General features: G+C 64.1%; 106 protein-coding genes and 1 tRNA gene (2 of these 107 only partly in view). 45 read left to right on the top strand and 62 right to left on the bottom strand.

The annotated features are described in order from the left end of the window. Nucleotides 1-679, top strand: the 3' portion of a protein-coding gene (locus tag OPV09_RS01475; protein WP_338680272.1) for a helix-turn-helix domain-containing protein. The gene continues 425 nt to the left of window position 1, outside the view; the window shows 679 of its 1,104 coding nt (coding positions 426-1,104); its start codon lies beyond the left edge, outside the window; it ends in the stop codon at nt 677-679. Nucleotides 680-1,211: 532 nt separating this feature from the next. Here the strand turns inward: OPV09_RS01475 and OPV09_RS01470 are convergent. After that, on the bottom strand, nt 1,212-2,078 hold the full coding sequence (locus OPV09_RS01470) for a methylenetetrahydrofolate reductase (protein ID WP_338680271.1): 867 nt from the start codon (nt 2,076-2,078) through the stop codon (nt 1,212-1,214). Nucleotides 2,079-2,091: 13 nt separating this feature from the next. Next, entirely contained in the window at nt 2,092-2,973 is an 882-nt protein-coding gene (locus OPV09_RS01465; RefSeq protein ID WP_034752618.1) for a LysR family transcriptional regulator, read from the bottom strand. 127 nt (nt 2,974-3,100) lie between these two features. Between OPV09_RS01465 and msuE the strand changes: the two genes are divergently transcribed. Genes msuE through OPV09_RS01450 form a run of 3 tightly spaced genes read left to right on the top strand, consistent with a single transcriptional unit; the run spans nt 3,101 to nt 5,773 of the window. Next, entirely contained in the window at nt 3,101-3,682 is a 582-nt protein-coding gene (gene msuE / locus OPV09_RS01460; RefSeq protein WP_072456033.1) for an FMN reductase, read from the top strand. Between the two features lie 60 nt (nt 3,683-3,742). After that, on the top strand, nt 3,743-4,720 hold the full coding sequence (locus OPV09_RS01455) for a DUF1852 domain-containing protein (RefSeq protein WP_338680268.1): 978 nt from the start codon (nt 3,743-3,745) through the stop codon (nt 4,718-4,720). Nucleotides 4,721-4,747: 27 nt separating this feature from the next. Further along, on the top strand, nt 4,748-5,773 hold the full coding sequence (locus tag OPV09_RS01450; protein WP_338680266.1) for a methionine synthase: 1,026 nt from the start codon (nt 4,748-4,750) through the stop codon (nt 5,771-5,773). Nucleotides 5,774-5,798: 25 nt separating this feature from the next. Here the strand turns inward: OPV09_RS01450 and OPV09_RS01445 are convergent, their stop codons facing one another. Both OPV09_RS01445 and OPV09_RS01440 read right to left on the bottom strand, forming a co-directional pair. After that, nucleotides 5,799-5,960, bottom strand: coding sequence for a hypothetical protein (locus OPV09_RS01445; RefSeq protein WP_338680265.1), 162 nt, complete (start codon nt 5,958-5,960; stop codon nt 5,799-5,801). Nucleotides 5,961-6,111: 151 nt separating this feature from the next. Further along, nucleotides 6,112-7,779 (bottom strand): methyl-accepting chemotaxis protein, encoded by a 1,668-nt coding sequence (locus OPV09_RS01440; RefSeq protein WP_338680264.1) that lies wholly within the window; start codon nt 7,777-7,779, stop codon nt 6,112-6,114. Nucleotides 7,780-8,047: 268 nt separating this feature from the next. Here OPV09_RS01440 and OPV09_RS01435 point away from each other — a divergent pair, with 268 nt between their 5' ends. Next, nucleotides 8,048-10,471: a DUF3772 domain-containing protein gene (locus tag OPV09_RS01435; RefSeq protein WP_338680263.1), complete on the top strand. Its 2,424-nt coding sequence runs from the start codon at nt 8,048-8,050 to the stop codon at nt 10,469-10,471. A 10-nt stretch (nt 10,472-10,481) separates the two neighbouring features. On the opposite strand, the gene OPV09_RS01430 is transcribed toward OPV09_RS01435, so the two are convergent. Next, nucleotides 10,482-10,970 (bottom strand): DUF2938 domain-containing protein, encoded by a 489-nt coding sequence (locus OPV09_RS01430; protein ID WP_200873025.1) that lies wholly within the window; start codon nt 10,968-10,970, stop codon nt 10,482-10,484. Between the two features lie 59 nt (nt 10,971-11,029). On the opposite strand from OPV09_RS01430, the gene OPV09_RS01425 reads away from it, so the two are divergent. The 4 genes from OPV09_RS01425 (at nt 11,030) to OPV09_RS01410 (ending at nt 15,047) form a co-directional block, all read left to right on the top strand. Continuing rightward, nucleotides 11,030-11,674: a metalloregulator ArsR/SmtB family transcription factor gene (locus tag OPV09_RS01425; RefSeq protein WP_338680261.1), complete on the top strand. Its 645-nt coding sequence runs from the start codon at nt 11,030-11,032 to the stop codon at nt 11,672-11,674. Continuing rightward, a complete protein-coding gene (locus tag OPV09_RS01420) occupies nt 11,674-12,186 on the top strand; it encodes a ClbS/DfsB family four-helix bundle protein (protein WP_338680260.1) in 513 nt (170 codons plus the stop codon). Before OPV09_RS01425 ends, OPV09_RS01420 begins: the two co-directional genes overlap by 1 nt. Nucleotides 12,187-12,279: 93 nt before the next feature. After that, nucleotides 12,280-13,995: an NAD+ synthase gene (locus tag OPV09_RS01415; RefSeq protein WP_338680258.1), complete on the top strand. Its 1,716-nt coding sequence runs from the start codon at nt 12,280-12,282 to the stop codon at nt 13,993-13,995. Continuing rightward, nucleotides 13,992-15,047 carry a bifunctional nicotinamide-nucleotide adenylyltransferase/Nudix hydroxylase gene (locus OPV09_RS01410; RefSeq protein ID WP_072456057.1) on the top strand — a complete coding sequence of 352 codons (1,056 nt, stop codon included), beginning with the start codon at nt 13,992-13,994 and terminating at the stop codon, nt 15,045-15,047. The genes OPV09_RS01415 and OPV09_RS01410 overlap by 4 nt, the downstream gene beginning before the upstream one ends. 25 nt (nt 15,048-15,072) lie before the next feature. On the opposite strand, the gene OPV09_RS01405 is transcribed toward OPV09_RS01410, so the two are convergent. Both OPV09_RS01405 and OPV09_RS01400 read right to left on the bottom strand, forming a co-directional pair. Beyond that, nucleotides 15,073-15,888: a hypothetical protein gene (locus tag OPV09_RS01405; RefSeq protein WP_338680257.1), complete on the bottom strand. Its 816-nt coding sequence runs from the start codon at nt 15,886-15,888 to the stop codon at nt 15,073-15,075. A 115-nt stretch (nt 15,889-16,003) separates the two neighbouring features. After that, nucleotides 16,004-16,906: a LysR family transcriptional regulator gene (locus tag OPV09_RS01400; RefSeq protein WP_338680256.1), complete on the bottom strand. Its 903-nt coding sequence runs from the start codon at nt 16,904-16,906 to the stop codon at nt 16,004-16,006. Between the two features lie 127 nt (nt 16,907-17,033). Between OPV09_RS01400 and OPV09_RS01395 the strand changes: the two genes are divergently transcribed. From OPV09_RS01395 to OPV09_RS01385, 3 genes are all read left to right on the top strand, one after another. Then, nucleotides 17,034-18,455, top strand: a complete 1,422-nt coding sequence (locus tag OPV09_RS01395) for an MFS transporter (protein ID WP_338680255.1) — start codon at nt 17,034-17,036, stop codon at nt 18,453-18,455. Further along, nucleotides 18,452-18,856 carry a DUF4440 domain-containing protein gene (locus tag OPV09_RS01390; protein ID WP_338680254.1) on the top strand — a complete coding sequence of 135 codons (405 nt, stop codon included), beginning with the start codon at nt 18,452-18,454 and terminating at the stop codon, nt 18,854-18,856. The genes OPV09_RS01395 and OPV09_RS01390 overlap by 4 nt, the downstream gene beginning before the upstream one ends. Before the next feature lie 88 nt (nt 18,857-18,944). Further along, nucleotides 18,945-19,118 carry a hypothetical protein gene (locus OPV09_RS01385; protein ID WP_161781496.1) on the top strand — a complete coding sequence of 58 codons (174 nt, stop codon included), beginning with the start codon at nt 18,945-18,947 and terminating at the stop codon, nt 19,116-19,118. A gap of 21 nt (nt 19,119-19,139) precedes the next feature. On the opposite strand, the gene OPV09_RS01380 is transcribed toward OPV09_RS01385, so the two are convergent. Continuing rightward, on the bottom strand, nt 19,140-19,604 hold the full coding sequence (locus tag OPV09_RS01380) for a DUF2269 family protein (RefSeq protein WP_034752590.1): 465 nt from the start codon (nt 19,602-19,604) through the stop codon (nt 19,140-19,142). Continuing rightward, the gene (locus OPV09_RS01375) at nt 19,592-20,902 is read right to left on the bottom strand and encodes an SDR family oxidoreductase (RefSeq protein WP_338680253.1); all 1,311 of its coding nucleotides are present in this window, start codon (nt 20,900-20,902) and stop codon (nt 19,592-19,594) included. The genes OPV09_RS01380 and OPV09_RS01375 overlap by 13 nt, the downstream gene beginning before the upstream one ends. Nucleotides 20,903-20,978: 76 nt before the next feature. Between OPV09_RS01375 and OPV09_RS01370 the strand changes: the two genes are divergently transcribed. From OPV09_RS01370 to OPV09_RS01350, 5 genes are all read left to right on the top strand, one after another. After that, on the top strand, nt 20,979-21,446 hold the full coding sequence (locus OPV09_RS01370; protein ID WP_128140702.1) for a hypothetical protein: 468 nt from the start codon (nt 20,979-20,981) through the stop codon (nt 21,444-21,446). A 107-nt stretch (nt 21,447-21,553) separates the two neighbouring features. Further along, nucleotides 21,554-21,910 (top strand): hypothetical protein, encoded by a 357-nt coding sequence (locus tag OPV09_RS01365; RefSeq protein ID WP_034752586.1) that lies wholly within the window; start codon nt 21,554-21,556, stop codon nt 21,908-21,910. 29 nt (nt 21,911-21,939) lie between these two features. Beyond that, nucleotides 21,940-22,848 (top strand): manganese catalase family protein, encoded by a 909-nt coding sequence (locus tag OPV09_RS01360; RefSeq protein ID WP_034752585.1) that lies wholly within the window; start codon nt 21,940-21,942, stop codon nt 22,846-22,848. Nucleotides 22,849-22,872: 24 nt separating this feature from the next. Continuing rightward, nucleotides 22,873-23,769, top strand: a complete 897-nt coding sequence (locus OPV09_RS01355; RefSeq protein ID WP_338680251.1) for a ZIP family metal transporter — start codon at nt 22,873-22,875, stop codon at nt 23,767-23,769. Between the two features lie 73 nt (nt 23,770-23,842). Next, the gene (locus tag OPV09_RS01350) at nt 23,843-24,259 is read left to right on the top strand and encodes a hypothetical protein (protein ID WP_034752584.1); all 417 of its coding nucleotides are present in this window, start codon (nt 23,843-23,845) and stop codon (nt 24,257-24,259) included. A 22-nt stretch (nt 24,260-24,281) separates the two neighbouring features. On the opposite strand, the gene OPV09_RS01345 is transcribed toward OPV09_RS01350, so the two are convergent. From OPV09_RS01345 to OPV09_RS01325, 5 genes are read right to left on the bottom strand one after another with little or no spacing between them, the layout of a single operon-like run. Next, the gene (locus tag OPV09_RS01345) at nt 24,282-24,857 is read right to left on the bottom strand and encodes a DUF1349 domain-containing protein (protein ID WP_338680250.1); all 576 of its coding nucleotides are present in this window, start codon (nt 24,855-24,857) and stop codon (nt 24,282-24,284) included. Nucleotides 24,858-24,881: 24 nt separating this feature from the next. After that, nucleotides 24,882-26,270 carry a TolC family protein gene (locus tag OPV09_RS01340; protein WP_338680249.1) on the bottom strand — a complete coding sequence of 463 codons (1,389 nt, stop codon included), beginning with the start codon at nt 26,268-26,270 and terminating at the stop codon, nt 24,882-24,884. Continuing rightward, nucleotides 26,267-29,359, bottom strand: coding sequence for a MexW/MexI family multidrug efflux RND transporter permease subunit (locus OPV09_RS01335; protein WP_338680248.1), 3,093 nt, complete (start codon nt 29,357-29,359; stop codon nt 26,267-26,269). The genes OPV09_RS01340 and OPV09_RS01335 overlap by 4 nt, the downstream gene beginning before the upstream one ends. A 15-nt stretch (nt 29,360-29,374) precedes the next feature. After that, complete coding sequence (locus OPV09_RS01330; protein WP_338680247.1) at nt 29,375-30,487, bottom strand: efflux RND transporter periplasmic adaptor subunit; 1,113 nt, start codon at nt 30,485-30,487, stop codon at nt 29,375-29,377. A gap of 46 nt (nt 30,488-30,533) precedes the next feature. Further along, complete coding sequence (locus OPV09_RS01325; RefSeq protein WP_072456087.1) at nt 30,534-31,016, bottom strand: DUF2165 family protein; 483 nt, start codon at nt 31,014-31,016, stop codon at nt 30,534-30,536. A gap of 123 nt (nt 31,017-31,139) precedes the next feature. Here OPV09_RS01325 and OPV09_RS01320 point away from each other — a divergent pair, with 123 nt between their 5' ends. Continuing rightward, the gene (locus OPV09_RS01320; RefSeq protein WP_072456243.1) at nt 31,140-31,799 is read left to right on the top strand and encodes a helix-turn-helix transcriptional regulator; all 660 of its coding nucleotides are present in this window, start codon (nt 31,140-31,142) and stop codon (nt 31,797-31,799) included. Here the strand turns inward: OPV09_RS01320 and OPV09_RS01315 are convergent. Next, entirely contained in the window at nt 31,796-33,061 is a 1,266-nt protein-coding gene (locus OPV09_RS01315; protein WP_072456245.1) for an MFS transporter, read from the bottom strand. The genes OPV09_RS01320 and OPV09_RS01315 overlap by 4 nt on opposite strands. 112 nt (nt 33,062-33,173) lie before the next feature. Here OPV09_RS01315 and OPV09_RS01310 point away from each other — a divergent pair, with 112 nt between their 5' ends. Next, a complete protein-coding gene (locus OPV09_RS01310) occupies nt 33,174-34,073 on the top strand; it encodes a LysR substrate-binding domain-containing protein (RefSeq protein ID WP_338680246.1) in 900 nt (299 codons plus the stop codon). On the opposite strand, the gene OPV09_RS01305 is transcribed toward OPV09_RS01310, so the two are convergent. Beyond that, a complete protein-coding gene (locus OPV09_RS01305) occupies nt 34,070-34,822 on the bottom strand; it encodes an SDR family oxidoreductase (RefSeq protein WP_338680245.1) in 753 nt (250 codons plus the stop codon). The genes OPV09_RS01310 and OPV09_RS01305 overlap by 4 nt on opposite strands. A 117-nt stretch (nt 34,823-34,939) precedes the next feature. Next, nucleotides 34,940-35,971: a methyltransferase domain-containing protein gene (locus OPV09_RS01300; protein WP_338680244.1), complete on the bottom strand. Its 1,032-nt coding sequence runs from the start codon at nt 35,969-35,971 to the stop codon at nt 34,940-34,942. Between the two features lie 128 nt (nt 35,972-36,099). Between OPV09_RS01300 and OPV09_RS01295 the strand changes: the two genes are divergently transcribed. After that, the gene (locus tag OPV09_RS01295; RefSeq protein ID WP_338680243.1) at nt 36,100-36,990 is read left to right on the top strand and encodes an AraC family transcriptional regulator; all 891 of its coding nucleotides are present in this window, start codon (nt 36,100-36,102) and stop codon (nt 36,988-36,990) included. A gap of 57 nt (nt 36,991-37,047) precedes the next feature. Further along, nucleotides 37,048-37,452 (top strand): VOC family protein, encoded by a 405-nt coding sequence (locus OPV09_RS01290; protein WP_139092102.1) that lies wholly within the window; start codon nt 37,048-37,050, stop codon nt 37,450-37,452. 118 nt (nt 37,453-37,570) lie between these two features. Here OPV09_RS01290 and OPV09_RS01285 read toward each other — a convergent pair whose 3' ends face one another. After that, a complete protein-coding gene (locus OPV09_RS01285; RefSeq protein ID WP_338680240.1) occupies nt 37,571-40,441 on the bottom strand; it encodes an insulinase family protein in 2,871 nt (956 codons plus the stop codon). Between the two features lie 283 nt (nt 40,442-40,724). On the opposite strand from OPV09_RS01285, the gene OPV09_RS01280 reads away from it, so the two are divergent. From OPV09_RS01280 to OPV09_RS01265, 4 genes are all read left to right on the top strand, one after another. Beyond that, on the top strand, nt 40,725-42,137 hold the full coding sequence (locus OPV09_RS01280) for a HAMP domain-containing sensor histidine kinase (RefSeq protein WP_034752553.1): 1,413 nt from the start codon (nt 40,725-40,727) through the stop codon (nt 42,135-42,137). Continuing rightward, a complete protein-coding gene (locus tag OPV09_RS01275; RefSeq protein WP_034752550.1) occupies nt 42,134-42,676 on the top strand; it encodes a hypothetical protein in 543 nt (180 codons plus the stop codon). The genes OPV09_RS01280 and OPV09_RS01275 overlap by 4 nt, the downstream gene beginning before the upstream one ends. Then, nucleotides 42,673-44,040: a sigma 54-interacting transcriptional regulator gene (locus OPV09_RS01270; protein ID WP_034752548.1), complete on the top strand. Its 1,368-nt coding sequence runs from the start codon at nt 42,673-42,675 to the stop codon at nt 44,038-44,040. The genes OPV09_RS01275 and OPV09_RS01270 overlap by 4 nt, the downstream gene beginning before the upstream one ends. A gap of 267 nt (nt 44,041-44,307) precedes the next feature. Further along, a complete protein-coding gene (locus OPV09_RS01265; protein ID WP_338680239.1) occupies nt 44,308-44,670 on the top strand; it encodes a BON domain-containing protein in 363 nt (120 codons plus the stop codon). Between the two features lie 99 nt (nt 44,671-44,769). On the opposite strand, the gene OPV09_RS01260 is transcribed toward OPV09_RS01265, so the two are convergent. The 7 genes from OPV09_RS01260 to OPV09_RS01230 all read right to left on the bottom strand — a co-directional run bounded on the left by OPV09_RS01260 (nt 44,770) and on the right by OPV09_RS01230 (nt 52,102). Then, nucleotides 44,770-46,143, bottom strand: coding sequence for an FGGY-family carbohydrate kinase (locus tag OPV09_RS01260; RefSeq protein WP_338680238.1), 1,374 nt, complete (start codon nt 46,141-46,143; stop codon nt 44,770-44,772). 8 nt (nt 46,144-46,151) lie between these two features. Then, complete coding sequence (rhaM, locus tag OPV09_RS01255) at nt 46,152-46,466, bottom strand: L-rhamnose mutarotase (protein ID WP_338680236.1); 315 nt, start codon at nt 46,464-46,466, stop codon at nt 46,152-46,154. 3 nt (nt 46,467-46,469) lie between these two features. After that, nucleotides 46,470-47,507 carry an ABC transporter permease gene (locus OPV09_RS01250; RefSeq protein ID WP_338680235.1) on the bottom strand — a complete coding sequence of 346 codons (1,038 nt, stop codon included), beginning with the start codon at nt 47,505-47,507 and terminating at the stop codon, nt 46,470-46,472. Next, entirely contained in the window at nt 47,504-48,502 is a 999-nt protein-coding gene (locus tag OPV09_RS01245; RefSeq protein ID WP_070303179.1) for an ABC transporter permease, read from the bottom strand. The genes OPV09_RS01250 and OPV09_RS01245 overlap by 4 nt, the downstream gene beginning before the upstream one ends. After that, nucleotides 48,490-50,040, bottom strand: a complete 1,551-nt coding sequence (locus OPV09_RS01240) for a sugar ABC transporter ATP-binding protein (RefSeq protein WP_338680234.1) — start codon at nt 50,038-50,040, stop codon at nt 48,490-48,492. Before OPV09_RS01240 ends, OPV09_RS01245 begins: the two co-directional genes overlap by 13 nt. A gap of 141 nt (nt 50,041-50,181) precedes the next feature. Continuing rightward, complete coding sequence (rhaS, locus tag OPV09_RS01235; protein WP_374106851.1) at nt 50,182-51,168, bottom strand: rhamnose ABC transporter substrate-binding protein; 987 nt, start codon at nt 51,166-51,168, stop codon at nt 50,182-50,184. Between the two features lie 103 nt (nt 51,169-51,271). Continuing rightward, nucleotides 51,272-52,102: a DeoR/GlpR family DNA-binding transcription regulator gene (locus OPV09_RS01230; protein WP_319991946.1), complete on the bottom strand. Its 831-nt coding sequence runs from the start codon at nt 52,100-52,102 to the stop codon at nt 51,272-51,274. A gap of 313 nt (nt 52,103-52,415) precedes the next feature. Here OPV09_RS01230 and OPV09_RS01225 point away from each other — a divergent pair, with 313 nt between their 5' ends. The 3 genes from OPV09_RS01225 (at nt 52,416) to OPV09_RS01215 (ending at nt 57,026) form a co-directional block, all read left to right on the top strand. Next, nucleotides 52,416-54,524: a bifunctional rhamnulose-1-phosphate aldolase/short-chain dehydrogenase gene (locus tag OPV09_RS01225; protein ID WP_083292709.1), complete on the top strand. Its 2,109-nt coding sequence runs from the start codon at nt 52,416-52,418 to the stop codon at nt 54,522-54,524. A 52-nt stretch (nt 54,525-54,576) separates the two neighbouring features. Beyond that, entirely contained in the window at nt 54,577-55,872 is a 1,296-nt protein-coding gene (gene rhaI, locus OPV09_RS01220) for an L-rhamnose catabolism isomerase (RefSeq protein ID WP_338680233.1), read from the top strand. A 140-nt stretch (nt 55,873-56,012) separates the two neighbouring features. Further along, complete coding sequence (locus OPV09_RS01215; protein WP_051991317.1) at nt 56,013-57,026, top strand: bile acid:sodium symporter family protein; 1,014 nt, start codon at nt 56,013-56,015, stop codon at nt 57,024-57,026. Here OPV09_RS01215 and OPV09_RS01210 read toward each other — a convergent pair. Together OPV09_RS01210 and OPV09_RS01205 are read right to left on the bottom strand one after the other, a co-directional pair. Further along, entirely contained in the window at nt 56,978-58,441 is a 1,464-nt protein-coding gene (locus tag OPV09_RS01210) for a UdgX family uracil-DNA binding protein (protein ID WP_338680232.1), read from the bottom strand. The genes OPV09_RS01215 and OPV09_RS01210 overlap by 49 nt on opposite strands. Then, nucleotides 58,438-59,670: a putative DNA modification/repair radical SAM protein gene (locus OPV09_RS01205; protein WP_070303174.1), complete on the bottom strand. Its 1,233-nt coding sequence runs from the start codon at nt 59,668-59,670 to the stop codon at nt 58,438-58,440. Before OPV09_RS01205 ends, OPV09_RS01210 begins: the two co-directional genes overlap by 4 nt. Before the next feature lie 137 nt (nt 59,671-59,807). On the opposite strand from OPV09_RS01205, the gene modA reads away from it, so the two are divergent. Genes modA through OPV09_RS01185 form a run of 4 tightly spaced genes read left to right on the top strand, consistent with a single transcriptional unit; the run spans nt 59,808 to nt 62,765 of the window. Next, nucleotides 59,808-60,566, top strand: a complete 759-nt coding sequence (gene modA, locus OPV09_RS01200; RefSeq protein ID WP_338680231.1) for a molybdate ABC transporter substrate-binding protein — start codon at nt 59,808-59,810, stop codon at nt 60,564-60,566. A 15-nt stretch (nt 60,567-60,581) separates the two neighbouring features. Continuing rightward, a complete protein-coding gene (modB, locus tag OPV09_RS01195) occupies nt 60,582-61,259 on the top strand; it encodes a molybdate ABC transporter permease subunit (protein ID WP_338680230.1) in 678 nt (225 codons plus the stop codon). 11 nt (nt 61,260-61,270) lie between these two features. Next, on the top strand, nt 61,271-61,972 hold the full coding sequence (locus OPV09_RS01190) for a sulfate/molybdate ABC transporter ATP-binding protein (RefSeq protein ID WP_128140677.1): 702 nt from the start codon (nt 61,271-61,273) through the stop codon (nt 61,970-61,972). A gap of 25 nt (nt 61,973-61,997) precedes the next feature. Next, on the top strand, nt 61,998-62,765 hold the full coding sequence (locus OPV09_RS01185) for a TOBE domain-containing protein (RefSeq protein ID WP_152546483.1): 768 nt from the start codon (nt 61,998-62,000) through the stop codon (nt 62,763-62,765). 67 nt (nt 62,766-62,832) lie between these two features. Here the strand turns inward: OPV09_RS01185 and OPV09_RS01180 are convergent, their stop codons facing one another. After that, nucleotides 62,833-65,913 carry a response regulator gene (locus OPV09_RS01180; RefSeq protein ID WP_338680226.1) on the bottom strand — a complete coding sequence of 1,027 codons (3,081 nt, stop codon included), beginning with the start codon at nt 65,911-65,913 and terminating at the stop codon, nt 62,833-62,835. Between the two features lie 239 nt (nt 65,914-66,152). On the opposite strand from OPV09_RS01180, the gene fnr reads away from it, so the two are divergent. Then, complete coding sequence (fnr, locus tag OPV09_RS01175; protein ID WP_034752524.1) at nt 66,153-66,911, top strand: fumarate/nitrate reduction transcriptional regulator Fnr; 759 nt, start codon at nt 66,153-66,155, stop codon at nt 66,909-66,911. A 3-nt stretch (nt 66,912-66,914) separates the two neighbouring features. Here the strand turns inward: fnr and OPV09_RS01170 are convergent, their stop codons facing one another. The 14 genes from OPV09_RS01170 to OPV09_RS01105 all read right to left on the bottom strand — a co-directional run bounded on the left by OPV09_RS01170 (nt 66,915) and on the right by OPV09_RS01105 (nt 82,643). After that, complete coding sequence (locus OPV09_RS01170) at nt 66,915-67,439, bottom strand: FixH family protein (RefSeq protein ID WP_338680222.1); 525 nt, start codon at nt 67,437-67,439, stop codon at nt 66,915-66,917. Nucleotides 67,440-67,493: 54 nt separating this feature from the next. Continuing rightward, a complete protein-coding gene (ccoG, locus tag OPV09_RS01165) occupies nt 67,494-68,876 on the bottom strand; it encodes a cytochrome c oxidase accessory protein CcoG (RefSeq protein ID WP_139143377.1) in 1,383 nt (460 codons plus the stop codon). A 4-nt stretch (nt 68,877-68,880) separates the two neighbouring features. Further along, nucleotides 68,881-69,801, bottom strand: a complete 921-nt coding sequence (ccoP, locus tag OPV09_RS01160; protein WP_338680220.1) for a cytochrome-c oxidase, cbb3-type subunit III — start codon at nt 69,799-69,801, stop codon at nt 68,881-68,883. Next, nucleotides 69,794-69,997, bottom strand: a complete 204-nt coding sequence (locus OPV09_RS01155) for a cbb3-type cytochrome oxidase subunit 3 (protein ID WP_034752515.1) — start codon at nt 69,995-69,997, stop codon at nt 69,794-69,796. Before OPV09_RS01155 ends, ccoP begins: the two co-directional genes overlap by 8 nt. 1 nt (nt 69,998) lies before the next feature. Further along, on the bottom strand, nt 69,999-70,613 hold the full coding sequence (gene ccoO / locus OPV09_RS01150) for a cytochrome-c oxidase, cbb3-type subunit II (protein ID WP_034752513.1): 615 nt from the start codon (nt 70,611-70,613) through the stop codon (nt 69,999-70,001). A gap of 15 nt (nt 70,614-70,628) precedes the next feature. Next, the gene (gene ccoN, locus OPV09_RS01145) at nt 70,629-72,056 is read right to left on the bottom strand and encodes a cytochrome-c oxidase, cbb3-type subunit I (RefSeq protein ID WP_034752511.1); all 1,428 of its coding nucleotides are present in this window, start codon (nt 72,054-72,056) and stop codon (nt 70,629-70,631) included. Between the two features lie 222 nt (nt 72,057-72,278). Next, complete coding sequence (ccoS, locus tag OPV09_RS01140; protein WP_034752510.1) at nt 72,279-72,455, bottom strand: cbb3-type cytochrome oxidase assembly protein CcoS; 177 nt, start codon at nt 72,453-72,455, stop codon at nt 72,279-72,281. A gap of 2 nt (nt 72,456-72,457) precedes the next feature. Further along, nucleotides 72,458-74,896, bottom strand: a complete 2,439-nt coding sequence (locus tag OPV09_RS01135) for a heavy metal translocating P-type ATPase (RefSeq protein WP_338680217.1) — start codon at nt 74,894-74,896, stop codon at nt 72,458-72,460. Between the two features lie 22 nt (nt 74,897-74,918). Further along, nucleotides 74,919-75,686 (bottom strand): sulfite exporter TauE/SafE family protein, encoded by a 768-nt coding sequence (locus tag OPV09_RS01130; protein WP_338680215.1) that lies wholly within the window; start codon nt 75,684-75,686, stop codon nt 74,919-74,921. A 9-nt stretch (nt 75,687-75,695) separates the two neighbouring features. Further along, on the bottom strand, nt 75,696-77,144 hold the full coding sequence (hemN, locus tag OPV09_RS01125; RefSeq protein WP_338680214.1) for an oxygen-independent coproporphyrinogen III oxidase: 1,449 nt from the start codon (nt 77,142-77,144) through the stop codon (nt 75,696-75,698). Between the two features lie 24 nt (nt 77,145-77,168). After that, complete coding sequence (locus tag OPV09_RS01120; protein ID WP_338680213.1) at nt 77,169-78,830, bottom strand: methyl-accepting chemotaxis protein; 1,662 nt, start codon at nt 78,828-78,830, stop codon at nt 77,169-77,171. Nucleotides 78,831-79,025: 195 nt separating this feature from the next. Further along, nucleotides 79,026-81,134: an EAL domain-containing protein gene (locus tag OPV09_RS01115; RefSeq protein ID WP_072456125.1), complete on the bottom strand. Its 2,109-nt coding sequence runs from the start codon at nt 81,132-81,134 to the stop codon at nt 79,026-79,028. A gap of 45 nt (nt 81,135-81,179) precedes the next feature. After that, nucleotides 81,180-81,611, bottom strand: coding sequence for an inner membrane protein YiaA (gene yiaA, locus OPV09_RS01110; protein ID WP_338680211.1), 432 nt, complete (start codon nt 81,609-81,611; stop codon nt 81,180-81,182). Nucleotides 81,612-81,695: 84 nt separating this feature from the next. Next, nucleotides 81,696-82,643, bottom strand: a complete 948-nt coding sequence (locus tag OPV09_RS01105; RefSeq protein WP_139092122.1) for a DUF808 domain-containing protein — start codon at nt 82,641-82,643, stop codon at nt 81,696-81,698. 193 nt (nt 82,644-82,836) lie between these two features. Here OPV09_RS01105 and OPV09_RS01100 point away from each other — a divergent pair, with 193 nt between their 5' ends. The 3 genes from OPV09_RS01100 to OPV09_RS01090 all read left to right on the top strand — a co-directional run bounded on the left by OPV09_RS01100 (nt 82,837) and on the right by OPV09_RS01090 (nt 85,937). Next, nucleotides 82,837-83,478 carry a LysE family transporter gene (locus tag OPV09_RS01100; protein WP_219328641.1) on the top strand — a complete coding sequence of 214 codons (642 nt, stop codon included), beginning with the start codon at nt 82,837-82,839 and terminating at the stop codon, nt 83,476-83,478. A 107-nt stretch (nt 83,479-83,585) separates the two neighbouring features. After that, entirely contained in the window at nt 83,586-85,325 is a 1,740-nt protein-coding gene (locus OPV09_RS01095; RefSeq protein WP_338680208.1) for a DUF6600 domain-containing protein, read from the top strand. Nucleotides 85,326-85,640: 315 nt separating this feature from the next. Beyond that, nucleotides 85,641-85,937: a DUF493 family protein gene (locus tag OPV09_RS01090; RefSeq protein ID WP_034752493.1), complete on the top strand. Its 297-nt coding sequence runs from the start codon at nt 85,641-85,643 to the stop codon at nt 85,935-85,937. Here OPV09_RS01090 and gcvA read toward each other — a convergent pair. Next, a complete protein-coding gene (gcvA, locus tag OPV09_RS01085; RefSeq protein WP_338680207.1) occupies nt 85,930-86,835 on the bottom strand; it encodes a transcriptional regulator GcvA in 906 nt (301 codons plus the stop codon). The genes OPV09_RS01090 and gcvA overlap by 8 nt on opposite strands. A gap of 108 nt (nt 86,836-86,943) precedes the next feature. On the opposite strand from gcvA, the gene yfcF reads away from it, so the two are divergent. Further along, nucleotides 86,944-87,576: a glutathione transferase gene (yfcF, locus tag OPV09_RS01080; protein ID WP_338680205.1), complete on the top strand. Its 633-nt coding sequence runs from the start codon at nt 86,944-86,946 to the stop codon at nt 87,574-87,576. On the opposite strand, the gene OPV09_RS01075 is transcribed toward yfcF, so the two are convergent. Continuing rightward, nucleotides 87,470-88,735, bottom strand: coding sequence for a multidrug effflux MFS transporter (locus OPV09_RS01075; protein WP_338680204.1), 1,266 nt, complete (start codon nt 88,733-88,735; stop codon nt 87,470-87,472). The genes yfcF and OPV09_RS01075 overlap by 107 nt on opposite strands. A gap of 124 nt (nt 88,736-88,859) precedes the next feature. Here OPV09_RS01075 and OPV09_RS01070 point away from each other — a divergent pair, with 124 nt between their 5' ends. The 4 genes from OPV09_RS01070 to OPV09_RS01055 all read left to right on the top strand — a co-directional run bounded on the left by OPV09_RS01070 (nt 88,860) and on the right by OPV09_RS01055 (nt 92,971). Further along, nucleotides 88,860-90,332: a PLP-dependent aminotransferase family protein gene (locus OPV09_RS01070; protein WP_338680203.1), complete on the top strand. Its 1,473-nt coding sequence runs from the start codon at nt 88,860-88,862 to the stop codon at nt 90,330-90,332. Between the two features lie 75 nt (nt 90,333-90,407). Then, nucleotides 90,408-91,112 (top strand): lipoyl(octanoyl) transferase LipB, encoded by a 705-nt coding sequence (gene lipB / locus OPV09_RS01065; protein ID WP_219328647.1) that lies wholly within the window; start codon nt 90,408-90,410, stop codon nt 91,110-91,112. A 39-nt stretch (nt 91,113-91,151) separates the two neighbouring features. Continuing rightward, complete coding sequence (lipA, locus tag OPV09_RS01060) at nt 91,152-92,159, top strand: lipoyl synthase (protein ID WP_034752483.1); 1,008 nt, start codon at nt 91,152-91,154, stop codon at nt 92,157-92,159. Between the two features lie 143 nt (nt 92,160-92,302). After that, nucleotides 92,303-92,971, top strand: a complete 669-nt coding sequence (locus OPV09_RS01055; protein WP_338680202.1) for a uracil-DNA glycosylase — start codon at nt 92,303-92,305, stop codon at nt 92,969-92,971. Nucleotides 92,972-93,032: 61 nt separating this feature from the next. Here the strand turns inward: OPV09_RS01055 and OPV09_RS01050 are convergent, their stop codons facing one another. From OPV09_RS01050 to OPV09_RS01035, 4 genes are all read right to left on the bottom strand, one after another. Further along, the gene (locus OPV09_RS01050; protein WP_338680201.1) at nt 93,033-95,189 is read right to left on the bottom strand and encodes a TonB-dependent receptor; all 2,157 of its coding nucleotides are present in this window, start codon (nt 95,187-95,189) and stop codon (nt 93,033-93,035) included. An 89-nt stretch (nt 95,190-95,278) separates the two neighbouring features. Next, nucleotides 95,279-95,623, bottom strand: coding sequence for a hypothetical protein (locus OPV09_RS01045; protein ID WP_338680200.1), 345 nt, complete (start codon nt 95,621-95,623; stop codon nt 95,279-95,281). 66 nt (nt 95,624-95,689) lie between these two features. After that, complete coding sequence (locus OPV09_RS01040; RefSeq protein ID WP_338680199.1) at nt 95,690-96,511, bottom strand: helix-turn-helix transcriptional regulator; 822 nt, start codon at nt 96,509-96,511, stop codon at nt 95,690-95,692. Beyond that, a complete protein-coding gene (locus OPV09_RS01035; protein ID WP_338680198.1) occupies nt 96,501-97,046 on the bottom strand; it encodes a YbhB/YbcL family Raf kinase inhibitor-like protein in 546 nt (181 codons plus the stop codon). Before OPV09_RS01035 ends, OPV09_RS01040 begins: the two co-directional genes overlap by 11 nt. A gap of 221 nt (nt 97,047-97,267) precedes the next feature. Here OPV09_RS01035 and OPV09_RS01030 point away from each other — a divergent pair, with 221 nt between their 5' ends. Both OPV09_RS01030 and OPV09_RS01025 read left to right on the top strand, forming a co-directional pair. Further along, nucleotides 97,268-98,425 carry a PepSY-associated TM helix domain-containing protein gene (locus OPV09_RS01030; RefSeq protein ID WP_338680197.1) on the top strand — a complete coding sequence of 386 codons (1,158 nt, stop codon included), beginning with the start codon at nt 97,268-97,270 and terminating at the stop codon, nt 98,423-98,425. 84 nt (nt 98,426-98,509) lie between these two features. Next, nucleotides 98,510-98,932 carry a PaaI family thioesterase gene (locus OPV09_RS01025; RefSeq protein WP_331778127.1) on the top strand — a complete coding sequence of 141 codons (423 nt, stop codon included), beginning with the start codon at nt 98,510-98,512 and terminating at the stop codon, nt 98,930-98,932. A 67-nt stretch (nt 98,933-98,999) separates the two neighbouring features. Here OPV09_RS01025 and OPV09_RS01020 read toward each other — a convergent pair whose 3' ends face one another. The 7 genes from OPV09_RS01020 to OPV09_RS00990 all read right to left on the bottom strand — a co-directional run bounded on the left by OPV09_RS01020 (nt 99,000) and on the right by OPV09_RS00990 (nt 103,895). Beyond that, nucleotides 99,000-99,695, bottom strand: a complete 696-nt coding sequence (locus OPV09_RS01020; protein ID WP_338680196.1) for an anti-sigma factor — start codon at nt 99,693-99,695, stop codon at nt 99,000-99,002. Then, nucleotides 99,692-100,282: a sigma-70 family RNA polymerase sigma factor gene (locus OPV09_RS01015; protein WP_034752469.1), complete on the bottom strand. Its 591-nt coding sequence runs from the start codon at nt 100,280-100,282 to the stop codon at nt 99,692-99,694. The genes OPV09_RS01020 and OPV09_RS01015 overlap by 4 nt, the downstream gene beginning before the upstream one ends. A gap of 92 nt (nt 100,283-100,374) precedes the next feature. Continuing rightward, on the bottom strand, nt 100,375-100,896 hold the full coding sequence (locus tag OPV09_RS01010) for a peroxiredoxin family protein (protein ID WP_034752467.1): 522 nt from the start codon (nt 100,894-100,896) through the stop codon (nt 100,375-100,377). A gap of 82 nt (nt 100,897-100,978) precedes the next feature. Beyond that, nucleotides 100,979-101,662 (bottom strand): BON domain-containing protein, encoded by a 684-nt coding sequence (locus OPV09_RS01005; protein WP_034752466.1) that lies wholly within the window; start codon nt 101,660-101,662, stop codon nt 100,979-100,981. Next, nucleotides 101,655-102,251 (bottom strand): phosphoheptose isomerase, encoded by a 597-nt coding sequence (locus tag OPV09_RS01000; RefSeq protein WP_034752465.1) that lies wholly within the window; start codon nt 102,249-102,251, stop codon nt 101,655-101,657. Before OPV09_RS01000 ends, OPV09_RS01005 begins: the two co-directional genes overlap by 8 nt. Nucleotides 102,252-102,308: 57 nt before the next feature. Next, nucleotides 102,309-102,668 (bottom strand): YraN family protein, encoded by a 360-nt coding sequence (locus OPV09_RS00995; RefSeq protein ID WP_338680193.1) that lies wholly within the window; start codon nt 102,666-102,668, stop codon nt 102,309-102,311. 9 nt (nt 102,669-102,677) lie between these two features. Beyond that, entirely contained in the window at nt 102,678-103,895 is a 1,218-nt protein-coding gene (locus tag OPV09_RS00990; protein WP_338680192.1) for a penicillin-binding protein activator, read from the bottom strand. Between the two features lie 165 nt (nt 103,896-104,060). Here OPV09_RS00990 and rsmI point away from each other — a divergent pair, with 165 nt between their 5' ends. Continuing rightward, nucleotides 104,061-104,969, top strand: coding sequence for a 16S rRNA (cytidine(1402)-2'-O)-methyltransferase (rsmI, locus tag OPV09_RS00985; protein WP_338680191.1), 909 nt, complete (start codon nt 104,061-104,063; stop codon nt 104,967-104,969). Nucleotides 104,970-105,007: 38 nt separating this feature from the next. On the opposite strand, the gene OPV09_RS00980 is transcribed toward rsmI, so the two are convergent. Continuing rightward, entirely contained in the window at nt 105,008-105,610 is a 603-nt protein-coding gene (locus tag OPV09_RS00980; protein ID WP_338680190.1) for a hypothetical protein, read from the bottom strand. A gap of 205 nt (nt 105,611-105,815) precedes the next feature. Here OPV09_RS00980 and OPV09_RS00975 point away from each other — a divergent pair. Continuing rightward, nucleotides 105,816-105,892, top strand: a tRNA-Pro gene (locus tag OPV09_RS00975). Between the two features lie 173 nt (nt 105,893-106,065). Here OPV09_RS00975 and OPV09_RS00970 read toward each other — a convergent pair. The 6 genes from OPV09_RS00970 to bioF form a co-directional block, all read right to left on the bottom strand. After that, a complete protein-coding gene (locus OPV09_RS00970; protein WP_034752456.1) occupies nt 106,066-106,989 on the bottom strand; it encodes a hydroxymethylglutaryl-CoA lyase in 924 nt (307 codons plus the stop codon). Between the two features lies 1 nt (nt 106,990). Then, nucleotides 106,991-107,923, bottom strand: a complete 933-nt coding sequence (locus tag OPV09_RS00965) for a glyoxylate/hydroxypyruvate reductase A (RefSeq protein WP_338680189.1) — start codon at nt 107,921-107,923, stop codon at nt 106,991-106,993. A 10-nt stretch (nt 107,924-107,933) separates the two neighbouring features. Continuing rightward, entirely contained in the window at nt 107,934-109,961 is a 2,028-nt protein-coding gene (locus tag OPV09_RS00960; protein WP_034752451.1) for an acetyl/propionyl/methylcrotonyl-CoA carboxylase subunit alpha, read from the bottom strand. Between the two features lie 159 nt (nt 109,962-110,120). After that, nucleotides 110,121-111,167: a biotin synthase BioB gene (gene bioB / locus OPV09_RS00955; protein WP_034752449.1), complete on the bottom strand. Its 1,047-nt coding sequence runs from the start codon at nt 111,165-111,167 to the stop codon at nt 110,121-110,123. Between the two features lie 45 nt (nt 111,168-111,212). Next, nucleotides 111,213-112,004, bottom strand: a complete 792-nt coding sequence (bioD, locus tag OPV09_RS00950; RefSeq protein ID WP_034752447.1) for a dethiobiotin synthase — start codon at nt 112,002-112,004, stop codon at nt 111,213-111,215. After that, a protein-coding gene (bioF, locus tag OPV09_RS00945) for an 8-amino-7-oxononanoate synthase (RefSeq protein WP_338680187.1) crosses the window boundary here: on the bottom strand, nt 111,994-113,005 show its 3' portion. The gene runs 185 nt beyond the window's last position; the window shows 1,012 of its 1,197 coding nt (coding positions 186-1,197); the start codon falls outside the window, past its right edge; the stop codon is at nt 111,994-111,996. Before bioF ends, bioD begins: the two co-directional genes overlap by 11 nt.

The following is a 113,005-nucleotide window of genomic DNA, read 5'->3' as shown; positions in this document are numbered from 1 at the left end:
GAACGAAGTATGGATGAGGGGGAAGGAGGCGACTGCATTCCGCAAATCTTCTACTCATGATTCGACGGAATTGAGTCTAACGGCAACTTGGTTGAGAAAAGGTGAGCTCAACGGACGGGAAGTGAAATGCGAGCCATTCGACGCAACTCGTTTTAAAGCAGCGCTAATTAAAGTTCGTGACCTCACAAGTCATGACGATATTAATTCGTCCCTCAAAACGATGACTGCGGCTTGCGCAGCGGCCGGTGTTGCCGTCGTTCTTGTTCCAGAATTCCCTAAATTAGGAATATGCGGAGCAACTCGTTGGCTTTCCTCTGACAAAGCGCTTATCCAATTGAGCCTTCACTACAAGAGGGCTGATCAGTTGTGGTTTTCTTTTTTCCATGAGGCTGGACACATTCTTTTACATGGGAAGAGAGATATTTTTATTGAACAAAAAAAAGCATCTGAGAATTTGCAAGAAATAGAGGCGAACAATTTTTCTAGTGACTTTTTGATACCTCCAGAGCAATATCATAAGTTCCTTGCTCAACGAGATTTCAGCCTTTCTACTATTTCAAACTTTGCAAAGTCTTTAAACATTGCTCCGGGTATTGTTGTTGGCCGTCTTCAACATGACAAACATATCGGATATCAAGTTGGGACTATATTCTTTGTTCGTATCGACTGGGCAAAGTAAATTTGATACAGAGCATTGAAGTATTGTCTGAGTACGGATTTTTTGACGAAATTCGGTCTATTTTAGTGGTGATTCAGTGAGTGCATTGTTCAGAATCTCATTCTACTATTGACTGAATGTACTGTTTATCGGCTTTAAAGAATATCCTACTTTTTTTGTCGTTAGCCTTGCGCCGAATTGCTGACTAGTCTGTTTTGATAAGAATATTCAGTTGTATTGGGCATAGATACAGACTATATTTTTCAATACTCCGAAGCGAATTGGGGAGCCGCTGCGATAGGGATATTTGCGTTTATTTTTTATGCTACATCAACGGGCCTCAGTTATACAGACCTTCTTTGTACGATCACGCCGGTGGCGCGGTGCTGTCGGAGAGGTAGTCGTCGCATATGTCGGCCCACTAGCGCGCTTCCCAGATTTTTCCGTTTCCGGGCGCTAGTATCGGGATGGGCGTATCGTCGGCCTGCAGCTTTGATGCCATCACGGGCGTCGAATGGCATCGACCCCTAGCTTGGTATTTAAGATGTGATGCTCAACGGCCTGGGTCGGTACGAGCACGGTACTGCTCTATCCACTTGACGGACTGTGCGATGCCGCCAAAGGGAAAGAAATGCAGGCTGACCTTGCCATGCGCTGCTGTCAGCCCGGCGGCCAGGCACTCGACAAACAGATCGGGGCCTGCTGTGCCGAACAGCTTGCCGATTGAGACCCCGTACTTTGACCACATCGATGCGCAGGCGCCCACGCCGCATACTGCGGCATAGCGCGCCAGCACCGCGATGCTCGCGGGGCCCGGCACGCCCACGCGCACGGGATGGTTGATGCCGTGCGCGCGCAGCGCTTCCAGCCACGTCAACACGATGTCGGCATCAAAGGCGAATTGCGTGACGATCAAGGGCGCCATGCCACGCATCTCGATGCTGTGGCACTTGCGTTCAAGCACCTCCCACTGTTCGGCCTTGCTCATCACCGGATGGCCTTCCGGGTGGCCACCCACGCCGATCACTTTCATGCCCGCGCGCTCAAAAATACCTGTGTCGATCAGCGCAGCACTGTCGGCAAACGGCCCCACCGGGATCGATGGATCGCCAGCGATGACGAAGCAGCGCTCGACGCCCGCTTCAGCGGCCGCGCGCTGGACGAATAATTCAAACCCGGCGAGCGAAGCGATACGGCGCGCGGACAAGTGCGGCATGGGCTCGAAGCCGAGTCTGCGCACGGCCCGCGCCGCGGCCAGGCGCGCGTCGTCGTTCTCGCGTGGCAGGTAGGGAATGGCAATGGTGGACCCGGTCAATATCCGCGGCGCCGCCGCGCTCAAAGCAGCAATGTCTTTCGTACTGACTTCCAGGGAATAGGCGTGCGTGATGTTGCCGGCGGGCCTGGGATTATCGCGATGCATCAACGGTTTTACCTTAGCTTCCTTGCGCCATGGCGATGAAGGCCTTGACGTAGTCGATGGCGGTGTCCGTCTCGCGTGCCCCCAGGAAGATCTGCTTGGCGATGCCGCGCTGGCCCAGCCGCACAGGCACGACGTCCATCTTGGCCGCGTATTCCTCGACCAGCCAGCGCGGCAGGGCGGCCACGCCGCGGCCGCTGGCTACCATCTGCAGCATGATGTCCGTGGTTTCGATGGCTTTGTGGCGCTTGGGCGTGACACCGGCCGGCAACAGGAACTGGTTGTAGATGTCCAGGCGTTCGATGTCCACGGGGTAACTGATCAGCACTTCCTGCGTCAGTTGCTGGGGCTTCACATAAGCAGCCGACGCCAGGGCATGGCCCTTGGCCACGACCAGCACCTGCTCGTAGTCGAACACGGGCTCGAATGTCAGTCCCGGCTTGTACAGCGGGTCGGGCGTGACCAGCAGGTCGATCTCGTAGCCGAAGAGCGCGCCGATCCCGCCGAACTGGAACTTCTGCTTGACGTCCACATCCACGTCGGGCCATGCGGCCAGATAGGGCGACACTACCTTGAGCAGCCACTGGTAGCAAGGGTGGCATTCCATGCCGATGCGCAGCGCGCCGCGCTCGCCCTGCGCGAACTGGCCCAGGCGCTCTTCGGCCAGGTCCAGTTGCGGCAGCACCCGGTTCGCCACCGCCAGCAAATACTGGCCGGCCTGCGTCAGGCGCAGGTTGCGCCCTTCGCGCAGCCAGACGTCGGTGCCCAGTTGCTGCTCCAGCTTCTTCATGCTGTGGCTCAAGGCCGACTGGGTCAGGTTCAGCACGCCTGCGGCGGCCGTCAAGGACCCTTGCTTTTCGACTTGCTGGACGATGCTGAGGTGGATGCGTTCAAGCATTGAAATGAGCCATATTCATGGATGTATGAAATAAGACCATTATACTTCATCGATTCCCCCCGTTATCATCCGTCCTCTTGCTGTTGGCATTCTTAGCCCTCGCGCATCACTCCCTATGAAAGCAAACATGACACGTCCACTTCGCTTAGTCGCCGTTTCCGGCGGGCTGCAACGCCCTTCCAAGGCTGCCGCCCTGGCCGAGCACCTGATGGACCTGATCGCCGAGGAAGTGCTGTGCGAACAACGCCTGGTCGAACTGGGGCAGCTCGCGCCGCAGCTGGCCGGCGCAACCTGGCGCTCCCACCTGCCCGAGACGGTGGAGCGGGAATTGGCGGCGGTCGAGCAAGCGGACATCCTGGTGGTGGCGACACCGGTCTATCGTGGCGCGTACACGGGCCTGTTCAAGCACTTCTTCGACTTCATTGACCAGGATGCCTTGATCGACAAGCCCGTCTTGCTGGCAGCCACCGGCGGCAGCGAGCGCCATGCCCTGATGATCGACCACCAGTTGCGGCCGCTGTTCAGCTTTTTCCAGGCACGCACATTGCCGCTGGGCGTCTACGCGACCGACAAGGACTTTACCGACTACCGCCTGCAGGACGAGGCTCTGCTCCAGCGCGCCACCTTGGCGGTGCAACGGGCATTGCCCTTGATCGGCTTGACGCGCCATGCGAGATCCGCCACTGCTGAAGAGCTGGTCGCGGCCTGATACGCATCACCACGGTCAATCAACATATTCATCTTTTCGCAGAAACCAGGACAGATCACCATGAGCAAAGATTTTGTATTCAGCATCAAGAGCATTGTTTTCGATGAAAACTATCACCCATCGGACAGCACGCGATTGACGACCAACTTTGCCAATCTGGCCCGGGGAGAGCGTCGCCAGGAGAACTTGCGCAATACCTTGAAAATGATCGACAGCCGCTTCAACAACCTGGCGCACTGGGACAATCCGACCGCAGACCGTTACTCGGTCGAGCTTGAAATCATTTCCGTCGCGTTGAATATCGATGCCGAAGGCGACAATATTCCATTGATCGAGATATTGAAGCCGAACATCATCGATAAAAAAACCAATGAGCGCATCGATGGCATCGCCGGGAATAACTTCTCCTCCTACGTGCGCGATTACGACTTCAGCGTGCTGCTGCCAGAGCACAACAATAATAAATCCACGTTTGGCACGCCGGACAATTTCGGCGATTTCCATGGCAAGCTGTTCAAGCACTTTGTCAGGTCAGACACCTATAAAGCGCACTTCAGCAAGCCACCCGTGATCTGCATCAGCGCCTCGAGCAGCAAGACCTATCAGCGCACTGAAAACCAGCACCCTATCCTCGGCGTCGAGTACCAACAAAATGAGTTCTCTTCGACGGATGAATATTTCGAAAAGATGGGGATGCAGGTGCGCTATTTCATGCCGCCCAACAGCTCCGCGCCGCTGGCTTTCTACTTTATCGGCGATCTGCTTGGCGACTACAGCAATCTTGAACTGATCGGCACCATCAGCACGATGGAAACGTTCCAAAAGATCTACCGGCCCGAAATTTACAACGCCAATTCCGCGGCGGGGAAGTTGTATCAGCCCAGCCTGAAGAACCAGGATTACTCATTGACGCAAATTGTCTATGACCGGGAAGAGCGCAGCCAGCTGGCGGTCAAGCAGGGCAAATATACGGAAGAGCACTTCATCAAGCCCTACAAGAATATTCTTGAACAATGGTCTGCGAACTACGCGCTCTGATTAAAAAAATAAACGAAAGCATTCAACATGAAAAAATTATTGCCTACTTCCACTGCCGGCAGCTTGCCCAAACCTTCCTGGCTGGCGCAGCCTGAAAAACTGTGGTCGCCGTGGAAATTACAGGACGAGGAATTGATCGAGGGCAAACAGGATGCTCTGCGTTTGTCGCTGCAGGAACAGCAGCACGCAGGCATCGATATCGTCAGTGACGGCGAACAGACCCGTCAGCATTTCGTCACCACGTTTATCGAGCATCTGAGTGGCGTGGATTTTGACAAACGCGAGACTGTCAGGATCCGTGACCGCTACGATGCGAGCGTGCCGACCGTCGTGGGCGCGGTGAGCCGCCCGAAGCCGGTGTTTGTGGAAGACGCCAAGTTCTTACGCCAGCAAACCAAGCAGCCGATCAAATGGGCCCTGCCAGGTCCGATGACGATGATCGATACGCTGTATGACAGCCACTACAAGAGCCGTGAAAAACTGGCCTGGGAATTCGCCAAGATCCTCAATCAGGAAGCGAGGGAATTGGAGGCTGCCGGCGTCGACATCATCCAGTTTGACGAACCTGCATTCAATGTCTTCTTTGATGAGGTCAATGACTGGGGGATTGCCACCCTGGAAAGGGCGATCGAAGGACTCAAATGCGAAACGGCCGTCCACATCTGCTACGGCTACGGCATCAAGGCCAATACGGACTGGAAAAATACGCTGGGCTCCGAGTGGCGCCAATATGAAGAGTCTTTCCCGAAGCTGCAGCAATCGAATATCGACATCATCTCGCTCGAATGCCACAACTCGCGTGTGCCCATCGACCTGATTGAACTCATCCGTGGCAAGAAGGTGATGGTCGGCGCCATCGACGTGGCCAGCAATACGATTGAAACACCGGAGGAAGTGGCCAACACCCTGCGCAAAGCGCTGCGCTTTGTCGATGCCGACAAACTCTACCCGAGCACCAACTGCGGCATGGCGCCCCTGGCTCGCCAGGTCGCAAGAGGCAAGTTGAATGCGCTCAGCGCAGGCGCGGCAATCATCCGGGGAGAGCTTTCCTAGCCGGCTGGTGAAGTTACGCCCGTGCTTAAGCCGGGCGCAAGCGCTCCCCCATCCGTGCCCGCAAGGCTGCGTTCAGCAGCGGCGCCACCTGCGCAAAAGCTTTATCGATGCGTACCAGCAGGGCATCGACATCATCTTCCGCCTGTTGGCGTGTGGCGAAGCCGAAACGGGTTACGTCGAGCAGCATGGCGTCGCGCGTGATGTCGCGGCGGCCGGCGGATTGTGGTCTTTAATTGGAAGAATATGAACGCCGCAGTTAATTTTTAAAGTGAACATAAAATTGAATTTAATACGATTAAATTCAATCTTATGTTCATGTGATCCGTCGTCGCGCTATTCTAGAATTCCTCCCACTGGGCCGGTGTGCAGGCGCGTTGCGGTGCCGCTGCCACGGCCACGCGCATTGCCGTACCGGCCGCTGGCCGCGCGGCAGGTGTTGGCAAGGTCGCCGCTGGCACGCCGCCCAGTTTAAATGCGCTCACCACCTGCGCCAGGGTCGCCGCCTGCTCCTGCATGGCCGCCGCCGCTGCTGCCGATTCTTCCACCAGGGCCGCGTTTTGCTGGGTGACGTTGTCCATCTCGCTGATGGCCTGGTTGATTTGCTCGATGCCGGCCGTCTGTTCCGCGCTGGCCGAGGTGATTTCTTCCATGATGTCGGTAACGCGGCGCACGCTGTCGACCATGTCGGTCATGGTGTTGCCGGCTTGATGCACGAGCTCGCTACCGGCCGCCACGCTCCGGGTCGAGTCGTCGATCAGGGTCTTGATTTCCTTGGCCGCGGCAGCCGAGCGGTGCGCCAGGCTGCGCACTTCCGTGGCCACGACGGCGAAGCCGCGGCCCTGCTCGCCTGCGCGCGCCGCTTCCACGGCCGCGTTCAAGGCCAGAATGTTGGTCTGGAAGGCGATGCCATCGATGACGCCGATGATGTCCGCGATCTTGTTCGACGAGGCGTCGATTTGCCGCATGGTCGCCACCACTTGCGCGATGACGGCGCCGCCGCGCTGCGCCACGCCGGAGGCCGTGTCGGCCAGCACATGCGCCTGGCGCGCATTGTCGGCATTCTGCTTGACGGTCGAGGTCAGCTCTTCCATGGAGGAGGCCGTCTCTTCCAGTGAGCTGGCTTGCTGCTCCGTGCGCGCAGACAGGTCCAGGCTGCCCGCCGCCACTTCGGACGAGGCCGAGGCGATCGTTTCCGTGCCGGCGCGCACGGTGCCCACCGTTTGCGCCAGGTTGTCGTTCATGCGCTTGAGCGCCTGCAACAGTTGCCCCATTTCATCGCGCGACTGCACTGTGATGTGGCTGCGCAAATCGCCTGCGGCCACCGTGTTGGCCACCTGCAGCGCCGTGGCGACGGGGCCGGTGATCGAGCGTGTGATGCCATACGCCAAGGCCGCTGCGATGGCCAAGGCCGCCAGCGACATGCCGACCAGCAAGGTGCGCGTGTTGGCATACGTGGCATTGGCATTGTCGCCCGCCGTGTTGGCCAGGGTGTTTTGCAAGCTGATCTGTTCAGCAATCAATTGCTTATAGACGAGCAAGACGGGGCGCAGCTGGCCGTACAGGTAGGCGCTGCTATCGTCCGGCGTGCCGCTCCTGATCAGTTCAAGCAAGGCTTCTTGCCCCTGCGCGTAGCGCGTGTTGGCGTCGTTCATCTTGGCCAGCAGCGCGCGTTCGCGGTCGGAATCGAGCATGTTCGCAAGCTTGCCGAGATTGCCGGCCGCCGCCTGGCGCGCGGCCAGGATGGCGTCCGTTTGCTTGCGCTGGTCGGCCGGATCGGCGCTGAGCATCATGTTGCGCAGGGCAATGGCAATGTCGTTGATGTTGGCCGAGACGCTGTTGGCGAGCTCGATCTTCGGCATGCTGTCATGCACGATATGGCCGGTGCCCTGGTTGATCTTGCCCAGCATGGCAATGCCCAGGCAGGAGATGATGATCAGCATGGCGCCGATGGCGCCAAAGCCTGTGGCGAGGCGGGTGCCGATGGTCAGGTTGGATAAAAACTTCATGGCGGTCTCAATACGGAGGGAATGGTCAAAAGGTCGGCGGCTGCGGATTGGGGGCCGCGCCGCCAAGCGGAGGACGATCCTAGACCTTTTTATGTGATATTTCCATAGGGCAATATGCCTAGTTGCCCCCTTGGATGCACGCCGGTTCCGCCTGTTCTGCGGCTTGCGCGTGTTTTCAGCTATATTGGCAGGCACCCGCCGGGCGGCAGGCCATGACCGGCGTCGCCGCCGATTCGGCAATTTTTCCCATTTTCAGCCTTAGGTCCGCATGACTTCTTTCCGTCTCCGTTTCTTCCCCTTCCTGCTGGCGTTGTTGCTGGCCTGCTCGCTGGCCCCGCCGCCCGCCTGGTCGCAGCCCGTCGACGACGCCGCCACGGCCGACCAGCGTCTCGATGGCTTGCGCAAGCAGATCACCGGTATCCAGAAGGCGCTCGATGGCGAGGTGGAGCTCGATGACGCGACCCTGTCGCAGATGCGCGCCGACGCGCTGGCGGCCAGCGCCGAGGCGGACAAGGTGGCCGATGCGCTCGCGCCTACGCTCTCCAGCGTGCAGGCGCGGCTGGCCGAGCTGGGCAAGCCGGCGGCGGGCACGAAAGACGCCCCCGACGTGGCGGCGCAGCGCAGCCAGCTGGACCGCACCAGCAGCGCGCTCGATGCGCAAGTAAAACTGGCGCGCCTGCTGGCCGTGGAAGCGACGCAGGCGTCGGAACAAGTGTCGACGGTGCGCCGCGCGCAGTTGCAGGCGCGCCTGGGCGAGCGCACGGCGTCGATTCTGGCCGGCTCGTTCTGGAAGCAGCTGCATGCGGAATTGCCGCAGAATCTGCAACGGCTGCGGGCGCTGGAGCTGGAATTGGCGAACGCGGCAAGCGCCACGCCGTGGTCGGCCTGGGGCGGCTTGCTGGCCGCCATCGTGGCCGTGATCGGTGCCAGCGTCTGGATTTCGCGCTATTTGCTGGTGGTCACGTCCACGCGCGTGCCGCATGGCCGCTTGCGCCGCTCGCTGCATGCACTGGCCGTGCTGGTGCTGGCGCTGGCCACGCCGGGCCTGGTGGCGGAATTGCTGGCCATGGGCTTGCGCTGGGAGGGCGGCCTGTCCGAAAAAACCTCGACTTTCCTCAGCAGCTTGATCGGCATCATCTGTTTTGCCGGTTTTACGGCAGGGCTGGGCCACGCGCTGCTGTCGCCGCGCCGCGTGTCGTGGCGTCTGCTGCCCCTGCCCGATGCGCTGGCGCACCGCATGCGCAATTTTCCATCGATGTTTTCCTTCATCGTCGTGCTCGTGTGGGCGACGGAACGGGTCACCATCGTCATCAATGCGGGCCTGTCGACGGCCGTGGCCGTCAATTGCATCGTCGCCCTCGTGATGAGCACGACCATCGCCTACGGCCTGATGCGGGCCGAGCGCTGCTGGCGCCAGTTGCGCGAGGCCGATCCCGCCACCCTCGTCACGCCGCTGTGGCTGCGCTGCGTCACGGTGCTGCTGTGGCTGGCGCTGGCGTCGAGCGTCATCAGCTTGCTGGTCGGCTATGTGGCGTTCGGCAGCTTTGTCGCCAAGCAAATCGCCTGGGTCATCGTCGTGGTGTGCAGCACGTATCTGCTGACGGTGCTGGTCGACGATATCTGCATGCTGCTGGCCTCCACCCCGCCGCCGCCGGACGCGGCCCATCCCGTGCTGGCCACGCCCAAGGCGCGCGACCAGGCGGCCGTGCTGCTGTCGGGCATCGGCCGCGCCATCGTCGTGCTGCTGGCCCTGATGTTGCTCTTGGCGCCATTTGGCGAAGGTCCGGGCGAGCTGTTCCAGCGCGTCGGCAAGCTGCAGGATGGCCTGGCCATCGGCGAAGTGGCGATCCGCCCGGCTGCCATGATCCAGGCGCTGCTGGTGCTGGTCGTCGGCTTTATCGCGCTGGGCCTGTTCAAGCGCTGGCTGCAAAATAGTTATTTGCCGACCACCAATCTCGATACAGGAATGCAAGTGTCGTTCATCACCCTGTTCGGCTACATCGGCGGCGTGCTGGCCGTGGCGCTGGCCCTGTCGGCGGCCGGCATCGGCCTCGAGCGCATCGCGTGGGTGGCGTCGGCCTTGTCGGTCGGTATCGGTTTTGGCTTGCAGGCGGTGGTGCAGAACTTTGTTTCCGGCTTGATCCTGCTGGCCGAGCGTCCCGTCAAAGTGGGCGACTGGGTGTCGCTCGGTGGCGTGGAAGGCGATATTCGCCGCATCAATGTGCGCGCCACGGAAATTCAGCTGGGCGACCGCTCGACGGTGATCGTGCCGAACTCGGAATTCATTACCAAGACGGTGCGCAACGTGACCCTGGCCAATCCGCTGGGCCTGGTGCAGGTGAAGCTGCCGCTGCCGCTGGGCACGGATGCGCAGGTGGCGCGCGCGCTGATCCTGTCCGTCTTTGTCGACAATCCCGACGTGCTCGACACACCGGCGCCGAATGTGCAGCTGGACGGCATCGACAATGGCCTGTTGTTGTTCAACGCCACCGGCTTTGCCTCGTCGCCGCGCCTGACGTCGGGCATCCGCAGCGCGCTGCTGTTCGAACTGCTTAAGCGCCTGGACGAGGCGCACATCGCGATCGCCAAACCCAGCACGATGGTGCTGAGTACGGTGCCGGCGCAGCCCGAGGCGCCGGCCATGTCAGCCGTTGCACCGGCGCCCGCACCGGTACCGCCGCTGACGAGCTAGTCGGCACAAGTCAGCGCACGGTCGACCACAGCAGGGCCGCCAGGTACAGGCCGACGCCGAACGCCGTGTGCGCCATCAAGCTGCGCAGGCGGGCGGCGTTTGGGTGCGGCGTCTTGCTGGCGGCCAGGCCGGCGCCCATGCCCGGCTGCAAGATGCAAAATGGCGCGGCCACGCTCACGAGACCCGCCAGCAGCGCCGGCGCAAACGTCGGCTGGCTGACCCACTCCTGTCCCACCAGCACCAGCAGCACGGCCGCAAACAGCACGCCGATCATGTAATGGGCCGTCCAGCCCAGGATGGCTTCATCGCGCACGGGCGCCGCCTGGGCAATATTGGTGTGCGTCACGGTGCCGCGCGGCAAATGGCCGAGCCAGCGCCCCACCATCGCAAAGTTCAGCGAGGGGATGCACCAGAAGCGTTTCAAGGCCACTGCCCACACATCCATCACCGCCGTCGCGCCCACGCCGATCGCCAGCGCATCGAGCCAAAGTATTTGCATTGCCGCCCCTAACATTCAATGAATTGCTTGAATGTTATAAGGGTGCTAGCATTGTGTCAATGAAAAATGCCGATATCGAATTCCTCACCGGTTCCGCCGGGTTTGCCCATATTTTAGGCAGCGCGCCGCGTTTGCGCCTGCTCGAGCAGATCGTGCACGGCGAATATGCGGTGGAGCAGCTGGTGGAGTTGACGGGCTTGTCCGTGGCGAACACGTCCCAGCATTTGCAGCAGTTGCGGCGTGCCGGTTTCGTGCAGGCACGGCGCGATGGCAAGCGCGTGCTGTACCGGCTCGGCAGCGGCCCCATCGTGCAACTGCTGGCCGCGCTGGACGTGTATGCGCAGCACCAGCGCAGCGAGTTGCAGGCGCTGGGCCGGGGCGACCACGTGGAAGCGATCACGGGCGACGAGTTGCAGGAGCGCATGCGCGAGGCCAGCATCACGGTGCTCGACGTGCGGCCCGCGCAGGAATTTGCCGCCGGCCACTTGCCCGGTGCGATCAATATTCCTTTTGATGACTTGCAGCGCCGCCTCGAGGAATTGCCCGCGAACGCAGAGATCGCCGCCTACTGCCGCGGCCCGTATTGCGTGCTGTCCGTGCAGGCCGTGGCTGCCTTGCGCCAGCACGGCTTGCAGGCGCGCCGTCTCGGTAGCGGCTACGATGACTGGCAGGCGGCCGGCTTGCCTGTCGTCAAGGCGGCGTGATGGCCATCCCCAACAGCAAGCAGGAACTGCTCGACGCCATCAACAGCACGTATGCGAAACTGGTGCAGGAGCTGGCGCGCGTGCCGCCGGCGCTATCGCGGGAGCCCGTGCTGGAAGGACAAGTGGCGGGCACGCGCATGAGCGTATGCGATCTGCTCGCCTACCTGGTCGGCTGGAATGAGCTGGTCTTGCACTGGCACGCGCAGCTGCGCGACGGCAAACGCATCGAGGACATCGCCTTTCCCGCCGAAGGTTTCACGTGGAACGCTCTGGGAAAACTGGCGCAGCGCTTCTATGCCGACTATGCTGAACTGGGCATGGACGAGTTGCTGCAGCGCCTGGAACAGGCGAAAGACCAGCTGCTGGCGCTGGTCGACGCGCACGATGACGCGCAATTGTATGGCCAGCCCTGGTACACGCATTACACGATGGGACGCATGATCCAGTTCAACACGGCGTCGCCGTATGCGAACGCGCGCACGCGCTTGCGGGCTTGGCTCAAGACCTTGTAGCGGGATCGGCGGGCTTGCACGATTGCATCAGTACGCTCGGAAAATTTTTCAGGCAGGATAGTGGTTTCAAGCGCAACCAACTGAAGGATCACCATGCTGACCATCGCCCTCGCCCAGATGAATCCCACCGTGGGCGACTTCGACGCCAATGTCGCCGCCATCATCGCGCGCATGCAGCGCGCCAGCGAGGAAGGCGCCGACCTGCTCGTCTGCCCAGAACTGTCGCTGTGCGCGTATTACCCGGGCGACCTGTTTGAGGATGCCGCCTTCCTGCGCGGCATGCAGCAGGCGCTCGACACCGTGCTGCAGGCATCCACGCGCTGGCCGGAACTAGTTACCGTCATCGGCACGGCGCGGCCGAACTCTGGTGTCGGCAAGCCCCTGTACAACGCTTTGCTGGCGATGCGTGACGGGCACATCGTGGCCGAATACTACAAGCAGCTGCTGCCCACTTACGGCATCTTCGACGAGGGCCGCCATTTCGAACCGGGCCCGCCCGGCGCCTGCACCTTGGATATCGCCGGCTGCAAGGTCGGCTTCATGATTTGCGAGGATGGCTGGAATGACGATGGCCGCGCCTACGCCGTCAACCCGTTCGATGCCCTGCACGCGGCGCGGCCCGACCTGATCGTCAGCATCAACGCCAGCCCGTCCGATATCGGCAAGCGCGCGCAACGCCACGCCGTGTTTGGCGCCGCCTGCAAGCGCGTGAATCTGCCCCTGCTGTTCGTCAACCAGGTGGGCGGCCAGGACCAGCTCGTGTTCGACGGCGCCTCGTTCGCCATGTCACCGAGCCAGGGCGTGCAATTCGAAGCGGCCCGCTTCGTCGAAGATTTTCCATTGCTGCGCTTTGCCGATGGCCGTTTTACGCGTACCGACGGTGCCGCGTTTCCCGTGCCCGACCCGGACGGCATCCCCGCCGTGGAATTTGCGCGGCGCCAGATCGTGCTCGGTTTGCGCGACTACGCGCGCCGCTGCCGCTTTACGCAAGTCGTCGTCGGCTGCTCGGGCGGCATCGATTCGGCGCTGACCCTGGCCCTGGCCGTCGAGGCGCTCGGTGCCGACAACGTCGTGGGCATCACCATGCCATCCGTGTTTTCCAGCGCCGGCTCCGTCACCGATTCCGTCGCCCTGTGCGCCAATCTGGGCATCGCCCTCTACACGCATCCGATCCGCGACATCGTGGCGCAATATGAAACCGGCTACGCCCAGGCCTTCGACGGCAAGCTGCAGGGACTGCCGCTGGAAAACCTGCAGGCGCGCGTGCGCGGCACGATCCTGATGGAATACTCGAACGCGTTTGGCGCCCTGCTGCTCACCACCGGCAACAAGAGCGAAATCTCGGTTGGTTACTGCACCCTGTACGGCGACACGAATGGGGGACTGGGCCTGATCGGCGACCTGTATAAAACGGAGGTGTTCGCCCTGTCGCGCCACCTCAACGCCAGCGCCGGGCGCGAACTGATCCCCGTCGCCGTGCTCGATAAACCGCCGTCGGCGGAACTGGCGCCGGGCCAGCGCGACACGGATAGTCTGCCGCCGTATCCCGTACTCGATGAAATTCTCAAATGGCATATCGAGGGACGCCGCCTGCCGGCGCAAGAAAGCGCGCAGGCGTTGACCCTGGTCGACCAGCTGCGCGAGACGGACGAGGGACGGACCCTCGTGACGCGCATCCTCGGCATGGTCGCCCGCAACGAATACAAACGGCGCCAGGCGGCGCCCATCATCCGCGTGCGTTCGCGCGCCTTTGGCAGCGGGCGTCAATTGCCGATTGCCGCCCACTACCCCACCGGAGACGACGCATGACCCCATCCTACCCTGCCGATGCGGCCATCCTGATCGGCCGCTTCCAGCCTTTTCACAATGGCCATGCGGGCTTGCTGCAAAAGGCCCTGACGACGGCCGCGCAAGTGGTGGTGGTGCTCGGCTCGGCCTTCCATGCGCGCAGCCCGAAGAACCCGTTTACATGGCAGGAGCGGGCCGCCATGATCGCCGCGACCTTGCCCGAGGCGCAGCGCGCGCGCGTGCATTACGTGGCCGTGCGCGACTACTACGATGATGGCCTGTGGGCCGATGCCGTGCGGCACGCCGTGGCGGGCGCCGTGCCGAAGGCGCAGCGCGTGATGCTGGTGGCCTGCTTCAAGGACGCCACCAGCTACTACCTGCATCACTTCCCCCATTGGCAGCTGCTGAACCTGGAGATCGACCCTGGCGCGCCCATCGGCGCGACGGCGATTCGCAACGTGCTGTTCGAGGCGCAAGACGTGGACGTGTCGCTGAGCGCCGTGGCGCAGCTGCTGCCGGCGGCCATCGGCCAGTATGTAAAGGCGTGGACCTTGCTGCCGTGGTATGCGCCGCTGGTGCAGGAATACCGCGCCATCGAAGCGTATAAAGCGCGCTGGCGCGCGGCACCGTATCCGCCCATCTTCACCACCGTGGACGCGCTGGTGCAGACGGGCGGCCACGTGCTGCTTGTGCGCCGCGGCGGCTATCCGGGCAAGGACTTGTGGGCGCTGCCCGGCGGCTTCCTGGAGCCGCGCGAACGCCTGCTGCAGGGCGCTCTGCGCGAACTGGCGGAGGAAACCCAGCTGGGCGTGCTGGCGCCCACCCTCGTCGAGGCGCTGGTCGGCGTGGCCGTGTTCGACCACCCGGACCGCAGCCAGCGCGGGCGCACCATCACGCATGCGCATTACTTCGATTTGAAGACGCGCCAGCTGCCGGCCGTGACGGCGGCCGACGATGCGGCGCTGGCGCAGTGGGTACCCGTGGCCGCGCTGCCGGCCATGGAAGAGCAATTCTTCGAAGACCATTTCCATATCCTGAACCACTTCCTCAAGCTCACGCACGAGGGGCGCTGAGAGGGGGCATCCCCCTCCCCGCGCGTCAGGACGTTACGCGTTCCCAGCCATGCCTGACGGCCGCCTTGAACTTGTCCCACGCCGATTGCGGATACGTGTGCTCCCACGTGGAACGCAGGTCCGCTTCTACGTCATCCCATGGGCGCCCCCGGTAGCTGTCGCTGCTTGCCATCGAATGGCCATAGCGGTAGGCGGGATCGTAGTCCTCGAAGCGCGCGCCGGTGGCGACATAGGTGGCGCTCCAGTGGCTGCGGTAGTACTGCTCGTCGTCGTAATTGGTGCCGGGCAGGTTGTCGGCGCTGGGATAGCGGCGCACGTTAGCGCCCGCGCTGGATGGCGGCGGGGCCATGTCGCTGGCAAATTGCTGCGACCCTGGCGCCTCGTTCATGCTGCCCTGCTGCGATGAGGTATCCGACTGCATGCTGGCGCCCTGGCGCATTGCGCTGGCGTCTTGCGGCGCGCCTTGCCAGCCGCCGGCGCGCCAGTGGTCGGCATGCGCATCGATGTCGAGCGGCGCATAGCGTTCGACGATGTCGGTGGCGCGCTGGATATCGGCGTCGCTGGCCTCTTCCAGGGTCAGCACGACATGTCCGCGCCGCACGGCTTCCGCATAGATGTGGCGGTCGGCGTGGCTGCCGAACAGGTCGGTGAAGAAATGCTTGACGCTGTCGAGCAGGCTGTCGCTGTCGTCGCGGCGGATGTTTTCGGTGGCGGAAAAATCGTCACTGCCCGCATCATGCAGGCGGATGCTGGCGCCGGGGAAGCCAGCCGTGATCAGGTCGTGCCGGGCGCGCTCGGCCATATCGCGCACGGCGAAAACTGCTGCCAATGTATGTGCCATGATGGTCTCCAATCAGTGAACAACGTCCTTCCAGTGTAGGCCGGGAAAAACGAAAGTGGCGCCCGTTTGCCCCTTGGAAATTGTTGTATTTCACAAGTATTGACCACGTGAAACCTCAGTCCGGCGTGCCCACGAAGGCGCGCAAAAAGTCGATAAAGGCGCGCACCTTTTCCGCGATATGCTGGGTGTTCGGATACACGGCATACACGCCCTGCTCCGGGAAGACGACGTCGGGCAGCAGGCGGCGCAGGCGTCCCGCGCGCACTTCCGCCTCCACCTGCCACTGCGGCAGCAGGGCCACGCCGCAGCCGCCCAGGGCAAAGCCCAGCAGGGCCGAAGCGGAGTCGGAATGGATGGCGGCGTCGTCCTGCGCCGTGAAGGCGGCGGGGCCGTCTTGTGTCTGCACGTCCCAGCGCAGCGGCGCGGCCAGGCGGCTGTGCGCCAGCCAGCGCGCGCGCTGCAAGTCGTCCAAGGTGGCGATGCCCTTCGCAGGCAGGCTGGCCAGGTAGGCGGGTGAGGCGACGGGCCAGATCGCGTACGGTTCGATCAGCGCGGCGCGGTAGCTCGAATCGTTGAGGGAACCCATGCGGATGGCCAGGTCGTACCGACCCGAGATCAGGTCTTCATGCGAGGACGACGACGAGTGCTGGATCTGCAGCTGCGGGTGGGCGGCGGCAAAGGCGATCAGCGCGGGGATTACCGTGCGGCTGCCGTATTCGACGGTAGTGGTCAGGCGCAAGGTGCCGCGCAAGCCCTGGTGGCCCTGGCGCGCCGTTTCGATGGCGCCCTGCGCTTCGCTGAGCACGCGCTGGCAATCCTCATAAAAGCGCCGACCCACGTCGGTCAGCGCCAGGCTGCGCGTGCTGCGTGTGAGCAGAGACACGCCCAGTTCCGCCTCCAGCTGTTTCAAATTAAAACTGACGACGGCCTTGCTCTGGCCCAGCACGGCGGCGGCCGCCGTCAGCGAACCGGCATCGACGATGGCGATAAAAATACCCAGGCGGTCAAGACTGATCATAGATAAAAATAAGAAGAGATGCGGGTTGCAGGGCTTTGTCAAAATAGATTTGACAGTGTAATCGGGGCTGGCCCGTTACGCAAATGGCGGTTGGCGCTTAAGCTGGCCGTTTGCCATTCGGAGCACCATGGACTATCGCAAAAAGGTCGCGGCCATCTATCTGCTGGGATTTTTCGTTGACCTGATCAACATGTTCATCACCAGCGTCGCCTACCCCGACATCGGTCATGCCTTGCACGCTTCGGTGGCGCAGCTGGCCTGGATCAGCACCGCCTACATCCTCGGCCTGACCATCGTCATCCCTGCCAGCGCCTGGCTGGCTGCCTATTATGGCAGCAAAACCGTGTTCATGGCATCGTTGCTAACTTTTTTAGTCGCCAGCATCGGCGCCGGCCTGGCGCCATCGATCGAGGCGCTGATCGCCTGGCGCTGCGTGCAGGGCCTCGGCGGCGGCTTGCTCATTCCGCTGGGGCAAAGCATGACCTACCAGCTGTACCAGCCTGCCGAGCGGCCGGGACTATCCTCCGTCATCATGCTCGTGGGCTTGCTGGCGCCGGCCCTGTCGCCCGCGCTGGGCGGCGTCATCGTCGACAGCCTGTCGTGGCGCTGGATTTTCTATTTGAACGTGCCATTTGCCGCGCTGGCGCTGTTGCTGGCCGCCTGCTGGTTGCGCCCCGACCCGCCGCGCGGGGCCGTGCCCCGTCTCGACGTGGCCGGCCTGCTGGCGGGCAGCACGGCGATTTTGCTGCTGTTGCTGGGCTTGACCATGCTGGGCACGCCGGACGAGCTGCTGGCCGGCGCCGGCGTGCTGGCGCTGGGTGCCGTCTGCGCCTGGGGCTACGTGCGCGGTGCGCTGCGCAAATCGACGCCGCTGCTCAACCTGCGCCTGGCCACCGAACCGCTGCTGCGCATTGCCATGCTGATGTATCTGCTGGTGCCGGGTGTTTTCATGGGCGTGAGCCTGCTGGCCATGCTGTACCTGCAGGGCGTGCTGGGCATGTCGGCGTCGACGGCGGGTGCGCTGATGCTGCCGTGGGCGCTGGCCTCGTTTGCGGCCATTTCGCTGACCGGCAAAAGCTACCGCCGCGTGGGGCCGCAACCGCTGTTCATCTTTGGTGCCCTGCTGCAGGCGGCGGGCATGCTGATGCTGCTGCGCGTGGCTGCGGCCGATCAGCTGTTCTGGCTGGCCGGCGCATATGCCGTGATGGGCTTTGGTGGCGGCTTGTGCAGCAGCACGGCGCAAAGCACGGCCTTCTTGCGCACGCCGGACGCGCAGCTGAGCCAGGCCAGCGCCGTGTGGAATATCAACCGCCAGCTGGGCTTTTGCGTGGGCGTGGCGCTGCTCAGCGTACTGCTCAATGGCTTGCTGGCGGCGCAGGGCATCAGTAGCCTTGACGACCCCGCCCAGCATCTGCGTGCGGCGCAGGTGTTCCACTGGTGCTTTGCGCTGGCCGCCGCCTCGTGCGTGCTGCCTTTGGCACTGTGCCTGCGCATCGACAACCGCGCCGTTCTCGACCTTTTACAACACCATGGAGTAGCAAAAAAATGACTGCAACGAATCCCTATTTTGACGACGTTTTATCCACGCATGTGCTGATCCGCGCATGGCTTTCCGGCGAGGCGGCAGCGGAAAACTGCGCGCAATTGCTGGCGCGTTTTTCGCCCGCCTTTACGATGGTGGCGCCGGGCGGGATGCGGCTCGACCACTTTGGCTTGACCAGGTTTTTCCAGGGCGCCGGCGGCAGCCGCCCGGGTCTCGCCATGCGCATCACGGACTTGCAGCTGATCCAGGAAAGCGCCGCCGGCGCCACCGTCTCCTACCGCGAATTCCAGTCGCTGCCGGGGGCGGAAAACACCGAGCGCTGGTCCACCGTCGTGTATGACAAAACGCCCGATGGCGCCTTGCTGTGGCGCCACCTGCATGAAACGTGGGCGGCGCGGGCGGATTGATCCTACAACGTAGCGGCGGGCGCGCCGATGGACAATGGCGCCATGGCGGCTAGGCTGACAAGGTCCCCTCGTTCATCAGGAGCGCCTCATGACCAAGCAAAAATCGCAGGCCGGCCAGAACCGCCAATCGGCCGGCCCCACGGAAGACAAAAGCAGTACTGACAATGACGTTGGCAAGCGCGGCAAGGATGCGGCCAGCCATACGAAGGCCGGTTCCGGCAAGGGTGCCGGCGGCGGCAAGAAGCAGGGTCGCAAGCACTGACGCAAACCCGGTGATGCGTGTTCAAGCCGGCTTGGCCGTCATCAGGTAAAACACGACGATGAGGGCGAAGAAGGCGGGCACGCCCAGCGCCGTCCAGATGCGCAGGTAGCGCCAGTACAGCGCCGGCAAGGCTAGCCCGTCGCGCGCGCTGGCCTGCGCCATGTCGCGCATGCGCATCTGCAGCCAGACGACGGGCAGCCAGCAGGCGCCCGCGACCAGATACAGCACCACGGACCAGACGATCCAGCGGCTGCCCAAGGGATAACCGGCCAGATGGGCCAGGTAAAAGCCGCTCAGGGGCTGGAACACCACCGTGGTGGCCGTAAACAGCCAGTCGGCGCGCACCACGTGGCGGCTGACGACGGCGATGGCGCGCACGTCGCGGCTCAGGCTCGTGAACAGCAGGTAGAAGGCCGAGCCGATGCCGGTGCCGAACAGCAGGGTCGACGAGACGATGTGCAGCCATTTGACGATCAGGTATTCCATGGATGTTCCTCCAGTTGGTACAGCAGCCACAGGGCCGCCAGCATGGGCAGGTTTTTCGTCAGGGGGCCGTATGGATGCCAGAGGAATTCCGGCAGGAATACGGCGATCCAGACGGTATAGAACACGATGAGCGCGGCCTGCAGCGGCCATAGCCAGCGCCGCCACGGCGGGTGCAGCGCCAGAGTGGCCATGCCCAGCAGCAGGTCGAACAGGCAGGCGCCGGCCAGCAGCGGTGGCGCCCAATCTGTGGGCACGCCGCTTCGTTCGAGCAGGTCATAGCTGTCTTCGACTGGATAGATGCCGGACGAGACGATGGCCGTGGCGATCCACACGATGGCAATCGACAGGCGCAGCACGGGCAGCAGCCAGTCCAGCTGGGCGCGCACGGCCGCGCCGCGCGCGTCGCAGATGAACTGCGCCACGGGCCGCGGCGCGCGCCCCAGCAAACGCCGCGTGAGCCCCGCATCGGCTGTATTGCCCCGTTCGAGCATGCCCACGGTGGCGCGGTCCGGCATGGCAAAGCCCAGCAGCCTGGCCAGCAGCAGCACGGGCGGCATCAGCCACCGGGGCAGCGGCACGACGCGCAGGCGTCCCAGCCCCATGGCCGCGCGCAGGGCCGCCAGGTAGGCCGCAAACGGCAGCGCCTGCGGCCCCACGACGGGCACGCGGCGCGTCTTCTGTCCGCCCAGCGCGCCCGCGCCGCGCACCAGCGCGACGATCAGGTCGCTTAAGTCGTCCACGTGCACCGGTTGCACCGGCTGCGGCGCGCGGCCGAAGCGGGGATACACGGGCAGACTGGCCAGCATGCGAAACAGGCGCGCGCTTTCGCCGTCGTCGCCATACACGAGCGAAGGCTGCACGATGACGGCGCGCAGCGGCAGGCCGGCGAGAAAATCGTCGGCCGCCTTCTTGCTCAGATGGTAGGGCGAGACGGCGCCTTCGTCGGCGCCCAGGGCCGACAGCTGTATCACCAGCTGCACTTCGCTCTCGGCGCAGGCGGCGAACAGGGCGCGCGGCGTCTGCGTGTGCAGGGCCGCAAACGTCTGCGTGCCATGCTCGGCGATGATGCCGACGCAGTTGATGACGACATCGATACCGTCCAGGCGCGGCAGCCACGCGGCCTTGGCCGTGTCGCGCGCAAAATCGGCCTCGATCAGGCGCACACGCTGCCCTTCGCCGTTGCGGGCGTGCGGCGGCGCGCGGCGTGTCGTGCACGCGAGCTGGAAACCTTCGGCCAGCAGCGCGGTCGAAACATGCGTTCCAATGAAACCGCTCGCCCCCGTCAGCAGTATGCGCATCGATGCCCTTTCCTGATGGGAGTTGGATTCGCCTTTTGCGTTTCAGTTCATTGCCGCATCACCATAGGAGACCACCATGCCATCCTTGCCTGCCACCCTGCGTCATGGCGCCCTGTCGGGCAGCCTTGCCTCCCTCCTGTCCGCCGCCGCCCTGGCCCTGTGCGGGCGGCGCGAAACGGGCAGCGTGTTCGCCGCCGTGAACGCCGTCAGCCACTGGTTGTGGGGCGACGAGGCGGCGCGCCGCGACGACGCCTCGCTCAGGCATACCCTGGTCGGCTATGTCATCCACCATTGCAGCGCCATGTTCTGGGGCGTGCTGTTCGAGCGCTATGCGGCGCGCATCCTCGACCGGCGCCGCGTGGCGTCCACCGTCGCGGCGGCGGCTGGCGCCACGGCTGTGGCCTGTTTCACGGATTACCAGCTGACGCCGCACCGTTTGCAGCCCGGCTACGAGATGCGCCTGTCGCGCCCCTCGCTGCTGCTGGTGTACGGCGCTTTCGGCATCGGCCTGGCCGCCGGCGCGCTGTGGCTGCGGCGGCGCTGAGGCGCTGCGCGAGTCACTTTCCTACACGCCGGCCCGCCGCGCGCCTATCTTGCCGGCCGCTGCGCGCCAGTAGCATGGAACTTCATCCACCAACCGAGGAGACGCGCATGCAGGAAAAACACGGTAATACGCCCCAGCATCCCGCCGACCAGGGCCGCAACACGCGCATGGACAAGAGCGACGTCAATCAGTCGCAGGGCGATGCGTATGCGAACCAGGGCGGCGGCAAGCTGGCCAGCGGCAATGCCAACAGCGGCCACTGGGCCAACGACGTCATCACGCCGCAGGGCGGGCTTGACCCGGTGGAGCAGGAAAACCTGCCCACCCTGACGCAGCCCGATGGCAATGCCCACGTCAAGGGCGCGGCGCAGCGGCCGCAGAGCGAGGCGGGCAAGCTGGCCGACGACCGGCCGGGCCGCAACGAGTCGAAAGACATCCACAGATCACTGAATCAGCACGAGTAGACCGGCGTGCTGCGAACGAGGAGAGCACCATGTTTGCACACAACAAGCGACTGCAATACACGGTCAGGGTGGAGCAGCCCAATCCCGGGCTGGCCAACCTGATGCTGGAACAATTCGGCGGCCCGCAGGGCGAGCTGGCCGCCGCCTGCCGCTATTTCACGCAAGCCTTGTCCGAGGACGATCCGGGCCGCAAGGACATGCTGTTCGATATCGCCACGGAAGAACTGAGCCACCTGGAAGTGATCGGCAATATCGTCGTCATGCTCAACAAGGGCGCCAAGGGCAGGCTGGCCGAGGGCGTCGACCAGGCGGCGGAGCTGTACCGCAACATCACGGGCGCGGGCAACGACAGCCATGTGACGCAGGTGCTGTACGGCGGCGGCGCGCCCCTGGTCAACTCGGCCGGCGTGCCGTGGACGGCCGCCTACATCGACACCATCGGCGAACCGACGGCCGACCTGCGCTCAAATATCGCCGCCGAGGCGCGCGCCAAGATCGTCTACGAGCGCCTGATCAACCTGACGGACGACCCGGGCGTGAAGGAAGCGCTGGGTTTCCTGATGACGCGCGAAGTGGCGCACCAGAAGTCGTTTGAAAAAGCCCTGTATTCGATCGAGCCCAATTTCCCGCCGGGCAAACTGCCGGGCGACCCGCAGTACGCGGACGTGTATTTCAATATGTCGCAGGGGCCGGGCGAGGAACGGGGACCGTGGAACCAGGGCGGCAAGTGGCAGTACATTTCCGACCCGCGCCAGCAGATGGCCGTCGATGGCGGCACTGGCGAAGCAGAAGTGAAATTGCCGCAGGACGAACTGGCCACCGTGCAGCAGATGGCCGCGCGCACGGCGTCGAATCCCGATGCCGACCCGCTGACGGGCGCGGAGCTGGGCATGCGGCCGAACGGGCGCGATGGCGGCACCTCGTCCATGCCCTTGTAGCGCGGCAGGCCGGGTACCGCCAGCGTGAACACGCCGCGCGCGCTGCAGGCCCTGGCCAGACACTGGTCCTGGCCCCAGGCACTGGGCTTTGCCTTGTGCGGCGGTGGCGCGCTGTGCTTGCTGTACGCGCTGGCGACCCAGCTGGCGCTGCGCCATGCCCATCTGGAGCCGGCCCTGATCGGCGGCGGCATGGCGGCAGCCGCCACGGCGTTGGGGACCGTGCCGGTGCTGCTGTCGCACAAATTTTCGCAGCGCAACTACGACTGCTTCCTCGGTTTTGGCGCCGGCGTGATGCTGGCGGCCACCGCATTTTCTCTGGTGCTGCCGGCGCTGGCGGCGGCCAGGCAGCGCGTGGCAACGCCCATGCACGCCAGCCTGCTGGTGGCCTTTGCCATGGGACTGGGCATGCTGCTGATCGTGGCGCTCAACCTGGTGGTGCGCGAACGCGTGCGGCACGGCGCGCCCGTCGCCGCCAGCAGCCTGAAAAGAGTGTGGATTTTTGTGCTGGCCGTCACCTTGCACAACCTGCCCGAGGGACTGGCGATCGGCGTCGGCTATGCCGGCGTGGAGTTGGAACGCGCCAATGCGCTGGCAGCCGGCATCGCTATCCAGGACGTGCCCGAAGGCCTGGTCGTGGCGCTGGCGCTGCGCAGCGTGGGCTACAGCCGGCGTCTGTCGGTGGCCATGGGCGCCGCCTCCGGCCTGGTTGAACCCGTGGCGGCGCTGGCGGGCCTGGCCCTGATCGGCCTCTCGTCCGCCCTGCTGCCGTGGGGACTGGCGGCGGCCGCCGGCGCCATGCTGTTCGTCATCGTGCACGACGCCATTCCCGAGGCGCAGCGCAGCGGCAATGGCGGTTTTTCCAGTATCGCGCTGGTGTTTGGTTTTCTCCTGATGATGGTGCTCGATACGGCCTTGAGCTGATGGCACTGTGCGTGTGCGCTGCCGGGAGGTCGATGTGCGTATCATGGGCTTCTTGCACTCGGAGAAAACAAAGATGCGCATAGACACGACATCGGACTCGCCCAGCTGGACCAAGGTCTTTGACATTGGTCATGAACTGCGGCAGCTTGGTCCCTTGATGGAAGAAAAATATCCTGCCCTCGACTGGGAATTGTTTGTGTGCCTGCGCTGCGTGCCGAAAGACTTGCAGAGAAAAACCTTTTGCCGCTACTACGCCAGCGACAACATGTTCGGCCTCGATATCGCCATGGACGAGGAAGACTTCGTGCCGGTGAAAAAAGACACGCCGGGACAACGCAAATTGATCGGCGCCGCTTTCTTCACATTTTTTGCAGCCAGCATCCGGAAATACGAGAAAAAACTCCCGGGACTCCAGCCGGTTTCAGCACAACTGACAGCCGACGTGCGGCAATGGTGTGTCGAGAATCAGTGGCTCGATTCCGCCGCCTGATCCACCACGCACGCACGGCCACTCAACTGAGATCATGCAGGTCCTTGCCCTGTGCCGGGCCCACTGTAAACTGCGAAAACGCGACCTCGAGCCCCGCGCGTTCCGGGGTGCAGCACATGGGGCCGACGAGGTAGCGCGATGCCACGGGAAACGGCGCCAGGCGCAGTAGCGGCCACCGCGTGCCATCGGTCGAATACTGCACGCGGATGGCGCCTTTTTCCACCGTCACGCGCAACCAGAAACCGTCCGGCATGGCGGGCGCCAGGCTGACGGCCCAATCGGATGTATCGACCGTCAGCACGGTGCTCAACAAGAGCTGACCGTCGGAAAATTCGACGCCGCACTTGATCCAGTTTTCCGCATCGATGCGCACCATCAGGCCCGCCTGGTCGTACAGCGCTGCGTACTGCGCCGACACATGCAGCTGCGCCGTGAAATCGCCCTCGATGCCGGTGCCGAAAAAGTGGCCGCTGTCGCGGATAAAACCGTACGAGGTCTTGCGCCAGAAATCCGTGCTGGCGTCCGTCGTCACGCGCAATTGCGCGCCGTCGGCGGACCAGTTTTCCGGTGCATTGAGCCAGCTGCCTTGCGTGAACATCGTCTCTCCTTTTGATCGAAAATACTACATAGTTTGCCCCCATCCCAGCGCCTTGTACAGGGCAATCGCATCGATGTAGGACGCCGTTTCCGCCAGCAGCGCTTCGCGCCGGATATCGTACAAGGCGCGCTGGTTTTCCAGCACGGCCTGGTAGCTGCCGGAACCGCCCTGATAGCGCGTGCTGGCGATGCCGAGGGCCGCGTTGCCATGGCGCGCCGACTGCAGCAGGGACGCCAATCGCGTCTGGTTTTCCGCCAGTTGCGTGACGGCGTTTTCCACGTCTTCCTGCGCCAACAACATCGTCTGCTCATAGCGCGCCAGCGCACCCTGCGCTTCGGCTTGCGTGCCGCGCAAGCGTGCCTTGACGCTGCCCAGGCGGAAGGCCGGATAGCTGACCGATGGCGCCACCTCGAACGCGCGCGCGCCGCCGTCGAACACGCCGCTGCCGCGCAGCGCGAAAAAGCCCAAGAAACCGCCCAGGCTCAGGCGCGGATACAGGTCGGCCGTGGCGGCCCCCACGTCTTCGCTGGAGGCGGCCAGCAGGCGCTCGGCGCGCACCACGTCGGGACGCTGCTTGATCAGGCGGTTCACGTCGCCGAGCGGCAGCTGGCCCGCCAGCGGCGCCTGTTGCCGCGGCGTGGTGGCCAGCGCGATGGCGCCCGGGGTTTGACCGCTCAACACGTCGAGCCGGTACTGCGCCTGGAGTAAACCCGCTTGCAAGGGCGGCAGCATCGCTTCGCTGCGCGCCAGGTTGGCCAGCGCGTTATGGCGCTCTTCCGGCAAGCCGCTGCCGGCGTGGATGCGCGCATCGGTCAATGCCACCGTATCGCGCCAGCTTTGCACCTGCGCCTGCGTCAGCGCCAGGTTTTGCTGATAGCCCAGCGCCTCATAGTAATTGCGGGCCACTTCGGCGGCGATCGTCAGCCGCACCTGCCGCAAGTCCGCCTGCGCCGCGTCGGCGCGCGCCTGCGCCGAACGGCTCATGTGCCCGAGGCGGCCGAACAGGTCGATCTCCCATTGCGCGTCGAACCCTATGCGCGTGCTGGCGCTGGCGGCGCGGCTGTCTGGCGTGTCCTGCTTGACTGCGCGCTGCCATCCTGCCTGGCCCGTGACGGTGGGCAGTTCATCGAGCCGGCGTTCGTCGAAAACGGCACGCGCGGCCAGCAGATTCGCCTGCGCCTGGGCGATATCGAGGTTGTGTTCGAGCGCGCTGGTGATCAGCCGCGACAGGCGCGCATCGTCGAAAAACGTCCACCAGGCGGCCTCGCTGACGGCACTCGCGCCGGGTGCGAATTGCGCTTGCTGCGGGCTGGCCAAATGGATGACGGGCGTGCCCGGCGTGACATAGGCGGGGCTGACGGCGCAGCCGGCCAGCACGGGGAAAAGGGCGACAAGATAACGATAATGTTTCATGGGGATTCCTTCAGCGCCTGCGACAAATCGCGCGCGCGCGGCGTGGCATGGTCGGCCGTGTGGCGGCGGGCCAAAAAGGTGTAGACGGTGGGCAGCACGAACAGGGTAAAGAAGGTGCCGATCAACATGCCCGAGACGATCACCACACCGAGGCCGAAGCGGCTGTTGGCGCCCGCGCCCGAGGCGAACAGCAGCGGCACCAGGCCCACCACCATGGCGGCCGTCGTCATCAAAATCGGGCGCAAGCGGATCTGCGCCGCCTTGCGGATGGCCGTGATGCGGTCAAGCCGTTCATGCACCTGCAATTCGTTGGCAAATTCCACCATCAGGATGCCGTGTTTGCTGATCAAGCCGATCAGGGTCACGAGACCGATCTGCGTGTAGATGTTGACGGTGGCGTAGCCCAGGGCCAGCGGAATCAGCGCGCCGCAGATCGACAGCGGCACCGTGATCAAAATGATCAACGGGTCCGTCAGGCTTTCATACTGCGCCGCCAGCACCAGGTAGATGACGACGACGGCCGCGAGGAACGCCAGCAACAGCGCATTGCCTTCCGTGGCGAACTGGCGCGCATCGGACTGCCAGTCGTAGCTGAAGCCCGGCGGCAGGGTCTTGGCCACGCCATCGAGGAAGGCGACGGCGTCGCCGAGGGTCACGCCCGGCGCCGGCACGCCCTGGAAGGTGGCCGCATTTTGCTGGTTGAATTGCGTCAGCATGTTCGGCTCGATCTGTTCCGTCACCGAGACAACGGCGGACAGGGGCAGCAGGCTGCCATCGTCGGCGCGCACGTACTGCTGCGTCAGGGCTTGCGCCGTGAGCCGCTGTTCGCGCGGGCTTTGCGCGATGACGTCGTAGGCGCGGCCATCCATGCCGAAGCGGTTCAGGTAATTTTCACCCACCAGCACGGCCAGCGATTCGCCGATATCCTGCATGCGGATGCCCAGGCTGTTCGCCTTGGAGCGGTCCACGCGCACTTTGACCACCGGGTTGTTGTAATCGAGGTCGCTGTCGACGACTGCAAACAGGCCGCTATCGCGCGCGCGCTGCTTGACGTCTTCCATGGTGCGGAACAGGGTGGCGTAATCCTGCGCGCTGCGCAGTACCATCTGCACGGGCAAGCCGCCGCTCGATCCCGGCAAGGGCGCCAGCTGGAAGGCGAAGATGCTCGTGCCTTCCACGTCGCCCACGGCATGCTGCAATTCGGCCTGGATGACGGCCGCGTTGCGCGAACGTTCGGCCCACGGCGTGAGGTTGATGCCGCCGATGCTCGATGCCGGGCCCTCACCGCCATTGATGATCCAGCGCGAGTCCGTTTCCGGGATATTTTTGTAGATGGCATCGAGCTTGTAGGAAAAGCGCTCGACGTAATCGAGGTTGGCGTGCTGCGGCGCCTTGATCGCCGTCAGTACGCTGGCCTGGTCTTCCGCCGGCGCCAGTTCGCGCTGCGGCAGCAGGTATAAAAACGGCAAACTGACCATCACCAGCGCGGCGAAACCGGCACTGAGCCAGCGGTGATGCAGCGAGCGGTCCAGCAGGCGCGCATAGCGGCTGGTGAGACCTTCGAAGAAATGCTCGGCGGCGCGCGCCATGCGTCCTTCCGATTGTTTGGGCTGCAGCAGCAATGAGCTCATCACGGGCGACAAGGTCAAGGCCACCACGCCCGACACCACCACGGCGCCGGCCAGCGTGAGCGCGAATTCCTTGAACAGCGCACCCGTGAGTCCCCCCATCATGCCGATCGGCGCATACACGGCGGCCAGGGTGATCGTCATGGCGATCACGGGGCCGGCCACTTCGCGTGCGCCGACGAGGGCGGCCGCCACGGGCGTCTTGCCTTCCTCGATATGCCGATGCACGTTTTCCACCACGACGATGGCGTCGTCGACCACCAGGCCCACGGCCAGCACCATGGCCAGCAGGGTGAGCAGATTAATGCTGAAGCCGAAGGCCAGCATCAGCGCCGCCGCGCCCAGCATCGACAACGGGATCGTCACGACGGGTATCAGCACGGAGCGCAAGGAACCCATGCAAAGGTAGATGACGATGACGACGATCAGCAGCGCTTCGAGCAGGGTGTGCGCCACCTCGTCGATGGACGACTGGATGAAGCGCGCCGTCTCGAACGCCAGTTCGACTTTCACGCCCGGTGGCAGGGTTTTCTGGATTTCGGGCAGCAGTTTTTTTATGCCGTCGACGATCACCAAAGGGTTGCCGCTCGGGGTGGGCGACAGGCCCAGGTACACGGCCGGCACGCCGTCCATGATGCCGCTCGTCTCCGTGGCGGCCGCGCCCAGTTCCACCGTGCCCACGTCTTTCAGACGCACGAGCGACGCGCTGTCATCGCCGCCCTTGCGTATGACCATGTCGCGGAACTCCGCCACGCTGGTCAGATCCGTGTTGACGCTGATGTTCGAGACGACGAATTGTCCCTTCACTTTGCCGGGCGCCGCCTGGTAGTTATTGCGCCGCACGGCGTCGGCCACGTCGGCCGCCGTCAGGCCCCGCGCCGCCAGTTTCGCCGGGTCGATCCACAAACGCATGGCCAGCTGCTGGCCGCCATACACGTCGACCTTTGCCACGCCGTCGATGGTGGCGAACATCGGTTGCACGACGCGCGCCAGGTAATCCGTCAGCGCGGGCGCGGACACGCTCTCGCTGGCAAAGCCGACATAGGCGACGGCCGAGGAATCGCCGGCCGAGCGCTCGATGACGGGGTCAAAAGCGCCTTCGGGCAGCTTGTAGCGCACCTGGTTGACCTTGGCCATCACTTCCGTCAACGCCTGCGTGGAATCGCGGTTCAGTTCCATGCGCACGGTCACCGTGCTGCTGCCCTGCACCGACGACGAAGTGAGGTAATCGATGCCTTCCACCGACGATACGGCTTGCGCGATCGGCTGCGTGACAAAGCCCTGCATCAGTTCCGCCGAAGCGCCCGGATACGTGGTTTTCACCGTGATGGTCGACGATTCGAGCATCGGGTATTGACGGATCGGCAGCTGCAGGATGGCGATCACGCCCAGCATCAGTATCAAGGTGCTGATCACCAGCGCCAGCACGGGGCGGCGTACGAATAAATCGGTAAATTTCATGGTGATGTCTTTCCTTTACGAGCCGGCTTTGGGCGCGGCGCGTTTTACTTCGTCCAGGGTATTGGCGACCGCTTGCACGGCCATGCCATCGGCCAGTTTCAGCTGGCCCGAAGCGACCACGCGCTGGCCCTCGCGCAAGCCGTCGAGGATGGCGATCCGGCCCCCTGCCCGCTCGCCCAGTTTCACGCCCACGCGCTTGACGGTGAGCGGCTGTTTTCCCTCCTGCTGCGCGACAAAGACCGTGTCGCCATACGCGCTGTAGGTCACGGCCGTTTCCGGTACCGTCAGCTGCTGGCCCGCCTCGCGCGCCACGCGCACGTTCGCGTACATTCCCGCCTTGAGCGCGCCGCGCGGATTGGCGAGCGCCGCTTGCACCTGCACCATGCGCGAACGGGCGATCAGCGGATCGATGGCGTTGATCTTGGCCGTGAAGATGTCATCGGGATAGGCGTCCACCAGCACTTGCACGGCCTGGCCTGGCGCCAGTTTCGCGCTGCTCTGTTCATCGAGGGCGAAGTTCACCATCAGCGACTGCGTGTCGATCAGGCTGGCCACCGTGTCGGCCGCGTTCAGGTACTGGCCCGCGTGCACCTTGCGGATGCCCAGCTGTCCGGCGAACGGCGCGCGGATGGTCTTTTGCGCGATCAGCGCCTCCGTCTGGCGCACGTCGCCCAGCGCCGCATCGCGCGCGGCCAGCGCACTATCGAGCTGTTCCTGCGTGGCTGCCTTTTCCTTGACCATCTGCGCGGTGCGCGCATGGCTGCTTTCCGCATTCTTCAGCTGCGCGCGCTGGCGCAGCAGGGCCGCCTGTTCCGGCGCATCATTGAGCTGCACCAGCACGGCGCCGGCCGCCACGCTTTGCCCCGATGCGAAGCGGATCTGCGTGATGCGCCCGCCCGTTTCGGCCGCCACCTGCACCTGGCGCGCCGCTTCCAGTTCGCCTACGCCAGCGAAGTAGCGCTCCTGCGTGCCCAGCACGACGGGCACCAGCGCCACCTTGGTGGCGGGGTAGGCGGCGGCATCGGCCGCATGCGCAGCGGCTTGTGATTCAGCGCGCGGATACAGTACGGCGCCCGCGACGGCCAGGGCGATGGCCAGCGCGCAGGCGCCGACGATTTTCGTATTCATGATGAAGTCCTTTACAACTGGGAAGAAGAGGCGCAGCGGAGGCTGATCAGGTCCGCTGCGCGTTGAAAAGAAAGAACAGGCCGATGGTCCACAGCAGCAGCACCAGGTGCGTCGTCTGCAAGCCTTCCTGTGCGATCCAGTAGCCGAACCACAGGCCGCCCAGGTGCATCAGCAGCAAAAAGGCGGCCATGGCGCACAGGGCCAGGTTCAGCCAGGGCAGCGCCTGCGTCAGCGAGGTGCCGAAGAACAGCGCCACGCCCGTCCAGGCGGCGATGGCGGCCAGCAGTTGCAAGGTCAGCACCACGCCCAGCGACAGCCGGTGCAAGGTCAAGGACGTGAGCGCGCGGCGCAGCAGCGGCGTCTGGATGGTCGGGTCCTGGCGCAGCGGGTCCATGCGCATGGTGTTGCCGATGGCCCAGACGGAGCCGTGGAAGGCGTGCAGGTTGTTGATGGCGGCCAAGGTCAGCCAGATGGCCAGGCCGGTAGCGAGGATGGCGTGAAACAGCCAGATCGAGTGCTGCAGCTGCATGGGATTCCCGTCCAAAGAGTGTCTTGCCGGCATGCGGACGTGGAAACTCCTCGACAGCGGGGAGCTACCGGCCTATTATGCAAGCAATTAGTTGGTTAACTGGCCCCATGATAGTTGAGCGAAATGAATTACACAAGTAAACGTTTGGATAATAGCGAAGCGCCGCAAACGACGGAGCGCATCCTGTATTTCATCAAGACCAAGGGACCCGTCTCCACGGCGACCCTGGCCAAGACCTTGGACATGACGGGCGAGGCGGCGCGCCAGCAAGTGCAAAAGCTGGTGGCGGCCGGCTTGATTGAAGGACGGCAGGAAGCGCAAGCGGGCGCCGGCCGGCCGCGCCAGAACTGGGTCTTGACGGAAGCGGGCAATGCGCGCTTTCCCGACACGCATGCGCAGCTGACGATCAAGCTGATCGGCTCGGTGCGCCAGCTGTTCGGCGAAGCGGGTCTGGACAAACTCATCACGCAGCGCGAAGAGGAGAGCCGCGGCGCATATGCGCTGGCGTGCTCGGCGCCGGACTTGCCCACGCGGCTGCGGCAACTGGCGGCCGTGCGCGACGAAGAGGGCTATATGGCGCGCGTGGAAGCGGACGGCGACGACTGGCTGCTGATCGAAGACCACTGCCCCATCTGCGCCGCCGCGCGCACCTGCCAGGGCTTTTGCCGCTCCGAATTGCAGCTGTTCCAGGAAGTGGTGGGGCCGCACGCCAGCATCGTGCGCGAGCAGCACGTGCTGGCCAATGCCATGCGCTGCGTGTACAGGATCCGGGCGCTGCCCTAGGCTTTCGGAAACAGCGGTCGGGCCAACAGCGCCACCAGCCCCGCCAGCCACCACACGACGGGCCAGTTGCTGGCCGCCAGCAAATGCGGGATGGCAATCGGTGTGAGGAACAAGCCCACGTAGACGGCCGTGTTCGCCATGCCCAGCGCCGTGCCCGCGTTGGCGCCGCCCGCTTCCGTGGCCAGCTCCGTGTAGGCCACGCCATGCCAGGCGGACACGGCGATGCCGGCCAGTACCACGGCGGCCATCAACAGCCAGCCCGGCGCATCGCACGCGGCGGCCATGCCCAGCAGCATGAACGTGGCCAGCGCCACCAGGGCCGAGCCGCGCAGGTAGGCGGGCCGGTTCGCATGGCGGTCCGTGTGGCGTCCGCTCCAGATGCGCATCACCATGGCGCCCACTTGCAAGGCCACCATCACGGCCGTGATTCCCGCCAGGCCCAGGTGGCCATGGTCGTGCAGGAACACGGTGGCATAGCTGAGCACGGCAAACTGCGGCACGCACAGCAAGCCGATGGCGGCCACCATGCGCCAGACCTTGCGGTTTTTCAGGGGCGATGTTGCCTGGTCTTTCATCAGGCCCGTGGGCGCGTTGTGCGGCCCCGTGGCGACCTCGGCAGAGAAATCGGGCTCATGCATCCAGCGCCACGTAAAAAACGCCGACAGGCCGCATACGAGGGCCAGGGCGCCAAATACGGGCATGAAGCCATAACGCGATGCCAGGCTGGGCAGGACGAGGGCGCCGAGGCCACCGCCGAACGGCACGGCCGTCTGGCGGATGCTCATGGCGAAACCCCGTTCGCCGGCGCCGAACCAGCGCATCACGGCGCGGCCACTGGCGCCATTCACGCTGCCGCCCAGCACGCCCACCAGCGCCAGCCCGGCCGCCAGCGCCCACAGGGGCGGCACGGCGCCGTCAGCGGGCGTGATCCACAACAGCAAGGTCAGCAAGGCCAGCATGGTGCCCAGCAAGCCGGTCAGCAGCACGGGGCGGTCGCCCCAGCGGTCGGTGGCCATGCCCCACGGCAATTCGGTCAGGGCCACGCCCAGACCCATGGCGCCCAGCGCCACCCCCAGTTCCGTATTGCTCAGGTGATAGCCGCTGCGCAGCCAGATGGCTGTGGTCGGCATGCCATTGGCGGCGGCGGAAAAGCTGGCATTGGCCGCCACGCCGACGGCCAGCACTTTCCAGCGGTGTGCATCGCCCAAGGCGGGCGTGGTGACGGGGACAGCAACAGGAACAGCTTGGCAATTGGTGCTCATGGCAGGGACAGGAAAGTGGTTGACCCTGACAGTGTTGCGCAGTACGATCATTCTGAATATCAGATAATTTACGTTAAACCATCCCATAAAACCGGACGATTGTATTGATGCCATGAGCTTGCTGAATTTCGACATCGCCTTTCTGCGCAGCTATGTGGCTGGCATCGAGCTGGGCAGCTTTGCCCGCGCGGCGGACAAGGTGGGGCGTTCCACCTCGGCCGTCAGCGCCCAGCTGAAAAAACTCGAGGAGCAGGCGGGCATGCCCCTGTTCCGCAAGGATGGGCGGGGACTGGCGCTGACGCCGGCCGGCGAAGTCTTGCTCGGCTATGCGCGCCGCCTGCTGGAACTCAACGACGAGGCGGCCGTCGCCTTGCGCGGCGCGGAACTGGAAGGCTGGATCAGGCTGGGCTTGCAGGAGGATTTTGGCGAAGCCTTGCTGCCTGACGTGCTGGGGCGTTTTGCCCGTGCGCATCCAAAAGTGCGGATCGAGGCGCACGTGGCGCGCAACACGGCCTTGATGGAAGGCCTGGCCATGGGGCAGCTCGACCTGGCCCTGCTGTGGGGCGGTGCGTGCATCGCCGACTTGGCCGAGTATCCGCCGCAGCAGCGCCAGCATATCGCCGAACCGGCCATGCGCTGGATCGCCTCGTCCAGCCTGGCCTGGCGGCCCGAATCGGGCGAGCCTTTGCCGCTCATTGCGTTTGACCGCGAATGCCTGTTCCAGCGCTGCGCCACGCAGGCGCTGGACCGGGCCGGCATCGCCTGGCGCACGGCGTTTACCAGTCCCAGCCTGGCGGGACTGTGGGCGGCGGCCGCAGCGGGGCTGGGCGTGACGGTGCGCACGGGCCTGGGCTTGCCGTCTTCCGTATGCGCGCTCGATCACGTGGCGGCCGGCTTGCCCGCCCTGCCCCCGCTGTCGCTGGAACTGCTGCGTGCGTCACAAGTGAGCAGGCCGCCCGTCGAGCGGCTGGCGGACCTGATCATCGAGTCGCTGCAGCAAGACGCGGCTTAGAACGACTGCGCCGTCGGGCGCAGCACGATTTCATTGATGCTCACGTCGTCCGGCTGCTCGATCGCATATGCGATGGCGTGCGCCACCGAAGCGGCGGGAATGGCGATCTCGTAGAACTCCTTGACGGCCTTGGCGCTCTCGGCGTGGCTGCTGCCCTCGCTCAATGGCGTGTCCACGGCGCCCGGCAAGATGGTGGTGGTGCGGATGGTGCCGCCGCTGGCCGCCAGCTCATGGCGCAAGCCTTCCGAAATGGCGCTGACGGCAAACTTGGTGCCGCTGTAGACGGTGCCGCCCGGACTGAAGACTTTTTGTCCCGCCACCGACGAGATATTGATGAAGTGGCCGCTGTTTTGCGCCTGGAAATACGGCAGGACGGCGGCGATGCCATTCAACACGCCTTTGATGTTGATATCGATCATGTTGTTCCACTCGTCGACTTGCAAGGCGCTCATCGGTGCGATGGCCATCAGCCCCGCATTGTTGATCAGCACGTCGACCTTGCCGAACACGGCCAGGGCCGTGTCGATCAAATTCTTGACGTCGGCAGGCACCGTGACGTCGGTCTGGGCGATGGCGGCCTGACCACCGGCCGCCGTGATTTCCTCGGCGATGGTGGTGAGCAAGTCCATGCGCCGTGCACCGAGCACGACGGAAGCGCCCAGCGCAGCCAGATGGCGCGCCGTGGCTTCGCCCAGGCCGCTGCTGGCGCCGGTGATGACAACGACTTTCCCTGCGATATGTAGACTCATGATGGATTCCCTGTGGAGGCAGCGGAGTGCTGCGGATGACATCGATCAATGCTGCCACAGCTTAGCGCATTTGCATCCTTTTTTGCTATAAAAAAGATAATTACTAAATGGTAATTGTTAGGCGCGAGCAATCAGCACTTGCACGGGCGCCATGGGAAAATCGCTGGCGCCGTATTGCTCCACTTGCTTCCAGCCCGTGTCGCGCAGCAGCTGCGCCAATTCACCGTGCCGTGTCACTGTGCGGCCCAGCATGCGCATCGGCAAGTAGTACGGCAGCACGCGCGCCGCGTCGCCCGGCGCCGGAGCGATTTCCGCCTGCACACAGATGAGTACGCCACCGGGTTTTAACGCCGCCTGCATCTTGCGCAAGGCAGCCGCCATGTCGGGCACGAAATGCAGCACGGACGAGCACCAGATCAGGTCGTAGCCGCTGCCGATATCGTCGCAGCCCAGGTCGCCACCGACCGTTTCCAGGCGGTCGGATAGTTGCGCATGGGCGATGTTGGCGGCCGCCACGGCCACCGTTTCCGGCCAGTCGAAAACGCAGCCGTGCAAGCCCGCATGGGCTTGCGCCAGCGCAATGGCAACCCAGCCCGGCCCGCCGCCCACGTCGAGCAGGCGCAAGGGCGTGTTGCCGTCCGCAAACGGGGCGATCCGCTGCATCACGGACAGGGCCGCGCGCATGGTGACGGCGCGTTGTTCCTGGCCAATTTGCTGCTGCGCGGCGGCGGCCCAGTTGATGCCATTGGCCGTGTTGTACGGCGCCGCCTTGCCGCCGTCGCGCACCAGCGTACTGAGCTGCGTGGCGAAGTGGCGCAGCGCATGCAGCTGGTACAGCCAGGCGTCGCCGCAAAAGGCCACGGAGTTGCGGCAGAAATACTGCAGGGTGGCGGACGTGCAGCGGTAGCGCTGGGCATCTGCATCGGCCCCGTCGCGCTCCAGCAGCTGCATGCTCCAGAGCAGTTCCAGCAGCAGCGCCGTGTGGGGCGCATGCAGCGACAGGGTGCCGGCCAGCTGCGCCGGCGTGTGCGGTGTGGCCAGTACATCGAAAATGCCCAGTTCCAGGGCGGCGGCCAGCCCGTCCGCCTGCACGGGCGCGACTGCCAGGTCCCAGTACGGTTGCAAAGTGTGTTGCGACGTGAACGGCATGGTGCTTCCTTTCGAGGAGGTGGGAATGGAAGCTATTTTATGCAACAATGAGAATAATTATCATTTGCGTTTGTATGCGGCACGGCGCATTTCGTATGCGCGACGGCGCGCAAGGACAGGGAGGAGCGATGAGGGAACAGGACAGGGAAGTGGCAGGCTGGACGCGGCGCCAGCTGGACCCGGGGATGGGCGAGTGCCGCGCCGACCAGCGCCAGGTCGATCAGGGCTTGCTGCTTGTGCATTCCGATTACCGCCCGCGGCTGGCGCTCGTCGAGCAATCGAAGCATGACGACGGGGGCGGCATGGTGATCACCATCGGCCTGGAAGGCGCGTCCGCCTACGTTACGCGCGATGGCGAACAGTTGCGTTTCCGGGGCGGCCATACGACGGTGACGGCGTTTCGCCACACGAGCGGCGAGCGCCGGTTCGAGGCGAATCAGCGGGCGGCGCAATTGCGCGTGCTGGTGGGGGAAGAAGCGCTGGCGCGCTACTGGCCGGAAGGCCTGGCGTCCCTGCTGCCCGACGGCGGCGCGCGCCAGCTGGCGCATGCGGCCACCACGGCGGCCTGCGCCCAGCACGCCCGCGCGCTGCTGCGCGCGACGGACCCGCTGGCCGTACATATCGGCGTGCTCAGCCTGCTGGCGGAACAGCTGCGGGCACTGCGGCCGGCGCCCTCTGCCGTGCCGCGCTGGTCCGAGACCGATATCGCCAGACTGGAACGCGTCCACGCGCTGATGCAGGAACAGATGGCGCAGGAACTCACGCTCGATTACCTGTGCGCGCAAGCGGGACTGAGCTTGTTCAAGCTCAAGCAGGGATGGCGCTACCGCTACAACGACAGCCCCCAGCGCACCCTGCTGGCGCTGCGCATGCAGCGGGCAAAGTTACTGCTGGAAAATGGTTGCCAGGTGGCGCAGGCGGGCTGGCAAACCGGCTATCGCCACCCGGCCAATTTCAGCGCCGCCTTCAGCCGCTATTTCGGCTACGCGCCGAAGACCGTGGCGCGCGCGAAGGGCTGAACAGCCGGTGTAGAATCGGCGGGCAGCACATACTCATACGACCCACAAGGAGACATGATGGCCCGCAAAATATTTGTCAATCTGCCCGTCCAGTCGCTGGAACGTTCCGTCGCGTTTTTCACGGCGCTGGGCTTCAGTTTCAATGCCCATTTCACGGATGAAACGGCGACGTGCATGATCGTTGCCGACGACATTTTCGTCATGCTGTTGACGCACGACAAATTCAAGCAATTTACGCCCAAGCAGCTGTGCGACACCAAGGTGGCGACGGAAGTGCTCGTGTGTTTGTCGGCAGAGAGCCGCGGCGAAGTCGATGAGCTGGTGGCGAAGGCCGTCCAGGCGGGCGGCAGCATCTACAAGGAGCCGATGGATTTCGGCTTCATGTACGGACATAGTTTCCAGGATCCGGATGGGCATCAGTGGGAGTTGATGTATATGGAACCTAATTCTGTCCCCCAATAGCATCGTAGGTCGGATTAGTGCGGCAGGGCCGCACGTAATCCGACAACATTGTTGGCCCGTGGCGGTGTCGGATTAGCGGCGGCACGCCGCGTAATCCGACATGATCCGCCTGCCCAGCTTAGGAAGCCAGCGCCAGCAAATCCACCACTTCCAGCCCGGCCAGATCCTGCGTCGTATTGCCCGCAAACGCGGCGCGGCTCGGCTGGCCGTTTTTCAGCCAGGTGCGCGTGACGGCCTTGATCTGGTCCAGGGTGCAATTGAGCACGCCGGTGCGGAATTGCTGGCGCACGGCTTCCGTCGTGCCACGCTGCTGCATGTTCCACGCCGTCAGCGCTTCCGCGTACGGCGAATGCGGCTTGTCGAGGCCCTTGATGACGCAGATGATGGCTTCTTCCACTTGTTCCTGCGAGAAATCGCCGTCGAGGATCTGATCGAGGGTCGTGCCGAAGTCGGCGAACGTGCCGGCCAGGCGCGGATCGCGGTAGGAACTCAATGTAAAGGTGCCGGCACCGGCCGCATAGCTGGCGCTACCGCCATACGCGCCGCCTTTTTCGCGCAGGGCCGTATGCAGCACCTGGTTGGTCATCAGTTCGGCGGCCACGGCCAGGGCGGAAGCGTCCGGATTGTGCACACCCGGCACGGCCCAGGAAACGAAGCAATGGTTGATCTGGCTCGTCGCATGCAGGGCCGTATTGGCCAGCGGCAAAGCGGCAGGTGCGACGGTTTCCGCCGGTGCGATGGCATCTGTGGTCGCTGCAGGCAATTCCAGCAAACGGGCCAGGGTGATGCCATCCTGTTCCAGGCCGGCGCACAGCACGGTCGGTTGCTGGGCGATGATGTGCGCGTGCAGCGTGTCGAGTTCACGCGCGATTTCCTGCAAGCCTGCCGACGTCTTGCTCAGCTGCTGCAAACGGCGGTAGAACGGCAAGGCTGCCGGGCCGCCGACGATGTCATCGAAGCGGCGCGTGGGCGACAGCGGCGCTGCCGAGGCCAGCATGGCGTAGCGGTTGCCCGATTCGGCCAGGCTGGAGAGTTTGTCTTGCACCAGGCTTTCGATCAGGAAAGCCAGGCGCTCTTCTTCATCGAAGCGGGGCTTGGCGATCCAGGCCGACAGCACGGCGGCGATCGCCGCATGTTCTTCGCGCAAGCCGCTGGCCGAGAACGACAGTTCCACGCGCATCGCTTGTTGCGGGCGGGGAATGGCTTCCAGGCCGATGTGGAACGAGGGCACCATGCTCTGGCGCCAGGCGCTGGCGTCGTCGAACGACATGTCGCCCACGCCCAGTTCCGGCGCCAGGTCCGTGTACAAACGCAGCCATGGCCACGACGCTTCCGGCAGATTCGACACGTCGTACAGCACGTTGGCATAGCTGATGCCGTTGGAAGCGATGCTGAATGCCACGGCGCCATCGACGGCGGCTGGAATCGGCAAGGCCGGGCGCGGCAAGGCGCTGACATCGCCAGGGCGGATGCGTGGCAAGACTTCGGAATTCGATGGCAGTTGCTGATGCGCTTCCAGCGCGGCGGACTCGGCCACGATGTGCTCGCGCTCGGCATCCGTCAGCGTCGCTTGCAGGGCCGCCAGCTTGGCGTCTTCCTGCGCGGCGCGGTCCGTGAAGTAGGCGCTGTCGGGCACCACGTGCGTCGTCAAGCGGGTCGGGTTGTCGATCAGCTCGCGCACCAGCTGCTGGAAGAAGGCCGGGTCGTCGATCTGCTGTTCCAGCGTTTCCAGAATTGCCGCATTGTCGAAGGCGTCCATCACGTCGCCGCCATACATGGCCAGCGGCAAGGCGTGCAGCAAGCGTCCCAGGCCGTAAGGCATGCGGCCGCTGCTGATTTCGCGCTGGCTGTACTTGATGTCGCGCAAGGCGGCGTGCAGCACGGCGGCGGGAATGCCCTCTTCCGCCGTCTCTTCCAGTGCCGTCCAGATGCGCTGGTGCGCGTCGGCGATCTGTTCCTGGGTCAAACCTTCCATGCCGATGTGGAACACCATCTGGCGGATACCCGCGTCGCGGCCATTCATGTCCGATGGACGGCCGTAGCCGGCCGATTCCATGGCGCGCATGACGGGCGCCGACGATTCACCGAGCAAGCCGTGCGACAGCAGATGCGCGTGGTAATAGGCGATGGGGTCGCTTGACTCGCCCATCAGCCAGGCGAATTGCAGGCCGAACTCATCGTCGCGCGCTTCCTGCGACGGAATCTTGACGATGTTTTCCTGCGGCGCGGCCCACGCGGGCGCCAGCTGCGGCAGGCGGCGTTCGGAAAAGCCGCTGAGTTTGGACAGCACGCGCTCGGCGACTTGTTCTTGCACGGCCGACGCTTCGATATTGCCGGCGGTCATGATCACGGCTTGCGAAGGGTGATAATGGCTGGCGTGGAATGCTTTCAGCATGTCATGCGTCAGCTCGGGGATGTCGAGCGGGTCGCCGCCCGATTCCACTTCATACGTCGTTCCTTTGAGCAAGGCACTGGCGATGCCGCTGTCGAGCGCGCGCATGGGGCTGTTGAAAGCGCCCTTCATTTCATTGAAGACGATGCCTTGATACACGAGCTTGTCGCCTTCGAATGCATGGCGCCAGCCTTCCTGGCGGAAATTCAGGTAATCGAGGTTCGGGAAGAAGGCCGCATCGAGGTACACGTCGAGCAGGTTGAAGAAATCCTTGCGGTCGGTGCTGGCGAACGGGTACACGGTGCGGTCCGCATAGGTCATCGCATTCATGAACGTGGCCGTCGAGCGGCGCAGCATCGAGAAGAACGGGTCGCGCACCGGGTAGCGCGACGAGCCGCACAAGGCCAGGTGTTCCAGGATGTGGGCGCGCCCGTCGCTTACTTCGGGCACAGTGGGAAAGGCCACCAGGAACACCATCTCAGCCTGCTCGGTATGCATGTGGATATGGCGCATGCCCGTTGCTGGCTCGACATATTGCTCGATGGTTGCCTGCAAGACTGGAATGAAGTTGCTGCTGACTTTTTCAAATGTGCTCATGCGGTATGGGATCTCTGCGGTAGGTGATTCGGAGTGTCGGTGGGGCTGCATCACATGTGGGGGCAAAGTGGCGCAATGCCAGGGCTGGGGGCCACTTTGATGCCAGTATGAAGTTTTTCCCTATTGTACTAGGAGTATCTGCGCGCCGCCGCCGACGCTTGCTTGTCGGGCGCAAAAGCAACAAGGTTGCCAAATCGGCTATTTTTGACAGCTGGCGCCCCGCAATGGAGGCTTAGCGTACCATGCGCCTTTTGCATTCCAGACTGAACCGAAGGCGCCTACCTTGTCCCGACTTTCCTTTCGCCAACTGTTATTTGCCGCCTTCATTTTGACGACGGGCATTTTGACGGCCACCTCCGTGCAAGCCCTGCTGACCCTCGAACACTTGGCGCGGCTGGGGCGCGAGACGGCGGCGCAGGCGATTGCCCTGACGGAACAGTCGCAGCGCCTGTCCGAGCGTACGCTGGCCATGGAGCGCAGCGCGCGCCAGTTCCTTGTGCTGGACGACCCCGTGTTCCGCGAGCGTTTCGCGGCGGCCCGCGACGAAGCGACGGCGGCGCTGCAAGTGCTGAACCGTGCCACGCCCGAGTTCGCTCCCCAGCTGGCCGACGAATGGACGGTGCAGGCGCAATCGGCCTGGGAAGTGTTACAGGCGGGCAAGCGCCGCAAGCGCGATGGCCACGCCGTCGTGTACCGCGCGTTTGCCCGCATGACGCAGATCAATGACAGCCTGGCGCGCGAAAGCAAGACGGAAATCGGCAGCCGCAACGACGCCCTGCTGGCCGAGCTGGAACGCCAGCGCCGCCTGCTGGGCGTGCTGGTGGGCGGCGCCGTGCTGCTGGCGGCCGTGCTGGCCACCTGCTTCGGCTTCCTGCTGTCGCGTCCGCTGCGCCGCATCGAGACGGCCATCGAGCGCCTCGGTGACAAGCGCTACGATCAACCCATCGTCGTCGGCGGCCCGGCCGACACGCGCCGCCTGGGCCAGCAGCTGGACTGGCTGCGCCAGCGCCTGGCCGACCTCGATGCCGACAAGGAACGTTTTCTGCGCCATATTTCGCATGAGCTGAAAACCCCGCTGGCGGCCCTGCGCGAAGGCGTGGCCTTGCTGGAAGACGAGGTGGCAGGCAAGCTCAGCGATAGCCAGCGCGAAATCGCCGGCATCCTGCAGCAAAACACGGCGTCCCTGCAAACCCAGATCGAGGACTTGCTGCGCTACAATACCGCCGCTTTTGACGCCCAGCACTTGGCGCACAGCAAGGTCGATTTGCTGGTCTTGCTGCAAGATGTGGTGGCCGGGCAGCGCCTGCAATGGCTGGCGCGCCGGTTGACGGTCGAGGTGCAGGGTGTATCCCTGATCGTGCAAGCCGACCGCGACAAGCTGGCGACAGCCCTGGCCAATTTGCTGTCGAACGCCGTGCGCTTCAGCCCGGAAGGCGGCACCGTGCGGTTTGCCCTGTCTTGCAAAGGCGGCCGCGTGCGCATCGACTGCATCGACGAGGGCGCCGGCGTGGCGCCCGAGGATGCCGCGCGTATTTTTGAACCGTTTTACCAGGGAGTGCGCCAGGCGGCCGGCGCGCGTAACGGCAATGGCATCGGCCTGTCCATCGTGCGCGAATATATCGCCGCCCACGATGGCAGCGTCACTCTTTTACCGCGCCCCGCCGGCGCGCATTTTCGGATAGAACTGCCCTTATGATGACGAGAATTTCCCTGGCCGCCATGGCCGCCTGCGCATTGCTGTTGGGCGCTTGCGCCGCCAAGCCCCCCGTCCAGACGCCCGTGCTCGTGCAAACGCCGCCGCGCGTCGTGGTGGTGGCCGATCCCCAGCTGACCGAACTGCTCGCGTATCAAAGCGCCTTGCGCCTGATGACGCCGTCGGAACTGGTAAAAGCGCAACTGGACCTGGCGAAAGCCGACCATGCGCCGCACAACACGCTACGCCGCGCCATGCTGCAAGCGGCTTTGCGCGGTCCTGGCGACCTGGCCCGCGCGCAAGCCTCGCTGGAACCGCTGGCCACGGCCACGGGCAAGGATGCGCAACTGCTGGCGCCGCTGGCGCAATTGCTGGGCAGCCAATATGCGGAACTGCGCCGCCAGGAAGAGAGCATCGACAAGCTCAACACGCAGTTGCGCGACGCCCAGCGCCGCATCGACTTGCTCAATGAAAAACTCGAAGCGTTAAAGAATATCGAGCGCAGCCTGTCCGTGCGCCCTGCCGCGGGAGCGCCGAAATGAGCGAGCATGCCCACATCTTGTTGGTCGATGACGATCCCGACCTGCTGCGCCTGTTGACCATCCGCCTGAAGGCGGGCAATTATCGGGTCACGGCCGTGGGCAGCGCGGAAGCGGCGCTGGCGCGCCTGGCCGTGGAATTGCCGGCTTTGGTCATTACCGACGTGCAATTGCCGGGCCGCGACGGCCTGGCCCTGTTCGATGAAATCCGCCGCCAGCATTCGGCCCTGCCCGTCATCCTGCTGACTGCCCACGGCACGATTCCCGACGCCGTCGACGCGACGGCGCGCGGCGCGTTTGCCTATCTGACGAAACCGTTCGATGGCAAGCTGCTGATGGAAAAAGTGGCGTATGCCATCAACTTGTCCACCGTCATGCCGGCACAAGCGTCCGGCGACGAGAGCTGGCGCGCCGAGCTGATCAGCCGCAGTTCGCAGATGGCCGAGCTGCTGGCCGAAGCCAAGCTGGTGGCCGGGTCCGACGCCAGCATCCTGATACGCGGCCCCAGCGGCACGGGCAAGGAATTGCTGGCGCGCGCCCTGCACAACGCCAGCCGCCGCGCCAAGGCGCCATTCATCGCCGTCAACTGCGGCGCCATTCCCGAGCAGCTGCTGGAATCGGAACTGTTCGGCCACGTGAAGGGATCGTTTACGGGCGCCGTCGGCAACCGCGAAGGTTTGTTCCAGGCGGCCGATGGCGGCACCCTGTTTTTGGATGAGATCGGCGACATGCCCTTGCCGCTGCAGGTGAAACTGCTGAGGGTGCTGCAGGAGCGGGCCGTGCGCCCCGTCGGCGCCGACCAGACGCGTCCGGTGGACGTGCGCTTGCTGTCGGCCACGCACCGCGACCTCGACGTGGCGATGGCCGAGGGGCAATTCCGCGAAGACCTGTATTACCGGCTCAACGTGGTGACCTTGACCTTGCCGCCGCTGGCCGAGCGTCGCGAAGACATCGCCCTGCTGGCGAACCATTTCCTGCAGAAACTGGCAGCCAAGTATCAAAAACCGTTGAACGGCTTCGCGCCCGATGCCTTGACTGCCCTGGTGGCCGCGCCATGGCCCGGCAATGTGCGCCAGCTGGTCAATGTCGTCGAGCAAGTGTGCGCGCTGGCCACGGCGCCGCTGGTGCCCTTGTCCCTGGTGCAGCGTGCGCTGCGCGTGCCGTCCCTGGAAGCGCTCAGCTACAACGAAGCCAAGCAGCGCTTCGAGCGCGACTACCTGATTCAGCTGCTGCGCCTGACGGACGGCAACGTGGCCGACGCGGCCCGCCTGGCCGACCGCAACCGCACGGAGTTCTACCGCTTATTGCAGAAATATGAGCTGACGCCGGCCCTGTTCCGGGCCGATGGCGACCCTGTCGCTGAATAGCGACAAAAATAAAGCGTTAAAAATCAGGGGTTTGGCGTAAAACATTGCCGGTCTTGCCACAAGCTGTCGCTGCCAGGCGACAAAAATCCCCGTTTTTCGGGCCAGATCGCTGCGAAACGGGCTGAAAAAATAGAGATGGAATGTAAGTCCTTGATTTTGAATACAATTTAAAAGCTGGCACGGCGCTTGCTGTATGGGTAGATGTGACGCTTCAAAGTGTTGCTTTATCCAAGTAAGAAGCTTTTAACTTCATTGAGAGGAACTACCATGCAAACATCGAAACTGTTCAATACCCTGGTTGCCGCTGTCGTACTGTCGGGCGCCTCGATCACCGCTTCGCATGCCGCTGACTCCGCACCAAAAGCACAAGCTCCTGCTGACACCGTCGTGGCCGCCAACGCTGCCGCAGCCGTCCCTGATGAAACCATCACTTCCTCGGCCAAGGCCGCCCTGAGCGCCGATGCGCAAGCCGCTGCCCTGCCGGTCAAGGTAGCAACCCAGCAAGGTGTGGTCGTCCTGTCGGGCGACGTACCGAGCGCCGAAGCGGGTGACCGCGTCGTGCAGATCGTCGCTTCCGTGAGCGGCGTGAAAGAAATCAAGAACGAGCTGAAAGTCAAAGCCGCCGGTTAATCCCCTCGCGCTGTACTTTACTCCGGGTTGCCCTGTCTGCGGACAGGGCATTTTTCGTTTACACCTGCGGTGGTGTCGTCGGATGACGGTCCTGCGGACCTAATCCGGCCTGCAAATCGCCCTCCATTGCGCACGGTACGCGGTCAAACCATCCACTTCCATCATGGGTTCCACCGTCGCCTCCATCGCCGGCACCTGGCCCCAGCGGTGCAGCATCCAGCCGCCGCACGTCGTGCCGCTGGCGTCTTGCGACACGCTCACTTCCTGCCCTGGCCGCAAGGCCGCCAGCAGGGCGGCGAAATGCGGGTTGTCCGTGAAACTGCCTTCCACCGTCACGGTCCCTTGAGCATCGAGGGCATCGAGGCAATAATCGCTCATCAGCGCGCAATACAGGGTGGCCAGCGCATAGCGTTCCTGGGCCGTACGTGGTACCTGCCCGACGATGCGCCCCTCCTGCCCGACGAAGGGGCCGCCCGACTCGGCAAAGCAGGGCAGCGCCAGCGTACCCTGGCTGACCAGGCGGGCGATATCGTCCGCGCCGCACACTTGAGGTTCGCTGCCCGCCAGCACGGCAAATTCGCGCCCGCCCATGAAGCGCATGCAGGCCACGGGTTGGCCCAGCGCATGCACGTTGGCCAGCATGTCGGCCGTTTCATCGAGCCGGCCGAGGGGCGCGCCGAAGGCGGCGGCAATGGCCCAGGTGCCGGTCGACAAGACCGTGCGCGGCTGTGCCTGCTCTTGCGCATCGAGATAACGCAGCAGCGAGGCATTGCTGTCATGGATGCCGCACAGCACCTGGCAATCGGGCAGCAAGCCATTGCTCTCGCGCCACTGCGGCAGCACGGGTCCCAGCGCCGTCCATGCCGATTGCAACGGCGCAAATAATGGCGTCCAATCCATGGTCTCCACCAGCGACGAATAGGCCCCTTGCTGCGGCCGCCATAAATCCGTATGGCAACCGAGCGAGGTCACTTCGCTGGCGGCCACGCCCGATAGCCGCCAGGCCCAGTATTGCGGATAGGTCAGGATATGGCGCGCGCGGGCAAATTCCTGCGGGTAGGTTCTGGCGAGCCAGAACAGTTGCAAGCCCAGGTTCAGGCCGCAGGGCAATTGCGGCGACAGGCTGTCGCCGAACGCGGGCCGCAAGCTGGCATACTCGGCCGCCAGCGATTGGGGCAAGGTCGATTCATAGTCGAGGATGGGCAGCACCAGGCCGGCATCGTCGACCAGCGCCGCCGTGGCACCGTGCGTGACGGGCACGATGGCGGTGACGTGCGCCAGGCGCGCGAAGGCGGCCAGGCCTGTTTGCAGCCAGTCCCACAGCCCTTCCGTATCGTGGTGCGGATACGGCCCTGCGTGCACGATGCTGTTCGGGCGGCGCTCTTCGGCCAGGATGGCGCCGGCGGCGTCCAGCAGGGTCAGCTTGGCATTCGTCTTGCCGATATCGAGTACTACGGTGGCGTCGATGGTCACGGCCGTCCTTATGCGAGATGAAACATGGGGATTAAAGGCACGGCGACGGGCGACGCATCGGCTTGCGTTTCCATCAGGTCGGCCATGTGCGCCCACCAGCGGCGCATCACGGGATGCTGCGGCAGCGCTTCCATCGTGTGGCCGTCCATGCGGCGCAGCACGGCGAACAGCGCGCCCGTCTCCTCATCGAGAAAGATGCTGTAGTCGCGCACGCCGGACTCGTGCAACAGGCTGGCCAGCTCGGGCCAGATGGCGTCGTGGCGGCGCTGGTATTCGGCGGCATGGCCGGGTTTCAACTGCATCTTGAAAGCGATCTGTTGCATGGTTTATTTCCGTGTGTGCTTGCGGTTCAACAGGCGCGGCAGTGCAATCGTGATCAGCAGCAAGATGCCGACGACAATCGTCATGATGACGCCAGGAATATTGAGCAGCGCCAGGCCATATGTCACCATGCCCAGCAGCAGCACGGCCAGCAGCACGCCGCCGATGCTGCCCTTGCCGCCGGCGATGCTCACGCCGCCCAGGATGACCATGGTGATCACTTCGAGTTCCCAGCCCATGGCGATGTTCGGGCGCGTGCTGCCGATGCGTCCCGTCAGCAGCCAGGCGGCCAGGCCCGCCATGGCACCGGTGGCCACGAACAGGGCGAAGCGGTAGCGGTCCACGGCCACGCCGGAAAAGCGCGCCGCGCCCGGATTGCAGCCGATGGCAAAGATGCGCCGGCCCCAGCTGGTCGCATGCAGCAGCACGGCAAACAGCGCGCAAAACACGAGCAAGATGACGAAGGGGCGCGGCACGATGTCGAAGAAATAGCCTTGCCCCCAGTCGATCAGCAGTGGCGGATAGCCGGTGTAGGCCTGGTCGCCCAGGATCACGCTGGCCAGGCCGCGGAACAGGGCCACGGTGCCGATCGTCACGACGATCGATGGCAGGGCGAAGCGCGTGACGAGCACGCCGTTCAGGCAGCCGCAGAGGGAGCCCATGGCCAGCGCGACGAACAGCAAGCCTTGCGGCGGCACGCCGTGGTGATGCGCAAACCCCATCGCCACCGAGGACAGCGCCAAAATGCCGGAGACGGAAATGTCGATTTCGCGGCAAATGATCAGCAAGGCCATCGGCAGCGCGATCAGGGCCTTCTCGCTGAAGTTGAAGGTGCTGTCGGCCAGATTGTAGGCGTCGAGGAAATTCGGCAGCAGCACGCTGTTGGCCGCAAACACGGCGATCAGCAGCAGCGCCAATAACGCTTCCCAATGGGCAAAATACTGGCCGATGCGGTGCGCCTTGCGGTCGAGGATGGTGTAGCGCGAGCGCACGGGTACGCTGTCCGGCGCTTCGCCGTGCAAGGTCTGTGAAGTGGCGTTCATGCGGCGCTCCTGCGGGTCGAGGGGGCTTGCAGCGTGAGCGGCAAGATCTGGCGGCCCATGTTCCGGGTGCCGCGCGCATTGAGCAGCACGGCCGTGAGGATCACGATCCCTGTCAGCGCGCTTTGCCAGAAGGGCGAGACCTTGACGATGGGCAAGGCATTGTTGATGACGGCCAAAAACAGCGAGCCGAGCACCGCGCCGCCCACCGTGCCGGCGCCGCCGGCGATGCTGATGCCGCCGATCACGCAGGCGGCGATCACGGTAAATTCAAAGCCATATGCGATTTCCGAATACGCCACGGCGTAGCGGGCCACCCACAGGTAACCGCACAGGCCGGCCATCAGGCCCGACAGGCCATACGTCCACAGCAGCCGGCGCGCCGTGGCGATACCAACATAGCGGGCCGCCTGCGGCTGGTTGCCGATCGCATACAGGTCGCGGCCGAAGCGCGTGTAGCGGGCCAGGAAACAGGTTGCCAGGATGGCCGCCAGCGCGATCCACACGAGGTGCGTCACGCCCAGCAGGCGCGCCAGCGGAAAGTCGATGAAGGCGGCCGGCATCTGGTGCGACGATACCCAGGCGCCGCCCGACAGCACGAATACCAGGCCCCGGTACACGCTCATGGTGCCCAGGGTCACGACGATGGGCGGCAGGTCCAGGTAGCCGATCAGGTAACCGTTGATCAGGCCCAGCAGCAGGCCGATGCCCAGCGCCGCCAGCACCACCAGCGGCAGCGGCAAGTGCGGATACTGCACGGCCAGCAAGGCCGACAGCATGCCCGACAGCGCCAAATTGGATGCCACCGACAGGTCGATGCCGCGCGTAATGATGACGAACATCTGCGTCAGCGCCAGCATGATCAGCAAGGTGCTGTCGGTGAGCAGGTTGGCCAGGCTGCCCGGGGTCAGGAAAACGGGCGAGCGCAGGCCCACCAGCAGCACCAGCAGCACGATCAGCAGTGCCAGCTGGATTTCACGTTGCTTCAGATAGCGCATGTCAATTCCTCGATCGGATGGCCGCTGCCGGAAGCGGCGGCGACGACGTTTTCCGGGGTCGCCTGGGCGCGCGGAAAGACGCGGTGGATATGGCCCTGGTGCATGACCACGATGCGGTCCGCCATGCCCAGCACTTCCGGCAGCTCGGACGACACGAGGATCACGGACAGGCCTTGCGTGACGAGCTCGCTGATGAAGCGGTGCACGGCCGCCTTGGAGCCGATATCGATACCCTTCGTAGGCTCATCGAGAATGATCACGCGGGGCCTGGTGGCCAGCCATTTGGCCAGCACGACTTTTTGCTGATTGCCGCCCGACAGTTCCGACACCATCTGCGTAAAGTGGCTGGCCTTCAATTCGAGCTGCTCGCTCAGGTGGCGCGCGATGGCCGTCTCCTGCGCGCGCCGTGGCCGCAGGAAAAAGCCGATGCTGTCCAGAATCGGCAAGGTGATGTTTTGCACGATGGACATCGACAGGTGCGCGCCTTGGTGCTGGCGGTCTTCGGGCACATACGCGATGCCGTGCCGGATGGCGTCGCTGGCGCAGCCGATGCGCACTTTCTCGCCGGCGATGGTGATCGTGCCGCGCACGCCCTCGGTCAAGCCGAACAGCGCTTGCATCACTTCCGAGCGGCCCGCGCCGACCAGGCCGTAGAAGCCGACGATCTCGCCTTGCCGCACGGAGAAACTGACGCCGTGAAATTCCGTCGCATGGCACAGTTGCGACACTTCCAGCAAGGTTGGTCCCAGGGGGACGTCGACCTTGGGAAACACTTGCTGAATGGTGCGCCCGACCATCAGCGACACGAGCTGCGGTTCGCTGATGTCGGCCATTGCGCCGGCGGCGACGAAATGGCCGTCGCGCAGCACTGTATAGGTGTCGGCGACGGTAAAGATTTCATCGAATTTGTGCGAAATGAAAATCACCGCCGTGCCCGCCGCGCGCAGCTGGGCGATGATGCGATACAGCTCATGGATTTCGCGCTGCGACAGCGAGGCGGTGGGCTCGTCCATGATCACCACGCGCGCCTCTTGCGACAGGGCGCGCGCGATTTCCACGAAGTGGCGTTGCGCCACGCTCAATTCCTTGACCTTGGCCAATACGGGTAACTGCACTTCCAGGCGCGCGAAGATCTGCTCGGCCTCGGCCGCCATGCGTGGCCAGTCTATGCGCGGCGGGAAACCCGTTTGCGGCTGGCGCCCGATATAGATGTTTTCGGCCACCGTCAGTTCGTCGAACATCATGGTTTCCTGGTGCACGGCGGTAATGCCGGCATCCATCGCATCTTGCGGATTGGAAAACAGCACAGCCTTGCCGCCCAGTTCCATGCTGCCCGCATCCGGTTGATAAATGCCCGTCAACGTCTTGACCAGGGTCGACTTGCCGGCGCCGTTTTCACCGATCAGCGCCATGACTTCACCGGCGCGTACGGTCAGCGCCACGTCTTTCAGCGCGGTGACGCCATGGAAGTGCTTGCAGATGCCATGCAGGCGCAACACCGGCGCCGCGTTCTGCGCAATAGGGGGATTCTGTGACATAGCCATTCACACTTGAGAGATATTCGCAGGTCGGGTTAGCGCGCCAGCGCGTAACCCGACAACATTGTTGGCTTTACCGGTGATATCGGATTACGGCGCTTCGCGCCTGATCCGACCTACGGCCGTCGGTACACAAACAAATCAGAATATCTTCGAGAACTTGTCGACGTTATCCTTGTTGTAGGTGAACGGCGGCGCCAGCGCCGCTTCGCCGCCCGCATCGAGTGTCAGCTTGCCCATGCGGCCGACGGCGATGCTTTCGCCCGGCTTGCCGCTGGCCTTGCCGGTGACGAATTGATGGGCGGCATACGTGGCGGCGTAGCCGAGGTCGATCGGGTTCCAGATGGCAAAGCTTTTCACGGCGCCGCTCTTCACGTGGCCGGCCATTTCCGACGGCAAGCCCAGGCCCGTCACATACACCTTGCCCACGAGTTTCTCGTCGACCACGGCCTTGCCGGCCGCATTGATGCCCACCGTGGTTGGCGCGATGATGGCTTTCAGGTTCGGGTTGCTGCGCAACAAGCCGATGGCTTCGCGGTAGCTCTTGTCGGACTGGTCGTCGCCATACACGGTGGCCACCAGCTTGATCTTCGCATACGCGGGCTGGGCCAGCGTCTTTTTCATTTCGCCGATCCAGATGTTCTGATTCGTCGCCTGCGCCGTGGCCGACAGGATGGCGATCTCGCCCGTGCCGCCGATGGCGTCGGCCGCCATTTCAATCTGTTTCTGGCCGATCAGGGCCGGGCTGGACGGGTTCAGCTGCATCAAACGCCCCTCCTTGGCCAGGCCGCTGTCGAAGGAAATGACCTTGATGCCTCGCTGCATGGCTTTCTTGGTGATCGGCACGAGCGCATTGGCATCGTTGGCGGAAATGACGATGGCGCTGACCTTCTGGCTGATCAGCGAGCTGATGATTTCGATCTGCCCTTCCGCCGTCGCCGTGGTGGGCCCCGTGTAAATGACTTCCACGTCGCCCAGCTGCTTGGCCGCCTCGTTCGCCCCTTCGTGGGCGGCGTCGAAGAAGCCGTTGCCCAGGCTCTTGACGACCATGGCGATCTTGATTTTTTCCGCCGCCTGCGCGCTGGCGGCCAGGCAGCCGATCATGCACATGCTCAATGCCGTCACCATCATTTTGTTCAATTTCATGCCGCGTCTCCTTTTTTATTGTTGCTGCCGGGGCGGTAGACACCATGTCTCCAGCCCTCTGTTTTTGCCACTGACTAGGTATTGCCTATTGCTCTTGCCACGCCTGCTCCGCCGGCGACAGCGGCGCCGCCATCGCCTCGGGGGCGACGGCCAGTACCTTGACGCCCGACTGTTCCAGCATCTGCACGGCCGCGTCCGAAGCGCCCGTGTCCGTGATGACGCAGGACACGCGGTTCAGGCCGCACAGGATCAGGCCTGCCTTCCTGGCAAACTTGGAACTGTCGGCCAGGACAATCAACTCCTCGGCCTGGCTGATCAGGCGTTTCTCGGCCTGGATCAGCAAGGGATCCGCTTCCATCAAGCCCAGCATCGACAGGCCGTACACGCCCATGAACATTTTTCCCGCGTAATGATGCTGGCTGATGTCGTTGTCGAAGGGACTCAGGATGACGTTTTGCTCGCGATACACCTTGCCGCCGGGCAGGATGATTTCATTCTCGCTGGACATCAGCAGGCGCTCGGCCATCAGGAATGAATTGGTGAGGATTTTCAGCCGCTTGTCGACCAGGAACTCGACCATGCGATAGGTGGTGGTGCCGCCATTGATGATGATGGTGTCGCCATCGGCGCACAGGCCGCAGGCGTGGCGGGCGATGGCGCGCTTTTGCGCGGCGCAGCGGTCCAGGTTGTTTTGAAAGGTTTCGCCCGACAGCGCAAACGTACGCTGTTTTTTTTGCGGCAGGCTCTCGGCGCCGCCGCGGGTGCGGGTCAGCAAATTGCGCTCGGCCAGCCAGGCGATATCGCGCCGCACCGTCGCCGGCGAGGAATTGAGCCAGCCGACCAATTGGTCGACGCTCGCCACGCTATGTTCGGCGAGTAGTTTCAGCAAGCCTTTGCGGCGTTTGTGATTAACCACGTTGTCTCCTTTTTGAGTCCTCTCCCGTACCAGCTGCCCGGGGACGACTTCTTTATCGGTGAGCCAGCCTAAGCAGTTGAGCAGTGCATGTCAACAATCAATCAATCAACATCGTGATTATTTGGATAGCGCGCAAATGCGTGATCGGAGTTCCAATCAACCTGGTGATTATTTGCGTTTCTCTCACGTTTTTGATTGCTTGTTGATTGACATGATTGGCACGCTGGCTTCTACTGAGTGCTGCCGTCATGGCGTCCCGCACACAGATGCGGCCATGGCGATCCGCACGCATAACCAAGAATGGAGACACTGTATGACCGCCACGATGGACACCACACCACCTGCGCCCATGGCCTCGCTATGGGACGATGCGCACGCCGCGACCTTGAGCGAACCGGAGCTTTTGCTGTACCGTTCCAACCTGCTCGGTTCCGACATGCGCATCACCAATTTCGGCGGCGGCAATACCTCGGCCAAGATCCGCATGACGGATCACCTGACCGGCGACGAGGTCGAGGTGCTGTGGGTGAAAGGCTCCGGCGGCGACCTGGGCAGCATCAAGCTCGATGGCTTTTCCACCCTGTACATGGACAAGCTGCGCGCGCTGAAGGGCCGCTACCGTGGCCTGGCGCTGGAAGATGAAATGGTTGCCTACCTGCCCCATTGCACTTTCAATCTGAACCCGCGCGCGGCCAGCATCGACACGCCCCTGCATGCGTATATAGCGCGCAAGCATGTCGACCATATGCACCCGGACGCCGTGATCGCGATTGCCGCCTGCGCCAATAGCCAGGCATTGACGCACAAGATTTTCGAAGGCGAACTGGGCTGGCTGCCGTGGCAGCGTCCCGGCTACGACCTGGGCCTCAAACTCGAAGCGCTGTCGCAGTCGCAGCCGCATTTGAAAGGCATCATCCTCGAAGGCCATGGCCTGTTTACCTGGGGCGACACGGCCAAGTCCTGCTACGAAACCACCTTGGCCATCATCAAGCGCGCGGAAGACTGGCTGGCCGCCAACACCAAGCAGCCGGCGTTCGGCGGCGCCAAGTCCGCACCCTTGCCGGCGCACGAGCGCGCGGCCCTGGCGCAGCGTTTGATGCCTGTGCTGCGCGGCAAGATCAGCCAGGACGAGTACAAGCTGGGCCACTTCGACGACAGCGCCAACGTGCTCGAATTCGTTTGCAGCGCCGACCTGCTGCCGCTGGCCGCGCTCGGTACCTCGTGCCCCGACCACTTCCTGCGCACCAAGATCCGCCCCTTCGTCATCGACTTCGATCCGGCCTATCCTGATTTTGACCGTTTGGTCGCCGGCCTGGACGAGGCGCTGGCCGCCTACCGCGCCGACTACCTCGCCTATTACACGCGCTGCAAGCACGACAACAGCCCCGCCGTGCGCGACGCCAACCCCATCATTTATCTGATCCCCGGCGTGGGCATGCTGTCGTTCGCCAAGGACAAGGCGACGGCGCGCATCGCCGGCGAGTTCTATGTCAATGCCATCAATGTGATGCGCGGCGCCAATGGCGTCGACACCTATGTGGGCTTGCCGGAACAGGAAGCGTTCGACATCGAATACTGGCTGCTGGAAGAAGCCAAGCTGCAGCGCATGCCCAAACCCAAAAGCCTGGCCGGACGCATTGCGCTGGTGACGGGCGGCGGCGGCGGCATCGGCCAGGCCGTGGCGCGCCAGCTGCTGCAGGAAGGCGCTTGCGTGATGCTCACCGATATCGACGGCGCCGCGCTGGAAGAGGCCGAGCAGAGCCTGCTGAAGGTGGCTGGACGCGACAATATCGCCACGGTGCGCGCGAACATCACGGCCGAAAACGACGTCGAGGCCATCCTGAACGCGGCCGCGCTGCGCTTTGGCGGCATCGACCTGCTGGTGTCGAACGCGGGCATCGCTTCCTCGGCGCCGCTGGAAGAAACGACTCTGGAGATGTGGGAGCGCAACCAGTCGATCCTGGTGACCGGCTACTTTCTCGTCAGCCGCGCCGCTTTCCGCATCATGCAGCAGCAGAAGCTCGGTGGCAGCATGGTGTTTGTCGCCAGCAAGAACGGCTTGGTGGCATCGGCCGGCGCCTCGGCCTATTGCACCGCCAAAGCGGCGGAAATCCATCTGGCCCGCTGCATCGCGCTCGAAGGAGCGCCGCACGGCATCCGCGTCAACGTGGTCAATCCCGATGCCGTCATTCGCGGTTCGCGCATCTGGGATGGCAAGTGGAAGGAAGAGCGGGCCGCCTCGAACAAGATCGAGACGGGCGACATCGAGGAATTCTATCGCCAGCGCAGCATGCTCAAGCGTAGCGTGCTGCCAGAAGATATTGCCGAAGCCGTGTATTTCCTCTCCAGCGACAAGGCCGCCAAGAGCACGGGCAATATCATCAATGTCGACGCGGGCAACGCGGCCGCATTTACACGTTAATCTAAAAAAATGACGCAGCCGGCCATGGCGCCGCTGCGCGCAAGGAGACAAGATGCATACCATGATCGATAGCGGCCTGGTGGCCGACCACAATGCCAAGCTGCAAGCGAACCTGGAGGCCGACTATGCGGCCCTGGGCGGTGTGCTGGCCCGCCGCGGCCAGGATATCGAGCAATTGACGGCGCTGGCGCAAACCTTCGCCGTGGCCGTACCGAGTTGGGGCACCGGCACGGGCGGCACGCGCTTTGCCCGTTTCCCCGGCCTGGGCGAACCGCGCAACGTGTTTGAAAAGCTCGAAGATTGCGCCGTCATCAACCAGCTGACGCAAGCGACGCCCGCCGTTTCGCTGCATTTTCCATGGGACAAGGTCAGCGACACGGCCGCCCTGCGCGAGACCGCCCAGGCTTACGGCCTGGGCTTTGACGCCGTCAATTCGAATACCTTCCAGGACCAGGCCGGACAGGCGCAGTCGTACAAATACGGCAGCCTGACGTCGCACAGCGCGGCCGTGCGCGCGCAGGCCGTCGAGCACAATATCGAATGCATCGAACTGGGCCGTGCGCTGGGCTCGACGGCGCTGACGGTGTGGGTGGGCGATGGCGCGAATTTTCCGGGCCAGCACAATCTGCGCGGCGCGCTCGAGCGCTACCTCGACAGCATGCGCGACATCTACGGCGCCCTGCCCGCCGACTGGCAATTATTTATTGAGCACAAGCTGTTCGAGCCGGCCTTCTACGCCACCACGATCGCCGACTGGGGCACCAGCTTTGCCTGCGCCAGCGCGCTGGGACCGAAGGCCAAATGCCTGGTCGACCTGGGCCACCATGCGCCGAACACGAACATCGAAATGATCGTCGCGCGCCTGGCGCAGTTCGGCAAACTGGGCGGCTTCCATTTCAATGACAGCAAGTACGGCGACGACGACCTCGATTCGGGCAGCATCAACCCTTTCCAGCTGTTCCTCGTGTTCAACGAACTGGCCGACGCGGCCGAGCGCGAAGGCGCCGCCTTCCATCCCGCCTACATGCTGGACCAGTCGCACAATGTGACGGACCCGATCGAAAGCCTGATGAGCAGTGCCGTCGAAGTGCAGCGCGCTTTCATCCAGTCCGCACTGGTCGACCGCGCCGCCCTGCGCCATTACCAGGAAGCCAACGACGTGCACGCCTCGGCGCAAGCACTGAAACAGGCGTTCCGCACTGATGTCAGCGCCATCCTGGCGATGGCACGCCAGCGTTCGGGCGCCGCCATCGATCCTGTGGCCTGCTACCGCAGCAGCGGCTATCGGGAGCAGCGCGGCGTGGCGCGCCCCCCCAAGGCAGGCGCCAGCAGCAGCGGCATCGTGTAAGGCGGGTAGCGAGTGGGAGCATTGCTGCTTCCAGGCAAGCCGCCTGGAAGCAGGTAGAATGGCTGGCACTGGCGCCGTTCCCGGCGCCGTTTGTCATCCCCGGCACAGCGTGCAAGGCTGCGCCGTTACCAGGCTACCGCATGTCTTCTTTTTCTCCCGCTGCCCTGCTGCGCAATCTGAAACCCGATAATTTCACCATCGCCCTGCTCGTCACCGTGGCGCTGGCCACCTTCCTGCCCTGCACGGGCCAGACGGCCGTGGTCTTCGGCAACATCACCACGGTCGCCATCGGCGCCCTGTTCTTCCTGCACGGCGCCAAGCTGTCGCGCGAAGCCGTGGTGGCCGGCGCCATGCACTGGCGCTTGCACTTGCTGGTGCTGGCCAGCACCTTTGTCCTGTTTCCACTCTTGGGCCTGGCGCTGCGCCCGCTGGCGCTGACCTTCCTCACGCCCGACCTGTACATGGGCATCTTGTTCCTGTGCGCGTTGCCGTCGACCGTGCAATCCTCGATCGCCATGACGGCCATGGCGCGCGGCAACGTGCCGGCCGCCATCTGCAGCGCCTCGGCCTCGAACTTCATCGGCATCTTCCTCGCCCCCATCCTCGTCGGCTTGCTGGTGGCCAAGGGCGCGGAAAGCAAGTCGTCGGTCGATGCCGTGCTGTCCATCGTCATGCAGCTGCTGTTGCCATTCTTGGCCGGGCAATTCCTGCGCCGCTGGATCGGCCGCTGGGTCGACCGCCATAAAGCCACCCTGAAATACGTCGACCAGGGTTCGATCTTGCTGGTGGTCTACACGGCCTTCAGCGAAGCCGTCAGCGAAGGCCTGTGGCATACGATTTCCGTGGAAACCCTGGTCGCCCTGGGCCTGATCAGCACCTTGCTGCTGGCGCTGGTGCTGGGCATCTCCACCTTCGTCAGCCGCCGCCTGGGCTTCAACAAGGAAGATGAAATCGCCATCGTCTTTTGCGCCTCGAAGAAAAGCCTGGCCAGCGGCGTACCGATGGCCAAGGTGCTGTTTTCCACGCGTTCGCTGGGCATGGTGATCTTGCCGCTGATGCTGTTTCACCAGATTCAGCTGATGATCTGTGCCGTGATCGCGCAGCGTTATGCGCGGCGCGATGAGGGGCAGGATGTGCCGGCGACAACGCTGTGATGGCTATCCTGCTCTAGCCGCAGCGCCTGCCGCAGCCCCGCCACTATCACCGCGTAAGCCTGCCGCCGGCTGGACTCATCCGGTGCGCGCAGCACATACGCCGGGTGATACGCGGCAATCACCGAGCGCCCCGCATGCTGGACCGGCGTGCCGATCAGCGGCGTCATGCTCGCCGCGCCATCCTGCAGGATGGACTTCAAGGCCGTGCTGCCCAGCGCCACGATCACCTGCGGCTGGACGCGCTCAATCTCTTCTTCCAGCCAGCCATGACAGGCGAGGATCTCGCGTTGCGCGGGCGTCTTGTGCAGGCGGCGCTTGCCGCGTGGTTCCCATTTGAAATGCTTGACGGCGTTGGTCAGATAGATGCTGTCGCGCGCCATGCCCGCTTCCTGCATGGCTTGCTCGAGCAGCGCGCCGGCCGGGCCCACAAACGGCAGTCCCGCCAGGTCTTCCTGGTCGCCCGGCTGCTCGCCCACGAGCATGATGCGCGCCTGTGCCGGGCCAATGCCGGGCACGGCTTGCGTGGCGCTTTTCCACAGTTCGCAGCGGCGGCACTGGTCCAGGCTTGTCGCTACTTCGCGCACTGGCTGGGCGCGCTCGGCTGCAATCGGAATCATGGTGGCGCCGCTGCGCTGGCCCACGCTGGCCGTCTGGCCCGTGCGGCGTTCGCCGTTGGCGGCGCCGCTGAGCATGGCGGGCACGATGCCCCCTTCCGGCAAATTCTTCCAGAAACGCGAGGGGATATGGCTGTGCAGCAAATCCGCATTCACGCGCGCGGGATTGAAGATGCTGCGGTAGTAGGTCAGCCACAGGGCTTCGCCCGCATCGTCGATATCGGCTGCGCCCTGCATCAGTGCGGGGCCCGCGTGCAAGGTCGTGCCATCCCACAGCATGCTGGCAGCGGGCGTGGCGATCATCCAGCTGGTAGCTCCCATGCGGCGGGCGAAGTGGCGCGCCACCTGCGGCAGCACCTCGTGCACGGGTTCGAACCAGGCGACAAAACGGGGCGCGCCCTCGCATTCTGGCCGCTCGCGAAAGCGCACATACGCATGCATGTCGTGCTCCTCGCGGTGCACGGCCTTGACCATGGCGTGCAGGCGCGCGCCGTCCGCGTCGGCCGGCGACATCACGTCGTGCTGGCCCTGCTGCCAGCGCCACAGCACCTGGTACAAAAAGGCCCAGCGGTCAGGCACGTTGAAGCAGGCGGCGCTTTCCAGCAATTCCACCAGGGGACGCGGCAGGCGCAGCAGTGGCGCGCTGGTATCCGTCGCATCCGGCGCGGCGGAAAACAGGTCGCCATCGCCGGGACGCGACTGCCAGGCAACGTCGGCAGGTGGCACGCCAAGCGCGATCAGTTCGCGTGCCGCCGCGCGCCACTCGTCGAACGACTGCGCCAGCCGCACCACCGTACTCATGCGGCCTGCAGCTCCGGCCACAGATTCATCTGCTGCGGCGCCTCCGCCATGGCGCGCCGCAGGTGTTCCGAGGCGGTCGTGTCGCGTGCGGGAAAGTAGTCGGCCGTGATGATGAACGGCGCGATTTTCTTCATGCTGCAGCGCAGGCGGGACAGGTCGGCGTAGCGCACCTGCCGCAGCCGCCGCAGATCGACGATGCGCTGGGCATTGCGCAGGCCGATGCCGGGCACGCGGGCGATCATGTGCTGCGCCGCGCGGTTCAAGTCGAGCGGAAAATGTTCGCGGTGGGCCAGCGCCCACGCCAGTTTCGGGTCGATATCGAGCGCCAGGTTGCCGCCCGTGGCGGGCAGCAGTTCGCTGGCCTGGAAACCATAGCTGCGCAGCAGGAAATCGGCCTGGTACAACCGGTGTTCGCGCAGCATGGGCGGCGGCGCCAGCGGCACGCTTTTCGGACTGTCGGGGATCGGGCTGAAGGCCGAGTAGTACACGCGTTTGAGTTTATAACTGCCGTACAAGGTCTCTGCCGTGGAGAGGATCTGCTGGTCGTCGCTGGCGTCGGCGCCGACGATCATCTGCGTGCTTTGCCCGGCCGGCGCGAAACGCGGCGCGCGCGGTTCTTCCGCTTTCTCGTCGAGCTTGCGGCGTATCGACCCCATCGCCAGCTTGATCGTATGCACGCTCTTTTCCGGCGCCAGCTTTTGCACGCTGTCCTGTGTCGGCAGTTCGATATTGACGCTGAGCCGGTCGGCATAGCGGCCCGCCTGCGCGATCAGGGCCGGATCGGCGTCGGGAATGGTTTTCAAATGGATGTAGCCGCGGAACTGATGCACCTCGCGCAACTCGCGCGCCACCTGCACCAGCTGCTCCATCGTATAGTCGGCCGACTGGATGATGCCGGAACTGAGGAACAGGCCGTCGATGTAGTTGCGCAGGTAAAAGTCGCTCGTCAGTTTCACCACTTCGGCCACGGTAAAGCGCGCGCGCGGCACGTTCGACGTGCGGCGGTTGACGCAGTACTGGCAGTCGTACAGGCAGTAATTCGTCAGCAGCACTTTCAGCAGCGAGACGCAGCGCCCGTCCGGCGTGTAGCTGTGGCAAATGCCCATGCCCGAGGTGGCGCCAAAGCCATCCTTGCCGATGGAATCGCGCTTGGGCGCGCCGCTGCTGGCGCAGGACGCGTCGTACTTGGCCGCGTCGGCCAGGATTTCCAGCTTGTCCGTCAATTCCATGGCTCACCTCGATATACTGTGTTTATATACAGTATATCAGGGAATGCAGCTTGCGCTGGCTTGACCTGTGCGATGGCAGAGCGCTATATATCGGTGTATATTACGGACCAGGTTCTCTTCTCATCAAGGATACGATCATGCGCCTCACCTCCCTCGCCACACTGCTCGGCGCCGCCCTCTTCGCCACCGCCGCCTCGTCCGCCCTTGCCGGTGAAGTGGTCGTGTCGGCCGCGGCCAGCCTGACGAATGCGTTCAAGGAGGCGGCGCAGGGCTATGAGGCGCAGTATCCGGGCAGCAAGGTGTCCTTGAACTTCGCCGCTTCGGGCGTGTTGCTGCAGCAGATCGTCAAGGGCGCGCCCGTGGACGTGTTTGCCTCGGCCGACCAGGAAACCATGGATGCGGCGCAAAAGCAGGGCTTCGTCTTGCCGGCCGAGCGCATGGACTTCGTCGGCAACAGCCTGGTGCTGATCGTGCCGCACGATAGCAAGCTGGGCATCAAGAGCCTGGCTGACCTGACGCACAAGGGCGTGACCCGCGTGGCCATCGCCAATCCGGCCAGTGTGCCCGTCGGCCGTTATTCCGAAGGCGCGCTGAAGAAGGCGAAGCTGTGGGACGCCGTGCAACCGAAAGCCATCGGCACGCAGAACGTGCGCCAGTCGCTCGACTACGTGGCGCGCGGCGAAGTCGATGCGGGCTTTGTCTACGCGACCGACGCGGCCATCATGAAAGACAAGGTGAACGTGGTGCTGGAGGTGCCGCTGGACGCGCCCGTGCTGTATCCGATCGCCACCATCAAGGGCAGCGGCAATGGGGCGGAAGCGAAGCGCTTCGTCAGCTATTTGCAGACGGCGCCGGCGCAAGCCATCCTCGCCAAGTACGGTTTCAAGAAACCATAAAGCAAACGACTGCGCATGGATATCGCCTGGACCGCGCTGGCCCTGTCGCTCAAAGTGGCGACATGGGCCACGGCGCTCAACTTGTTGCTCGGCATCGGTACGGGCTATCTGCTGGCGCGCACGCGTTTTCCCGGGCGCGAGCTGCTCGACGCCCTGTTGACCCTGCCGATGGTGATGCCGCCGACCGTGCTCGGCTATTACCTGCTGGTGCTGCTGGGCCGGCGCGGCACCCTGGGCATCTGGCTGCAGGACAACTTCGGCATCAACCTGATTTTTACATGGCAGGGCGCCGTGATCGCTTCCACCGTGGTCGCCTTTCCCCTCGTCTTCAAGCCCGCGCGCGCCGCCTTCGAGGCCGTCGACGGCCAGCTCGAGCAGGCGGCCCGCGTGCTGGGCATTTCGGAAATGGCGATCTTCTTTCGCGTCACGTTGCCGCTGGCCTGGCGCGGCATCCTGGCCGGCGTGCTGCTGGGATTCGTGCGCGCGCTGGGCGAGTTTGGCGCCACCCTGATGGTGGCCGGCAGCATTCCCGGCAAGACACAGACCCTGTCGGTGGCCGTGTATGAAGCCGTGCAGGCGGGCCAGGACGACGTGGCCAATACGCTGGTCGTGATCATCTCGGTGGTCTGCATCGTGGTGCTGCTGTTGGCTGGCCGCCTGGCGCCCGGGCGCGTCGCGCACAAAGGACGCTGAGGATGACGCCCATGCAACTCGACCTCGACATCCGCGCCACCTTGCGCTCCGGCAAACGCCGCTTCGACCTGCAGGTGCAATGTACGTCCGGCAGCCAGCGCATCGCCATGTATGGCCCGTCCGGCGCCGGCAAGAGCATGACCCTGAAAGCCATTGCCGGACTCTTCACGCCGGACGAAGGCCATATCCGCCTGAACGGGCGCACCTTGTTCGACTCGGCCGCCGGCATCAATTTGCCGCCGCAGCAGCGCAATGTCGCCTACCTGTTCCAGGATTACGCGCTGTTCCCGCACCTGACGGTGCGCCAGAACGTGGGCTTTGGCCTGAGCCGCGGCTGGTTCAATCCGCGCGCGCGCGAAAAATTACAGAAGGTCGAGCATTGGCTCGACGCCTTCCACTTGCAGGAACTGGCGCACCAGTTCCCCGACGAGTTGTCCGGAGGCCAGCGCCAACGGGTGGCGCTGGCGAGGGCGCTCGTGGCCGAGCCGTCCGCGCTGCTGCTCGACGAGCCGTTCGCCGCCCTCGATCCGGCCCTGCGTGTCAAAATGCGGCTGGAACTGAGCCAGTGGCAACAGCGTCTGGACGTGCCCATGATCCTGATCACGCACGATCCGGAAGATGCGCGCATCCTGGGCGAGCACGTGCTGTACTTGCGCGACGGACAGATCGATAACAGGGAAGACCACATGGCATTGGGTGAACGCATTGGATAAAATCGGCTTGCAAGGCTCGCTATGGATGACGGTGGGCGGGGAAAACCTGGGCGGCGCCGGCAGGGTGGAATTGCTGGGCGCCATCGCCGAATGCGGTTCCATCACGCAGGCGGCCAAGTTGGTAAAGATGAGCTACAAGGCGGCCTGGGACGCCATCGACGCGATGAACAACCTGGCCGGCGAGCCGCTGGTCGAGCGCCTGACGGGCGGCAAGGGCGGCGGCGGCACGCGGCTCACGCAGCGGGGGCGCCAGCTGGTCGACAATTTCCGCATCATCGAACGCGAGCATGCGCGCTACCTGCGCCAGCTGGGCAGCCAGGCCGAAGGCATCGCCGACGATCTTTTACTCATACGGAGAATGGCCATGAAAACGACGGCGCGTAATCAATTCCTCGGCAAGGTGGCCGAACTGAAACAGGGCGCCGTCAACGACGAAGTCACCCTGGAATTGCCGGGCGGCCAGCACATCGTGGCCATCGTCACGCAGGGCAGCAGCGCAAGCCTGGGCCTGGTGCCGGGCGCGGAAGCGTTTGCGCTGATCAAGGCTTCGTCCATCATCCTCGTGGCCGACAGCGAAGGCGCACGCTTTTCCGCCCGCAACCAGCTGGCCGGCACGGTCACGCGCGTGCAGACAGGTGCCGTCAACACGGAAGTGGTGCTGGACTTGCCGCGCGGCGGCACGATCGCCGCCATCATCACCAATCAGAGCAGCACGGACCTGGGTATCGAACTTGGCAGCAGCGTGACGGCGATGTTTAAAGCATCTAGTGTGATCCTCGGTGTACCGGCGTAAACGGCGGCGCTGAGCAAAGTTCCGGGGTCAGACCCGGCGGGTCTGACCCCAGCTTTACGTTGCAGGCCTAATCCTTCAACCGCGACAACCAATCCGCCGCCGCCGCCAGCGCCAGTTCCAGCTCCTGCGCCGTGTGCGCCAGCAGGCTTGGGACTTCATCCAGGCGACCCGCGTCGATGGCTTCCTCGGTGGCGAACGCGGCGCGGATCAGGCGTTTCGTGCCCAGGGTGCCGACGGAGCCGCGCACGCTGTGCAGGATACGCGCCACGTCGCTGTGGCGGCCTGCCTGCAATGCTGTTTCCGCGTCGCGTACGGGCGTCATGCCCTTGTTCAGCGCGTCTTCGACCATGCGCCGCAGTACACCGCGCCCCTTCGCGTCACGTCCCATCACGCGCATCAGCGGCGCCATGGAAAACACCTCTTCATCGGCGACGCGTACGGGCTCGGCCGTCTGCACTGGCGGGCGCTTGGGCAGGTGGCGCAGGATGACTTCCATCATCTCTTCCACCACCACGGGCTTGGCGATGAAGTCGCTGATGCCGGCCGTCATGCAGCGCTCGCGCTCGGATGCCAGCACGCCGGCCGTCATGGCGATCACGGGCAGGCTCAGGCGCAGCTCCGTGCGGATGATGTGGGTGGCGCTGAAACCGTCCATGACGGGCATCTGCATGTCCATCAGCACGATGTCGTAGCGCAGCGCTTCCGTGCGCAGCCGTTCCACGGCTTGCAAGCCGTCGCCCACCACGTCGAGGGTGGCGCCCATGTGTTCGAGGATGCCGCGCGCCACGGCCTGGTTCAAATGATTGTCTTCCACCAGCAGGAAATGCACGCCGGCCAGTTCCGTGCCCAGTGGCTGGTGCAGGATGCGCTGCTCGCCGCCGTCGTTCTTGGTGATCAGTGCCTGGTGCAGGGCATCGAACAGGCTCGATCCCGTGATCGGTTTCATCAGCACGACGTCGGCCTCGGCCGCGCTGGAAATTTCCTCGAGGTGGTTGCGGGCGAAGGCGTTGACCATCACCACGATGGGCTGGCGCTGGCCGCTGGCCGCCTGGCGGATGGCCTTGGCCGTGGCCAGGCCGTCCATGACGGGCATGTGCCAGTCGGCCAGCACCACGTCGTACGGTTGCTGCTGCGCCAGGCGTTCGCGGTACAGTTCGATGGCGGCAAAGCCGGAATCGACTTCGTCGGCCAGCCAGCCCCACGCCTCGATCAGCTTGACGATCAGTTCGCGCGTGGTGCGGTTATCGTCGGCCACCAGCAGGCGCAGCTGGCCCAGTGCCGGCGTGCGCCGCGTTTCGGCTGGCTGCGCCAGCATCTCGAACGGCACGCTGAACCAGAAGCGGCTGCCCTTGCCTTCGCTGCTGGCGACGGCGATGTCGCCGCCCATCATGTGGATCAGCTGCTTGCTGATGGCCAGGCCCAGGCCCGTGCCGCCGAAGCGGCGCGTGATGCTCTGGTCGCCCTGCGAAAACGCGGCAAACAGCTGCTGTTGCTGCAGTTCCGTCATGCCGATGCCCGTGTCGCGCACTTCGAAGCGCAGCCAGGCGCGGCCGCTCTCGCTCCTGCTCTCGGCCAGGCTGACGGCCACCACCACTTCGCCGTTCTCCGTGAACTTGATGGCGTTGCCGGCCAGGTTGACGAGGATTTGCTGCAGGCGCTGGGCGTCGCCCACGAGGCGCCGCGGCACGTCGGGCTCGACGGCGATGGCCAGTTCCAGCTCCTTTTCGCCCGCATTCATCGTCATCGTGGTGGCGAGGGTATTCATGACTTCGTCGAGGTCGAATTCGACGGGCGACAGTTCCATGCGGCGCGCCTCGATCTTCGAATAATCGAGCACGTCGTTGAGGATGCCCAGCAGCGACTGGCCCGCCACGCGCACCATGGTCAGATACTTGCGCTGTTCCGTATCGAGCTTGGTATTGCCCAGCAAATACACCATGCCCAGCACGGCATTGAGTGGCGTGCGGATTTCATGGCTCATGTTGGCCACGAAATCGCTCTTCGCGCGGTTGGCGGCCTCGGCCCGGTCGCGTTCCTGCTCCAGTTCGGCCGCGCGCGATTCGAGTTCCTGCTGCAGGCGGTCGCGTTCGCTCATCAGGCCATTGAACGCTTCCGTCAGTTCGCCGATCTCGTCGCGCTGCTGCACCGGCACGGGGGTGAAACGGCTGCCGCTGGTGCGCAGGGCCAGCAGGGTGTCGCGCAGGCGCACCAGCGGCGACAGCAGGCGCACGGTGACCCAGCCCAGAACAAATGCGGCCAGCAGCGAAGCGAGGATGCTCCACAGCACCAGCCGGTACAGCACGCCATCGAACGGTTCGAAGGCGTCCGCGACGGGCAGCGAGGTAGCCAGCAGCCAGTTCACCGATTTCAAACGCTTGAAGCTGTTGACGGCCGTGATGCCGCGGCTGTTGGTGCTGACCATGCTGCCTTCGCCATCTTCCTTCAGCAGCTGGGTGGTCGTCAGGTTGGCGTTCGGCTGGCGCGGCTGCAGCAAGCGGCTGGTATCGGGATGCAGCACGTAGCGCGGCACGGCGCCGCGCGTGAGGATGAAGTAATAGCCGCTCTTGCCGATCTTTTCCGAGCGCAGGCGTCCCAGCAGGTTGTCCTTGTACAGGCGCAGCACGCCGATCACCACGCCGGCCACCTGGCCATCGGCGGCCAGCACGGGCGCGACCATCTGCACGATGGGCATGCCGCTCGACTTGCCGAGCATCGGCTCGGTGATCATGGGCTGGCGCGTGCGCAGCACGGTCTGGAAATACTCGCGCTCGGCAACGTTGATGCCCGTGCGCCCCGCCACTTCCGGCATGTCGGCCACGACGGCGCCATGCGCGTCGAGCACCAGCACGTCGTCGAACAGCACCAGCATCGAGCGGCGCGAATAGTATTCGCGCAATTGGGCCGGCTGGGCCATCAGTTCCGGCGGCTGCTGCCTGGCCGTCAGGGTGACGATCTGCAGCAGCATGCCCAGCTTGTCGTCGAGCTCGGCAGCGGTGCGGCTGATCAGGGACGACTGCTGGCTCAGCAGTACTCGCGTGAAGTCGTCGCGCATATGCTGCACCTGGATCATGGTGACCAGCGCGATCATGGCGATCGAGGTCAGGCTGGTGGCCAGCGCGACTTTTGCTTTGATGCCGAGAGGCTTCATGATTTCCTTTTCAGTACCGGGCGGCACAGGCGGCAGATAATGCTGTTAGGAATTTTCCTATCAATACATCAAGTTGGCAAGCGGCGCCGCGCAAATGGCCCTCCCCGCATGGGCTTTTGACGATGTTGCCATATAATTAAAGTCGGAACGTCGTTTATTCGCCGAAATTGCGGTGAAATTGGCACACGGCAACCCTGTATGCAGTAAACTTGTTGTTGCATTTTCTAAAAGGTACCGACATGACTGAAGCGCTACTCACTCCAACCTTGCCCACAGTGACCGTGGAAGCGTTGCGTGCGCGATGCTCGACCTGCAGCATGCATCAATTGTGCCTGCCGATGGGCCTCGATATGGGCGACATGGACAGGCTGGACCAGATCATCGGCCGCCGCCGCAAGATCGTGCGCGGCGCCTCGCTGTTCCGCATCGGCGACTCGTTCCAGAACCTGTACGCGATCCGCCTGGGACACTTCAAGACGTACCAGATCAATCCGGGCGGCGAAGAGCAGGTGACGGGTTTCCAGATGGCCGGCGAACTGCTGGGCATGGACGCCATCAGCGCCGACCGCCACCACTGTAATGCGGTGGCGCTGGAAGACAGCGAAGTGTGTGAAATCCCGTTTTCCAGCCTGGAACAATTGCTGGGCAATATGCCGACCCTGCTGCGGCATTTCCACCGCATGATGAGCCAGGAAATCACGCGCGAGCAAAGCGTGATGCTGTTGCTGGGCAATATGCAGGCGACGCAGCGTTTTGCCGCCTTCATCGTCAACCTGGCGTCGCGCTATGAGGCGCGCGGCTATTCGAGCAGCAAATTCCAGCTGCGCATGTCGCGCGAGGAAATCGGCAACTACCTGGGCCTGACCATCGAGAGCGTCAGCCGTTTATTGTCGAAATTCAAGAAGGAAGGCTGGCTGCGCGTCTCGAACCGCGAGATCGAGATCCTGCAGCCTGCCAAGCTGAAAGCCATTACAGCCGGTACCGACGTCTGCAAGTAAGGCTTATAGCTCTTCGTCCGCATGCAGCGCGATGCTGCGCTGCACGGGCCAGGTCCAGATGCCGGACAGGCGCCACTCGCGCTTGTCGTTTTCCACCAGCACTTGCCAGCGGCTGCGCTCGAGCATCGGCAGCGCGACCGAGAAATTGCCGGCCGCATCGGGCTGCACCAGCAGCTTGATATCCTTTTCCGGCAAAGTCGCATGCGCCAAGTGCAGCTGCAACGGCCCCTGATAGGCCTTGCCGAAGCTGTGCACGGAACCGCTCAGGCGCGCTGACGCCACGTCGTACGCCAGGCTCGTCTCCATGGCCAGGTCGCTGGCGATCGTGTCGCGCTTCAAATCCTGGTTGATCGCCTTGCCCTGCTTGTAATAATCGCCCACCACCAGCGCATCGGGCTGCGTAAAGGCGATATAGCCCATGAAGCTGCCGACGACCACGGACAGGCCGGGACCGATCATCAGCAGCCATGGCCAGCGATGCTTGTACCACGGTGCAACGGGAGGCTGCAGTTTCAGACTGTCGGACATGGTATTTCTCCTCTGTAAACGGCCAGCCCCCGTGCGGGGACCGGCCTTCCTGCATTAACGCGGCACGATGAAGACCGCGCTTTCACGCACATGCAGCGACGGGTCGTCCAGCGATTGCAATTCGATCGCAATCTTGTTCGACCCCTTCTCGCCCACGCCGTGCGGCACGCGCAGGCGGATCGGCCAGCCCAGCGTTTCCGTCGGCTGCAAGGTCACTTCTTCGCGCGTCAGCAAGGTCAGGCCCGGCAAGCCGGAGGCGCTGATCTTGAAATGCTGGCTTTGCTCGGACGTGTTCATGATCTGCAGGCGGTAGACGTTTTCGATCATGCCGTCTTCCACTTCGCGTCCCATCGAACCGCGGTCGCGGATCACGTCCATTTTCAGGGGCGTGCGCAGGGCCAGCGAGGTACATACGGCGATGATGATCAGGGCAAGGATGGAAGTGTAGATCAGGACGCGCGGGCGCATGGCGCGCTGGCGTATCTGCTTCGAATTGAAGTTGTTTTCCATCGCATGGTCGGTGCTGTAGCGTATCAGGCCACGCGGCCGCTCGACCTTGTCCATCACGCTGTTGCAGGCATCGACGCAGGCGGCGCAGCCGATGCATTCATACTGCAGGCCGTTGCGGATATCGATGCCGGTCGGACACACCTGCACGCACAGGGTGCAGTCGATGCAATCGCCCAGCTTGTCGTTGTTGCCGGCCTTCTTGCTCATGGCGCCGCGTGGTTCGCCGCGCTTGGCATCGTAGGTGATGATCAGGGTGTCCTGGTCGAACATGGCGCTCTGGAAGCGCGCGTAGGGGCACATGTATTTGCACACCTGCTCGCGCAGCCAGCCCGCGTTGCCGTAGGTTGCCAGGCTGTAGAACAGGACCCAGAACCATTCCCAGGGACCGAAATTGAGGGTGGTCACCTCGCGCGCCAGTTCCTTGATCGGTGTGAAGTAGCCGACAAAGGTAAAGCCCGTCCATAGGGCGATGGCGCCCCATACCACATGCTTGGCCGTCTTCTTGAATGCCTTGCGCACGGACGGGCCCTGCTTGTCGAGGGCCATGCGCGCGCTGCGCGTGCCCTCGATGCGGCGTTCGACCCACAGGAAAATTTCCGTGTATACCGTTTGCGGGCAAGAGAACCCGCACCACACCCGCCCGGCAATGGCCGTGACGAGGAACAACAAATACGCACAGATGATCAGCAGGGCCGCCAGATAGATGAAATCCTGGGGCCACAGCACGACGCCGAAAATGTAGAACTTGCGCGTGGTCAAGTCGAACAGCAGGGCTTGCCTGCCATTCCAGGTCAACCACGGCAAGCCGTAGAACGCGAGCTGGGTAAGCCATACGCATACCCATCGCCAGGTAGCGTAGCGTCCTTTGGCCTCGCGAGGGTAGATCTGCTCGCGGGCCGCATACATCTTGATAACTTGAGGTTCCATTACATCATTTCACGGGCGTCTGAGGATTCGACAGGCTCCAGACATACGCCGACAGCACGTGTACCTTGGATTCGCCGAGGAAATCGCTGAAGGCCGGCATGGTGTTGCTGCGTCCCTTGCGTACGGTTTCCATGATGGTATCGGCGCTGCCGCCGTACAGCCAGACCTTGTCCGTCAGATTCGGCGCGCCCAGCATCTGGTTGCCCTTCGCATCGGCGCCATGACAGGCCATGCAGGCGCCAAACTTGGCTTTGCCCAGCACGGACTTGACGGGATCCGAGGTCGAACCGGACAGGCTCAGCACATAATGGGCCACGTTCTCGACATCCTTTTCGGAACCGAGGGCGGCGCCCATCGGTGGCATCTGCCCATTGCGGCCGTGCAGGATGGTGGCCTTGATGATGTCGGGTTCGCCGCCATACAGCCAGTCCTTGTCCGTCAGGTTGGGGAAGCCCTTGTTGCCGCGTGCATCCGAACCGTGGCATTGCGCGCAGTAGGTCAGGAACAGGCGCTGGCCGATGGCTTGCGCTTGCGGATCGGCGGCCACCGTCTTCAAGTCCTGGCTCAGGTACTTGTTGAACAGGGGGCCGTAGTCGGCTTCCGCCTTCTTCAGCTCTTCCTCGTACTGGCCCGTCGATTTCCAGCCCAGGCTGCCGGCATAGTTGCCCAGGCCCGGATACAGGAACAGGTAGGCCAGCGCGAAGACGATGGTGATGTAGAACAGCCACATCCACCAGCGCGGCATCGGCGTATTGAGTTCCTTCAAGTCCTCGTCCCAGACGTGGCCCGTGGTGCCGTCGGCGGGAGCGCCGGCGACCACTTTCACTTTCGACTGCGAGTACAGCAGCACGCCACAGCCGATGATGCCCAGCAGGGACAGCACGATGATGTAGATATTCCAGAAGCCATTGGTAAAGTCAGCCATGGTTATGCTCCTTCGCCAGGTTCATCTCGGCTTCGGCCGGATAGTCGAGCGCGTCGTCGGCGAACGGCAGGCGTGCCGCCGCGTCGAAGTCGCTGTTGCTGCGGCTGAACGTCCACCACAGGATGCCCACGAACGTCGTAAAGGAAACCACCGTCATGACGCTGCTGGCGCTGTCAAACAGGTTTTCGATTGCCATGCTAATTCCTTGTTTTGATTAATGTACCGAGGCCTTGCAGATAGGCGACCAGGGCGTCTTCTTCCGTCTTGTCCTGCAGCTGCGCGGGGCCGGCGGCGATTTCTTCCTCGCTGTACGGCTGGCCCAGGCGTTTCAGGGCGCGCATCTTCGGCACGATTTCGTCAGGCACCAGCTTGGTCTTCGCCAGCCAGGGGTAGGACGGCATGTTCGACTCGGGCACCACGTCGCGCGGGTTGTTCAAGTGCGTGCGGTGCCATTCGTCGCTGTAGCGGGCGCCCACGCGGGCCAGATCGGGCCCCGTGCGCTTGGAGCCCCACTGGAACGGACGGTCATAGACGAACTCGCCGGCGACCGAATAGTGGCCATAGCGTTCCGTTTCCGCGCGCAGCGGACGCACCATCTGCGAGTGGCAGTTGTAGCAGCCTTCGCGCACGTAAATGTCGCGGCCCGCCAGGCGCAGCGGCGAATACGGCTTCAGGCCGGCGACCGGTTCCGTCGTGCTCTTCTGGAAGAACAGGGGGACGATCTCGACGGCGCCGCCGATGCTGATCACCACCGTGACCAGGGCGATCAGCAGCCAGGGGTTTTTCTCAATCCATGCATGTGAAAATTTCATTTGCTTTCGCTCCTATCAGGCGTGCGCCGCGTTCAGTTCCGGAATGCGGGCGACGGGGAGTTTGCTGCCGCGCAGGGTCATCCAGGTGTTGTAGCCCATGATGCACATACCCGACAGGTACAGCAGGCCACCGGCCACGCGCACCACGTAGTACGGATACGTCGCTTTCACGCTCTCGACAAAGGTGTAGGTCAGGGTGCCGTCCGGATTGACCGCGCGCCACATCAGGCCCTGCATCACGCCGGCGATCCACATGGCGGCGATGTACAGCACGATGCCGATGGTGGCCACCCAGAAGTGCACGTCGACCAGGCGCGTGCTGTGCATCTGCGTGCGGCCAGCCAGGCGCGGCAGCAGGTAGTAGATCGAACCCATGGTGATGAAGCCCACCCAACCCAGAGCGCCCGCATGCACGTGGGCAACGGTCCAGTCGGTGTAGTGCGACAGCGAGTTGATGGTCTTGATCGACATCATCGGACCTTCGAAGGTGGCGATGCCGTAGAACGACAGCGAGACGATCATGAATTTCAGGATCGGGTCGGTGCGCAGCTTGTGCCAGGCGCCCGACAGGGTCATGATGCCGTTGATCATGCCGCCCCAGCTTGGTGCCAAGAGGACCAGCGAGAAGACCATGCCGATCGATTGCGTCCAGTCAGGCAATGCCGTGTAGTGCAGGTGATGCGGGCCCGCCCACATGTAGGTGAAGATCAGCGCCCAGAAGTGGACGATGGACAGACGGTACGAGTACACGGGGCGCTCGGCCTGTTTCGGGATGAAGTAGTAGACCATGCCCAGATAGCCGGCGGTCAGGATGAAACCCACCGCGTTATGGCCGTACCACCACTGGATCATGGCGTCCTGCACGCCCGCATAGGCGGAATACGACTTGGTGAACGAGGCTGGCATGACGGCGCCATTGACCACGTGCAAAATCGTCACGGCCAGGATGTAGGCGCCGAAGAACCAGTTGGCCACGTAGATGTGCTTGACCTTGCGCTTGATCAGCGTGCCGAAGAACACGATGGCGTAGGCGATCCAGACGACGGCGATGAGGATGGCGATAGGCCATTCCAGTTCCGCGTATTCCTTGCCGCGTGTCATGCCCATGGGCAGGGTAACGACGGCGCACAGGATCACGGCTTGCCAGCCCCAGAAGGTGAAGGCGGCCAGTTTGTCGGAAAACAGGCGCACCTGGCAGGTGCGTTGCACGACGTAGTACGAGGTAGCGAACAGGCCGCAGATGCCGAAGGCGAAAATCACCGCATTCGTGTGCAGCGGACGCAGGCGTCCGTATGTCAGCCATGGTATGTCGAGGTTCAGGGCAGGCCAGGCCAGCTGAGCGGCGATGATAACGCCAACCAGCATGCCGATGATGCCCCATACCACAGTAGCGACCGCGAATTGCTTCACGATCTTGTAGTTATAGTTCAGCGATTGATCCACAAAGACTCTCCCTGGAATTACTATTTATGATGGTGGCCAGAGAGTAAGTGTTTGACCGTGAAAAAACTTTGATGTGGATCAAAATTCCCCGGATGAAATAAGCGTAGCGAACTGGCATCGAAATAAAGCGGTATTTCGGTCAAATTCCGCTCAAAAAAGCCATACAAGATCCCTGCAATCCGGGCGGATTGGGGGGCAGACGCGCCGGCCGGGCTGGTGCGGTCAGGGATGCGGTTCGCCAGGCGCCGGCTGGGGCGGCGTGTCGTCGTCCTGCAGCACGCGCAGGCCAGGTCCGACGAGGTCGTCGAACTGGCCGCCGTCCGAGGCCGTGAAGTAGACCCACAGGGCGATGAAGACGACCACGACGCTCAAGGGGATGAGGAGATACAGTGCTTCCATGTTCAGGCTTTCCGCAGGCGCAGGGCGTTGGCGATGACGACGGCCGAGCTGGCAGCCATGCCGACGCCGGACAGCCAGGGGTTCAAGAAACCCAGCGCGGCGGCCGGGATGGCCGTCAGATTGTACAGGGTGGCCCAGCCCAGGTTCTCGCGGATGATGCGCATGCTGCGCGCGGCCGTCTTCGCCGTGTCGAGCACGGACACCAGTTGGCTCGACAGCAGCACCGTGTCCGCATGCGCCTGCGCCAGGGCGGCGCCGGACCCCATGGCGAAGGACACGTCGGCGCCGCTCAGCACGGCGGCATCGTTGATGCCGTCGCCCACCATCGCCACGACGGCGCCCGTCGCCTGCAACTGCTGCACGAAATCGAGCTTTTCATCGGGCAGGCATTCGCCGCACGCCGTATTGATGCCCAGTTCCGTCGCCACGCTTTGCGTCAGCGCTTCCTGGTCGCCGCTGAGCAGCACGACCTGCTTGCCGCGCCGGTGGAAATACGCGACCACGTCGCGCGCTTCCGGACGCAGCGCGTCGCTGAGTAAAAAGCGCGTCAGCCAGCGCCCCTGCGTGCCCAGGTACAGCGGCGTCATGCCCTGCATGCCGACGGCCGTGTCGCCCAGCGGCGGCCCGGCGATGGCGGCGACAAAGGCCGCATTGCCCAGGCGGTAGCGCACGCCGTCGACGACGCCTTCCAGGCCCTGGCCTTGCACTTCCTGCAACTGTTGCGCATGCATGCGAAGTTGCTGTCCTGGCAACTCATCCGCTGCCGCCAGGATCGCCTGCGCCAGCGGATGGGCGCTGCCCGCTTCCAGCGCGGCGGCCACTTGCAGGCATGCGTCTTCGCTCAGGCTGCCGAGTCCCTCGATTTGCCGCAGCACGGGCCGGCCCAGGGTCAAGGTGCCCGTCTTGTCGAAGACGATGTGGGTGGCGCGGTGCAGGGTTTCCAGGACGTGGGGCTGGACGATCAGCACGCCGCGCCGCAGCAGGCTGTCGGTGGCGGCCGCCAGCGCCGTCGGCGTGGCCAGCGACAGCGCGCACGGGCAAGACACGACCAGCACGGCAATCGCCACGGGCCAGGCTTGTGTCGGGTCATGCCAGCTCCAGAAGGCGAACACGGCGACGGCGAACAGCAGCAGACCCAGCACAAACCAGGCGGCGACCTTGTCGGCCCACTGCGCGATCTGCGGCTTGCCGCTGCCGGCCCGCTCGATCAGTTTCAATAAATCGGAAAGCGTGCTTTCGCGTGCCGGTTTCAGCACGCGCAGGATCAGCGCCGCGCTGGCGTTGATGGCCCCGCCCGGCACCTGTTCACCTGTCTTGCGTCGCTGGGCCGCGCTTTCGCCCGTCAGCAGCGACAGGTCCAGCGCACTGCTCCCCTCGATGATGACGCTGTCGGCGGCGATCGCTTCGCCCGGCTTGACCAGAATGACATCGCCCACGGCCAGGCTGCCGGCAGGCACCAGGGTGGTGGCGCGGTTGTCGGGAAAGCCCGCCATCAGCGAGGCAGAGGCGGGCAAGGCGTGCTGCAGGCGCTCGAGCGCGGAAGCGGCCTTGCGGCGCGCCTGCAGCTCGAAATAGCGGCTGCACAGCAGCAGGAAAATGAACATCGTGGCCGAGTCGTAATACACCTCGCCGCGGCCCGTGAAGGTCGCCACCACGCTGCCGAAGAAGGCCGCCAGGATGCCCAGTGCGACGGGCACGTCCATGCCCAGGGTGCGCGCGCGCAGGCTGGCCCAGGCGCCCTGGAAGAACGGCATGGCGGAGTAACAGATGGCGGGCAGGGTCAGCAGCAGACTGGCCCAGCGCATCAGGCTGGCCATATTGTCGTCCAGGGTGCCATCCTCGGCCAGATAGGCGGGCGCCACGTACATCATCACTTGCATCATCGACAGGCCGGCCACGAACAGCTGGCGGCCCAGGGTCTTGCTGGCTTTTTGCAGGCGCTCGCCGTGGCGCACGGCGTCGTACGGATAGGCCGTGTAGCCGACTTGCCGCACGGCTTGCAGGATGTCGCCCGGCTCGCACTGGGCGCGGCTCCAGCGCACGTACAGGCGCTCGGTGGCGACGTTCAGGCTGGCCGCCTGCACGCCTGGCAGGCGCGTCAGTTGGCGCTCGATCAGCCAGACGCAGGCGGCGCAGCGGATGCCTTCGACGGACAAGGTCGCTTCGCAGCTGCTGGCGTCGCGCGCGAATTGCGCGTCGTCATTGCTGTACAGGCGCAGTTCGGGCGGTACCATGGTCGCATCGGCCGCATTGACGGCATATTCGTCGCGGTCGCGGTAATAGGCGCTCTGGCCGATGTCGACGATGGTTTGCGCCACGGCTTCGCAGCCGGGGCAGCACATGGCGCGCGGCACGTCGTCGATGGTGACGTTCCAGCTCGAGCCGCTTGGCACGGGCAAGCCGCAATGGAAGCAGGCGGGGGGTTGTAAAACAGCATTCATAGGTTTGTTTTCACGCGTCTTTTCATGGATGGCCCGTGACGCACAGGGCGTCGAGCCAGCCCAGCGAGACGCCATTCGCGGCGCGCAGCAGGCCCAGCAAGCCAAAGCCCAGCACCAGCAAGCCGCTGGCGATGCGCACGGGACGGCGCTGCATCTGCGTGCGCAAGCGCGTGCCCAGCAAACCCATGCCCAGCAAAGTGGGCAGGGTACCCAGGCCGAAGGCGGCCATCGTGGCCGCGCCGTTCAGGGCCGAGCCCTGCATCATGGCCGTCAGCAGCGCGCTGTAGACCATGCCGCACGGCACCCAGCCCCACAGCCCGCCCACGGCCAGCGCTTTTAACGGCGTATCCATCGGCATCAACGGTTTCAGCAGGGGGCGCACGCGGCGCCAGACGACGTTGCCGGCCGCTTCCAGATGGGCCAGGCCGCGCCAGGCATCCATCAGGTACAGGCCCAAGGCAACGAGCATCAGGTTGGCCAGCCAGTAGCCGGCCACTTGTAGTGACGCCAGGTGCAGCATGCCCGCGCCCGCCAAGCTACCGGCCAGGGCGCCGGCCAGCATGTAGCTGACTATGCGCCCGCCGTTGTAGGCCAGCACGCGCAGCACGTTCGTTTGCAAGGTTGTCTGCAATGCCGGCCGTGCCACGGCGATGGCGATCACGGGCCGTGTTGGGGCCGGTGCGCCGCCGCCCAGCGACAGGGCGCCCACGATGCCGCCGCACATGCCGATGCAGTGCACGCTGCCGGCCAGGCCGACGAGGAACATGGGCACGAGGCTGAGGGCGTTCATCGCGTGGCGCTACACCGTTTTCGAGTAGCGCAGCGGCTGCACCGCGTCGGGCGCCGTATTCGCGCGCGCCAGGGTCAGGTAGCGGTCGAAGACCATGCAGATATTGCGAATCAACAAGCGCCCTTTCGGCGTCACCGTCAGCCAGTCTTCCTCGATGACGAGCAAGCCATCTCTCGCCAGTTCGCGCAGCTTGTCCAGCTCGGCGGCGAAATAGCTGCGGAATTTCACGGGGTGCGCTTGCTCGATGCTGGCGATCGACAATTCGAAATTGCACATCAGCATCTGGATGATGATACGGCGCAACAAATCGTCCGTGTCGAGCTTGATGCCGCGCGCGATCGGCAGCACGCCTTCGTCGAGCTTTTCATAGTACGCGTCGAGCGTCTTTTCATTCTGGCTGTAGACGGCACCGACGGAACTGATGGCCGACACGCCGCAGGCGATCAGGTCCGCTTCCGCGCGCGTGGAATAGCCCTGGAAGTTGCGGTGCAAGCGGCCCTGGCGTTGCGCCACGGCCAGGTCGTCCGTCGGCTTGGCGAAATGGTCCATGCCGATGTAGACATAGCCGGCGGCCGTCAGGCGCGCGATGCACAGGCCCAGCATGGCCAGCTTGGTGGCGCTGTCGGGCATGTCGGCGTCGAGGATGCGGCGCTGCGGCTTGAACAGATGCGGCATGTGCGCGTAGTGGTACAGGGCGATGCGGTCGGGGCTGGCGTTGATCACCTTGCGCAGCGTTTCCGTCATCGTTTCCAGGTTCTGTTTCGGCAAGCCATAGATCAGGTCGATGCTGATCGAGCGGAAACCGGCGTCGCGCGCGGCCTGCATGATGGCCACCGTTTCCGCTTCCGGCTGGATGCGGTTGACGGCTTTTTGCACGTCGGCGTCGAAATCCTGCACGCCCAGGCTGATGCGGTTGAAACCTTGCGCGCGCAGCGAGAACACGCGTTCGCGCGACACGGTGCGTGGGTCGATCTCGATCGAATATTCGCCGTCTTCATCGGATGCGAATTCGAAATGCTGGCGCAAATGCGTCATCAGTTCGTCCATCTGCTTTTCGCTCAGGTAGGTGGGCGTGCCGCCGCCGAAGTGCAATTGCTCGATCTGGTTCATGCCGGCAAACAGCTTGCCCTGCATGGCGATTTCCTGTTTCAGATAGCTGAGATAGGTGGCGGCCTTGCTGCGGTCTTTCGTGATGATCTTGTTGCAGGCGCAGTAATAGCACAGGGTATCGCAGAACGGTACGTGCACGTACAGCGACAGCGGACGGCGGCCGCCGCGCATGCGCAGGGCGGCCAGCGCTTCGAGGAAGTTGCCATAGCCAAAGTCGGCATGGAAACGGTCGGCGGTCGGGTAGGACGTGTAGCGGGGGCCGGACTGGCTCATCTTGCCGATGATGACCGGGTCGAATTCGACGACGGCGTCCAGGTCGGCGGAAGCACTGCTGAGTAGTGTAGGCATGATGTGTATGAAGTCTTGAAAGGTTTAGGCGGCCAGGCGTTTCATGGCGGTGGGCTTGCCGGCGTTCGCGGCGCCGCCCTTGCCGCCGGGCATGGCGACGCGGCGCGGTGGCGGCATCTTGCCGAAATTGAACAGGCTCACGGCTTGCGACAGGCTGGCCGCTTCTTCCGCCAGGCGCGTGGCCGCCGCGGCCGCTTCTTCCACCAGGGCCGCGTTCTGCTGCGTCACCTGGTCCATGTGGGCGATGGCCTGGTTGACCTGGTCGACGCCGATGCTCTGTTCGCGCGAGGCGATCGAGATTTCCTGCATGATGGCCGTCACCTGCTTGACGGAGCTGACCACCTGCTCCATGGTGGCGCCGGCGCGGTTCACCTGCAGCATGCCGGCGCCCACCTTGCCGACGGAAATTTCAATCAGTTGCTTGATGTCCTTGGCCGCCACGGACGAGCGCTGCGCCAGGTTGCGCACTTCGCCCGCCACGACGGCAAAGCCCCTGCCCTGCTCGCCGGCACGCGCCGCTTCCACGGCCGCGTTCAGGGCCAGGATGTTGGTCTGGAAGGCGATGCCTTCGATCAGGCCGATGATGTCGACGATTTTCTTCGACGAGGTATTGATGTCGTCCATGGTGGTGATCACTTCGGAGACGATCTCGCCGCCCTGCACGGCCACTTTCGAGGCAGCCACGGCCAGCTCGTTCGCCTGCACGGAGTTGTCCGCGTTCTGTTTCACGGTCGACGAGAATTCTTCGATGCTCGAAGCCGTCTCTTCCAGGCTGGCCGCCTGCGATTCCGTGCGGCCCGACAAATCCATATTGCCGACGGCAATTTGCTTGGTGGCCACGGCCATGGTTTCCACGTTGATGCGCACGTCGCGGATGGTGGCGATCAGGTTGCTGTTCATCTGTTGCAGCGCGCGCAGCAATTGCCCCATTTCATCCGTGCTGTCCGTTTCGAAACTGCCCGACAGGTCGCCGGCGGCAATCGCCCGTGCGCCGTTCAGGGCCTTGCCCAGCGGCTTGAGCACGGACATGCGCAAGGTGTACCAGAGGAAAACGTTGATCAGGAAACCGAACAGGGTGGCGCCGAAGATGGCGTAATTGGTGATCTTGCCGCCGCTGGCGAACAGGCTGATGACGCACACCAGCAGCTGCAGGCAGTTGACGATGGAGGTGGCGGCCCAGATGCGCAGGTTGAGCGACATGTGCGTCAGGTTGTGCAGCAGGTGCGCGAGGCCCGGGCGCACGATCTGGCCGTGCTTGATGACGATGTTGCCGCCTTCCTTGTTGCGGATGGCCGCATAGGCTTCCTCGGCCGCTTTCACCTGATCTTTGTCCGCCTTGACGCGCACGGACATGTAGCCGATGGTCTTGCCCGCTTCGCGGATCGGCGTGACGTTGGCGCGCACCCAGTAAAAGTCGCCGTTCTTGCAGCGGTTCTTGACCAGGCCCGTCCACGGCGTGCCGGCCTGGACCGAGGCCCACAGGTCGGCGAACGCTTCGGCCGGCATGTCCGGGTGGCGCACGATGTTCTGGGGTGAACCGAGCAGCTCGGCCTCGCTGAAGCCGCTGACCTGGCTGAAGTACGGATTCACATACACGATATTGCCGTTCATATCCGTTTTCGACACGATGGCCTGATCGTCCAGGACGAGGACTTCACGGTTAGTCACTGGCAAATTTTGTCGCATGGTCGCGGCTTCCTGATCAGTTGAATAGCTAATTGGTGAGTAAGACTTGCACGATTGCAAGAATGGAGATCAGTGTAAGGAGTCGCCTGCGCAAATTTATTGATGTAGATCAAAATCCTCCAGATTGGTCGTGCTTGCACGCATTTAGCAATAGCAATGCGGCATTGTTTTAAAGCTACTGGTTGCCGTTGGTGGCTAATCCACGCCCGCCGTCAGCGGGCGCAGGCTGCCCACGGCGTAGCCTTGCGCGTAGTCGATGCCCAGCTCGCGGATGACGGCCAGGGTGGCTTCGTCTTCCACGTATTCGGCCACCGTTTTCAAGCCCATCACGTGGCCCACTTCATTGATGGCCTTGACCATGGCGCGGTTGATGGCGTTGCTGGCGATGTCGCGCACGAAGACGCCGTCGATCTTCAGATAGTCGACGGGCAGCGCCTTCAGGTAGCCGAACGAGGAAAAGCCGCTGCCGAAGTCGTCGAGCGAGAAGCGGCAGCCCATGGCCTTGAGCTGGCGCATGAACACTTGTGCCTTGGGCAGGTTGGCGATAACGGCCGTTTCCGTGATTTCAAAGCAGAGCTGCTCGGGCGCGATGGCGAATTGCACGAACTGCTCGGTGATGTAGTCGTGCAAGCCGGCATCGGCCAGCGACATGCCCGACAGGTTGACGGAATACAGGGCCGGTGCGCGGCGCCGGCTTTCCGCCATCGCTTCGATCGGCGGCAGGCTGTCGCGCACGCTCTCGATATGCGCGCAGACGGCACGGATGACCCAGCGGTCGATGGACAGCATCATGTCGTAGCGCTCGGCGGCGGGGATGAAGGCGCCCGGCAAGATCAGGTCGCCCTGGCTGTTGCGGATGCGGATCAGCACTTCGTCGTGGTGTTCCTGGCTGTCGTTCAGGTGCACGATGGGCATGGCGTACAGGCGGAAGTAATCGTGGGCGAACGCTTCGTTCAGGCGCGAAATCCACAGCATTTCGCCGTGCCGCTGGGCCAGCATGACGTCGGACTCCTGGTAGACATGGATGCGGTTGCGGCCCTGCTCCTTGGCCAGGTAGCAGGCCTGGTCGGCGGCGCTCAGCAGCTCGCTCATGGACTTGCTGTCCTGGCTGATTTCGACCATGCCGATGCTCACGCCCAGCTCAAAACTGCGGCTATCCCAGGCGAAACGGAAATCGCGGATGGACTGGCGCAGCTGTTCGCCGATCTGGCGTGCATGGTCGAGCGGACAGTGCGGCAACAGCACGCCCAGTTCGTCGCCGCCCAGGCGCGCGAGGATGTCGCTGTCGCGCATTTGTGCCTGCAGCATTTTCGCCAGCAGCTGCAGCAGCACGTCGCCGGCGCCATGGCCGCAGGTATCGTTGATGACCTTGAACTGGTCCAGGTCCAGGTACAGCAGCGCATGCACGTGGCCATCCTGCTTGGCCGTGTGCAGGGCGCCGGCAACCAGGTGTTCGAATTCGCGCCGGTTGATCAGGCCCGTCAGGGTATCGTGCGTGGCGTGCCACGACAGTTGCTGGCTCAGCTTGCGCTCATGGCTGACGTCGCGGAACACGACGACGGCGCCGAGGATGTCGCCGTCGCGCGACCAGATCGGCGCGGCCGAGTCTTCCACGGCGATGTGCCGTCCATCGCGCGTGACCAGCTGCGAATGCGCTGAAATGCCGATGGCCTGGCGCTGCTGCAGGCATTTGTATGCCACGTGTTCGAGCGCTTCGCCCGTGCGTTCGTCGACCAGCGGCAAGGTCTGGCTGATATCCATGCCGCGTGCCAGTTCGTTGCTCCAGCCCGTCAATTGCTCGGCCACCCGGTTCAGGTAGCGTGTCTTGCCGTACGGATCGGTGGTGATGACGCCGTCGCCGATGGAGCTGAGTGTCACTTCGGCCAGTTCCTTGCGCTCGGCGATCAGCAGTTCGCGCAGCATGTGCTCGGTGATATCCCAGATGATGCCCAGGGTGCGGTCGGGCTGGCCATCCGCATCCGTGAACACTTGCGCCTTGGCCGCCAGCCAGCGTTCGCTGCCATCGGGCCAGACGACGCGGTATTGCAGGGCGTAGCCGTCGCGCTGGCGCACGGCTTCCTGCATCACCTCGAGCAGCGGGCCCTGGTCATCCACATGGACGAAGCCGAGAAAGGTGCGAAATGGCTGTGTCAGGGCCCGCTCTTCCAGGCCCAGCAAGGCAGCCCCCTTGGCCGACCAGCTGACCGTGCCGTCGATGACCTGGCCGTCGATGAGGCGCGAATCCCAGATCGCCATGTGCGCCGCCTCCAGCGCCATCTGCAAACGTTTTTGCTGGTCGCTCATCGTCCTCTCCCGAGATGGATATAAGGATAGATACGCGGCTGGTGTTTAAGTTCCCGGTATCTCGGCGGGCGTCGCGGCCGAGGCACGCGCCACGTCGCGCACATTCTTTTGCACGGCCACGGCCGCAAACAGACTGAGCAGGAATGCCATCGCGTAGAAACCCTTCTCGCTGTTCTGCAGGGTGGCGTTCCACAGGCCGACCGTCAGCAGCAGCAAGGCCAGCAGTACGGAAATCCAGCACAGGCCGAAATAGATGCCCGTCACGGCGATGCCCTCGGCGCGGTCGCGCACGGATTTTTGCAGCGAGATGGCGGCGAACAGGCCGTACATGAGGATCGTGAAGTAATAGCCCTTCTCGTTGAGCGCCATGCTGGCGTGCCACAGGCCGGACAGGTAGGTGATGACGCCGATCAGCAATGCCGCCCAGGAGGCGCCGATAAAGGCGCTGCTGGGACGTTGGATGGGGGAAGTCTGCATAGGGTCTCCATGGACGGACGGCGCCGCCGGCATGGCCGGGGCGGCAGGCACGGATGCGCCTGCCGCCCCATCAGATCAGAAAGTTTATTTGCTTGACTTGACCATGCGCAACAAAGCCGACACGGCCGTGACGCCGGCCAGCACCAAGCCACCGGCGATGAGGCCGGCTACCGCGTTGATCAGGCTGGGCGTGACGGCTGCCAGCACGGGGCCGATGCCGGCCACGCCGCCGACGGCAGCTTCCGCATGGTGCAGCATGCCGCTGGCCCACGGCCAGCCATGCGTCAGAATGCCGCCGCCGACCATGAACATGGCCAGGGTGCCCACGACGGAGAGAAATTTCATCAGTTTCGGCGCCGCCGACACGAGCATGCGGCCAAAGCCACGCACGCCGTCCATCAGCGCGCCCGCGCCCTTGCGCGCAGCCAGGTAAAAGCCGGCGTCATCGAGCTTGACGATGCCGGCCACCAGGCCGTACACGCCGACCGTCATGAGAAGGGCGATGCCGACGACGACGGCCACCTGCTCGGCGAAGGTGGCCGCGGCCACCGTGCCCAGCGCGATGACGATGATTTCCGCCGATAAAATGAAGTCGGTGCGGATGGCGCCCTTGATCTTGTCTTTTTCCAGCGCGACGAGGTCGACCTGCGGGTCGCGCAGCGCCTGCGCCAGCTCGGCCTTGTGGCTGTCGTCCGGGTGCAGGTATTTGTGCGCGATCTTCTCAAAACCCTCGAAGCACAGGTAGGCGCCGCCCACCATCAAGAGCGGCGTGATGGCCCACGGCGCAAACGCGCTGATGGCCAGCGCGGCAGGCACGAGGATGGCCTTGTTTTTCAGCGAACCGACGGCGACGGCCCAGACGACGGGCAATTCGCGTTCGGCGCGCACGCCGGCCACTTGCTGTGCGTTCAGGGCCAGGTCGTCACCGAGCACGCCGGCCGTCTTCTTGGCGGCCACCTTGGTCATCAGGGAAACGTCGTCGAGGATGCTGGCGATGTCGTCGAGCAGGGCCAACAGGCTGGAGCCGGCCATCTCAGCGCGCTCCCGCTTTGGTGACAGGGAATCGGGGAGCGAAGAAAGTGTTGTTTTTCATGATGTTATTCTTGGTTGTACGGCAAGGGATGGCCCAGGTAAGGCATGACTGCGATCTTACCTCAGGGCGGGCCGGCAAGGCCGCACTGAGCGGGTTAAAATTGCCCCTCATTCCCATTTTTTTGGAAACCGCATGCCATTTGCCACCTGGATCACCTTTGTCGTCGCCGCCTCCATCATCGCCGTCTCGCCCGGCTCGGGCGCCGTGCTGTCGATGTCGCACGGCCTGTCGTACGGGGTGAAAAAGGCCAGCGCCACCATTCTCGGCCTGCAGCTGGGGCTGCTGGTGGTGCTCGGTATCGCCGGCGCCGGCGTCGGCTCTTTGCTGCTGGCCTCCGAAGTGGCGTTCAATATCGTCAAGACAGTGGGCGCCCTGTACCTGATCTACCTGGGCCTGTCGCAATGGCGCGCCAAGGTGGCGGTGGCCGGCGACCTGCATGCCGACGCCGTGGTTCCGTCCTGGCGCCGGCGCGTGCTGACGGGTTTTTTGACGAACGTGACGAATCCGAAGGGCATCATCTTCATGGTGGCGGTGTTGCCGCAATTCATCAGCCCTGCTGCGCCCTTGCTGCCGCAATTGCTGATCCTGGCCGTTACGATGTGCACGATCGACCAGATCGTCATGCACAGCTACGCTTTCCTCGCTTCGTCGATGCAGCGCTTTTTCCGCGACGCCAAGGCCGTAAAGAAGCAGAACCGCTTCTTTGGCGGCTTGCTGATGGCCGTCGGCGCCGCCCTGTTCTTCGTCAAGCGCGGAGGCCAGACGGCATCCTGAACGAAGTCAATATGCAAACATTTGTAAGCCCGCTTGCGGTACTTGCCCGATAGGACTGTAATCGGCCTGTTGTCTTCCTTTCATCTGCGTCCTGCCTGGAGCGCGCCATGCGTCCGACCCTGCCCCTGCTGAAAACCATCTGCGCCGTGCTGCTGTCGTCGGCGTGTTCCCTGGCCTTGGCCGAGGATCCGCCCGCCCGCGTGGGGCGTATTTCCACCGTCGAAGGGCAGGTGCTGGTGCGCGCCGGCGATGGCGACGCGCAAAACGCCCTGCTGAACTGGCCCGTCACGACGGATAACCGTTTGAGCACCATGCGCGGCGCGCTGGCCGAGTTTCGCGTGGGCGCGGCCGCCGTGCGCCTCGATGGCGATTCCGAGCTGGAAGTGAGCGAGCTCGATGACGACAGTTTCAAATTGCACCTCAGCTATGGCACGGTCAGCGTGCGCGTGCGCAATCCCGACGCGCTGCGCGGCTTCGAGCTGACCACCGCCCAGGCCCGCGTGATCCTGACCCAGCCGGGCTGGGTGCGCATTGAGGCGGGGCGCCAGCCCGGCGCCAGCGTCGTCAGCGTACTCGACGGTGCGGCCGACGTGGATGGCGCAACGGGCAGCGTCACCTTGCGCGCAGGCAAGCGCGCTGAACTGACGGACGAAGAATTGCGCACGGGCGCCTTGCAGCGGATCGCCTTCGACAACTGGCCCGAAGCCTTGCCCGCCGCCGCGCCGGCCTTGCGCTATGTCACGGACGATACCACCGGTTATGAAGAGCTGGACCGCTACGGCGCCTGGCAGGAAGACGCGGAATACGGCCCCTTGTGGCTGCCCAGCGCGGTGCCGGCCGGCTGGGCGCCGTACAGCGACGGGCGCTGGACGTGGATCGCACCGTGGGGCTGGACCTGGGTCGACAATGCGCCGTGGGGTTATGCGCCCTCGCACTACGGCCGCTGGGTGCTGCTGGGCCACCGCTGGGGCTGGGCGCCGGGACGCGAGCGCGGCCGCGTGCCCTGGGCGCCGGCGCTGGTGGGCTGGGTCGGCGGTAATCATGGACCACATAACGGACCACAGCATGGCCAGCGCCCCGGCGTCGGCTGGTTTCCTTTGTCGCCGCACGAGCGCTACGTGCCCGGCTACCGCGCCAGCGCCGAGTATGAGCGCCGCATCAACCGGATGGCCGAGGGGCGCCGCCCCGTGGCGGGCGAGCGCGAACGGCGCGAAGGCATGACGATGCTGCCCGGCGAGCGTTTTGGCGGCTCGCGGACGGTCGACGTGCCGCGCCGCAACCGCACCACCATGCCGCCGCCCGTCATGCAAAGCTTGCCGTTGAGCACGGCGCCTGCGCCGGCTGGCAACTGGCAGCGTCCCGCCGAGCCGAGGGAGCCCCGGCGCGACTGGGTGAACCGTCCCGGCCGCTTGCAGACGGACGATGGACTGACGCACATGGCGCCGCGTCCCATGCAGCCGAACCGGCCGCCCGTTCCGGCCCAGCCACCGGTGCCGCAACAGCCCCTGATGCCGGCCATGCCAGCCATGCCGGCCTTGCCGCCCGTGCAAGATCATGTGGCCCGGCCCGGATGGCGTGGCGAGGAGCGGCCCCGCGCCGACTGGCACCGCGCCGAGCGTGCTCCCCGCCGCGAGGTGCTGCAGACGGCGTCGCCCGTCTTGCCTGCTCCGCCGCCCGTGGCCCAGCCGCGCCCCGCGCCGCCGCCGATGCCGGCCCCAGCCGCCCGTCCGCCCCAGGAAGCGCGCGGTGCCGAGCGCGCCAATCCGCCGCGTGAGCGCAACCATGAGCGTCACAACGAGCGCGGCGGCCCCGGCCGCAATGGCCGGATGCAGGAAGTGGAGCGCTGACGGCGGTGCCGTCTGTCGCGCCGTATCGACGTTCAAGCCGCGAAATGCGCAGTTCGTCACATACAGGAGGCAAAGCCGCCGTGGTTTGTCTACAGTACGACCACTGCTTATCCTCCAAGTGACAGCATCGCTTTTCCGGCTATTTTGTCCAAACGAAATAGTTTTCGCCAGCTTACAAAGCTGGCTTTTTTTTTGCCTTGCCGTCTGCGCCGTGGCGGCTGGCGCAGCCGTCCTCAAAGTTGGCTACAATACGCTTTTATGCAGCCGCCGCGCGATAAGCGCTGCCTGTTCTGACCGGCACTGATTGGATTTCCCATGCAAACGACCCCACCGACCGAAGTGACGATTCCTCCCAGCGAATCGCTGATCGAATACCCGAGCGATTTTCCCATCAAGATCATGGGCCCGACGCATGTCGACTTCGCGCCGACCATGCTGGAACTGGTCATCAGCCACGATCCGACCTTCCACGCAGGCCGCATGGAAGAGCGCCCATCGGGCAAGGGCAATTACACGGGCCTGACCGTCACCGTGCGCGCCATCAGCCGCGAGCAGCTCGACGCCCTGTACACGGCGCTGTCGGGCCACCCGATGGTCAAGATCGTCATGTAAGCAAGGTGGGCGCTTCGCGCGCCTGGAAGGCGGCGATTTCTTCGCCCAGCCAGGCACGGAAGGCGCGCACCGGCTCGCGCTGCGCCGCAGCGGGCGGGCTGACCAGGTAATACGCGTCGGCGCAGGGCACGGCCATATCGAACAGGCGCACCAGCCGCCCCGCCGCCACCTCCTGCAGCGCCACCACATGGCGCACCAGCGCCACGCCGTCGCCATCGATGGCCGAGCGTATCAGCATCGACAAATCCTCGTACAGTACGCCGCCCACGGGCTCGGCCAATGGCAAGCCGGCCGCTGCCAGCCATGGCCGCCACGGTTCGAGCGAGCGCAGCAAGGTTGCGTGCGCCAGTTCGGCCGGCGTGGCCGGCAAGTTGCCGCCCCGGTAATGGGGACTGCAGACGGGGTAATACACGTCGCCCATCAGTGGCTGCACCAGCAAGCCCGGATAATGGCCGCGGCCGAAGCGGATCCCCACGTCGATGCCCTCGCCTTCCAGGTCCTGCAAGGCGCCGCTCGTTTGCAGCAGCACTTCGATGCCGGGATGACGTTCGATGAAATGCCCGAGGCGCGGCGCCAGCCAGCGCGCCGCAAACGAGGGAATCGCCGTGATCGTCAACCGCGTATTGGCGGGCGCGGGCCGCAGCGCTTGCGCCGCCGTGGCGATCTCCGTAAAAGCCTTGCCCAGCACCAGCGCAAATTGCCGCCCCTGCGGCGTGACCGTGACGTGGCGGCCGTTGCGCTGGAACAGCAGCAAGCCTAGCTCATCTTCCAACTTGCGCACCTGGTGGCTGATGGCGCCGTGCGTCAGGTGCAGCTCCTCGGCCGCGCGTGAAAAATTGCCATGGCGGGCGGCCGCCTCGAAGGCGCGCAATGCTGAAAAATTAGGCAGTCTGGACATGACGGTTTATATGAATAAAAGTAACAACAACAACGAATATAACTCGTTTTGTTAGCTTCACACGGCGCTTTATGATGAATCCTGTTCACTTATCCACAGGAATCCGCCATGTCCCTCATTTTGTATGTCGACCGCAACCGCATCAGCCCGTACTCCCTGTCCGCCTTTGTCGCCCTGAGCGAAAAGCGGGTTTCCTTCACCGTGCAGGACGTCGACCTGGACGCGGGCGCGGCGCGCCAGCCGCCGTTCAGCACCCTGAGCCTGACGCAGCGCGTGCCCGCCATCGACCATGGCGGCTTTATCCTGACGGAATCGAACGCGATCGCCGACTACCTCGACGACGTCTTTGCCGCGCCCGACTATCCATCCGTGCTGCCGCGTGACGTGCGCCAGCGGGCACGGGCGCGGCAGGTGCAGGCGTGGCTGCGCAGCGACCTGCTGGCGCTGCGCAACGAGCGCGATTCCACCGTCGTGTTCCACCCGCCCCGCGCGGACCATGCGCCGCTGTCGCCGGCGGCGCAGGCCGCGGCCGCCAAGCTGCTGCAGATCGCGGGCGAACTTGTGCACGGTGACTACCTGGCTGGCGCCTGGAGCATCGCCGATACGGACCTGGCCCTGATGCTGTTGCGTTTGATCAAGAGCGGCGAGCCCGTGCCCCCTGCCCTGCGCGACTATGCGCTGGCCCAGTGGCAGCGCCCTGCCGTACAGCAGTGGCTGGCCCAGGTGCCGCAGCCGATTTAGTCAGACGCCACACGAGGGCAAAGGCCGCGCTGGCCGCCGCCGTCACCCACAGCAGCGGCTTTTCGCTGCCGTCCGTGATGGCGGCGATGACGGCGCCGCAAACGGCCGTGATGAGCATCTGCACGAAGAAGAACAGGCCCGAGGCGCTGCCCGCCTGGTCGCCATACGGCTGCAGCACGGCCAACTGGCAGGCGGGAATCGCCATGCCCACCGACACCATCACCAGCAGCATCGGTGCCACCAGCGATGCCACGTGCCGCGGTGCCAACGTACCCGCCAGCAACAGGCTGGCCGCGCCCGCCACATTGATCAGCACCGCCACGCCCAGCATGTAATCGGCGCCCAGGCGCGGTCCCAGCGCGCGAAACAGGCTCGAGCCCGCGATATAGCCGCTGACCGTCAGCGCGAACACGAGCGCATATGCGTGCGGCGACAGATGCATGCCTCTTTGCAACAGCACGGACGATTCCGCGATGAACGGAAAATACGTGCAATACACGCAGCCGATGGCCAGCGCATAGCGCAGGAAATACGCATCGCCCAGCAGGCGGCGGTACAGCGCCAGGGTATGTCCTTGTGGCGCGACGCTGGCCGGCCTGGTTTCCGGCACATACGCGGCGATCAGCCCCAGCGACAGCGCTCCCAGCAGGCACAGCACGCCAAATACGGCGCGCCAGCCGAATGCCGCGTCGAGCACGCTGCCGGCCAGCGGCGCGAGGATAGGCGACAAGCCCATCACCATCGAGATTTTCCCCAGCACGCGCGCCTGCGTGGCGGGATCGAAGCGGTCGCGCACCATGACCCGGCCGATGATGGTGCCGCTGCAGCCGCCGAACGCCTGCAGCACGCGCGCGGCGATCAGCACGTGCACGTCGCTGGTCACGGTGCAGACGATGCTGGCGAGCACATAAATGCCGGTGCCGGCCAGCAGCACGGGACGGCGTCCGTAGCGGTCGGCCAGCGGCCCGCAAGCGAGCATCGAGGCGGCCGAGCCGGCCATGAACAGGCTCAGCGTCAGTTGCAACTGGGCATCGCTGGCATGCAGGGCATCGGCCATGGCCGGCAGCGAAGGTAAATAGATGTCGATGCTGATGCGCGACAGGCAGACCAGCAGCAGCACGATGCCGCCCCAGGCCCATACAGCGATTTGTTTCTGCATTGTTTATACGATCCATACAAGCGTGCGCCCCGCTGGCGCACCGGAACGGTGAGAGTAGGATGGTTGTGGTGTAATGCGAAGTGCCACTCATCAGAAAACTCATTGGACCACTTGGACGATTATCATGCCGCGAGGAAAATCACCGCACGCCCTGGACTTGCCTCGCCCGACCAGCTGGCTCGACAAGGAAGGCGTCAACAAGCAGGATGGCGCGTATGAAGCGCTGCGCTCGGCCATCCTGACGAAGATGCTGCCGGCCGGCAGCCGTTTGCCGTCCAGCCGCACCCTGGCCGAACGGTGGGAGTTGTCGCGCGGCACCATCGAAACCGTGTTCGACCGCCTGCACGCGGAAGCGTATGTGACGCGCGTGCCCGGCTCCGGCACGCGCGTGTGCGCCGTCGTGCCGGAACGTTTTTTGATGGCAGGATTTGGCGAGGCCACCCTGGCGGCACCGGCTGTGGCGCCCGCGCCCGCATCGGACACGGGCGTGCGCGACGGCTTGCCGTTTGTTGCGCGGCGCGCCGACGCCAGCCTGTTTCCCATGGCCGCCTGGTCCAAGTGCGCCACGCGGGCACTGGCCGCCGTCACGCCGGAGCAGCTGTGCAGCGCCGACCCTGCCGGCCTGCCCCAGCTGCGCCAGCAGATCGCCGACTTCCTCGCCAAATACCGCGGCATCCGCTGCGACCCGCAGGACATCGTCGTCACGACCGGCATCCGCCACGCGATCGACTTGCTGGCGCGCGGCATCGTGCGCAACGGCGATAAAGTCTGCCTGGAAGATCCGGGCTACCCGGCCGCGCGCGCCCTGTTCGCCCTGGCCGGCGCCGTGCCCGTGGACATTGCCGTCGACGCCGAAGGCATCGATTGCGCCGCCCTGGCCGCGCACGCGGATGCCTGCCTCGCCTACGTGACGCCGGCGCACCAGTCGCCGCTGGGCGTGACCATGTCCGTCACGCGCCGCCTGGCCTTGCTGGAATGGGCGAACGACAATGGCGCCTGGGTGGTGGAAGACGATTACGACAGCGAATTCAATTACCACAGCGCGCCGCTGGCGGCCCTGAAGGCGCTGGACCAGTACCAGCGCGTGATTTATTGTGGCAGTTTCAACAAGACTCTGTTTGCCGGCCTGCGCGTGGGATTCATGGTGCTGCCGCCCGCTTTGCGCCCGCAGTTGCTGCGCATCGTGCAGTTGACGGGCCGCTCCGTGGGCGTGACGGAACAGCTGGCGCTGGCCGCCTGGATGGAGGAAGGCGCCTTCGTGCGCCATTTGCGCCAGGCGCGGCTGGCCTACAAGGAGCGGCGCGACCTGTTGCTGGTCTGTCTCGAGCAGACCGCGCCCGGCCGCTACACGATCACGGGACAGCAGGCGGGTTTCCATTGCGTGCTGTGGCTGCCGCAAGACAGCGATGAACGGGTGTTTTGCGCGCGCGCCGCGCAAGAAGGGCTGGCGCTGCAGCCGCTCGGCGACTTTTGCCACAGCGCAAAATTGGCGCCGGCCGTGCTGCTCGGTTATACGGCCTTGAGCCTGGCCCAGGTACGCCACGCTGCACAAAAATTGGGCAGATTGCTGCTGTTGCCAGAGTCCGCCCCGGAATGAAACGGCCGCCTGGCTTATAATCACGGCTTCGCCGCAGCGTCCGCAGGGCGCCGGCAGCTGATTACAGAATCTGTCATGACCACCACCCGCACCGAAACGGCGCTGATCCGCGAACTGGGCCGCGTCGATTACGAGCCCACCTTTGCCGCCATGCGCGCCTTTACCGACGCGCGCACGACGGAGACGCGCGACGAACTGTGGATCGTCGAGCATCCGCCCGTGTTTACGTTGGGCCTGGCGGCCGACCGCGGCCATCTGCTGGCTGGCGCAGATGCGATTCCCGTGGTGCAGACGGACCGGGGCGGCGAAGTGACGTTCCACGGTCCCGGCCAGGTGGTGATTTACCTGCTGATGGACTTGCGCCGCAACAAGCCGGGCGGCAAGCTGTATGCGCGCCAGTTCGTGCATAAAATCGAGCAAGCCATCATCAACGTGCTGGCGGCGTATAATCTCGCTGGCGAGCGCATCGATGGCGCGCCTGGCATTTATATTGCCGGCGGACCAGACAAGGGTGCGAAGATCGCCGCGCTGGGCTTGAAAGTGCGCGGCAACGGCTGCACCTACCATGGCGTATCGCTCAACGTGGCGATGGACCTGGCGCCGTTTTCCTGGATTAACCCTTGTGGCTATTCCGGACTGAAGACGGTGGACATGCGCAGCATGGGCGTGGTGGCGCCGCTGGCCGAAGTGCAGCGGGCCCTGGCCCATGAATTGACCGTATTACTCGATGTAAGCGAAGCAAACAGCGCCGCAGGCGCGCCTCAGGCAGCGGATGCCTGAGCAAACAAACCAAACTTTGCCCCTCAAGGGCTTGCAGCCATGACTTCTGAGACCATTTCCAGCACCGCCCCCGCCGCTCCCGCCTACAACCCGAGCGAAAAGCAAAAAGGCGCCAGCAAGACGTCGCGCATCCCGATCAAGATCATTCCGATCGAGCAAGTCGAGCGCCTGAAAAAGCCGGACTGGATCCGCGTCAAGGCCGCGTCGGCATCGACCCGTTTCTATGAAATCAAGGACATCCTGCGCGAAAACAAACTCGTCACGGTGTGCGAGGAAGCCAGCTGCCCGAACATCGGCGAGTGCTTCGGCAAGGGCACGGCCACCTTCATGATCATGGGCGACAAGTGCACGCGCCGCTGCCCGTTCTGCGACGTCGGCCACGGCCGTCCTGATCCGCTGGACAAGGAAGAGCCGGCCAACCTGTCGAAAACCATCGCCAAGCTGCGTTTGAACTACGTCGTCATCACCTCCGTCGACCGCGATGACTTGCGCGACGGCGGCGCCGGCCATTTCGTCGAGTGCATCCAGCAAACGCGCGCCCTGTCGCCGAATACCCGCATCGAAGTGCTGGTGCCGGACTTCCGCGGCCGCCTGGAAAAAGCGTTGCTGTTGTTCAAGGATGGCTTGCCTGACGTCATGAACCACAACCTGGAAACGGCGCCGCGCCTGTACAAGGAAGCGCGTCCCGGTTCCGATTACATGCACTCGCTGAAGCTGCTGAAAGACTTCAAGGCCATGTATCCGGACGTGAAAACCAAGTCCGGCATCATGGTGGGCCTGGGCGAGACGGACGAGGAAATCCTGCAAGTCATGCGCGACATGCGCGAGCACGACATCGACATGCTGACCATCGGCCAGTACCTGGCGCCATCGAACAGCCACTTGCCCGTGCGCCGCTACGTGCACCCGGACGTCTTCAAGATGTTCGAGGAAGAAGCGTACAAGATGGGCTTCACCCACGCCGCCGTCGGCGCCATGGTGCGCAGCTCGTACCACGCGGATGAACAGGCGCACAGCGCCGGCGTGGAATCGGCGCTGAATTTCTAAGCACTTGAGTTGTATCAAAAACCGTCCGCTTTAGCCGGGCGGTTTTTTTTTGCCTGTTCGTATCGTGCCCACCTCATGCGGCTGAGCGTCCTATACTGGCATGCTGAAAAAGCATGGTTGACAGATAAGCTATGAGGTGACGCATGGACGTACGCATCGACGCATCGTGGAAGGCGCGGCTGGAGGGCGAGTTTGCCCAGCCCTACTGGGAACGCCTGGCCGCCTTCGTGAAGCAAGAGTATGCGGCGGGGCCGTGTTTTCCGCCGGGTAAAACGATCTTCCGCGCGTTCGACCTGACGCCGTTCAAGCAAGTCAAGGTCGTGATCCTGGGGCAAGATCCGTATCACACGCCCGGTGCGGCCATGGGGCTGTGCTTCTCGATTCCCGATGGCACGCCGCCGCAGCCTAGCTTGCAAAATATCTTCAAGGAATTGCACAGCGACGTGGGCGTGGCGCGCACGCGCACGGATTTGTCCGACTGGGCCGAGCAAGGCGTGTTCCTGCTCAACAGCGTGCTGACGGTGCGCGCCGGGGTGGCCGGTTCGCACGCGGGCAAGGGGTGGGAGAAATTGACGGACAGCGCCATCCGCCACCTGTCCGCCGAGCGCAATAATCTCGTGTTCATCCTGTGGGGCGGCTATGCGCAAGCCAAGCGCACCTTGATCGACCCCGGCAAGCACCTGGTGCTGGCGGCGCCGCATCCCTCGCCATTGTCGGCCAGTAAAGGTTTCTTTGGAAGCAAGCCGTTCAGCCAGGCCAACGCCTATTTGCAGGCGCATGGCCAGGCGCCCATCATCTGGGATAAGTCATGAAATAGTACGGCAACCGACAGCGGCAGGCGTTGCTCCCTGCCGCTGTCTTCGCGCGTAACTCTTAGAAGCTTGTCGACAGGCCTGCGTAGAAACTGCGGCGGGCGCCGTACTGCGGCGCTCCCACGCCCACGCCGGAACCGTCGCGCAGCAGATACGATTTGTCGAACAGGTTGATCAGGGCCAAACGTCCTTCCACCTTGCCGACCGGCGTGTTTTTCCACGTATGCGTGAGCGCCGTGTTGACGGTGAAGTAACTTGGCAAATGGCCGGAATTCGGCGCGCCACCGTCCGGGGTCATGCGCAGGCCGCTACCGTAGAGGAAGTCAGCGCTTACTTGCGAATCGCCAAAGTGATAGTGTCCACCACCCGACAAGGTGTATTTCTGGTCATGATCGAGGTAGACATAGTGTTGGCTGATGTAGTTCAACTCATCGGCGCCAAACAGGGCCTGGCCCGAATTGATGTTGCGCCCCTGCGCCTTTTGCGTGCTGGCGTTGAGGAACAGGCCCCAGTTTTTCTCGCTGTAGATGGCCGATAACTCCAGGCCCTTGGCGTAGCCATCCGCATAGTTGAATGGCGTCAAAATCAATGCCTGGCCGAACTGGCCTTCGTCGAGCAGGTTGCTGATCTTTTTATAGTACACATCGGCCGTCACGGTCAGTTTTGAATTGACCTGGTGGCTGATGCCCACGTCGTAGTAATGCGTGCGCTCGGCCTTGACGTTGTCCGACTGGCCGATTTCCGGCGCATTTGTCGTGTTCGCATACAGGTCGATGCTGCCTTGCGCCGCCAGTTCCTGCGGCGGCGGCGTGAAGTAGCGCGAGTAGCCGGCGTGCAGGGCCGTGCCCGGCGCGATCTGGTAGGCCAAGTTGACGCGCGGGCTCCATTGCTGCTCGCTCGTGTAGGCCGACACCTTGTCGAAACGGGCGCCATAGTTCAGGGTCAAAGGCTTGCTGATATGCCATTCATCCTGCAGGTAGAAACTGGCCAGGGTGCCCGTCTTGCCGCTGTTGTCCAGCACCGTGATGGGCGTGGTGGAGGTCTGCGCGCCGTCCATCGCGGGGAAGACGGCCACCGTGTTGTCGCTCGTCGTCTTCTGGCGCGTGTAGGCCAGGCCCGCGCGCACGGTATGGTCCTGGTGCAATTTGTAGCTGATGTCGAACTGGGCACCGGAGGCGCTGTTCGCGCGGCGCGAGTCCGAGGCCACGCCGTTGTAGATCAGGTCGCCAATGGCATCGGGCGTGAAGTGCAGTTCCGAATACTGGTGGAAAGCCGAGACCTGGTAATTGACGTCGCCCAGGCTTTTTTGCAGCGACAGCACGAGGAAGCGGTTCACCTCGCGCTGGTTTTCATTGAGTTGCGACGACGGTAACGTGGCTGTGCCCGCCTGCACATCGCTGTGGCCATCGAGCGAGAAGGCCGGCGCCTGGTTCGGGTTGTTCGGGATCTGGAAGCGGCCGTTATACGTGCCGAACATGGCGCCCAGGCGCGTATTGTCATCGAGGAAATATGACAGGCTGCCGAACGATTTGTTCTGGCGCGTCTTGTCGTGCAGGGCGCTGCGCGTGTCTTGCGGGTTTTCCACGCCCAGGGAGTTACCGAGGTAGCTGCCGGACAGGTAGTAATTGAACTTGCCGACGCTGCCGAAAAATTCAGCACTCGGCTCCACGTGGTCGTGGCTGCCGACCATGATGCCGATGCGCCCGCCCGGTGTCATGCCGCCCTCTTTCGTTTCAATATCGACAATGCCCGCCGTGCGCAGGCCGAACTGGGCCGGCAAGGCGCCCGTCATGAAATCCGTCTTGTCGATCAAGCGCGTGTCGATCGACTGGCCAAAGCCGGTGATGCTTTCCGGCAGTTGCACGCCATTGATGCGGTATTGCACGTTGGCATGGTCGTCGCGCACGTGCAGGGCGCCGGAACCTTTCGAATCCTGCGACACGCCCGGCAGGCGCAGCAGCACTTCATTGAATGGCGTGTTGTCGCCCTGGCCCAGCATGTCGACCATATGGCTGTCGATGCTGTAGATGGTGGTGCCGACTTTCGGCGACAGCTCGATGCGCGCGCTTTTCAGGTGGGCAGAGGTGACTTCGACCTTTTGCATGTCTTGCGGGGCAGCATCGGTATTGGCCTCGGCAGGCTCGGCGGCGTGGGCGGAAACGGTAAACAGGCTGGCAAGGGCGAGCGACAGCGCGCTCAGACGGGGAGTGTGTTGCATGATGAACCTCAAAATAGTCAACGCCAGGCGGCCCGGCGCGCATGAACGCGCGACTAGGGGCAGTCTGAAAAAGGAAAACAGCGTGGGAACTACAGTGAGGCGGCAGGCGGGCCGCGCACAGGCGGCAGGATCAGGGCGGCGACGGGCGCCAGGGTGGCGGGCGCGATGGCCAGCAAGCGGTACGGCAATAACTGGGTGGGCGGCTCGGCGATGGCCGGCGGCACGGCAATGTCGGCCACCTTGTCGATGGCCGTGGCGCACAGCGCGCACTCTTCCGCATCAAAGGTGGTCTTGTGCAGGTGCGAGGCGGCCGTCGACAGCAGGAACACGAGGGCCAGCGCACTGAACAGCGCCACGCACAGCCGCCACGGTGTGCGCGAGAGGGCGGCGGCACCGTGATGAGCAAGCTTGCGGGTGGGCTGGCGGGAAGACATGGGCGCATAGTAGCAAGAAAATCGCCCCGTTGTCAGCGCTTGTTGCGTGATTTGCGCTAGAGGGAGCTACAGGGTGGCGCGCAGTGCGCGCGGCGACAGGCCGTAGTGCTGGCGGAAACGGGCCGCGAAGCGCGATGGCGAGGCGTAGCCGCAGGCGGCCGCGATGTCGCCGATGGGTAAGATGCCAGATTGCAATTCCTGCAAGGCCAGTCCCAGCCGCACGTCTTCCAGGATGGCGCGGAAGTGGCGCTGCTCCAGGGCCAGTTGGCGGCGCAGGGTGGACGCGCCCAAGTGCAGATGGCTGGCGACTTTGGCCACGCTCCAGTCGGCGCCCGGGTCCAGCAGCAGCACTTGCTGCACGCGCGCAGCCAGCGGATCGCGGCGGTCCAGCAACAGCGGGCCGCAATGGCCGCCCAAGGCCAGGGCCAGCAGCAAGCCTTCCGCGTGGTGCGCCAGCAGCGCGGGCGGTGCGCTACCTGCCAGGCTGGCCATCAGCTGGTCCCAGGCCTGCGCCGCGTGGGCATCGAGCGGCACGCACAGGCTGGCCGTGGCCGCCTGGCGCAGCTGGGTATCGACGAGGCCGCCATGGCGCGCGCGGAAACGGGCGATCAGGGCCGGTGAAAAACTCAGCACTTCGGCCCGGTAGCCTTGCGCGCCGGGCAGGTTGGCCACGCCCAATTCCTGTCCTGCCGGCATCAACACCACGTCGTGCGTGCCGGCGCGGGCCTGGCGAGCGCCCCATTCCAGCAGCTTCGTTCCCTGCCGCACGCGGCACAGGGCGCTCTGGAAGACGGGCACGCGGCGCAGGGTTTGCGCGCGGCGCGCCTCGATGGTGCCGTGGGCGATGCGCAGTTCGCTCAGGGCCACCGCGTCGATCTCATCGGCCATACAGTCCCGTCAGCTGCGCCTTGCCCAGTGCGTTGGCGTTGAGCATGTAGCCGAGCATGGCGCCGCTGGCGTGCTGGTCCAGCGGCAACTTGTCCACGCTCAATGCCCACACGGTGATCTGGTAACGGTGCGCCTTGTCGCCCGGTGGCGGGCAGGCGCCGCCGTAGGCGCTGTCGCCGTAATCGTTGCGTCCTTGCATGGCGCCCGCCGGCAGAGTGCTGGCCGTGGCGCCGCCTGGCAAGGACGTGGTGCTGGCAGGCACATTGAACACGCTCCAGTGCCACCAGCCGCTGCCCGTGGGCGCGTCCGGGTCGTACAGGGTGACGGCGTAGCTTTTGGTGCCAGCCGGCGCGCCGTGCCACGACAATTGCGGCGACAGGTTGCCGCCCGTGCAGCCGAAGCCCTGGAATACTTGCGCCGGCGCCAGGGTCTGGCCCGGCGCGATGTCGGTGCTGGTGACGGTAAAGTCGGCGGCGTGGGCGTCCAGGTGCAAAGCGAGACCCAGCGTGATGGCAAGCAGGCGGGAGGTGGTCATGGTTTTCCTTTCGATGAAGTATAGGGGAAAGTGTATGCCGTGCAACATTGACTTGCGATGCCGATGCGCTCGATGATGGTGCCAAAACGCTCGTTTCCACCTGATTTCAATGTTCCCATGAGCGTGTTGTTGCGCTTGCCGTTTCCTGCCTGCGCATGATTTTCACTGCGGAGCTTTCATGCTATCGTTCTGCAGCCCAAATTTCCCCGAGTCGCCTCCCCATGTCCAAACGCCCGATCAAGTGGTTGTTCGCCAAGCTGCACCTGTATGCGGGCCTGTGGTTCGGCGCCCTGTTCGTTTTGCTGGGCTTGACGGGTTCCGCCATCGCCTGGATGCCGGAGCTCGACGCATACCTGAATCCGACCCTGTTGCAGGCGAGCACGCCCGCGCCCGGCCAGGTGTTCCAGGTGACGCCGCGCACGGTGCAAGCGGTGGTCGATGGGCTCGCGGCCGACCCCGCTTACGGCAAGCCGGCCCAGCTCAATCCGCCCGCCGATGCGCGCGACGTGTACGTGGCCTCGTACCGGCAAGCCGGCAAACCGTCGCCTTTCAGCCAGGCCATCGTGCGCCAGGTGATGGTCGACCCCTACACCTTGCAAGTCAAAGGCGAGCGCGACTGGGGGCGTTTCGGCCTCACGCGCCCGCTGCTGATGTCGGGCATGTTTCATCTGCACCGTTATTTATTGTCGGGCGAAGTGGGTAAAACCATTACGGGTATCTCGGGCGTGATGTTGCTGCTGATGGCCTTGAGCGGCATCTATCTGTGGTGGCCGCGCCTGCAGTGGACGGCGATCAAGCGCGCGCTGACGGTGTCGCATGGCGGTTCCTGGCCCCGCTTCAACTACACGTTTCACAAGGCGGCCGGCTTTTTTGCCGCACCCGTGCTGGCCGTACTGGCCTTTTCCGGCATTTATTTCAATTTGCCGCAATTGGTCGTGCCGCTGGTGGAGCTCGTCTCGACGGCGCCGGACAAGGCCAAACTGAAAAATCTGCGGCAGGATGGCGACCTGCTCGATGCGGGCCAGGCCATGGCCGCCGCGCAACAGCTGTATCCGCAGGCGCGCGTGTCGCGCATCGTGCTGCCGGCGAAAAAGGACCAGCCGTATGACGTGCGCGTGCGCCAGCCTGGCGAAATCGCCGAGGGCGACGGTGCCACGCGCATCACTGTGGACGCGCGCAGCGGCTTGCCCCTGCGCATACGCGATCCCTTGCGGGCGCCGGCCGGAGACGTTTTCCTGGGCTGGCAATTCCCCCTGCACTCGGGCCAGGCCTTTGGCGTGGCCGGGCGCGGTTTTATTACCGCTTTCGGCCTGATGCCGCTGCTGTTCCTGCTGACGGGGACATTGGTATGGTGGAAACGGCGGCGCGGCCGGAAATAAGCGGTCGCCAGACCGTGGCCGGGAAAGTTGCTATCATCATAGTATGTTCCGGCGTATCCCGGACTCACCCGCACAAGGACCAGCATGAGCAATCCCGAGATCACCGTAGCAATGTTGAATGAACGCGGCACGGGCCGCCTGCCCGGCCACCTGGGCATCGTCATCACGGAAGTGGGCGACGGCCAGCTGACGGCGGAATTGCCCGTGCTGCCGCATCTGCTGGCGCCGAACGGCTACCTGCACGCGGGCAGCGTGGTGACCCTGGCCGACACGGCTTCCGGCTACGGCTGCATCGTCAACCTGCCCGAAGGGGCGACTAATTTCACGACCATCGAATTGAAATCGAACCACCTGGGCACGGCCCGCGAAGGCACGCTCACCTGCACGGCCAAGGTCGAACACAAGGGCCGCAACACGCAAGTGTGGGATGCCGTGGTGAAAAGCAAGGAAACGGGCAAAACGATTGCCTTGTTCCGCTGCACGCAGATGATTCTATATCCCAAATAAACCGACACCCTAAATCAACTGCTGGGGTCAGACCCGGCGGGTCTGACCCCGGATTTTTGCCTTCGGGTTAGATTTTCACCCAGTTACCTTTATACAAAATCGGCCCCGTCGGTCCGTCCGGATTCGGCGAACCGCCTTTCGGCTCCAGCGTGACGGCCAGCAAGGCCACGTCGTTGCCGATGGCGCGCTCAGACAAGGCCAGTTTCACGTTGCCCTTGTCGGCCAATAAGCCCAGGGAGCGCGGGTTGCCGCTCTTCGGCACAGCCCACAGTTCCAGATCCTTGTCGCTCGGCACGGGTGCGTTGCCCACCATGCGCACCTCGAGCGCGCCGTGGCGGCTGTCGGCCGTCAGCAACAGGGCCGTTTGCGCTTTCTCGTCCATCAGGCTGGCCACATAGCTGATCTGCGGCGCGTCCATCATGCGCGTGGCCACGACGATCACCAGCAGCGCGGCGATGGCGCTCGAGGCCATGCCCAGCGAACGCCAGAACGACAGGGAATCGCGGAACAAGGACCAGCCGCCCTGCGGCTTCAGGTGCAGGCGCTGCTCGATCTGCTGCCACACGCGCTTGGGCGGCGCCACGGGCGTGGCAAATTCGGCCATCGGTTCCAGGCGCTGGCGCCATTCGGCGGTGATATTGCGCAAGTCGGCGTCATTGTGCAGCCAGCCTTCGAAACGCCGCCGCGCGCCGCCTTTCAAGGTGCCGAGCACGTATTCGGACGCCAGTTTCTGACGCAGCACGTCATTGCCGCGGATATTCATGATGCCTCCCGTTTCGCCAGACACGTGCGCAGGCGTTCCAGGCTGCGGCGTATCCAGGTCTTCACGGTGCCGATCGGCAGCGACATCTGCTGCGCCACTTCGCTGTGCGACAGGTCGTGATAGAACGCCAGGGCGACCACCTGCCGGTGCAGCCCTTCCAGGGCGGACATGCAAAACGCCAGCGCCTTGGCGTCACCGCTTAGCTGCAGTGATTCGATCGGCGTGGCCTGGGGGTCTCGGAGTGCATTCATGACTTCGCTATCAAACTGTTCGGCATCGATTTCCACGGTATCGTCGCTGCGCCGCAGCACATCGAACGCCTTGTTGCGCACGATGGTGGCCATCCAGGTCATCGGCGCCGCCAGATGGCTTTGATACGTGGCGGCGTTGTTCCAGATGGCGACGAAACCCTCTTGCAAGGCTTCTTCTGCGAGCTCTTGCTTATGCAATATACGCAGCGCGAAGCCAAACAGTTTCGATGAGGTGGAGTTATATAGCTGGCGGAACGCGGTGGCGTCCTTGTTGCCGGTGGCGAGCAGCCAGGTTTTCAGTTGCTGCGGGTCGAGCGATTGAGCGGCTAGGGGCACGGCTGGCCTTCACAAGGTGAGTGGGATCACGCCTAGGAAGGTTATAACAGGTTGATAACACTTGGCAACAAGGTTTTGTGCGGTGCCGAGCCTTAACCGGCGATAGCCGTTTCCAGCAACTTGTGCAGTTCCGCGAATTCCGGCTTGCCCACGTAGCGCTTGAGGATCTTGCCCTGCTTGTCGAGCACGAAGGTGGTGGGCGTGAGGGCCACGTCGCCATAGGCCTTGGCCGCCTCGCCCGTCACGTCGAGCGCCACCTTGAACGGCAGCTGGCGCGTTTCGGCGAAGTTCAGCACGTAGTTGGCCGGATCGTATTTCATGGCCACGGCCACGAATTCCAGCCCTTGCCCCTTGTACTTGTTGTAGGTGTCGACCATGTCCGGCATTTCCGCCACGCAGGTGGTGCACGAGGTGGCCCAGAAATTGACCATCACGACCTTTCCGCGCAGGCTGGCCGACGTGATTTTTTCGCCATGGATGCCGTGGAAGGTCACGTCCGGTGCGCTTTGCTTGTCATTGAGCGACAGATAAGCGGCGGCGGCCACGCCCGCCACGAAGACGGCGATCAGGGCTGGCTTGACCCAGGACTTGCTTGCGGATGGCGAAGTTGACATGGTTTTTACTTGAAAAGCGCGGCGATGCGGCCATTATAGCCATATCGCCGCATCAAAGCCGTAGGTCAAACGGAGGAGGCGTTTATTGCTGCGCCGTGTCGCCAGTGCTGGTGGTGCGTGCTGGCGCCGGATCGGGCTGCAACTGCTTCAGTTCCGATTCCGAAATGTAGTCGAACAGCTTGACTACTTTCTGCACGCCGCCCACGCCGCGCGCCACGTCGGCCGCGACCGTGCCTTCGCGTTGGGTGACCCGGCCCATCAGGAAGACGGTGGCGTTTTCCGTGACGACCTTGAACGAGGCGGCCGAGATGGTTTTCATGTCGACCAGGCTGGCCTTGACCTTGGTGGTGATCAGTGCGTCGTTCGAGCGCGAGGTGTAGCTGGCCGGACCGGCGATGATCAATTCATTGGCCACCGATTCCACGCCTTCGATATTGCGCACTTCGCGCTCGACGGCATTTTTCATCGCCTCGTCGCGCACTTCGCCCGTCAGCAGGACGCGGCGGTTGAAGCTGGTGACGTTCACATGGCCCACGTCGCCGGTGATCGAGGGGATGCGCGACTCGCCTTTGACGGCGATCGACTTGTCTTCGGTCTGGGCGCCCAGGGTGCGGCGGTCCGCTGCGGCAACGCCGCCCATCACCGCGCCGCCGACCATCAATTCGATGCAGCCGGTGAGCGAAGTGAGCATGGCGCCGCACAGCAGTGCGGTGGCCAATGGGCGTTGTACGCGTTTCCAGCCTGGGCCAGTACCGAATTTAGTCATTCACGTCTCCTCCGAATAGCGCGACGTCGATGCCGTCGCAGATGCAATGTATGGTGGTCAGGTGGACTTCCTGGATGCGCGCCGTGCGCTCGGCCGGCACGCAGATATGCACGTCGGCGTCCGTCAGCATCTTGCCGATGGCGCCGCCGTCCTTGCCCGTCAGCGCCACGACGCGCATTTCGCGCTCGAGCGCCGCTTCCACGGCGGCCATCACGTTGGCCGAATTGCCCGACGTGGAAATGGCCAGCAAGATGTCGCCGGCCTGGCCGAAGGCCTGCACCTGCTTCGAGAAGATCTCGCGGTAGCTGTAGTCGTTGGCCACGGCCGTCAGGATCGACGTATCCGTCGTCAGCGCCAGGGCCGGCAGCGGAAAGCGCTCGCGTTCGAAGCGCCCTACCAGCTCGGCTGCGAAATGCTGGCAGTCGGCGGCGGAACCGCCGTTGCCGCAGGCGAGAATCTTGTTGCCGTTGGACAATGCATAAAACATCAGGTCGATCGCCTGCGCAATGGGTTGCGCCAGTACGGTGGCGGCCTGGATCTTGAGTTCGGCACTTTCGTGGAAGTGCGAGAGGATGCGTTGATTATTCATAGTCTGCCGATTATAGTGCAGGCGCGCGGCATGGCGGACAAGCACTGTTAAAAATGCTTACATATCGAGGATGTTCTTCAGCCAGCTGATGCGCCCGCCATCAATGGCCAGCGCGTCGAAACGGCAGGGCGGCACGGTTTTTTGCCGCAGCAGCCAGGTTTGCGCGGCCACCGTCATGCGCCGCTGCTTGGCTGGCGTGATGCTGGCCAGGGCGCCGCCGAAGGCTGCACTGCTGCGTAGCCGCACTTCGACGAAGACGACGGATGCGCCATCGCGCATGATCAGGTCCAGCTCGCCGCCCTTGCACAGATAGTTACGCTCCAGCAGCACCAGGCCTTGCAGCAGCAGATACGCGAGCGCATCGTCTTCCCCTTGCCGTCCCCGTGCCTGTTTATTCTGGAAAGGCAGGGGTGGCATGGCGTGTCCTTATTGGGCCGGCGGCACAGAGACAGGCGCCGGCGCCGGCGCGGCCGGTGGCCAGGTGCCCAGCACGCCTTGCTGATAGGTGGCGGCCTGTTCTGTGCGTTCGAATACTGTTTGCTCATTCTCGAAGCGCACGGCCAGGCGGCCCGTCACGCCATCAAGGGTAAATGGCGCGTTCGGGCGCAGCGCCACTTCGCGCGCCACGCGGAAGGCATCGATGCCCAGCGCGTACAGGCGTTCCATGTCGGCCGTCAGGCGGGCGTCGGCCGGTTGCGGCGGCTGCGGATACACCATCACTTGCGGATGCTCGCGCTGCACTTGCCATGGCAGGTCCAGCAAGCGCGCGCCGTCGAGTTCGGGGCCGCTGGCGCCGCGCCCGGCGCCGGGATTCAAGGACGAGGTGCCATACAGGGGCAGATCGCTGCCGATGGCCACGCGCAACTGGCGCGCCTGGTCGGCGTCGAGCGCGGCAAACAGCAGGCCCGGTGGCGTGGCGGCCAGGCGCGCGCGCAGTTGTACCAGCTCGGCATCGCTCAGGTAGCCATTCGTGGCCGTCAAGTCCATCGTCTCGATCTTGCCGCCCTGGCGCAGCCATTCCTGCTTGAAGGCGGCGCTGATGCGGCGCTGCGAGGGCGAACCGGCCGACAGGACCAGTGCGCTGGCGCCCGGCTGTTCGCTGGCGGCCCAGGCGGCGACCTGGCGCGCTTCCGCCTCAATCGACAAGCCCATCACCAGCAGCTTGGCCGGCAGGCGCGCCTCGCCGCGGTTGTCGGGGTGGTTCAGGGCGATCGTTGGCTTGCGTACCAGGTCGCTGTTGGCCACGGCCGTGACGGCCGAGCGCGACAAAGGCCCGACGACGATGTCCTGTTCTTCCTGTGCTTGCGCGAATTTGTTCAGCACGTCGCTGCTGCCGTCGCCCGTGTCGATCACCGTCACTTCAAAGCCGCTGCGGTCGCGCTCATACGCGGCCATGAAGCCGGCGCGCAGCAGCTCGGCGGCCGGGCCCAGGGAAGCGGAGCGCAGCGGCAGCAGCAGGCCGATGTGGTGGACCTTGCCGTCCGACGGCGCCGGCGCCGTGGCGGCCGGCATGTCCTGCGGCGTGCCGGTCGCCGGCTTGGTATTGATGGGCGCCAGCGGCGCGCCATTGCCGTCGTAGGCGGTAATATCGGGTACGGCCACGGCAAACGTCACAGGTTCGGGCGCGGGCGGCTTGGGCGGCACGGGCGGTGGCAGCGGCTTCGGTGGCGGCAGCGCCCTTGTGTTAGATTCAATAGGCGCGCACAATTGCCCGGGCGCGTCGCAAGGCGTGCTGCAAGCGCTCAGCATGCCGGTCGCGGCACAAACAAGCAGTAACTTCACACTATTAGCAAGCATTTAACCTCCAAAATGACCGTACAAGAAATCAGTTCCATCGCCAGCCTGCCCATCATGACAGAGGCGGCGCACCAGGTCTATCCTATCGCAACATTGTATATAGTGGCCACGCCGATCGGTAATGTGACCGATATCAGCCTGCGCGCGCTGCATCTGCTGAGCCTTGCCGATGCCGTCGCCTGTGAAGATACGCGCAACACGGCGCACCTGTTGACGCGCTTTGGCTTGAACAAGCCCCTGATTGCGGCGCATCAACATAACGAACGCGAAGTGGCGCAGACCCTGATCGCCCGCCTGCACGCCGGCGAGCGCATCGCCCTCGTTTCCGACGCCGGCACGCCCGCCGTGTCCGACCCCGGTGCGCGCATCGTCGACGCCGTGCGCGCGGCCGGCCTGCGCGTGCTGCCCCTGCCCGGCCCGTCGGCGGCGATTACCGCCATTTCCGCCAGCGGCCTGTTGAATGACCAGTTTTACTTTGTCGGCTTCCTGCCCGCGAAAGCCAAGCAGCGCGAAAACATGTTGCACAGCCTGCGCGGCGTGACGGCGACGATGGTGTTCTATGAAGCGCCGCACCGCATCCTCGATTGCGCCACGGCCTTGGTGGAAGCGTTCGAACCGACGCGCCAGGTGGTGTTCGCGCGCGAGCTGACGAAACTGTTCGAGGAAATCCACCGCTGTCCCCTGTCCGAAGCGGAAAGCTGGATACGCGCCGACGCGCACCGTGAAAAGGGAGAATTCGTCGTCCTGCTCGAAGGCGCGACGCAAGCGCAGGACGCGGAAGACGTGGAAGCGGAGCGCATCCTCAATATCCTGCTGGCCGAATGCAGCGTCAAGCAGGCGGCGAATTTGACGGCGCAAATCACGGGGCGCAAGAAGAATGCGCTGTATGAGCGGGCGTTGCAATTGAAGGGACAGGAATAATTTACAGGCCTGCCCATTGCTGGCGTGTTATTAAATTATTACCACTTGCAGCCGCTATCCTTCTTGTCCAACAACATCAACACGGGCGCCAGCAAGCCTGCGCCTGAATAGGCGGTGCGGCAATCGCCGCGCTTGCCTTGTGCGATGTCGCGCGCCAGCTGGGTTTCCGTTTGCAGCGGCTTGTCGGGGATTTGCCCCACGGCCGTACCCACCTTGGATGGATCGCGCTCGCCGGCCATCTTGCGCGCCGTTTTCCTGGCCGCTTCCATGTCGAACTTTGGCGTTTCCGGCGTTTCTTGCCTGACGGTATCGGGACTGGCCGCCGGCGTGGCCGGTGATGCCGGCACGACCGTGACGGATTGCGGGCTCGATGTTGGCGCCGTGGGCGCCGCCGGCGTTTCCCGGGTCGTGGCGAGTTTCGGCTTGCTGATGGGTTTTGGTTCGCGCTTCGGCTTGACGACTTCGACGGGCGGCGGGGGCGGCTTGGCGGCCAGCGGACGTATCCACACGGCGATCGACTCCACGCGCGGGGCCGTGTCCGGTGGCGCGGCTGGCTGCACATGGCGCCACAGAGTGATCAATGCGCCATGCAGCAGCAAGGACACGGCGATGCCCAGCACGATGCCGCGGCGGCTCGGCATGGGCTGGCCGCCGCCGCTTCTTTCTATCCTGAACTCCATTGCCGTCGTCGCCTTCATGTCTGATCGGGAAAACTTGCCAAGCCAGTGTCGCATATTTCCGGCATGTTGAAAAATACATGCATCCCAGTACCGCGCGTAAATAATTTACACAGAGTTTCACCTGACCCTTGACCGAAGTCGATACGGCCTGTATTATCTTGGTCTTCGGAGTGTGGCGCAGCCCGGTAGCGCACCTGGTTTGGGACCAGGGGGTCCAAGGTTCGAATCCTTGTACTCCGACCAAATTTGTAGAAAAAAACCCAAGAGTTTAGGCTCTTGGGTTTTTTTTCGCCTGTACGGTTCACGTACGCCGGGGTCGGTCGGGTAGGTCGGGTTAGCGCGCAGCGCGTAACCCGACAACAGTGTTGGCCATGTCCTTGGTGGCGTCGGATTACGCGCTTGCGCGCTAATCCGACCTACACAGCTGCGCGCTTCGCCGCGATGGCGTTGCCGGCGCGGCTAGATCCCTTGCGGCCCAGCTGCTGCGAGATGAACTGCCCTGCGTCCACCACCAGGTCCAGATCGATGCCGGTGGCGATGCCCAGCCCCTGCATCATGTACAGCACGTCCTCGGTCGCCACGTTGCCGGTGGCGCCCTTGGCGTACGGGCAGCCGCCCAGGCCCGAGACGGACGAGTGATAGATCGCGATGCCCGTTTCCAGGCTGGCGTAGATATTTGCCAGCGCCTGGCCGTAGGTGTCGTGGAAGTGGCCGGACAGCCCGCCCACATGGAAGGCGGCAATCGCGCGCTCCATCACCGCCTGCGTCTGGCGCGGCGTGGCCACGCCGATGGTGTCGGCGATGTCGATCTCGTCGCAGCCGAGATCGCGCATGCGGCCCACCACGTCGGCTACGGCGTCCAGCGGCACGTCCCCCTGGTAAGGGCAGCCGAAGGCGCAGCTGATGCTGCCGCGCAGGCGCAGGCCGTGTTCCTTGGCCGCCTTCGCCACGCCTTCGAAGCGGGCGATCGATTCGGCGATCGAGCAGTTGATGTTCTTTTGCGAGAAGGCCTCGGACGCGGAACCGAAGATCACCACTTCATCGGCCTTCGCCGCCAGCGCTGCGTCAAAGCCTTGCATGTTTGGCGTCAGCGCCGAATAAATCGTGCCGGCGCGGCGCGCGATCTTGTCCATCACTTCCGCGCTGGTGGCCATCTGCGGCACCCATTTCGGCGAGACGAACGATGCCGCCTCGATGTTGACGAAGCCGGCCTGGGTCAGGCGGTCGACCAGCTCGATCTTGACGGCGGCGCTGATGGTTTCCTTTTCGTTTTGCAGGCCGTCGCGCGGACCTACTTCGACGATCTTGACCTGCTTGGGCAGACTGGTAGTAGGGTTCATCTCAATATCCTTGCAAACGGTTGACGATGCCGGCGACAGAGTCTCCGGCTTGCAGGCGGCGCATCTTGGCGGCGATCTGCGCCACGCTTTCGCGGCGCAGGGTGGCGGCCGAAATATGCGGCGTGATGGTGATGCGGGGTTCTTGCCAGAACGGGTGCTGCTGCGGCAGCGGCTCGTTGCGGAACACGTCCAGGGTCGCCCCCGCGATATGCCCGGAGCGGATCAGCGTCAGCAAATCCGGTTCGGCGATAAGCGCGCCGCGCGCCACGTTGATGACATAGGCGCCTGGCAGCAGCATCGACAGGCGTGCGCGGTCGAGCAGGTTGTGCGTGTCGGGCGTGAGCGGCAGCATGCACACGAGCACGCGCGTGCCGCGCAAAAAGGCATCGAGCCCCTCTTCGCCTGCATAGCATTGCACGCCATCGGCATGTTTTGGGCTGCGGCTCCATCCGCGTAGCGGGAATTCGAATTGCGCCAGCGCTTGCAGCACGCGCTGGCCCAGCACGCCCATGCCCAGCACGCCGATAGGAAAGTCCGCCTTGTCGAACGCGGGCAGCGGCTGCCAGATGCCCGCGCGGCCCTGCGCCTCGTAATCGTCGAAACGGCGGAAGTGGCGCAGCACGGCGTGGCTCACATATTCGGCCATTTGCACGCCCATGCCCGCGTCGTCGAGGCGCACCAGCGGCACGTGGGCGGGCAACGCGTCGCCGAATTTCAGCAGCGCGTCGACGCCGGCGCCCGTATTGAAGATGGCCTTGACGTTCGCCAGCTCGGGCAGCATGGCGGCGGGGGGCTGCCACACTACGGCGTAGTCGCATGGTTCAACCGCTTCGCCATCGCGCCAGAAGAGGATTTCTGCTTCGGGCAGCAAGTCGCAGAAGTCGCTGATCCACGCCGCTTCCTTGCCGTCCGAACGTTGTAACAGGATGCGCATGTGCTTACCTTTATGCGGCAGCCTTGAAGGCCAGCAGCGGCGCGCCATCGGCCACCTGGTCGCCGACCGCATACAGCACGTCTTCCACCAGGCCGTCGTGCGGCGCGGCGATCGTGTGCTCCATCTTCATCGCTTCCATGATGACCAAAGGCTCGCCCTTCTTGACGTCCTGGCCCTTGTTCACCAGCACGGCGACGACCTTGCCCGGCATCGGCGCCGTCAGTCGCCCGCCTTCCGCTTCCACTTCGCCCGCATGCGCCATCGGATCGTTGTAGTGCAAGGTGTAATGCAAGCCGTTGGTAAATACGTGGAACTGTTCGCCGTCGCGGCGCACGGTGCCGTGCACGGCACGCTCGCCGAGCTTGATGTGCAGTTCCAGGCCAGCGTTCGCCGTCAGGGAGAGTGGCTGGCCGTTGAACAGCCAGCCATCCGTCTTGTAGGCAACGCGCGCCGCGTAGGCCTTGCCCTCGCCAGCCGAGGTGAATTCATCGGCGAACGACAGGCTGCGACCCAGGGTGCTGTTCAGACGCCAGCCCAGGGCATTGCCCCACGGGTCGGCGCGGTTGGCCGATTGTGTTTCGGCCGCCGCTTTTTCTTCCAGCAGCAGGGCGACGGACGCCAGCGCCAGGGCCGTGTCGGGCGCCGCTTGCAAGGCGGGGAACAGCGACGCTTGATTGCGCTCGATGAGGCCCGTGTCGAGGTCCGCGCTGGCAAATGCCTGGCCTTCAACGAGGCGTTTCAAGAAGGCGATATTGCTGGCCAGGCCCACGATCTGGTAGTCGGCCAGTGCTTGCGCCATGCGCGCCAGCGCTTCGCGGCGGTCCGCGCCCCAGACGATCAGCTTGGCGATCATCGGGTCGTAGAATGGCGAGATCGCGTCGCCTTCGCGCACGCCCGAATCGATACGCACGGACGCCGGCACCACCGTGCCACCGAGTTCGAACGTGACGGCCGATGGAGACTGCATGTGGCGCAACGTGCCGATCGATGGCAAAAAGCCCTTCTCCGGATTTTCCGCGTAGATGCGCGCTTCGATGGCGTGGCCGTGGATGGCCAGTTCGCTCTGTTTTTTCGGCAGCGGTTCGCCAAAGGCAACGCGCAACTGCCATTCCACGAGGTCCGTGCCGGTGATCATTTCCGTCACCGGATGTTCCACCTGCAGGCGCGTGTTCATCTCCATGAAGTAGAACGAGCCATCCTGGTTGGCGATGAATTCCACCGTACCCGCGCCCACGTAACCGACGGCCTTGGCGGCGGCAACGGCCGCTTCGCCCATGGCGGCCCTGCGATCGGCCGGCATGCCAGGCGCCGGCGCTTCTTCCAGCACCTTTTGATGGCGGCGCTGCACCGAGCAATCGCGCTCGAACAGGTAGATGCAGTTGCCGAGCGTATCGGCAAACACCTGGATTTCGATATGCCGCGGACGCGACAGGTATTTCTCGGCCAGCACCTTGTCGTCGCCGAAAGAGCTGATCGCTTCGCGCTTGCACGAGGCCAGCGCGGCCTTGAAGTCGGCGCTGTTGTCGATGACGCGCATGCCCTTGCCGCCGCCGCCAGCGGACGCCTTCAGCAGCACGGGGTAGCCGATCTTGTCGGCCTGCCCATGCAGGAAGTCCGCATCCTGTTCTTCGCCGTGGTAGCCGGGCACCAGCGGCACATTGGCTTTTTCCATCAGCGACTTGGCGGCCGACTTGGAACCCATGGCGCGCATGGCCGATGCCGGCGGACCGATGAAGACGAGGCCCGCAGCGTGGCAGGCGTCGGCAAAGTCGGCGTTCTCGGACAGGAAACCATAGCCGGGGTGGATCGCTTGCGCACCAGTGGCCAGTGCCACGGCGATGATCTTGTCGCCGCACAGATAGCTTTCCTTGGCCGGCGCGGGGCCGATCAAGACGGCTTCGTCGCACACGGCGACGTGCTTGGCGTTGGCGTCCGCTTCCGAATACACGGCGACGGTCTGGATGCCCATGCGGCGCGCGGTAGCGGCGACACGGCAAGCGATTTCGCCGCGGTTGGCGATCAGGATTTTAGTGAACATGGTCTCTCTCTATTCTCTCAAAAAGGGCAGCTGTCTCTTGGCGGACCTTGTCTGCTGGCGTGTCGGCTTACGCGCTTTGCGTTAAGCCGACCTACGCATTGGTGAGGCGGTATTCGTAGGTCGGGTTAGCCGGCACGGCGTAACCCGACAAGGCTGTCATCAGCAGCCGCACTTCTCTTTCTGTACCGATTCGAGCATGGCGCCGCGCGTCTGCAAGCCCAGTTTGCCGAGCAAGACGCGGTCGTCTTCCGCTTCCGGGTTGTCGGTGGTGAGCAGCTTGTCGCCGTAGAAGATGGAGTTGGCGCCAGCCAGGAAGCACATCGCCTGCACGGCTTCGCCCATCTGGCGGCGGCCGGCCGACAAACGCACGCGCGCTTTCGGCATGGTGATGCGGGCCACGGCGATCGTGCGCACGAATTCGAACGGATCCAGCGCTTCCAGGCCAAACAAAGGCGTGCCTTCCACCTGCACCAGGTGGTTGACGGGCACCGATTCCGGATACGGATTCAGGTTTGCCAGCTGGGCGATCAGGCCCGCGCGTTGCAGACGCGTCTCGCCCATGCCGACGATGCCGCCGCAGCATACTTTCAAGCCCGCCTCGCGCACGCGGCCCAAGGTGTCCAGGCGGTCCTGGTATTCGCGCGTCGAGATGACGTTGTCGTAGAACTCGGGCGCCGTATCGAGGTTGTGGTTATAGAAATCGAGGCCCGCGTTTTTCAGGCGGTCCGCTTGTCCCTCTTCCAGCATGCCCAGGGTGGCGCAGGTTTCCAGGCCCAGCGCTTTGACTTTGCTGACCATCTCTTCGACCTTGTCCATGTCGCGGTCTTTCGGGCCGCGCCAGGCGGCGCCCATGCAGAAGCGCGTGGCGCCGTTGGCTTTCGCCTGGCGGGCCGCGTCGAGCACGGTGTCGATATCGAGGATTTTTTTCGCTTCCACGCCCGTGTCGTAGCGGGCCGCCTGCGGGCAGTAGCCGCAGTCTTCCTCGCAGCCGCCCGTCTTGATCGACAACAAGGTCGCCAGTTCCACGTCGCCGTCGGGGAAGTTGACGCGGTGCGTTTGCTGGGCCTTGAACATCAGGTCATTGAATGGCAGGTCGAACAGGGCCAGCACATCATCGATGGGCCAGGTGGCCGCTTCGGGCAGGGTAATGCGCGCCGCAGGGCGGTGCAGTTCGACGGTTTTTGCTGCTTCTTGGACTACGGACATGGTGATTCCTTCGCTTCTATTTTTGGATACGATTAATTGTTTGGTTCAGGTGTTCGGCTGTTGCGCCGGCCAGTTGGGCAAGCCGGTGAAATCGAGATACGCGGCCGCCGCTTCCGCGCTCGGCTGCGCCAGGCGCGGCACCCTGCCCAGCAGCGGTGCCGGGATGCGCTCGATCAGCGCATCGATATTTTCGTCGAGGAAGCGCATTTCCACTTCCAGGGTGTTGGCGACCCAGCCGATCACCGTCAAGCCACGCGCTTCGATGGCTTCCACCGTCAGCAAGGCCTGGCTGATGCAGCCCAAACGCATGCCGACCACGAGGATCACGGGCAAATCGAGCTGCTGCGCCAGGTCGGCCGAGTCGAAACCTGGCGACAGCGGCACGCGGAAACCGCCCACGCCTTCGACCACGACGGCGTCCGAGGCGGCGGCGATTTCCAGGTAGGCGGCCAGGATCGGCACGGACTCGATGCTCACGCCTTCGAGCGCGGCGGCAATGTGCGGTGCAGCCGGTTCCTTCAGCATATACGGCGTCGTCAGGCTGCGCAGCATGGTGACGTTGCCGGCGGCGATCAGGCTGTCGGCGTCTTCATTATGCAGTTCGCCGTCGCGCATTTCGGCGCCGGCGGCCACTGGCTTCATGCCGCAGGCGCGCACGCCGCGCGCGACCAGCGCGTGCAGCAGGGCCGACGAGGTCAGGGTCTTGCCGATTTCCGTGTCGGTGCCGGTGACGAAACAGGCAAAGCGCGATGGCAGGCCGGTGGCCGCCGGCGAAGGCTGCACGGCCGGCGCCAGATCCGCCAGCACGTCCGCCACGATAGGATCATCAAGGCTCATGGCGAGTCCTTTCCAGGGTGTTGACTGCGTTGATCAATTGCGCCACTTCCTGCGCCGTGTGGCCGGCCGACAGGGTCACGCGCAGGCGCGCCGTACCGACTGGCACGGTGGGCGGGCGGATGGCGCCGACCCACAGTCCCTGCTGGTACAGTTGAGCGGCGACGGCCAGCATGTCCGCATTTTCGCCGATGATGACGGGCTGGATGGCGGTCACCGACGGCAAGGCTTGCCAGCGCCGCAGCTGCAAGCCGTCGTTCCATTGCGCCACCAGCGCCGCCAGGTGAGCCCGGCGTTGTTTTCCTTCTTCCCCGGCGATGATGTCCAGGCTGGCCAAGAGCGCATGCGCGAGCGCCGGCGCGGCCGCCGTGGTGAAGATGTAGGGGCGCGCCTTCTGGATCAGGGTGTCGATCACGGCTTCGTGCGCGCACACAAAGGCGCCGCCCACGCCGGCCGATTTGCCCAGGGTGCCCACATACACGAGGTAGGGCGAATGCAGATTGAAATGTTCTAGCGCGCCACGGCCAGCGGCTCCCAGCGCGCCAAAGCCGTGCGCGTCGTCGACCACCAGCCAGGCGCCATAGCGTTCGCACAGGGCCAGCAGCGCGGGCAGCGGCGCCAGGTCGCCATCCATGCTGAAGACGCTGTCGGTGACGACTATTTTCGTCTGTGCCGTGCTGGCCGCCAGCAGGGCCGCCAGGGCATCGAGGTCGGCGTGCGGATACACGCGCGTCTTGACGCGGGCCAGGCGCGTGCCGTCGATCAGCGAAGCGTGGTTCAGCGCTTCCGAGAAAATCTCGGCGTCCGGATCGCCGGCCGACAGGGCCGTCAGCACAGCTAAATTCGCCATGTAGCCTGTACAGAAATACAGGGCACGCGCCTGTTCCAGGTTGGCGCCAACGAACGCCGCCAGGCGTTCTTCCAGCTGCGCGTGGGCGCGGCTGTGGCCACTGATCAGGTGCGAAGCGCCGCTGCCGGCGCCATACAGGTCGGCGCCCTCTTTC

The sequence above is a fragment of the Janthinobacterium sp. TB1-E2 genome (assembly GCF_036885605.1).
Lineage (GTDB): Bacteria > Pseudomonadota > Gammaproteobacteria > Burkholderiales > Burkholderiaceae_D > Janthinobacterium > Janthinobacterium aestuarii.
This window is presented reverse-complemented; position numbering and strand designations above follow the sequence as displayed.

Coding starts and splice junctions, on each gene's coding strand:
- OPV09_RS01300 (WP_338680244.1), bottom strand. CDS start 35,971: ATGCCGTTCACGTCGCAACACACTTTGCAACCGTACTGGGACCTGGCA.
- OPV09_RS01010 (WP_034752467.1), bottom strand. CDS start 100,896: ATGTCAACTTCGCCATCCGCAAGCAAGTCCTGGGTCAAGCCAGCCCTG.
- OPV09_RS01075 (WP_338680204.1), bottom strand. CDS start 88,735: ATGCAGAAACAAATCGCTGTATGGGCCTGGGGCGGCATCGTGCTGCTG.
- OPV09_RS01360 (WP_034752585.1), top strand. CDS start 21,940: ATGTTTGCACACAACAAGCGACTGCAATACACGGTCAGGGTGGAGCAG.
- OPV09_RS01450 (WP_338680266.1), top strand. CDS start 4,748: ATGAAAAAATTATTGCCTACTTCCACTGCCGGCAGCTTGCCCAAACCT.
- OPV09_RS01070 (WP_338680203.1), top strand. CDS start 88,860: ATGCCGCGAGGAAAATCACCGCACGCCCTGGACTTGCCTCGCCCGACC.
- OPV09_RS00960 (WP_034752451.1), bottom strand. CDS start 109,961: ATGTTCACTAAAATCCTGATCGCCAACCGCGGCGAAATCGCTTGCCGT.
- OPV09_RS01335 (WP_338680248.1), bottom strand. CDS start 29,359: ATGAAATTTACCGATTTATTCGTACGCCGCCCCGTGCTGGCGCTGGTG.
- OPV09_RS01265 (WP_338680239.1), top strand. CDS start 44,308: ATGCAAACATCGAAACTGTTCAATACCCTGGTTGCCGCTGTCGTACTG.
- OPV09_RS01310 (WP_338680246.1), top strand. CDS start 33,174: ATGAGCTTGCTGAATTTCGACATCGCCTTTCTGCGCAGCTATGTGGCT.
- OPV09_RS01375 (WP_338680253.1), bottom strand. CDS start 20,902: ATGCGCATACTGCTGACGGGGGCGAGCGGTTTCATTGGAACGCATGTT.
- OPV09_RS01090 (WP_034752493.1), top strand. CDS start 85,641: ATGCAAACGACCCCACCGACCGAAGTGACGATTCCTCCCAGCGAATCG.
- OPV09_RS01250 (WP_338680235.1), bottom strand. CDS start 47,507: ATGAACGCCACTTCACAGACCTTGCACGGCGAAGCGCCGGACAGCGTA.
- OPV09_RS00965 (WP_338680189.1), bottom strand. CDS start 107,923: ATGCGCATCCTGTTACAACGTTCGGACGGCAAGGAAGCGGCGTGGATC.
- OPV09_RS01120 (WP_338680213.1), bottom strand. CDS start 78,830: ATGCGACAAAATTTGCCAGTGACTAACCGTGAAGTCCTCGTCCTGGAC.
- lipA (WP_034752483.1), top strand. CDS start 91,152: ATGACTTCTGAGACCATTTCCAGCACCGCCCCCGCCGCTCCCGCCTAC.
- OPV09_RS01325 (WP_072456087.1), bottom strand. CDS start 31,016: ATGCAGCTGCAGCACTCGATCTGGCTGTTTCACGCCATCCTCGCTACC.
- OPV09_RS01315 (WP_072456245.1), bottom strand. CDS start 33,061: ATGAGCACCAATTGCCAAGCTGTTCCTGTTGCTGTCCCCGTCACCACG.
- OPV09_RS01130 (WP_338680215.1), bottom strand. CDS start 75,686: ATGAACGCCCTCAGCCTCGTGCCCATGTTCCTCGTCGGCCTGGCCGGC.
- OPV09_RS01290 (WP_139092102.1), top strand. CDS start 37,048: ATGGCCCGCAAAATATTTGTCAATCTGCCCGTCCAGTCGCTGGAACGT.
- OPV09_RS01305 (WP_338680245.1), bottom strand. CDS start 34,822: ATGAGTCTACATATCGCAGGGAAAGTCGTTGTCATCACCGGCGCCAGC.
- ccoO (WP_034752513.1), bottom strand. CDS start 70,613: ATGAAATTTTCACATGCATGGATTGAGAAAAACCCCTGGCTGCTGATC.
- OPV09_RS01185 (WP_152546483.1), top strand. CDS start 61,998: ATGACGGTGGGCGGGGAAAACCTGGGCGGCGCCGGCAGGGTGGAATTG.
- ccoS (WP_034752510.1), bottom strand. CDS start 72,455: ATGGAAGCACTGTATCTCCTCATCCCCTTGAGCGTCGTGGTCGTCTTC.
- bioB (WP_034752449.1), bottom strand. CDS start 111,167: ATGTCCGTAGTCCAAGAAGCAGCAAAAACCGTCGAACTGCACCGCCCT.
- bioD (WP_034752447.1), bottom strand. CDS start 112,004: ATGAGCCTTGATGATCCTATCGTGGCGGACGTGCTGGCGGATCTGGCG.
- lipB (WP_219328647.1), top strand. CDS start 90,408: ATGACCACCACCCGCACCGAAACGGCGCTGATCCGCGAACTGGGCCGC.
- OPV09_RS01470 (WP_338680271.1), bottom strand. CDS start 2,078: ATGCATCGCGATAATCCCAGGCCCGCCGGCAACATCACGCACGCCTAT.
- OPV09_RS01180 (WP_338680226.1), bottom strand. CDS start 65,913: ATGAAGCCTCTCGGCATCAAAGCAAAAGTCGCGCTGGCCACCAGCCTG.
- OPV09_RS01245 (WP_070303179.1), bottom strand. CDS start 48,502: ATGCGCTATCTGAAGCAACGTGAAATCCAGCTGGCACTGCTGATCGTG.
- OPV09_RS01035 (WP_338680198.1), bottom strand. CDS start 97,046: ATGACCACCTCCCGCCTGCTTGCCATCACGCTGGGTCTCGCTTTGCAC.
- OPV09_RS01215 (WP_051991317.1), top strand. CDS start 56,013: ATGTCTTCTTTTTCTCCCGCTGCCCTGCTGCGCAATCTGAAACCCGAT.
- OPV09_RS01425 (WP_338680261.1), top strand. CDS start 11,030: ATGAAAAATGCCGATATCGAATTCCTCACCGGTTCCGCCGGGTTTGCC.
- ccoG (WP_139143377.1), bottom strand. CDS start 68,876: ATGGAACCTCAAGTTATCAAGATGTATGCGGCCCGCGAGCAGATCTAC.
- OPV09_RS01410 (WP_072456057.1), top strand. CDS start 13,992: ATGACCCCATCCTACCCTGCCGATGCGGCCATCCTGATCGGCCGCTTC.
- modA (WP_338680231.1), top strand. CDS start 59,808: ATGCGCCTCACCTCCCTCGCCACACTGCTCGGCGCCGCCCTCTTCGCC.
- OPV09_RS01440 (WP_338680264.1), bottom strand. CDS start 7,779: ATGAAGTTTTTATCCAACCTGACCATCGGCACCCGCCTCGCCACAGGC.
- OPV09_RS01135 (WP_338680217.1), bottom strand. CDS start 74,896: ATGAATGCTGTTTTACAACCCCCCGCCTGCTTCCATTGCGGCTTGCCC.
- OPV09_RS01420 (WP_338680260.1), top strand. CDS start 11,674: ATGGCCATCCCCAACAGCAAGCAGGAACTGCTCGACGCCATCAACAGC.
- OPV09_RS01320 (WP_072456243.1), top strand. CDS start 31,140: ATGAATTACACAAGTAAACGTTTGGATAATAGCGAAGCGCCGCAAACG.
- OPV09_RS01000 (WP_034752465.1), bottom strand. CDS start 102,251: ATGAATAATCAACGCATCCTCTCGCACTTCCACGAAAGTGCCGAACTC.
- OPV09_RS01105 (WP_139092122.1), bottom strand. CDS start 82,643: ATGGCCGGCTCCAGCCTGTTGGCCCTGCTCGACGACATCGCCAGCATC.
- OPV09_RS01155 (WP_034752515.1), bottom strand. CDS start 69,997: ATGGCAATCGAAAACCTGTTTGACAGCGCCAGCAGCGTCATGACGGTG.
- OPV09_RS01345 (WP_338680250.1), bottom strand. CDS start 24,857: ATGTTCACGCAAGGCAGCTGGCTCAATGCACCGGAAAACTGGTCCGCC.
- OPV09_RS01455 (WP_338680268.1), top strand. CDS start 3,743: ATGAGCAAAGATTTTGTATTCAGCATCAAGAGCATTGTTTTCGATGAA.
- OPV09_RS01045 (WP_338680200.1), bottom strand. CDS start 95,623: ATGTCTTCCCGCCAGCCCACCCGCAAGCTTGCTCATCACGGTGCCGCC.
- OPV09_RS01115 (WP_072456125.1), bottom strand. CDS start 81,134: ATGAGCGACCAGCAAAAACGTTTGCAGATGGCGCTGGAGGCGGCGCAC.
- OPV09_RS01040 (WP_338680199.1), bottom strand. CDS start 96,511: ATGGCCGATGAGATCGACGCGGTGGCCCTGAGCGAACTGCGCATCGCC.
- OPV09_RS01225 (WP_083292709.1), top strand. CDS start 52,416: ATGACCGCCACGATGGACACCACACCACCTGCGCCCATGGCCTCGCTA.
- OPV09_RS01380 (WP_034752590.1), bottom strand. CDS start 19,604: ATGGAATACCTGATCGTCAAATGGCTGCACATCGTCTCGTCGACCCTG.
- OPV09_RS01395 (WP_338680255.1), top strand. CDS start 17,034: ATGGACTATCGCAAAAAGGTCGCGGCCATCTATCTGCTGGGATTTTTC.
- rsmI (WP_338680191.1), top strand. CDS start 104,061: ATGACCGTACAAGAAATCAGTTCCATCGCCAGCCTGCCCATCATGACA.
- OPV09_RS01190 (WP_128140677.1), top strand. CDS start 61,271: ATGCAACTCGACCTCGACATCCGCGCCACCTTGCGCTCCGGCAAACGC.
- OPV09_RS01020 (WP_338680196.1), bottom strand. CDS start 99,695: ATGAATATCCGCGGCAATGACGTGCTGCGTCAGAAACTGGCGTCCGAA.
- hemN (WP_338680214.1), bottom strand. CDS start 77,144: ATGCCTACACTACTCAGCAGTGCTTCCGCCGACCTGGACGCCGTCGTC.
- OPV09_RS01095 (WP_338680208.1), top strand. CDS start 83,586: ATGCGTCCGACCCTGCCCCTGCTGAAAACCATCTGCGCCGTGCTGCTG.
- OPV09_RS01400 (WP_338680256.1), bottom strand. CDS start 16,906: ATGATCAGTCTTGACCGCCTGGGTATTTTTATCGCCATCGTCGATGCC.
- OPV09_RS01415 (WP_338680258.1), top strand. CDS start 12,280: ATGCTGACCATCGCCCTCGCCCAGATGAATCCCACCGTGGGCGACTTC.
- yfcF (WP_338680205.1), top strand. CDS start 86,944: ATGTCCCTCATTTTGTATGTCGACCGCAACCGCATCAGCCCGTACTCC.
- OPV09_RS01385 (WP_161781496.1), top strand. CDS start 18,945: ATGACCAAGCAAAAATCGCAGGCCGGCCAGAACCGCCAATCGGCCGGC.
- OPV09_RS01030 (WP_338680197.1), top strand. CDS start 97,268: ATGTCCAAACGCCCGATCAAGTGGTTGTTCGCCAAGCTGCACCTGTAT.
- OPV09_RS01285 (WP_338680240.1), bottom strand. CDS start 40,441: ATGAGCACATTTGAAAAAGTCAGCAGCAACTTCATTCCAGTCTTGCAG.
- OPV09_RS01270 (WP_034752548.1), top strand. CDS start 42,673: ATGAGCGAGCATGCCCACATCTTGTTGGTCGATGACGATCCCGACCTG.
- OPV09_RS01100 (WP_219328641.1), top strand. CDS start 82,837: ATGCCATTTGCCACCTGGATCACCTTTGTCGTCGCCGCCTCCATCATC.
- msuE (WP_072456033.1), top strand. CDS start 3,101: ATGACACGTCCACTTCGCTTAGTCGCCGTTTCCGGCGGGCTGCAACGC.
- rhaS (WP_374106851.1), bottom strand. CDS start 51,168: ATGGTGACGGCATTGAGCATGTGCATGATCGGCTGCCTGGCCGCCAGC.
- OPV09_RS01055 (WP_338680202.1), top strand. CDS start 92,303: ATGGACGTACGCATCGACGCATCGTGGAAGGCGCGGCTGGAGGGCGAG.
- OPV09_RS01365 (WP_034752586.1), top strand. CDS start 21,554: ATGCAGGAAAAACACGGTAATACGCCCCAGCATCCCGCCGACCAGGGC.
- yiaA (WP_338680211.1), bottom strand. CDS start 81,611: ATGCAGACTTCCCCCATCCAACGTCCCAGCAGCGCCTTTATCGGCGCC.
- OPV09_RS00970 (WP_034752456.1), bottom strand. CDS start 106,989: ATGAACCCTACTACCAGTCTGCCCAAGCAGGTCAAGATCGTCGAAGTA.
- OPV09_RS01390 (WP_338680254.1), top strand. CDS start 18,452: ATGACTGCAACGAATCCCTATTTTGACGACGTTTTATCCACGCATGTG.
- OPV09_RS01295 (WP_338680243.1), top strand. CDS start 36,100: ATGAGGGAACAGGACAGGGAAGTGGCAGGCTGGACGCGGCGCCAGCTG.
- OPV09_RS01025 (WP_331778127.1), top strand. CDS start 98,510: ATGAGCAATCCCGAGATCACCGTAGCAATGTTGAATGAACGCGGCACG.
- modB (WP_338680230.1), top strand. CDS start 60,582: ATGGATATCGCCTGGACCGCGCTGGCCCTGTCGCTCAAAGTGGCGACA.
- OPV09_RS01465 (WP_034752618.1), bottom strand. CDS start 2,973: ATGCTTGAACGCATCCACCTCAGCATCGTCCAGCAAGTCGAAAAGCAA.
- OPV09_RS01170 (WP_338680222.1), bottom strand. CDS start 67,439: ATGTCCGACAGTCTGAAACTGCAGCCTCCCGTTGCACCGTGGTACAAG.
- OPV09_RS01050 (WP_338680201.1), bottom strand. CDS start 95,189: ATGCAACACACTCCCCGTCTGAGCGCGCTGTCGCTCGCCCTTGCCAGC.
- OPV09_RS01350 (WP_034752584.1), top strand. CDS start 23,843: ATGCGCATAGACACGACATCGGACTCGCCCAGCTGGACCAAGGTCTTT.
- OPV09_RS01275 (WP_034752550.1), top strand. CDS start 42,134: ATGATGACGAGAATTTCCCTGGCCGCCATGGCCGCCTGCGCATTGCTG.
- OPV09_RS00995 (WP_338680193.1), bottom strand. CDS start 102,668: ATGCCACCCCTGCCTTTCCAGAATAAACAGGCACGGGGACGGCAAGGG.
- rhaI (WP_338680233.1), top strand. CDS start 54,577: ATGCATACCATGATCGATAGCGGCCTGGTGGCCGACCACAATGCCAAG.
- OPV09_RS01205 (WP_070303174.1), bottom strand. CDS start 59,670: ATGGAATTGACGGACAAGCTGGAAATCCTGGCCGACGCGGCCAAGTAC.
- OPV09_RS01430 (WP_200873025.1), bottom strand. CDS start 10,970: ATGCAAATACTTTGGCTCGATGCGCTGGCGATCGGCGTGGGCGCGACG.
- OPV09_RS01445 (WP_338680265.1), bottom strand. CDS start 5,960: ATGCTGCTCGACGTAACCCGTTTCGGCTTCGCCACACGCCAACAGGCG.
- OPV09_RS01370 (WP_128140702.1), top strand. CDS start 20,979: ATGCCATCCTTGCCTGCCACCCTGCGTCATGGCGCCCTGTCGGGCAGC.
- OPV09_RS01210 (WP_338680232.1), bottom strand. CDS start 58,441: ATGAGTACGGTGGTGCGGCTGGCGCAGTCGTTCGACGAGTGGCGCGCG.
- OPV09_RS01240 (WP_338680234.1), bottom strand. CDS start 50,040: ATGTCACAGAATCCCCCTATTGCGCAGAACGCGGCGCCGGTGTTGCGC.
- fnr (WP_034752524.1), top strand. CDS start 66,153: ATGACTGAAGCGCTACTCACTCCAACCTTGCCCACAGTGACCGTGGAA.
- OPV09_RS01435 (WP_338680263.1), top strand. CDS start 8,048: ATGACTTCTTTCCGTCTCCGTTTCTTCCCCTTCCTGCTGGCGTTGTTG.
- OPV09_RS01005 (WP_034752466.1), bottom strand. CDS start 101,662: ATGACTAAATTCGGTACTGGCCCAGGCTGGAAACGCGTACAACGCCCA.
- OPV09_RS01330 (WP_338680247.1), bottom strand. CDS start 30,487: ATGAATACGAAAATCGTCGGCGCCTGCGCGCTGGCCATCGCCCTGGCC.
- ccoP (WP_338680220.1), bottom strand. CDS start 69,801: ATGGCTGACTTTACCAATGGCTTCTGGAATATCTACATCATCGTGCTG.
- gcvA (WP_338680207.1), bottom strand. CDS start 86,835: ATGTCCAGACTGCCTAATTTTTCAGCATTGCGCGCCTTCGAGGCGGCC.
- OPV09_RS01340 (WP_338680249.1), bottom strand. CDS start 26,270: ATGAAACATTATCGTTATCTTGTCGCCCTTTTCCCCGTGCTGGCCGGC.
- OPV09_RS00980 (WP_338680190.1), bottom strand. CDS start 105,610: ATGCCGAGCCGCCGCGGCATCGTGCTGGGCATCGCCGTGTCCTTGCTG.
- rhaM (WP_338680236.1), bottom strand. CDS start 46,466: ATGCAACAGATCGCTTTCAAGATGCAGTTGAAACCCGGCCATGCCGCC.
- OPV09_RS01405 (WP_338680257.1), bottom strand. CDS start 15,888: ATGGCACATACATTGGCAGCAGTTTTCGCCGTGCGCGATATGGCCGAG.